Annotated in this window: 117 protein-coding genes, 2 tRNA genes and 4 pseudogenes (1 of these 123 running past the window's edge); 39 read left to right on the top strand and 84 right to left on the bottom strand. The window is 48.1% G+C overall.

Annotation, left to right across the window (positions count from 1 at the left end):
• Positions 1-255 carry the 3' portion of a BenE family transporter YdcO gene (gene ydcO, locus LG381_RS15185; protein WP_225762988.1) on the top strand. 957 nt of this gene lie to the left of the window's left edge, so 255 of the gene's 1212 nt are visible here — the last part of the coding sequence; the start codon falls outside the window, past its left edge; the stop codon is at positions 253-255.
• Between the two features lie 34 nt (positions 256-289).
• Here ydcO and LG381_RS15180 read toward each other — a convergent pair whose 3' ends face one another.
• The 3 genes from LG381_RS15180 to tehA all read right to left on the bottom strand — a co-directional run bounded on the left by LG381_RS15180 (position 290) and on the right by tehA (position 2824).
• On the bottom strand, positions 290-958 hold the full coding sequence (locus LG381_RS15180; protein WP_001261028.1) for a DUF3313 domain-containing protein: 669 nt from the start codon (positions 956-958) through the stop codon (positions 290-292).
• A 283-nt stretch (positions 959-1241) separates the two neighbouring features.
• Positions 1242-1835, bottom strand: coding sequence for a tellurite resistance methyltransferase TehB (tehB, locus tag LG381_RS15175; protein WP_000586748.1), 594 nt, complete (start codon positions 1833-1835; stop codon positions 1242-1244).
• A complete protein-coding gene (gene tehA, locus LG381_RS15170; protein ID WP_001190280.1) occupies positions 1832-2824 on the bottom strand; it encodes a dicarboxylate transporter/tellurite-resistance protein TehA in 993 nt (330 codons plus the stop codon). The genes tehB and tehA overlap by 4 nt, the downstream gene beginning before the upstream one ends.
• 123 nt (positions 2825-2947) lie before the next feature.
• On the opposite strand from tehA, the gene ydcK reads away from it, so the two are divergent.
• Positions 2948-3928: a YdcK family protein gene (gene ydcK, locus LG381_RS15165; RefSeq protein ID WP_225762594.1), complete on the top strand. Its 981-nt coding sequence runs from the start codon at positions 2948-2950 to the stop codon at positions 3926-3928.
• Here the strand turns inward: ydcK and rimL are convergent.
• The 4 genes from rimL to LG381_RS15145 form a co-directional block, all read right to left on the bottom strand.
• A complete protein-coding gene (gene rimL / locus LG381_RS15160) occupies positions 3920-4459 on the bottom strand; it encodes a 50S ribosomal protein L7/L12-serine acetyltransferase (RefSeq protein ID WP_000140870.1) in 540 nt (179 codons plus the stop codon). The genes ydcK and rimL overlap by 9 nt on opposite strands.
• Positions 4460-4520: 61 nt before the next feature.
• Positions 4521-4745 carry a YdcH family protein gene (locus tag LG381_RS15155; RefSeq protein WP_010351400.1) on the bottom strand — a complete coding sequence of 75 codons (225 nt, stop codon included), beginning with the start codon at positions 4743-4745 and terminating at the stop codon, positions 4521-4523.
• Between the two features lie 141 nt (positions 4746-4886).
• Positions 4887-6542, bottom strand: a complete 1656-nt coding sequence (gene opgD / locus LG381_RS15150) for a glucan biosynthesis protein OpgD (protein WP_000375980.1) — start codon at positions 6540-6542, stop codon at positions 4887-4889.
• A 224-nt stretch (positions 6543-6766) separates the two neighbouring features.
• Positions 6767-8110, bottom strand: a complete 1344-nt coding sequence (locus LG381_RS15145) for a VOC family protein (protein ID WP_225762593.1) — start codon at positions 8108-8110, stop codon at positions 6767-6769.
• Positions 8111-8326: 216 nt separating this feature from the next.
• Here LG381_RS15145 and LG381_RS15140 point away from each other — a divergent pair, with 216 nt between their 5' ends.
• Positions 8327-9250 (top strand): LysR substrate-binding domain-containing protein, encoded by a 924-nt coding sequence (locus LG381_RS15140; protein ID WP_000414570.1) that lies wholly within the window; start codon positions 8327-8329, stop codon positions 9248-9250.
• Positions 9251-9287: 37 nt separating this feature from the next.
• Here LG381_RS15140 and LG381_RS15135 read toward each other — a convergent pair whose 3' ends face one another.
• Positions 9288-10928, bottom strand: coding sequence for a methyl-accepting chemotaxis protein (locus LG381_RS15135; protein WP_105290232.1), 1641 nt, complete (start codon positions 10926-10928; stop codon positions 9288-9290).
• A 400-nt stretch (positions 10929-11328) separates the two neighbouring features.
• Here LG381_RS15135 and LG381_RS15130 point away from each other — a divergent pair, with 400 nt between their 5' ends.
• Together LG381_RS15130 and LG381_RS22435 are read left to right on the top strand one after the other, a co-directional pair.
• Positions 11329-11478 (top strand): type I toxin-antitoxin system Hok family toxin, encoded by a 150-nt coding sequence (locus LG381_RS15130; RefSeq protein WP_032225140.1) that lies wholly within the window; start codon positions 11329-11331, stop codon positions 11476-11478.
• 346 nt (positions 11479-11824) lie between these two features.
• On the top strand, positions 11825-11974 hold the full coding sequence (locus tag LG381_RS22435) for a type I toxin-antitoxin system Hok family toxin (RefSeq protein WP_024165206.1): 150 nt from the start codon (positions 11825-11827) through the stop codon (positions 11972-11974).
• A gap of 73 nt (positions 11975-12047) precedes the next feature.
• Here LG381_RS22435 and LG381_RS15120 read toward each other — a convergent pair whose 3' ends face one another.
• Positions 12048-12221, bottom strand: a complete 174-nt coding sequence (locus tag LG381_RS15120) for a hypothetical protein (protein WP_225762592.1) — start codon at positions 12219-12221, stop codon at positions 12048-12050.
• 273 nt (positions 12222-12494) lie between these two features.
• Complete coding sequence (cybB, locus tag LG381_RS15115; protein WP_010347364.1) at positions 12495-13025, bottom strand: cytochrome b561; 531 nt, start codon at positions 13023-13025, stop codon at positions 12495-12497.
• A 188-nt stretch (positions 13026-13213) separates the two neighbouring features.
• Here cybB and gap point away from each other — a divergent pair, with 188 nt between their 5' ends.
• Positions 13214-14215 carry a type I glyceraldehyde-3-phosphate dehydrogenase gene (gene gap, locus LG381_RS15110; protein WP_000048677.1) on the top strand — a complete coding sequence of 334 codons (1002 nt, stop codon included), beginning with the start codon at positions 13214-13216 and terminating at the stop codon, positions 14213-14215.
• A 95-nt stretch (positions 14216-14310) separates the two neighbouring features.
• Here gap and LG381_RS15105 read toward each other — a convergent pair.
• From LG381_RS15105 to hrpA, 5 genes and pseudogenes are all read right to left on the bottom strand, one after another.
• A pseudogene (locus tag LG381_RS15105) lies at positions 14311-14533 on the bottom strand (aldehyde dehydrogenase family protein); the annotation flags it as partial.
• Between the two features lie 87 nt (positions 14534-14620).
• Positions 14621-15322, bottom strand: coding sequence for a DUF2931 family protein (locus LG381_RS15100; protein ID WP_105280924.1), 702 nt, complete (start codon positions 15320-15322; stop codon positions 14621-14623).
• Between the two features lie 10 nt (positions 15323-15332).
• A complete protein-coding gene (locus tag LG381_RS15095; protein ID WP_225762591.1) occupies positions 15333-17021 on the bottom strand; it encodes a DUF2235 domain-containing protein in 1689 nt (562 codons plus the stop codon).
• Between the two features lie 527 nt (positions 17022-17548).
• Positions 17549-18349 (bottom strand): DUF218 domain-containing protein YdcF, encoded by an 801-nt coding sequence (gene ydcF, locus LG381_RS15090; RefSeq protein WP_225762590.1) that lies wholly within the window; start codon positions 18347-18349, stop codon positions 17549-17551.
• 271 nt (positions 18350-18620) lie between these two features.
• A complete protein-coding gene (hrpA, locus tag LG381_RS15085; protein WP_225762589.1) occupies positions 18621-22523 on the bottom strand; it encodes an ATP-dependent RNA helicase HrpA in 3903 nt (1300 codons plus the stop codon).
• Between the two features lie 200 nt (positions 22524-22723).
• Between hrpA and azoR the strand changes: the two genes are divergently transcribed.
• Positions 22724-23329: an FMN-dependent NADH-azoreductase gene (gene azoR, locus LG381_RS15080; protein WP_032225131.1), complete on the top strand. Its 606-nt coding sequence runs from the start codon at positions 22724-22726 to the stop codon at positions 23327-23329.
• 139 nt (positions 23330-23468) lie between these two features.
• Here azoR and LG381_RS15075 read toward each other — a convergent pair whose 3' ends face one another.
• The 4 genes from LG381_RS15075 to LG381_RS15060 all read right to left on the bottom strand — a co-directional run bounded on the left by LG381_RS15075 (position 23469) and on the right by LG381_RS15060 (position 33260).
• A complete protein-coding gene (locus LG381_RS15075) occupies positions 23469-29702 on the bottom strand; it encodes an autotransporter domain-containing protein (protein ID WP_225762588.1) in 6234 nt (2077 codons plus the stop codon).
• Between the two features lie 405 nt (positions 29703-30107).
• Positions 30108-30431: a YdbL family protein gene (locus LG381_RS15070; RefSeq protein ID WP_000831643.1), complete on the bottom strand. Its 324-nt coding sequence runs from the start codon at positions 30429-30431 to the stop codon at positions 30108-30110.
• Positions 30432-30438: 7 nt separating this feature from the next.
• The gene (locus tag LG381_RS15065) at positions 30439-30624 is read right to left on the bottom strand and encodes a YnbE family lipoprotein (RefSeq protein ID WP_000706311.1); all 186 of its coding nucleotides are present in this window, start codon (positions 30622-30624) and stop codon (positions 30439-30441) included.
• Positions 30621-33260, bottom strand: a complete 2640-nt coding sequence (locus tag LG381_RS15060; RefSeq protein WP_222679756.1) for a YdbH family protein — start codon at positions 33258-33260, stop codon at positions 30621-30623. Before LG381_RS15060 ends, LG381_RS15065 begins: the two co-directional genes overlap by 4 nt.
• 207 nt (positions 33261-33467) lie before the next feature.
• Between LG381_RS15060 and ldhA the strand changes: the two genes are divergently transcribed.
• Positions 33468-34457 carry a D-lactate dehydrogenase gene (gene ldhA / locus LG381_RS15055; protein ID WP_000762235.1) on the top strand — a complete coding sequence of 330 codons (990 nt, stop codon included), beginning with the start codon at positions 33468-33470 and terminating at the stop codon, positions 34455-34457.
• Positions 34458-34613: 156 nt separating this feature from the next.
• The gene (gene hslJ, locus LG381_RS15050) at positions 34614-35036 is read left to right on the top strand and encodes a heat shock protein HslJ (RefSeq protein WP_225762587.1); all 423 of its coding nucleotides are present in this window, start codon (positions 34614-34616) and stop codon (positions 35034-35036) included.
• Here hslJ and LG381_RS15045 read toward each other — a convergent pair.
• Positions 35033-35299, bottom strand: coding sequence for a DUF333 domain-containing protein (locus tag LG381_RS15045; protein ID WP_001200698.1), 267 nt, complete (start codon positions 35297-35299; stop codon positions 35033-35035). The genes hslJ and LG381_RS15045 overlap by 4 nt on opposite strands.
• 273 nt (positions 35300-35572) lie before the next feature.
• On the opposite strand from LG381_RS15045, the gene nifJ reads away from it, so the two are divergent.
• From nifJ to uspF, 3 genes are all read left to right on the top strand, one after another.
• A complete protein-coding gene (gene nifJ / locus LG381_RS15040; RefSeq protein ID WP_225762586.1) occupies positions 35573-39097 on the top strand; it encodes a pyruvate:ferredoxin (flavodoxin) oxidoreductase in 3525 nt (1174 codons plus the stop codon).
• A gap of 366 nt (positions 39098-39463) precedes the next feature.
• Positions 39464-40597 carry a porin OmpN gene (gene ompN, locus LG381_RS15035; RefSeq protein ID WP_000836968.1) on the top strand — a complete coding sequence of 378 codons (1134 nt, stop codon included), beginning with the start codon at positions 39464-39466 and terminating at the stop codon, positions 40595-40597.
• Between the two features lie 140 nt (positions 40598-40737).
• The gene (gene uspF / locus LG381_RS15030; protein ID WP_001082294.1) at positions 40738-41172 is read left to right on the top strand and encodes a universal stress protein UspF; all 435 of its coding nucleotides are present in this window, start codon (positions 40738-40740) and stop codon (positions 41170-41172) included.
• Positions 41173-41437: 265 nt separating this feature from the next.
• Here the strand turns inward: uspF and LG381_RS15025 are convergent, their stop codons facing one another.
• Positions 41438-41611, bottom strand: a complete 174-nt coding sequence (locus tag LG381_RS15025) for a hypothetical protein (protein ID WP_001157925.1) — start codon at positions 41609-41611, stop codon at positions 41438-41440.
• A gap of 339 nt (positions 41612-41950) precedes the next feature.
• Here LG381_RS15025 and LG381_RS15020 point away from each other — a divergent pair, with 339 nt between their 5' ends.
• The 3 genes from LG381_RS15020 (at position 41951) to LG381_RS15010 (ending at position 43273) form a co-directional block, all read left to right on the top strand.
• The gene (locus LG381_RS15020; protein WP_120795384.1) at positions 41951-42064 is read left to right on the top strand and encodes a YnaM/YnfT family protein; all 114 of its coding nucleotides are present in this window, start codon (positions 41951-41953) and stop codon (positions 42062-42064) included.
• A 68-nt stretch (positions 42065-42132) separates the two neighbouring features.
• Positions 42133-42366, top strand: coding sequence for a cold shock protein YdfK (gene ydfK / locus LG381_RS15015; protein WP_000836768.1), 234 nt, complete (start codon positions 42133-42135; stop codon positions 42364-42366).
• Between the two features lie 316 nt (positions 42367-42682).
• A complete protein-coding gene (locus LG381_RS15010) occupies positions 42683-43273 on the top strand; it encodes a recombinase family protein (protein ID WP_225762585.1) in 591 nt (196 codons plus the stop codon).
• A gap of 97 nt (positions 43274-43370) precedes the next feature.
• On the opposite strand, the pseudogene LG381_RS15005 reads toward LG381_RS15010, so the two are convergent.
• The 38 genes and pseudogenes from LG381_RS15005 to LG381_RS14820 all read right to left on the bottom strand — a co-directional run.
• A pseudogene (locus LG381_RS15005) lies at positions 43371-43481 on the bottom strand (tail fiber assembly protein); the annotation flags it as partial.
• Positions 43482-43500: 19 nt separating this feature from the next.
• Positions 43501-43794 (bottom strand): hypothetical protein, encoded by a 294-nt coding sequence (locus tag LG381_RS15000; RefSeq protein WP_000355360.1) that lies wholly within the window; start codon positions 43792-43794, stop codon positions 43501-43503.
• 12 nt (positions 43795-43806) lie between these two features.
• On the bottom strand, positions 43807-44085 hold the full coding sequence (locus tag LG381_RS14995; RefSeq protein ID WP_000654171.1) for a hypothetical protein: 279 nt from the start codon (positions 44083-44085) through the stop codon (positions 43807-43809).
• Positions 44082-46106: a prophage tail fiber N-terminal domain-containing protein gene (locus LG381_RS14990; RefSeq protein ID WP_024182056.1), complete on the bottom strand. Its 2025-nt coding sequence runs from the start codon at positions 46104-46106 to the stop codon at positions 44082-44084. Before LG381_RS14990 ends, LG381_RS14995 begins: the two co-directional genes overlap by 4 nt.
• 64 nt (positions 46107-46170) lie before the next feature.
• Complete coding sequence (locus LG381_RS14985) at positions 46171-46770, bottom strand: Ail/Lom family outer membrane beta-barrel protein (RefSeq protein ID WP_001230558.1); 600 nt, start codon at positions 46768-46770, stop codon at positions 46171-46173.
• A 66-nt stretch (positions 46771-46836) separates the two neighbouring features.
• On the bottom strand, positions 46837-50316 hold the full coding sequence (locus LG381_RS14980; RefSeq protein ID WP_225762584.1) for a host specificity protein J: 3480 nt from the start codon (positions 50314-50316) through the stop codon (positions 46837-46839).
• A gap of 60 nt (positions 50317-50376) precedes the next feature.
• Positions 50377-50979 carry a tail assembly protein gene (locus LG381_RS14975; RefSeq protein ID WP_225762583.1) on the bottom strand — a complete coding sequence of 201 codons (603 nt, stop codon included), beginning with the start codon at positions 50977-50979 and terminating at the stop codon, positions 50377-50379.
• Positions 50916-51659 carry a C40 family peptidase gene (locus LG381_RS14970; protein WP_001530237.1) on the bottom strand — a complete coding sequence of 248 codons (744 nt, stop codon included), beginning with the start codon at positions 51657-51659 and terminating at the stop codon, positions 50916-50918. Before LG381_RS14970 ends, LG381_RS14975 begins: the two co-directional genes overlap by 64 nt.
• 4 nt (positions 51660-51663) lie before the next feature.
• Complete coding sequence (locus LG381_RS14965; RefSeq protein WP_029305657.1) at positions 51664-52362, bottom strand: phage minor tail protein L; 699 nt, start codon at positions 52360-52362, stop codon at positions 51664-51666.
• Positions 52362-52700 carry a phage tail protein gene (locus tag LG381_RS14960; RefSeq protein WP_029305658.1) on the bottom strand — a complete coding sequence of 113 codons (339 nt, stop codon included), beginning with the start codon at positions 52698-52700 and terminating at the stop codon, positions 52362-52364. The genes LG381_RS14965 and LG381_RS14960 overlap by 1 nt, the downstream gene beginning before the upstream one ends.
• Positions 52693-55926 (bottom strand): phage tail tape measure protein, encoded by a 3234-nt coding sequence (locus LG381_RS14955; protein WP_000840628.1) that lies wholly within the window; start codon positions 55924-55926, stop codon positions 52693-52695. The genes LG381_RS14960 and LG381_RS14955 overlap by 8 nt, the downstream gene beginning before the upstream one ends.
• Before the next feature lie 164 nt (positions 55927-56090).
• Complete coding sequence (locus LG381_RS14950) at positions 56091-56291, bottom strand: hypothetical protein (RefSeq protein ID WP_032273680.1); 201 nt, start codon at positions 56289-56291, stop codon at positions 56091-56093.
• Positions 56292-56398: 107 nt separating this feature from the next.
• Positions 56399-56758, bottom strand: coding sequence for a protein YdaY (ydaY, locus tag LG381_RS14945; protein ID WP_122452218.1), 360 nt, complete (start codon positions 56756-56758; stop codon positions 56399-56401).
• A gap of 150 nt (positions 56759-56908) precedes the next feature.
• On the bottom strand, positions 56909-57871 hold the full coding sequence (locus LG381_RS14940) for a phage tail tube protein (RefSeq protein WP_016232665.1): 963 nt from the start codon (positions 57869-57871) through the stop codon (positions 56909-56911).
• Positions 57872-57897: 26 nt separating this feature from the next.
• Positions 57898-58290: a phage tail terminator-like protein gene (locus LG381_RS14935; RefSeq protein ID WP_000673077.1), complete on the bottom strand. Its 393-nt coding sequence runs from the start codon at positions 58288-58290 to the stop codon at positions 57898-57900.
• The gene (locus LG381_RS14930) at positions 58287-58667 is read right to left on the bottom strand and encodes a hypothetical protein (protein WP_001029819.1); all 381 of its coding nucleotides are present in this window, start codon (positions 58665-58667) and stop codon (positions 58287-58289) included. The genes LG381_RS14935 and LG381_RS14930 overlap by 4 nt, the downstream gene beginning before the upstream one ends.
• Positions 58668-59051: a hypothetical protein gene (locus LG381_RS14925; protein WP_000524260.1), complete on the bottom strand. Its 384-nt coding sequence runs from the start codon at positions 59049-59051 to the stop codon at positions 58668-58670.
• Positions 59051-59446 (bottom strand): hypothetical protein, encoded by a 396-nt coding sequence (locus LG381_RS14920; RefSeq protein ID WP_000634214.1) that lies wholly within the window; start codon positions 59444-59446, stop codon positions 59051-59053. The genes LG381_RS14925 and LG381_RS14920 overlap by 1 nt, the downstream gene beginning before the upstream one ends.
• A 3-nt stretch (positions 59447-59449) precedes the next feature.
• A complete protein-coding gene (locus tag LG381_RS14915; RefSeq protein WP_000908084.1) occupies positions 59450-59626 on the bottom strand; it encodes a hypothetical protein in 177 nt (58 codons plus the stop codon).
• Positions 59627-59668: 42 nt separating this feature from the next.
• Positions 59669-60808 carry a P22 phage major capsid protein family protein gene (locus tag LG381_RS14910; RefSeq protein WP_000918487.1) on the bottom strand — a complete coding sequence of 380 codons (1140 nt, stop codon included), beginning with the start codon at positions 60806-60808 and terminating at the stop codon, positions 59669-59671.
• 98 nt (positions 60809-60906) lie between these two features.
• Positions 60907-61671, bottom strand: coding sequence for a DUF6651 domain-containing protein (locus LG381_RS14905; RefSeq protein ID WP_000770042.1), 765 nt, complete (start codon positions 61669-61671; stop codon positions 60907-60909).
• A 104-nt stretch (positions 61672-61775) separates the two neighbouring features.
• The gene (locus LG381_RS14900) at positions 61776-62888 is read right to left on the bottom strand and encodes a phage minor head protein (RefSeq protein ID WP_001363932.1); all 1113 of its coding nucleotides are present in this window, start codon (positions 62886-62888) and stop codon (positions 61776-61778) included.
• Positions 62872-64278 carry a DUF4055 domain-containing protein gene (locus LG381_RS14895; RefSeq protein ID WP_000763709.1) on the bottom strand — a complete coding sequence of 469 codons (1407 nt, stop codon included), beginning with the start codon at positions 64276-64278 and terminating at the stop codon, positions 62872-62874. The genes LG381_RS14900 and LG381_RS14895 overlap by 17 nt, the downstream gene beginning before the upstream one ends.
• A 2-nt stretch (positions 64279-64280) precedes the next feature.
• On the bottom strand, positions 64281-65582 hold the full coding sequence (locus LG381_RS14890; protein ID WP_000625347.1) for a terminase family protein: 1302 nt from the start codon (positions 65580-65582) through the stop codon (positions 64281-64283).
• The gene (locus LG381_RS14885; RefSeq protein WP_000089446.1) at positions 65563-66657 is read right to left on the bottom strand and encodes a terminase small subunit; all 1095 of its coding nucleotides are present in this window, start codon (positions 66655-66657) and stop codon (positions 65563-65565) included. The genes LG381_RS14890 and LG381_RS14885 overlap by 20 nt, the downstream gene beginning before the upstream one ends.
• 3 nt (positions 66658-66660) lie before the next feature.
• The gene (locus tag LG381_RS14880; protein ID WP_000126788.1) at positions 66661-66870 is read right to left on the bottom strand and encodes a hypothetical protein; all 210 of its coding nucleotides are present in this window, start codon (positions 66868-66870) and stop codon (positions 66661-66663) included.
• Positions 66848-67780, bottom strand: a complete 933-nt coding sequence (locus LG381_RS14875; RefSeq protein WP_001204033.1) for a hypothetical protein — start codon at positions 67778-67780, stop codon at positions 66848-66850. The genes LG381_RS14880 and LG381_RS14875 overlap by 23 nt, the downstream gene beginning before the upstream one ends.
• Positions 67773-68567: a ParB/Srx family N-terminal domain-containing protein gene (locus LG381_RS22365; RefSeq protein ID WP_016245936.1), complete on the bottom strand. Its 795-nt coding sequence runs from the start codon at positions 68565-68567 to the stop codon at positions 67773-67775. The genes LG381_RS14875 and LG381_RS22365 overlap by 8 nt, the downstream gene beginning before the upstream one ends.
• 137 nt (positions 68568-68704) lie before the next feature.
• On the bottom strand, positions 68705-70162 hold the full coding sequence (gene trkG, locus LG381_RS14865; protein ID WP_024165216.1) for a Trk system potassium transporter TrkG: 1458 nt from the start codon (positions 70160-70162) through the stop codon (positions 68705-68707).
• Positions 70163-70358: 196 nt separating this feature from the next.
• Positions 70359-70544 (bottom strand): prophage lysis lipoprotein RzoD, encoded by a 186-nt coding sequence (gene rzoD / locus LG381_RS22360; RefSeq protein ID WP_001228696.1) that lies wholly within the window; start codon positions 70542-70544, stop codon positions 70359-70361.
• A 216-nt stretch (positions 70545-70760) separates the two neighbouring features.
• On the bottom strand, positions 70761-71294 hold the full coding sequence (locus tag LG381_RS14855; protein ID WP_000992101.1) for a lysozyme: 534 nt from the start codon (positions 71292-71294) through the stop codon (positions 70761-70763).
• 63 nt (positions 71295-71357) lie between these two features.
• The gene (locus LG381_RS14850) at positions 71358-71708 is read right to left on the bottom strand and encodes a YdfR family protein (RefSeq protein WP_000193264.1); all 351 of its coding nucleotides are present in this window, start codon (positions 71706-71708) and stop codon (positions 71358-71360) included.
• 4 nt (positions 71709-71712) lie between these two features.
• Positions 71713-71928 (bottom strand): class II holin family protein, encoded by a 216-nt coding sequence (locus tag LG381_RS14845; protein ID WP_000839572.1) that lies wholly within the window; start codon positions 71926-71928, stop codon positions 71713-71715.
• Between the two features lie 292 nt (positions 71929-72220).
• Positions 72221-72295 (bottom strand) — tRNA-Gly (locus LG381_RS14840).
• A gap of 3 nt (positions 72296-72298) precedes the next feature.
• Positions 72299-72374 (bottom strand) — tRNA-Thr (locus LG381_RS14835).
• 365 nt (positions 72375-72739) lie between these two features.
• Positions 72740-73282 (bottom strand): DUF1133 family protein, encoded by a 543-nt coding sequence (locus LG381_RS14830; protein WP_000640136.1) that lies wholly within the window; start codon positions 73280-73282, stop codon positions 72740-72742.
• Entirely contained in the window at positions 73279-73569 is a 291-nt protein-coding gene (locus tag LG381_RS14825) for a DUF1364 domain-containing protein (protein WP_001551052.1), read from the bottom strand. The genes LG381_RS14830 and LG381_RS14825 overlap by 4 nt, the downstream gene beginning before the upstream one ends.
• Positions 73569-74168 (bottom strand): DUF1367 family protein, encoded by a 600-nt coding sequence (locus tag LG381_RS14820; RefSeq protein ID WP_032170692.1) that lies wholly within the window; start codon positions 74166-74168, stop codon positions 73569-73571. The genes LG381_RS14825 and LG381_RS14820 overlap by 1 nt, the downstream gene beginning before the upstream one ends.
• Positions 74169-75035: 867 nt before the next feature.
• On the opposite strand from LG381_RS14820, the gene LG381_RS14815 reads away from it, so the two are divergent.
• The gene (locus tag LG381_RS14815) at positions 75036-75377 is read left to right on the top strand and encodes a DUF1971 domain-containing protein (RefSeq protein ID WP_001445776.1); all 342 of its coding nucleotides are present in this window, start codon (positions 75036-75038) and stop codon (positions 75375-75377) included.
• Positions 75378-75459: 82 nt separating this feature from the next.
• On the opposite strand, the gene LG381_RS14810 is transcribed toward LG381_RS14815, so the two are convergent.
• Complete coding sequence (locus tag LG381_RS14810; protein ID WP_001445775.1) at positions 75460-75585, bottom strand: Hok/Gef family protein; 126 nt, start codon at positions 75583-75585, stop codon at positions 75460-75462.
• 522 nt (positions 75586-76107) lie between these two features.
• On the opposite strand from LG381_RS14810, the gene LG381_RS14805 reads away from it, so the two are divergent.
• Complete coding sequence (locus LG381_RS14805) at positions 76108-76881, top strand: KilA-N domain-containing protein (RefSeq protein ID WP_000200358.1); 774 nt, start codon at positions 76108-76110, stop codon at positions 76879-76881.
• 120 nt (positions 76882-77001) lie between these two features.
• Here LG381_RS14805 and LG381_RS14800 read toward each other — a convergent pair whose 3' ends face one another.
• The 7 genes from LG381_RS14800 to LG381_RS14770 form a co-directional block, all read right to left on the bottom strand.
• The gene (locus tag LG381_RS14800; protein WP_032170691.1) at positions 77002-77505 is read right to left on the bottom strand and encodes a hypothetical protein; all 504 of its coding nucleotides are present in this window, start codon (positions 77503-77505) and stop codon (positions 77002-77004) included.
• 162 nt (positions 77506-77667) lie between these two features.
• A complete protein-coding gene (locus LG381_RS14795; RefSeq protein WP_001605354.1) occupies positions 77668-78090 on the bottom strand; it encodes a DUF977 family protein in 423 nt (140 codons plus the stop codon).
• 15 nt (positions 78091-78105) lie between these two features.
• Complete coding sequence (locus tag LG381_RS14790) at positions 78106-78867, bottom strand: DUF1627 domain-containing protein (protein ID WP_225762582.1); 762 nt, start codon at positions 78865-78867, stop codon at positions 78106-78108.
• Positions 78868-78889: 22 nt separating this feature from the next.
• Positions 78890-79636 carry an ATP-binding protein gene (locus LG381_RS14785; protein WP_049143875.1) on the bottom strand — a complete coding sequence of 249 codons (747 nt, stop codon included), beginning with the start codon at positions 79634-79636 and terminating at the stop codon, positions 78890-78892.
• A gap of 6 nt (positions 79637-79642) precedes the next feature.
• The gene (locus LG381_RS14780; protein WP_049143876.1) at positions 79643-80431 is read right to left on the bottom strand and encodes a hypothetical protein; all 789 of its coding nucleotides are present in this window, start codon (positions 80429-80431) and stop codon (positions 79643-79645) included.
• Between the two features lie 77 nt (positions 80432-80508).
• Complete coding sequence (locus tag LG381_RS14775; RefSeq protein WP_000693803.1) at positions 80509-80931, bottom strand: toxin YdaT family protein; 423 nt, start codon at positions 80929-80931, stop codon at positions 80509-80511.
• On the bottom strand, positions 80928-81182 hold the full coding sequence (locus LG381_RS14770; RefSeq protein WP_001072342.1) for an AlpA family transcriptional regulator: 255 nt from the start codon (positions 81180-81182) through the stop codon (positions 80928-80930). The genes LG381_RS14775 and LG381_RS14770 overlap by 4 nt, the downstream gene beginning before the upstream one ends.
• A gap of 79 nt (positions 81183-81261) precedes the next feature.
• Here LG381_RS14770 and LG381_RS14765 point away from each other — a divergent pair, with 79 nt between their 5' ends.
• The 3 genes from LG381_RS14765 (at position 81262) to LG381_RS14760 (ending at position 82269) form a co-directional block, all read left to right on the top strand.
• Entirely contained in the window at positions 81262-81681 is a 420-nt protein-coding gene (locus tag LG381_RS14765; RefSeq protein WP_000233319.1) for a helix-turn-helix domain-containing protein, read from the top strand.
• Between the two features lie 287 nt (positions 81682-81968).
• Positions 81969-82103 (top strand): hypothetical protein, encoded by a 135-nt coding sequence (locus LG381_RS22355; RefSeq protein ID WP_019842375.1) that lies wholly within the window; start codon positions 81969-81971, stop codon positions 82101-82103.
• A 10-nt stretch (positions 82104-82113) separates the two neighbouring features.
• The gene (locus LG381_RS14760) at positions 82114-82269 is read left to right on the top strand and encodes a YdaF family protein (RefSeq protein WP_001169151.1); all 156 of its coding nucleotides are present in this window, start codon (positions 82114-82116) and stop codon (positions 82267-82269) included.
• On the opposite strand, the gene LG381_RS14755 is transcribed toward LG381_RS14760, so the two are convergent.
• Positions 82266-82754, bottom strand: coding sequence for a superinfection exclusion B family protein (locus tag LG381_RS14755; protein ID WP_001312793.1), 489 nt, complete (start codon positions 82752-82754; stop codon positions 82266-82268). The two genes, LG381_RS14760 and LG381_RS14755, sit on opposite strands and share 4 nt — an antisense overlap.
• A 440-nt stretch (positions 82755-83194) precedes the next feature.
• Here LG381_RS14755 and kilR point away from each other — a divergent pair, with 440 nt between their 5' ends.
• From kilR to ttcA, 10 genes are all read left to right on the top strand, one after another.
• Positions 83195-83416 carry a killing protein KilR gene (gene kilR / locus LG381_RS14750; RefSeq protein WP_000560223.1) on the top strand — a complete coding sequence of 74 codons (222 nt, stop codon included), beginning with the start codon at positions 83195-83197 and terminating at the stop codon, positions 83414-83416.
• Entirely contained in the window at positions 83416-83586 is a 171-nt protein-coding gene (locus tag LG381_RS14745; RefSeq protein ID WP_001485242.1) for a YdaE family protein, read from the top strand. Before kilR ends, LG381_RS14745 begins: the two co-directional genes overlap by 1 nt.
• A 74-nt stretch (positions 83587-83660) precedes the next feature.
• Positions 83661-83936 (top strand): protein RacC, encoded by a 276-nt coding sequence (locus LG381_RS14740; RefSeq protein WP_000632297.1) that lies wholly within the window; start codon positions 83661-83663, stop codon positions 83934-83936.
• Between the two features lie 101 nt (positions 83937-84037).
• Complete coding sequence (recE, locus tag LG381_RS14735; protein WP_000105133.1) at positions 84038-86638, top strand: exodeoxyribonuclease VIII; 2601 nt, start codon at positions 84038-84040, stop codon at positions 86636-86638.
• Complete coding sequence (gene recT / locus LG381_RS14730) at positions 86631-87440, top strand: recombination protein RecT (RefSeq protein WP_000166319.1); 810 nt, start codon at positions 86631-86633, stop codon at positions 87438-87440. Before recE ends, recT begins: the two co-directional genes overlap by 8 nt.
• A gap of 56 nt (positions 87441-87496) precedes the next feature.
• A complete protein-coding gene (gene ralR / locus LG381_RS14725) occupies positions 87497-87691 on the top strand; it encodes a type I toxin-antitoxin system endodeoxyribonuclease toxin RalR (RefSeq protein ID WP_042038331.1) in 195 nt (64 codons plus the stop codon).
• The gene (locus tag LG381_RS14720) at positions 87684-87872 is read left to right on the top strand and encodes a DUF1187 family protein (protein ID WP_001302840.1); all 189 of its coding nucleotides are present in this window, start codon (positions 87684-87686) and stop codon (positions 87870-87872) included. Before ralR ends, LG381_RS14720 begins: the two co-directional genes overlap by 8 nt.
• A gap of 99 nt (positions 87873-87971) precedes the next feature.
• The gene (gene xisR / locus LG381_RS14715) at positions 87972-88187 is read left to right on the top strand and encodes an excisionase XisR (protein ID WP_000079604.1); all 216 of its coding nucleotides are present in this window, start codon (positions 87972-87974) and stop codon (positions 88185-88187) included.
• Position 88188: 1 nt separating this feature from the next.
• Complete coding sequence (locus LG381_RS14710) at positions 88189-89424, top strand: site-specific integrase (protein ID WP_074428196.1); 1236 nt, start codon at positions 88189-88191, stop codon at positions 89422-89424.
• Positions 89425-89475: 51 nt separating this feature from the next.
• Positions 89476-90411 (top strand): tRNA 2-thiocytidine(32) synthetase TtcA, encoded by a 936-nt coding sequence (gene ttcA / locus LG381_RS14705; protein WP_222679818.1) that lies wholly within the window; start codon positions 89476-89478, stop codon positions 90409-90411.
• Positions 90412-90505: 94 nt separating this feature from the next.
• On the opposite strand, the gene dbpA is transcribed toward ttcA, so the two are convergent.
• The 4 genes from dbpA to LG381_RS14685 all read right to left on the bottom strand — a co-directional run bounded on the left by dbpA (position 90506) and on the right by LG381_RS14685 (position 93402).
• Positions 90506-91879 (bottom strand): ATP-dependent RNA helicase DbpA, encoded by a 1374-nt coding sequence (dbpA, locus tag LG381_RS14700; protein WP_222679817.1) that lies wholly within the window; start codon positions 91877-91879, stop codon positions 90506-90508.
• 29 nt (positions 91880-91908) lie between these two features.
• Positions 91909-92082 (bottom strand): protein YnaL, encoded by a 174-nt coding sequence (gene ynaL, locus LG381_RS14695; protein WP_032225105.1) that lies wholly within the window; start codon positions 92080-92082, stop codon positions 91909-91911.
• A gap of 274 nt (positions 92083-92356) precedes the next feature.
• Complete coding sequence (gene zntB / locus LG381_RS14690; RefSeq protein WP_016158374.1) at positions 92357-93340, bottom strand: zinc transporter ZntB; 984 nt, start codon at positions 93338-93340, stop codon at positions 92357-92359.
• Positions 93341-93354: 14 nt separating this feature from the next.
• On the bottom strand, positions 93355-93402 hold the full coding sequence (locus LG381_RS14685; RefSeq protein WP_212741833.1) for a hypothetical protein: 48 nt from the start codon (positions 93400-93402) through the stop codon (positions 93355-93357).
• A 195-nt stretch (positions 93403-93597) separates the two neighbouring features.
• Between LG381_RS14685 and LG381_RS14680 the strand changes: the two genes are divergently transcribed.
• Complete coding sequence (locus tag LG381_RS14680; protein ID WP_225762581.1) at positions 93598-94830, top strand: sensor domain-containing diguanylate cyclase; 1233 nt, start codon at positions 93598-93600, stop codon at positions 94828-94830.
• A 20-nt stretch (positions 94831-94850) separates the two neighbouring features.
• Here LG381_RS14680 and smrA read toward each other — a convergent pair whose 3' ends face one another.
• The 3 genes from smrA to LG381_RS14665 all read right to left on the bottom strand — a co-directional run bounded on the left by smrA (position 94851) and on the right by LG381_RS14665 (position 98136).
• Positions 94851-95414, bottom strand: coding sequence for a DNA endonuclease SmrA (gene smrA, locus LG381_RS14675; RefSeq protein ID WP_001046841.1), 564 nt, complete (start codon positions 95412-95414; stop codon positions 94851-94853).
• 173 nt (positions 95415-95587) lie between these two features.
• Positions 95588-97099 carry a DHA2 family efflux MFS transporter permease subunit gene (locus LG381_RS14670; protein ID WP_225762580.1) on the bottom strand — a complete coding sequence of 504 codons (1512 nt, stop codon included), beginning with the start codon at positions 97097-97099 and terminating at the stop codon, positions 95588-95590.
• A gap of 8 nt (positions 97100-97107) precedes the next feature.
• A complete protein-coding gene (locus LG381_RS14665) occupies positions 97108-98136 on the bottom strand; it encodes an HlyD family secretion protein (RefSeq protein WP_225762987.1) in 1029 nt (342 codons plus the stop codon).
• A 96-nt stretch (positions 98137-98232) separates the two neighbouring features.
• On the opposite strand from LG381_RS14665, the gene LG381_RS14660 reads away from it, so the two are divergent.
• Positions 98233-99048, top strand: a complete 816-nt coding sequence (locus LG381_RS14660) for a helix-turn-helix domain-containing protein (protein ID WP_222679814.1) — start codon at positions 98233-98235, stop codon at positions 99046-99048.
• Between the two features lie 172 nt (positions 99049-99220).
• Here LG381_RS14660 and LG381_RS14655 read toward each other — a convergent pair.
• Positions 99221-99437: pseudogene (locus LG381_RS14655) on the bottom strand (LysR family transcriptional regulator); the annotation flags it as partial.
• Between LG381_RS14655 and LG381_RS14650 the strand changes: the two are divergent.
• The 4 genes and pseudogenes from LG381_RS14650 to uspE all read left to right on the top strand — a co-directional run.
• Positions 99437-99568: pseudogene (locus tag LG381_RS14650) on the top strand (hypothetical protein); the annotation flags it as partial. The pseudogenes LG381_RS14655 and LG381_RS14650 sit on opposite strands and share 1 nt — an antisense overlap.
• 17 nt (positions 99569-99585) lie before the next feature.
• Positions 99586-100101: a methylated-DNA--[protein]-cysteine S-methyltransferase gene (gene ogt, locus LG381_RS14645; protein ID WP_000945016.1), complete on the top strand. Its 516-nt coding sequence runs from the start codon at positions 99586-99588 to the stop codon at positions 100099-100101.
• Positions 100102-100295: 194 nt separating this feature from the next.
• The gene (fnr, locus tag LG381_RS14640; protein ID WP_000611911.1) at positions 100296-101048 is read left to right on the top strand and encodes a fumarate/nitrate reduction transcriptional regulator Fnr; all 753 of its coding nucleotides are present in this window, start codon (positions 100296-100298) and stop codon (positions 101046-101048) included.
• Positions 101049-101199: 151 nt separating this feature from the next.
• A complete protein-coding gene (uspE, locus tag LG381_RS14635; protein WP_001262134.1) occupies positions 101200-102150 on the top strand; it encodes a universal stress protein UspE in 951 nt (316 codons plus the stop codon).
• 49 nt (positions 102151-102199) lie between these two features.
• Here the strand turns inward: uspE and LG381_RS14630 are convergent, their stop codons facing one another.
• Positions 102200-102457 (bottom strand): DUF2534 family protein, encoded by a 258-nt coding sequence (locus tag LG381_RS14630; RefSeq protein ID WP_000605087.1) that lies wholly within the window; start codon positions 102455-102457, stop codon positions 102200-102202.
• Between the two features lie 243 nt (positions 102458-102700).
• Between LG381_RS14630 and ynaI the strand changes: the two genes are divergently transcribed.
• Positions 102701-103732: a low conductance mechanosensitive channel YnaI gene (ynaI, locus tag LG381_RS14625; RefSeq protein ID WP_000559884.1), complete on the top strand. Its 1032-nt coding sequence runs from the start codon at positions 102701-102703 to the stop codon at positions 103730-103732.
• Positions 103733-103789: 57 nt separating this feature from the next.
• Here the strand turns inward: ynaI and LG381_RS14620 are convergent, their stop codons facing one another.
• The 3 genes from LG381_RS14620 to mppA all read right to left on the bottom strand — a co-directional run bounded on the left by LG381_RS14620 (position 103790) and on the right by mppA (position 108600).
• Positions 103790-105715 (bottom strand): GH25 family lysozyme, encoded by a 1926-nt coding sequence (locus LG381_RS14620; protein WP_225762579.1) that lies wholly within the window; start codon positions 105713-105715, stop codon positions 103790-103792.
• Positions 105716-105718: 3 nt separating this feature from the next.
• Positions 105719-106705, bottom strand: coding sequence for a GH25 family lysozyme (locus tag LG381_RS14615; protein WP_225762578.1), 987 nt, complete (start codon positions 106703-106705; stop codon positions 105719-105721).
• A gap of 281 nt (positions 106706-106986) precedes the next feature.
• Entirely contained in the window at positions 106987-108600 is a 1614-nt protein-coding gene (gene mppA / locus LG381_RS14610; protein ID WP_225762577.1) for a murein tripeptide ABC transporter substrate-binding protein MppA, read from the bottom strand.
• A 182-nt stretch (positions 108601-108782) separates the two neighbouring features.
• On the opposite strand from mppA, the gene mpaA reads away from it, so the two are divergent.
• Positions 108783-109511: a murein tripeptide amidase MpaA gene (gene mpaA / locus LG381_RS14605; RefSeq protein ID WP_010344731.1), complete on the top strand. Its 729-nt coding sequence runs from the start codon at positions 108783-108785 to the stop codon at positions 109509-109511.
• Here mpaA and ycjG read toward each other — a convergent pair.
• On the bottom strand, positions 109486-110451 hold the full coding sequence (gene ycjG / locus LG381_RS14600; RefSeq protein WP_225762576.1) for an L-Ala-D/L-Glu epimerase: 966 nt from the start codon (positions 110449-110451) through the stop codon (positions 109486-109488). The two genes, mpaA and ycjG, sit on opposite strands and share 26 nt — an antisense overlap.
• A 118-nt stretch (positions 110452-110569) precedes the next feature.
• Here ycjG and tpx point away from each other — a divergent pair, with 118 nt between their 5' ends.
• Positions 110570-111076 (top strand): thiol peroxidase, encoded by a 507-nt coding sequence (gene tpx / locus LG381_RS14595; protein WP_000078460.1) that lies wholly within the window; start codon positions 110570-110572, stop codon positions 111074-111076.
• 44 nt (positions 111077-111120) lie between these two features.
• Here the strand turns inward: tpx and tyrR are convergent, their stop codons facing one another.
• From tyrR to LG381_RS14580, 3 genes are all read right to left on the bottom strand, one after another.
• On the bottom strand, positions 111121-112662 hold the full coding sequence (gene tyrR, locus LG381_RS14590; protein WP_010344747.1) for a transcriptional regulator TyrR: 1542 nt from the start codon (positions 112660-112662) through the stop codon (positions 111121-111123).
• A gap of 150 nt (positions 112663-112812) precedes the next feature.
• A complete protein-coding gene (locus LG381_RS14585) occupies positions 112813-113871 on the bottom strand; it encodes a YcjF family protein (protein WP_225762575.1) in 1059 nt (352 codons plus the stop codon).
• Entirely contained in the window at positions 113868-115265 is a 1398-nt protein-coding gene (locus tag LG381_RS14580; protein ID WP_000825801.1) for a YcjX family protein, read from the bottom strand. Before LG381_RS14580 ends, LG381_RS14585 begins: the two co-directional genes overlap by 4 nt.
• Positions 115266-115343: the final 78 nt, after the last annotated feature.

Here is a 115343-nt window from a genome sequence, read left to right as displayed (position 1 = left end):
GCCATTACCGGAATGATGGCAGCCCTACCGGTTAGCTGGATCCAGATGCTGGCTGGTCTGGCGCTGTTAAGCACCATTGGCGGTAGTTTGTATCAGGCGCTACATAATGAGCGTGAGCGCGACGCTGCTGTGGTGGCATTTCTGGTAACAGCGAGCGGGCTGACATTGGTTGGGATTGGTTCGGCGTTTTGGGGATTAATTGCCGGCGGCGTCTGTTACGTGGTGTTGAATTTAATTGCTGACAGAAACCGATAATAAGAAGCGCCATCTTACGATGGCGCAACTGGCATTACTTTTTGTTAACGTCAAACATGGTGGCATCGGTCGCCATGTCATCAATAACTTGCTTAATATTTTCGAAAGCCATTGGCGTACTTTCGTTATTCAGGTCTTTACCTTCGCCCTGACGAACGACTTTGATAACAGGTTTATTGGTAGCCGCATCAATCAGTTCACCTTCAAAGTACAGGCGGGTATCCATGGTACGGTGACCGGTTGCCATTTGTGTTCCCGCTACCACTAATGCAACAGGAACCACTTCATAGAATTGCAGTCCTTCTTTGCTAGTATCAACACCAGTAATAGCACCACGGAAAATCAGACTACGCGGGCCAGCAGTGGTAACCAGTGGTTTGCGCTGCGCAATCGCTTCTTTCATTTCGGTATTGGTATAACTCAAAATTCTATCCAATACTTTCTGCCCTACCTGAGTAGAAGGTTTCGGCACCGGATAATAAGTGATTGGATTCCAGACAATACTGTCATATTTACTTTGGTCGAAATCAGGGGAAACCCAGCGTAAAACGGGTTTACCTGTTGCCGATGTTGTTTCTTGAAGATCAGAGTAATTCTTTAAAAAGCCAGAGTATTTATCCGGCTGGGTGATTTTAGAGGCACAGCCGGACAGAGCCAACAAGCCGCATAAAGCTGCAACTTTCGCAATTGATGTGGTACGCATGAATAGTTTCCTGAGATGATTATATTACTTTTTAAGTTATAGCAAAAAGCACCGCTTCGTGTTGTGGCAAAAAAAGTGTTGGCAGAAATAAATTTATCGGCCCCTTTTTCGACAATATAGTCAATGCTGAAAAAGGAGCTGAGTCAATCATCATTGATTTATTTTCAGAGACTTGAGGCGATAAAAAAGCACATCCGCTGTGACTTATTTCACATCATCCTGCTAAAAAATATGCTTACCGAATAGATCAACAGGCAAACTTCTTACGTTGATCCTTTTCAGGTCATTTTTTACGTGCCAGCATAGTAGCGAAACGCAGTTTAATACGATTACCGTTGGCATCGGTGCGGTGTAATTCACCGACATCTTCATTGTATTTCAATAAATCCCAGCCTTCATAATAACGACGTAGCTCTCCCTCTTTGAAGGCAAACGGAAAGCCGACGGTACATGGAAAATCAGTAGTATCCATCGCAGCCACAATCAGGTTATAACCGCCAGGTTTAGTGCAACGTTGCATATTGCCAATCAGCCCTGGGATGGTTTTCGCCTCCAGGAACATCAGCACCACAGTAGAAAGAATAAAATCGTACTGTCCATCAAACGTGAGGCTATTCAGATCGACAACCTGAGTACGTAAATTTTCCAGATTTTCAATGGCTTTAATGCGCTCAACGTTGGCAATACTCATGGCATTTTTATCCCATGCGTCAACATCATAACCATTGGCTGCAAGGTAAAGACTGTTACGACCATTGCCACAGCCCAAGTCCAGCGTTTTCCCCGGTTTAACGATTTTCACCGCTTCCAGAACTTCGGAGTGTGTACGGGTTAATTCGTATTTGTTAGTAAAGTAGTTTTCGTCACGAATGATCATTCTTTGTCCTCGGATTTCATTAAAACGGCGCGCTCAGTTCTGATTAACAATTTTCCCTGCATCAGAAGCGCGAAAGTACGGATGAGCAGTAATGCAATAATAAAATTGGTAAAGATAAACAACGGCACCGCCAGCGTATGGAAAAAACCATTATCGCTACCGCTTCCCAGATGCAAACCGGTGGTAGCCAGCGCGGAAACACCGAACGAAAAACTCCAGAATGAGGCATTAAACGGCTGTGAGAGATACCACGGCATCAGGCGCAGCATAAACAGTAATTGCAGCAGCCCATAGCCAAAGAGCATTTTCGCCAGCGTGTCCCCCTCGCCGCCGTTGACGCTTAACCAGGCACTACAGGCCACCAGAGCCGGAGCGAGTTGAATGCCAAGCGATGTCCGCAGCGCCGTGGGTAATTCTCCCGAGCTGCGCAGTCGTTGAAGGATCACCGGTTCAAGGCTTAACCAGGAGAAGACGCCAGCGCCTAAAAATACCAGTCCGGCATCGGTATAACCCAGCGCACCGCAGGCCATCGCGCTGATAAAGTTATTGGCAACAGTAGGCAAATAAAGCCCTGGTGTCGTCGCTTCTTCTGGGTGAGAACCGCGCCATAATCCGGCAGTTTGCCAGGCAGCGTAAACCAGTTGAATCACTACCCCAACGCTGAACAGACATACTGCCAGCGGGCGAAACCACGGGACAAAACCAATCGCCACCAGCATCGTCGTTGCCGGAAACAAACTCACAAAACTGCTCATCACCGGATGGCGAACTTCCGCCAGCACGCTTTGCGGAAAGCGCATCAGTCGGGTAATGAATGCGGTGGTCAATAATCCCCAGATGATCATCGCCAGAATCACCAGCCCATCCCCCAACCAGTGACTAACCTGCCAAACCTGGCTGGCATAGCGCCAGGCAAATCCCATCCCTATCGTCCCCAACACAATGCCAAAATAACCTGCCGGTAAATTGAGCACTTTATCGCTCTGCATCTTGTTACTCATTTTGTTTAATTTATAAAGTATATTTGAAATGCATTTTATGGAAATTTCTCAAACATAGCCAGAGTCGCAGAATTTGCTACGGTTATAGTAAGTCACCTGCGGGAAAACGCTATGCGCAAATATCGTCTAAGTGAAGAGCAACGAGCCTTTAGTTATCAGGAAGATGGCTTCAAAAAAAGTGTGCTATTACGGCAGATTATTGCCATAGCCGATTTTAATGATGTGATAGCAGGGACGGCTGGTGGTTGGATCGATAGCGAAACTGTGCTGGCGCAGGAAGGAAATTGCTGGATTTACGACCAGAATGCTCTTGCGTTCGGCGGAACGGTGATTTCCGGTAATACGCGTATTACCGGCACCAGCATGCTATGGGGAGAGGTTTGCACGACGGATAACACCTGGATCGATAACAGTGAAATCAGCCAGGGCGTCCATGTAAGTGACAGCGTCACCATTCGTGATTCAATAGTTTGCGGTCAGTGCAGAATTTTTGGTCAGGTCTGTATCGATCAACATTCAATGATCGTCGCCACACAAGGCTTAACGCCCGACCACCATCTTCTGCTACAAATTTATGACCGCGCCAGCGTCAGCGCCTCACGCGTTGTCCATCAGGCGCAAATTTATGGCGATGCCGTCGTCCGCCATGCTTTTATTGAGCATCGTGCCGAAGTTTTTGATTTTGCGCGTATTGAAGGTAATGAAGAAAACAATGTCTGGCTGTGCGACTGTGCGAAAGTCTACGGTCACGCACGTGTGATTGCCGGAACTGAAGAAGATGCGATTCCAACAATTCATTACAGCTCTCAGGTGGCGGAATATGCCATTGTAGAAGGCAATTGCGTGTTAAAACATCATGTCCTGATTGGCGGAAATGCCGTTGTGCGTGGCGGTCCGGTTCTGCTTGACGATCACGTTATAATACAAGGAAAGAGCCGTATTACAGGTGCGGTAATGATTGAAAACCATGTGGAGATAACCGACCACGCCGTCGTTGAAGCCTTTGGTGGCGACACCATTCATGTCCGTGGTCCAAAAGTCATTAACAGTGAGGAACGTATTACGCGAACGCCGCTGGCTGGGTTATTGTGAATCGATAATGCGCGCGTATAAATTCACATCATCATAGACATCATTCAGGAACTCAGCCTGTTTCAGGCAACCTTCCAGGCTAAAACCATTGCGCAAGGCAACCTGGTTGCTTTGCGGGTTGTCCACCCGACATTTGATCACAAAGCGTCTAAGTTCACCAGACTGGGCGTAATGATGAATCAATGCCTGTAGCGCCTGAGAAATGATCCCCTGTCCCTGATGGGATTCGTCCAGCCAGTAGCCGATTTCGGCGGTTTTATTTAGCGGTTCAATTCGATTAAAAGAGATAACGCCGACGAGTTCATTTTCTTTGAAGATCATGAACATTTTGGCGTAACCGCGTTGATGCAACATCATATTACCCTGCACCGTTTTTCGCGTGTCCTCTTCGCTGTGAACAAACTGCGGCCAGTTTAGCGACTGCTGTAACCAGTTTTTATTTTTGCAGGTTAACTGATAAAGAGGTGTGACGTGACTTTCTGCAACGGCATGTAATTCAAGTGAGTCGCTTACTTTTATCGTTTCAGTCATCTTATCTCCTGTTACTCTTTGCAGTCGTTAAAAAGCCGCCTGGCAGGCGGCTTAGGAAAGTTTACACCTCTTTGACGCTCTCCTGTTGCAGGATTTTAAGCATCTCATCCTTCATTTGTAATTTCTGTTTTTTCATGCGAGCGACTTCCGCATTGTATCCTCGACCGTCAGAGCCTTCCTTTCTGGCAATTTCATGATCAAGTTTATTATGTTTATCAAACAAGGACATAAAGCGAGGATTTTCGTTTTTCAGACGGGATATTAAATCTCGATATTCTGGAAACATACGCACTCCCTGTTAGTGGCTGACAACGTGTATATGGAATATACAACATCAGATTACCCATTTAACTTGAGGAAAAATGCGAGCGGGATCGTGTTTAACCAGACGGCACCCTCCCGGAAGAAGGTGCCTAAAAAATGAAGATTAGTTCATCACGCGATCGTCAACATACTGGCGCTTATCCGGTGCTGGAGGGAAATACTGATACAGCCATGTTTCACTGATGGCATCGCCCTGGCAGCGCAAATACATACGCATATCGACCGGATCAGTTGAGTCCGAAGTCGGATACCAGTCAAACTGAATACGGTAACCATCAATCGGCTCAATGTAGAGAATTTCTATTTGTTTCGCTTCACCACTGGAAAGTGTGATAACAGGCTCAATCCCTTTCGGCGCAGCCGCTTTCAGATCACCACCGACAAAATCGACGGCAAAACGACGAGCCCATTTTTCCGGATAATGTTCACCTGGCGCCCAGCCTTCCGGGAAGCCTCCCATGCCGGTACGCGTCGCCATAACTCGTGCTAATGGACAATGAACGGGAGGCTGTGCACTCCAGTAAAGACGATACTGAAACGCCAGTTCGTCGCCCGCTTTGATTGCTTTCTCTGGTTGCCAGAAACAGACAATATTATCCAGCGTTTCTCCCGTCGTCGGGATCTCCATCAAACCGATAGTGCCCTTACCCCACTTGTTACGCGGTTCCACCCACAGACTTGGGCGTTTGTTATACCAGCCCATAATGTCCTGATAATGGGAGAAATCACGATCCAGCTGCAACAAGCCAAACCCTTTTGGATTGTTATCGGTATAGGCATTGAACTGCAATTTCTGCGGATTATTCAGCGGACGGCAGATCCACTCGCCATTGCCCCGCCACATGGAAAGACGGTCGGAATCATGGATTTGCGGATGAATGGTGTCGCACATACGACGTTCGTTAGTCCCGCAACTGAACATACTGGTCATCGGCGCGATGCCCAGTTGTTTAATGTCTTTACGCGCATACAGGTGATTTTCGACATCCATAATCACCTGGTTCTTCTCACAGTGGATGGTGAACTTGTAAGCACCAGTAATGCTGGCGCTATCGAGCAACGCATAAACGGTAAAAGTGGTCGCGCCAGGTTTTACCGTATCGAACCAGAAGGCGGTAAAGTCGGGGAACTCTTCTTTGCTGTCGGTGTAAGTGTCGATCGCCAGACCACGCGCCGACAAACCGTATTGATAAGTGTCATCAACGGCACGGAAATAACTGGCACCGAGGAAAGAAACCACGTCGCGGCGCGCCAGCTCCGGTGCTTTAAATACACGGAATCCCGCAAAACCGAGATCGCTTTGCCCTTCTAATTGTTTGGTATCAACACCCGCATCGTTGTATTTAAACAATTCCGGACGGAAGTGTATTTCGCGCGCCAGATGTGTTGCTGGATCAACAGAGAACATGCGAACGCGGCGGCGAAACCCCATTCCCATATGGAAGAACTGAGCGTCCAGCTGGCGATTCTCAACGTTATGCCAGAGTGATTTTTCGGCGTCATACTGAATGCTGTTATAAGCCTGCGGCGTCATCGTCGCCAGCGTATCGGGTAACGGACGCGGTGCACCACGCCACGCTGTTTGCGCTAAGTCGTGCGCCATTGACTGTAAAATAGAGAAGTCAAAACGCTGGGTTTGCCCGTCGGCAATATCAGATTCTGCTGCGAACGCAGCCTGAGAAAAAAGAGAAGCAATGCCGCTAGTCCCGCACACGGCGGCCATAGCCATTGAACCTTTAATAAATCGTCTACGATCCATACCTGAAAGTGAGTCCTTCTGGTGTAGTGAATGGTCCCGCGCTGGTCGTATTCAGCGGCAAGAAAATGCTTATTAATGACCGCTCACTCTAGACAATATTTATTAATAATCCAATTGTTGAACTCAGAGAATATGCATAAATCGGCAATTTTTTTCTGTCGATGGGATGAGCCTGATTCGTTTGTAAAATCAGGCAAATTTTTGCAAAGTCGGATGGACAGAATTTAAAGCAAACCACAGCGGCGTTTACTGCGTTCTTCCGCTTCCTGGTACAACTGAAACTCATCAAATACCGGACACCCCAGCGCCAGTTCAAAAGCCTCCCGGCTGGCATTACCGTGACTGCGCATTTGCGTTTCATTACCCAGATTCGACTGGAAGATCCCCGCAGCACTAACCGGCAGGAAATCCTCATATGTAATAGGTTGCGCCACTACCCAACCACGTTCGATCAAAGGTTGTGGATCGTCTCCGGGATGGATCGCCTGACGATGCGCCTCACCCGATGGCGTCAGGCGATAGCGAAACCATGCCAATCCCTGCTGGCGCATCAGAAATTCACTGTCCGGAAAGACGCTGAAGGTTTCCTGCAAATGCAGTTGGTGAGTGAGATTATCCTGTCCGATTCCGGCGTTACGCAGAAGCTCATCATACAGTTGCCGTCCTTTCGGCGTTAATGCCACACCACGTTGCTCTATCTCACCAAAGCGTGCGGTATGCGTTCCCTGCTTTTGCCCTGCAAACAACACGGTCTCTTCCAGCGCCTTAAAACTGGTCTGGCGCAGTAAAATCGGCACCTCGCGGCGCGGCGGCCCTTCGATCAGAATTTTGGGTTCAATACCGCATTCGGGCATCATCGACTGCACCCGGTCAATGTCGAGCGTGCGTGGCGTCAGGTGGTTAATATGGCAGCCAGGAAAACAGACCACATCAGCAATCAGTCGATGTTCGTTGTGCAACGCGCGATAGGTTTCTTCATCTACTGTTGCTGACTGATGCCAGCGAAACGTCTCCAGGACTTCCTGCACAAACTCCCGCGCCTGAGCTTTGCTAAAGCCGCCCTCCTGATCATATACATCTAACAGTTGCCGACAACGCGGGGTAAAGATATCGCGCTGATGTAAAATCTCCGCCGCCTTCTGGCGCAAGGTTTCGTTTTCGATGAGTTCAAGGCGAAGTAATGAGGTAAAAACCCGGAAAGGATTACGCGCCAGCGAGGCATCATCGATAGGACGAAATGCTGTGGAATGTACCGGCACCGCCGCCTGCGAGAGATCGTAATAACTGACCGGATACATCCCCATAATGGCAAATATCCGCCGTAGAGTGGCAAGCTCTTGTGCTGTGCCGACGCGAATCGCCCCATGACGTTCAACGTTAAGTCGCGCCAGTTCGTCCGCATTTACCATTTTTTCATGCAATTGGGGATTGTTTTCCAGCACAGACAGATTGACGTCAGCCACCAGTTCCAGCAGCGTACCGTACTGTGGAACTTCTTGCTGATACATGGCTGACATAGCCTGCGAAAACTGTTCCCGAATCTCATCCGCCGTGATGCTGTTCGCCATAATCTCTGCCTCCAGTGGTCAGTAATCTGGAGTGTAGGTAACCACATTTACTCTGGTGGGAAGAATTTACAAACTGTGATCTCCCCACGAAATCAGTAAAACCACGCCTGAAAACGTAACAAAATTGCTTTATATGTTAATAATATTTTGCAATCAAGTTATCATAATCAAACAACTTCACTTGTCAGCGGCACCGCTTCGTTTTTAACATCGCTTATGGAAAAAAATAGTCTGTTTAGTCAGCGCATCCGTTTGCGCCACCTTCATACTTTCGTAGCTGTCGCACAACAAGGAACTTTGGGGCGCGCGGCTGAAACCCTTAATTTGAGTCAACCTGCGCTCTCTAAGACATTGAATGAACTTGAACAATTGACAGGCACCCGCTTATTTGACCGTGGACGTCAAGGCGCGCAGCTCACCTTACCTGGTGAGCAATTTTTAACCCATGCAGTCAGAGTGCTTGACGCCATCAACACCGCAGGTCAGGCGCTTAATCGTAAAGAAGGGCTTAACAATGATGTTGTAAGGGTTGGTGCATTACCCACAGCTGCACTGGGGATCTTGCCTTCCGTTATTGGTCAGTTTCATCAGCAACAAAAAGAGACCACTCTGCAAGTTGCTACCATGAGTAACACCATGATTCTGGCAGGCTTAAAAACGGGAGAAATTGATATCGGTGTTGGCCGGATGTCAGATCCTGAACTGATGACCGGGCTTAATTACGAATTGCTGTTTCTCGAATCGCTGAAACTGGTTGTCCGGCCTAACCACCCGCTTCTTCAGGAAAACGTGACGCTAAGCCGGGTACTGGAATGGCCGGTTGTCGTATCGCCGGAAGGCACTGCGCCCCGCCAACATTCAGATGCGTTAGTACAAAGCCAGGGCTGCAAAATTCCTTCGGGTTGTATTGAAACGCTTTCAGCATCGCTTTCGCGTCAGCTTACGGTTGAATATGACTATGTGTGGTTTGTCCCTTCTGGCGCAGTAAAAGACGACCTGCGTCATGCCTCGCTGGTGGCGCTGCCTGTTCCGGGACATGGCGCAGGCGAACCGATTGGAATACTGACCCGCGTAGATGCAACGCTCTCTTCCGGCTGTCAGCTAATGATTAACGCAATTCGGAAATCAATGCCATTCTGAAAGGTGAAGGGATCTTGCGATCCCTTCTTTGACATTATCACGCCGTTGCCAAACTAACCGAGTTGCCTGCCCCTCGTTGATCCACAGGTAACGATTGTTTCTTCAGGCGGAATACATCCACAGCCTCAGTTAATCGTGTCGCCTGCTCTTCAAGCGACACCGCCGCTGCAGACGCCTCCTCCACCAGAGAGGCATTCTGTTGTGTTACTTTATCCATTTCAGAAATCGCCTGGCTAACCTGCGTTATTCCCCTGCTTTGCTCATCCGAAGCAGCGGCAATTTCCTGCATGATATGTGTGACGCTCGCCACTGCATCCACAATGGCACTCATCGTTTTACCTGCTGTTGCCACTTCATCAGCCCCTTGTCCAATCAACTCAACTGATTCGCTGATTAAGCCTTCAATTTCTTTCGCTGCCTGGGCGCTGCGACTGGCAAGTGTACGCACTTCGCTGGCAACAACCGCAAATCCGCGACCTTGCTCACCAGCTCGCGCGGCTTCAACGGCGGCATTGAGCGCCAGAATATTTGTCTGGAAAGCAATACTGTTGATCACGGCGGTGATTTCGGAAATTTTTTTCGAGCTACTGGAGATATCGCCCATCGTTTTCACCACGCCGGAAACTGTCTTCCCGCCATCGCTGGCTTTAACGGAAGCCTCTTGTGCCAGACGGCTCGCGTGGTGTGCATTATCCGCATTCTGTTTCACCGTCGCGGTGAGTTGCTCCATGCTGGCAGCGGTTTGTTCAATCGCCGCCGCCTGTTCTTCAGTGCGTGAAGAAAGGTCAGCATTGCCAGCGGAAATTTCGCTGGTGCCGCGATAAATCTCCTCCGCCCCCTGGCGTACCGTCCCGACGGTCATCACCAGCGAATGCTGCATTTTCTGTAGATGGCGGCTCAAACGTCCAATTTCACTGCGCCCCGTCGGTTCGTCGTTCATTGTCAGATCGCCACTGGCGATTTGTTCAATACGGTGCGCGGCATGTTGCAGAGGTCGAATCACAATCCGACGCAAAACAATGAAGGTCATCAGCGTCATGACCAGGGCAAGCATAAACGCACCTATCATAAACATCACACCCAGTCGAGTGCGCTGATGCGCCTGCTCCGCCAGGTGGTTCGCTCTGGCGCTACGTATTTCAACGGCTTTGTTTAATATATGGGTATAAGTATTATCCAGCGTTCGGATATGCTCACTTTCATGATTAATAATCGCTTCAAACATGCCATTTTTGGCATATTTCAGCATAGGCTGGAGGCCAGTTATATAAGCCTGAAAACGTTGATTTAATTCAGCGTTCAGAGCTTCATCTGCAGCCGTTTTCACCTGGCGATTCTGGTAAGTACGATAACCTTGCTGCGATTGTTTAATCTGCAATTCCGCTTGTGCGATATTTCGCTTCATCTCTTCCATTTCTGCGATACGGCTCGCCGCCCCGGCCTGAATCATATTGATCCGGGCTGAACGCAGATAATCAGAGCTATTTGCCAGACCGGTGCGAGTCTGGATCTCCGCAGTGGCATCACGCTGATCGCGGTCAGCCTGCCAGAGAAAATACCCAGCCAGAGCTGAACTCAGGGCAAAAAGAAGTAATATGCCGCCCAGAATACAGGCAAATAGCGGAACCAGCCTGATGTGATATAAAAAACCTAAGCGGTGTGAGGGTGTTGTATGCATGGTCGTTGTCTCTCTTCCAGATTTACTCCCGAGAGAGAATCATCGGCAATCGGTGGTAATTACTTACGACCAAAAACGTTTTCACTTCACATTTTTACAACATGTTATGCGTTAAGAGATCATCGGGCGCCGCAATCAATAGGCTGGCGAATAAGAATGCTTTGTGAGGTATATTGCGTGAAATTCTGGAAAGCGTTACGCAATTCCGTAAGGTGATTATTTCCCTGCTAAGAGAAACTGCATAGGATGATCGCGGGTGCCTGAGACTTTCTGTTTTCAGGCTAACCGGGAATCAGAAAGACGAAGGCCCCGACCGATATTTCTATCAACCGAGGCCGACGAATGAACCCAACAATTCAGATGTTAGCCTCTTACCCGCCATCCGGCAAGGAGAAAGGCTATGAAGCGCAACCCTCTGGTGGTGTGTCTGCTCATTATTTGTTTCACAATACTGGCATTCACACTTCTGACCCGACAAACGCTCTACGAATTGCGGTTCCCGGACGGTAATAAGGAGGTGGCGGCTCTCATGGCCTGTAAGTCCAGGTAAGGGCCAGCGCGGGGAGTTTTCCCCGCGCATCTGGCGGCAGGTTCATTTTCTCATGGCACCCCTTTTCATACTGCAATCGGAACCTGGCTCGCATTTAATCCTGTCGTTTATGTTATCTGATTAAAATTTGCCGGAAATCGTCACACAATTCCGTAAAGTGATTATTTCTCTGCTAAGGGAAACCACATAGGATGATCGCGGGTGCCTGAGACTTTCTGTTTTCAGGCTAACCGGGAATCAGAAAGACGAAGGCCCCGACCGATATTTCTATCAACCGAGGCCAACGAATGAAACTCGCAATTCAGATGTTAGTCTCTTACCTGCTATCCGGCAAGGATAAAAGGCTATGAAGCGCAACCCTCTGGTGGTGTGTCTGCTCATTATTTGTTTCACAATACTGGCATTCACACTTCTGACCCGACAAACGCTCTACGAACTGCGGTTCCGGGACGGTAATAAGGAGGTGGCGGCTCTCATGGCCTGTAAGTCCAGGTAAGGGCCAGCGCGGGGAGTTTTCCCCGCGCATCTGGCTGGCAGGTTCATTTTCTCATGGCACCCCTTTTTTCCTTTCAGTTAGTACATGTCTTTTTCGATGCGCTGATAGATCCATCGTTACAAACAAATTTGCCACCAGCAGTACAGTGGGATATCCCACCTTTCGAACCAGAACACGGCTTGCGCCCGGCATCGGCATAAAAAGAAACAAGCATTCCCACTAACAAGATAAGTGCAATTTTTTTCATATAACCTCCATTGTTTACCAAATTTTATGTTCGGTATAAAAGTTATACGCTGGGTGGATTTGATTTCACTTAGAGAGATCAAAAATTGAGGAAATTGGATTTCAATCTTAACTGAAAGATAAATTGGTTAAATATAATCCAGATAAACACATAAAGGCTAATTATGGTTTTATTTGTCATACAAATAAATATAATAGATGCTTCCGATGTAGACCCGTATTCTTCGCCTGTACCACGGGTCTGGTTTAGTACAGGCGCTTTCTTTTATTGTCGTCAGGAACGCTTACGCGGCATCATGCGCAGAAGCGTGTTGTCCTTCCAGAAATAGTGGTGTGCCAATGCAGCAGCAGCATGTAGCCCGATAACGAAATATCCCAAATTTGCCAGCGTTTCATGCCACGACTTTAAAATATCCACCAGATCGAAATTTGGCTCTGATGTGTAAGGCATCGTTACACCGAACGCAAACCAGGGATTGCCACGGTTATACATCATCACGATACCAATCAGTGGCAACGCGATAAACAGCAGGTAAATGACCAGATGCCCAAGATGCGCAAGCCCCGTCATCATCGGTTTCGGTTTAGGCACAATTGGCGGGGTTGGGTATTTCAGTCTTAGCACAAGACGAAGCACCATTAGTACGAGAATCGAAATGCCGCAGGAAACATGGATCATGTTGATGAGCGGCCGATCGGCTCGCGGGAAAAAGCCACGAAACTCCATTGCGCAATACGCTGCAATAACCAGCAAAAAGACCAGCCAGTGAATGCCAATTTGTAACCTTGAATATTTCTTTTCCATAACATTTCCTGCTTTAAAACAATTTTCCGTTAACATAACCAGCTTTTCTTAAAATTTCATTAAATATTGTTCGCCCTTTTTCAGTACGTTACGTTTCGCTGCACGAATGTAGATTGCTCATCCCGCCATCCTGGTCTAAGCCTGGAAAGGATCAATTTTCACCCAAGAGTTCCTTACAGGAGAAAACCATGAGTAAAGTTGGCATTAACGGTTTTGGTCGTATCGGTCGACTGGTGTTGCGTCGATTACTTGAGGTCAAAAGCAACATAGATGTTGTCGCTATTAATGATCTCACATCACCGAAAATTCTCGCCTATCTGCTGAAACACGATTCAAACTACGGCCCGTTCCCCTGGAGCGTTGATTTCACAGAAGACTCACTTATCGTCGATGGGAAAAGCATTGCGGTTTACGCCGAAAAAGAGGCAAAAAATATTCCGTGGAAAGCAAAAGGTGCAGAAATCATTGTCGAATGTACAGGCTTTTATACCTCTGCAGAAAAATCACAGGCGCATCTGGATGCTGGCGCCAGGAAGGTACTGATTTCCGCCCCTGCCGGTGAGATGAAAACTATCGTTTATAACGTCAATGACGACACTCTGGATGGCAACGACACCATTGTTTCCGTGGCGTCATGCACCACCAACTGTCTTGCGCCGATGGCCAAAGCCTTGCACGACAGTTTCGGAATAGAAGTCGGCACGATGACGACTATTCATGCCTATACCGGCACCCAGTCACTGGTGGATGGTCCGCGTGGTAAAGATCTCCGCGCTTCACGTGCGGCGGCAGAAAATATCATTCCCCACACCACTGGCGCGGCAAAAGCCATTGGCCTGGTGATCCCGGAACTGAGCGGCAAACTGAAAGGCCATGCGCAGCGTGTACCCGTGAAAACAGGTTCGGTCACCGAACTGGTGTCTATTCTCGGGAAAAAAGTCACTGCCGAAGAGGTGAACAACGCGCTTAAAAAAGCGACAAACAATAACGAGTCATTTGGTTATACCGATGAAGAAATAGTCTCTTCCGATATCATTGGTAGCCATTTCGGTTCGGTGTTTGATGCCACGCAAACGGAGATTACCGCCGTGGGCGATTTACAACTGGTGAAAACAGTCGCCTGGTACGATAACGAATATGGGTTTGTTACCCAGCTTATTCGCACTCTCGAAAAATTCGCCAAACTCTGACAGATACAGGCGGAGAAAAATGCCTCCGCCTGTTTTACACATTATGACTGTAAATAGACTACCTGGGTTTGAAGGTACTCATGCAAGCCATGTTTACCGGTCACTAGAGCAGGCGACATTTTGTGGGCAATAAGGAAGAACGGGAAGTTCCACGGCAGAATACCGGTGGTCACGCCAAGAGCACGTTTAAACAGAATAATATGATCGCTTTGAATAATTTTTCCCTCATAACGCCACGCCCACTTCGATTTCAGCCAATTGCTGGCTCTTGCCCCCTTACTCGACAATCAGCGTACTGATTTCTCTGGCGCGTTCGCGGTATTGAAGTTTAACCCGTTAAAACAATCAGATTAATGCTCAAAAGGATCTCAAGAAGATCCTTTTAAGTTTTCTAATCATTATGCCCTACCAGTTGCCATATGGATAGTGCTTTCCCTTGATAAAATCGCGGATAAAGGGGGCGTAACCGTTAGCCTTGATGTAACTGAAATCAATCTGGTTGGGAACGTTTTTGCATATCAGCATATCATCCCCCGTCAGGGTAAACTGTCTGGCTGGTTGCTGGAGTACGGATGGGTTCCCGTTATCCTCAAGCCAGACCCGTACAGTACCGCCTGGAGCCAGACCAACAGCCATTCGCTTCCGGTAGTAAGGTTTACCTGGATGATACGGATCAGGATATGCCGTAGCCATCTGCTGCCACGTCTCCCGGCTGAACCAGATCTCCGTTTCATACGCTTTCTTGTCGATAACCGAGTCCCAGCACACCGTCATTCGTACCGGCAGTGCTTTTCCCCGGTTAAAATACCCGCCATACCCTCCTATCAAATCATGCCAGCGCCCGACACTCAGATCACTGATGTCTATAGGATCTAACCGACGGAAGATACTTTCCCGAATATCCCCGTCCTCCAGGTACACCATCGTCACCCGTGCAGGCAGATTTTTCGGGTATATAAAACTAAAATTCCAGTTATCGTAAGGCAGCTTCTTTCCCCACTGCTCCACGCCGTCTCCCAGCAGCGTCTTCACGCCTGCCCGGCGGTCATGGCAGCCTGAAAGCAGAATGCCCCCCAGCACGGCCACCATCAGCGGTAATCGTCTCATCCCTTCCTCCTCAGAACAGTCCGTCCAGCACGTCCACGTTCGCCCGCTCCCGGTCTTCCCACTGCTGCTGGTCATCCATCCTCCACACCGTCCGCACCCACCCTTTGCCCGGAGCCATCGGCCACACGAACGAGCGGTCGTCAGTCGGCGCATAGTGGTTTCGCAGAAAAACCTCTCCCGAGGACGGACTCACCCACAGACTCAGGTCCGAGTCGATGTTCCAGTTCGCCGAACAGTGCAGATAACGCCCGATGGTTCGCATCTCCTCCGCCGTGAAGCCCTCCGGCTCTGCGCCACGCCGGATCGCACGCCCCTGGGCTGTTGCTTTGTCACACAGGGGAACCAGCTCAGCAGGAAGAGCTGTGTCAGGGTTTTGCGGGTCAATATCTCCAAACATAACCCCGGCGTCCTGTGCCGCATCGAGCATCACCCGCATACACACCTTTTCCCAGTCGTTCGGCACCGCCCTGCGTGTCATAAACACCGCCGCGCCGGCTTTCTTCTCAAAAATAAAAGCCCGAGCCTTGTCAAGGTTAACCAGCGGCCACGAAATCATTTTTGTCTCCACCTTACCGTGTGGCATCAGGTACTTCAGCGCCGGCAGTGAAAACAGCGCCTGACGCATCTTCTCCGCCTGACGGTACACCGCAGTCTGCGTCTCGTCCGCGCTCTCCGGTATCACATCAAAGTCCGGCATCGTCAGCAGGGAAATCTCATCCTCACCCGCGTTGTAGCCCCCGCCAATGTCCGAATGCGCCCCCGGCAGTGCCAGCTCCGGCCACATCCCCGCGATGCTGTTCAGACTGAAGTTATAACGGCACTCGTGCATTGCGCTTATCTGAAACACCTTCTGCGCCACGGAAGGACGCAGCTCAAGGTTGACACCAGGATTACTGCGTCCGTTAATATCGTAGAAATTCAGCAGGCTCCCGATGGCTGCCACTGTGTCAAAAAGCCCCAGAAAGCGCACCTCTCCCGCAGGTTTTCCATGGTATCTGGACATATCCAGCCCGTTCTCTATTGCAGCCACTATCGCCGTATCCTGGTTCATCACCCGGTTGGCAAAGTGCCGTGCCGCTGCCGCGCCGCGACTGAACCCGAACACATCAAACTGCACCTTCGCGATCGCCGCTTTATCGCGGTTACGACTGATAAATATATTCAGTGCGGAAGCAATTTTCTCAAGAGCTTCATCGGTCTTGGTCACCACTCCCTCAAACCGCCGGATAAGGCTGCTGCCCAGCCCCATCCCCAGCAACGAGTCGCTTTTCCCATCTGCCGTCCCGATGCCGCTGACGTAGGCTTTCACCTGCGCCTCCATCTCATCTTCACCAAGGGCAGTATCAGATTTGTAAAGGTCATTGAGCCGGGAAATATTGGTGATGCCGCCCTGCCAGCTGGCGTTGCCTGCCCCCTCTCTGGCGTGTTCTTCATACTTCGCGCACGCCCTGGCTCGTTCTTCACCGACCAAACCGGCGCAGTGGGCATACGCCAGCCGCAGATCGTCTGCGTTTGCCCGGTTATTCCCGGTACCATCAAAGAACACCCCCACCGTCAGCGTGATCCCTCTGACCGGCACCCGCCGGCACCGGATGACTTTTCCACTGCATAAAACATCGGTGTAGTGCGTGTTCTCCCCGGTAGTTTCATACCGGTGATAGCCGGTATTACCCGGCTCAGTATTCTCGCCTGCTGCCATAAAAAATCCATTTTGTCTGAAAGGTTAAATCAGGCACATCATACTCCCCCCTTCAGTTCTTAAATAAAATCAACGCTCTATCTTCTGCACAAGATGCAGTTGCCATATTCAAATGTATGAATTCCTGGTTGTTCACTGACAGCAACGGAGCCACTGATATGCTCTGTCGCCCGGATTTAACGGGAGGATACAAGGTGCGGAGCCTGCCGTCCCTGAAGCGGAAGAGATACCGGAGTGCATCCGATCTGCTGAGCAATAGCATTCACAACAACTGAAGGTGTATTCAGGATAATGGCCCTGTATTGGTCATTCCAGCTAGCAGGGAAAGCTCGTCAGTAAGCAAACGCGACTCGTCCCGGTCAAAAAAGTCTGTTCCTGTGTAAACATCAATCATCGTAGATGACGGCATCGTGGAAAAACGATTCTGTGAAGGGCTTCATAAAAACAAGTGTGAAAGGAATAAAAGGCAGAAGTAAAAGTAAAGAATCATGCCCGTTTGCCAACGGTATTTCACAAACGGGCAATTTTTAACGTAGTGAACGACTTTCCATCGCTTCAATAAGCACAGCGTCGTGTTTCAGCGTCTGCCAGGCCTGGGTGACTTCAGCGGGAAAGTCAACGTGAACGATAAAATCGCGCCCGCGTGGCCCATAGCCATCGCTATCATCACGCAAACGAGGTAGCTCGCCAGTAAGAAGCGATAAATAACGCTCAACTGGCCATAATCCTTGCAACGGATTAACAAAGATTACACTGTCTGCGTTATTTCCTAACTGAGGAACGAATCCCGGATAACTTAACCAGCGTGGTGCATCGGGATTGTCCCCGGTCATACGGCGGAACGTCGCCATCGTGCGCCGCTGCATGGTGGGGTCTTGAACAACGATAGCCGTATGAACTCGTTCTACGGCCTGATTCAATAGCGCGATGCTAAAGCGTGCGTTTTCACCGCAGTTTGTTGACTGGTCTTCAATCCAGATTTTTTCATGCGGAATATGCCAGAACTGATGGGCAATATCCGCCAGGATGGTAGCTTCTGACCTGCCTGTTGTGCGAATGGTGTTGTAATGCGGATGCCGGGCGATGGCACTGTATAAAAACGTTGTCGAGTGACCGATACCACCGCTGATCAGTAAAGGAATTTGCTGATCTCGGGCAATCTTGCAAGCGGCGTCGATAGTAGGGATAACCGCATTACCTGCAAGGATCACGCAATCAGCCTGATACGGAGCAGCACCGGAGAAATCATCCTGCGCCAGCCATCGACCGATAACGTTTATGGCATCGATGGTTGCCGCCGAAAGCGTCGGAAACGGGGTAATATTCATGGTTCCTCCTTCTCGTTCCCTTAAGAATACTGCGTGAGATAATAATGAGAAGCGGAGCACTCTGAAAGGAGGAAGTCGTATTTCGTTAACCGCCTCTGCGCAAACATGGCATATGTTTTACAGAAAAGCTGTAGATAAACATTATTCATCTTACAGCAGAGAATTGTATTTTTCTGAACTCCTGAATTTTGCCCTTACCGTTTTTAGAATTAATCTAAAACCCGGCGCTAAATGCTTACCGGGTTTTAGATTTATCAACCAGATTGCAGCGTTATCCGCTAATCTGCTCCATCGCCTGCAAAATACGCTTGTCAGAAATAGGATAAGGCGTACCAAGTTGTTGAGCGAAGTAACTGACGCGCAACTCCTCTATCATCCAGCGAATTTCTTTCACGTCTTCATCCTCACGACGTGCTGGCGGCAGTTTGTTGATCCACTGCTGCCACGCCTGCTGGACGTTTTCGACTTTCAGCATCTGAGCACGGTCACGATGCGGGTCAACCGCCAGTTTTTCCAGTCGTTTTTCAATCGCCTGCAAATAACGCAGCGTGTCACCCAGACGTTTGAAACCGTTACCGGTGACAAAACCGCGATATACCAGCCCGCCCATCTGCGCTTTGATATCTGAAAGTCCCAGCGCCATCGTCATATCAACGCGCCCTTTCAGGCGTTTATTGATATTGAACACCGCTGTGAGGATTTGCTCGACCTGCTTCGCAATATCCACCACCGTATCGTTCAGTTCGGCACGCACTTTTTCATGCAGCGCAGCAAAGCCTTCTTCCGTCCAGACAGGGCCACCGTTGGCATCGATCAATTTATCCACACCGCAGGAGATACAGTCGTCGATCAGATCCAGCACTTTGCCATACGGGTTAAAGTACAGCCCTAACTTGGCTTTGTTTGGTAACTTTTCATGCAAGTACTTGATCGGCGATGGAATATTCAGCAGTAGCAAACGGCGAAGACCGTTCCACATCGCTTGCTTCTGTTCCAGCGGATTATCAAACAGTTTGATCGCCACACTGTCGCGCTCATCCACCAGCGCCGGCCACGCCTTCACTTTGTAGTTGCCGCGCTTCTGCTCGTAGCTTTCCGGCAGTTGCCCAAAGCTCCAGATATGTAAGCCGCTCTGCTCGATACCGTCATCCGCCACCGCAGACAGCGTTTCCTGCACTTTGCCTTTCAGCGCGTCTTTCAGATCTTGTAGCGAGCGCCCTTCTTTTAGCTTCTTGTTTTTGTCATCCACCACGCGGAAGGTGATTTTCAGGTGATCGGGCACCTGATCCCAGTGCCAGTCCTCGCGGTCAACGGTAACGCCGGTCATCCGCCGCAGCTCGCGCTCAAGGCTGTCGAGCAACGGCAGCTCCAGTGGCGTGACGCGGCCTAAGAACGCTTCGGCGTAGTTTGGCGCGGGTACAAAATTACGCCGTACCGGTTTCGGCAACGATTTAATCAGCGCGATGATCAGTTCGCGGCGCAGGCCGGGGATCTGCCACTCAAACCCACTCTCCTCAACCTGGTTAAGTAACGGCAGCGGGATATGTACCGTCACACCGTCAGCATCCGCGCCGGGCTCAAACTGATAGCTCAAACGCAGCTTGAGATTGCCCTGATGCCAGAAGTTCGGGTAATCCAGCTTGCTGATTTTTTCCGCCCCTTCTTTGATCAACATGCTCTTTTCAAAGTTCAGCAAATCAGGCGTTTCGCGGCTGACTTTTTTCCACCAGCTGTCGAAGTGACGAGCGGAGATTACATCGTGGCTGATGCGCTGGTCATAAAACTCAAACAACGTTTCGTCATCAACCAGAATATCGCGGCGACGTGATTTGTGTTCCAGTTCTTCCACTTCGGCCCGCAGTTTCAGGTTTTCACGGAAGAATGCGTGACGCGTCTGCCAGTCACCTTCCACCAGCGCGTGGCGAATAAAGAGTTCACGACATAACGCCGGATCAATCTGGCTGTAGTTGACCTTGCGCGCGGCAACAATCGGCAATCCATACACAGTGACTTTTTCCGTTGCCATCACCGCGCCCTGCGCCCGTTCCCAGTGCGGTTCGCTGTAGGTGCGTTTAATCAAATGCTGCGCAACGGGTTCCACCCATTCTGGATCGATACGCGCAGCAATGCGCCCCCACAGGCGGCTGGTTTCTACCAATTCCGCCACCATTACCCATTTCGGCGGCTTTTTGAATAAACCAGAACCGGGGAAGATGGAGAAACGCGCGTTACGTGCACCGGTATATTCCTGTTTATCGGCATCTTTCATGCCGATATGGGATAGCAAACCGGTCAGTAAGGCGATGTGAATTTCGCGATACTCCGCCGGTTCGCTGTTGACCGGAATGCCAAGTTCTTTCACCACCTGACGCAACTGGGTGTAGATATCCTGCCATTCGCGCACACGCAGATAGTTAAGGTAATCGGTACGGCACAGGCGACGGAAGGCGTTAGAAGAAAGCGCCTTTTGCTGCTCGCCAAGATAATTCCACAGATTTACAAACGCGAGGAAGTCGGACTCTTTATCGTGGAAACGACGATGTTTCTCATCCGATGCCTGCTGTTTGTCCATTGGTCGCTCACGCGGATCCTGAATGGAGAGCGCGGAAGTGATAATCATCGCTTCCCTTACACAGCCATGTTTCTGCGCTTCCAGTACCATCCGCGCCAAACGAGGATCGACAGGCAGCTGAGAGAGCTGGCGACCGAGCGGCGTCAGTTTATAGGCGCTGGCCTGTTCATCAGTGGTGATCGCGCCCAGCTCTTCGAGCAGACGCACGCCATCCTGGATATTGCGTTTATCCGGTGCTTCGACAAACGGGAACGCAGCGATATCGCCCAGCCCCAGCGCGGTCATCTGCAAAATAACCGAGGCCAGGTTGGTACGCAGAATTTCCGGGTCGGTAAACTCCGGGCGCGAGAGAAAATCGTCTTCGGAATAGAGACGAATACAGATCCCTTCTGACACACGTCCGCAGCGACCTTTACGCTGATTAGCAGAAGCCTGCGAAATCGGCTCAATCGGCAAACGCTGCACTTTCGTGCGATAGCTATAGCGGCTGATACGCGCCGTACCGGGGTCGATAACGTATTTAATACCCGGTACGGTCAGCGACGTTTCCGCGACGTTGGTCGCCAGCACAATGCGCCGTCCGCTGTGCGACTGGAAGACGCGGTTTTGTTCGCTGTTAGATAGTCGTGCGTAAAGCGGCAATATTTCGGTATGACGCAGATTCAGCTTGTTCAGCGCATCAGCGGTATCACGAATTTCCCGCTCGCCGCTCATAAAGATCAGGATATCACCAGGACTTTCCTGGCTTAGCTCTTCTACGGCATCGAAAATGGCCTGCAACTGGTCTCGTTCGGTGTCATCCGCTTCTTCAACAATCGGACGATAGCGCACTTCCACCGGATAAGTGCGACCGGAAACTTCGATAATCGGCGCATTATTAAAGTGGCGTGAGAAACGTTCAGGATCGATGGTCGCCGAGGTGATGATCACTTTCAGATCTGGACGACGCGGCAGCAACTCTTTCAGATAACCGAGCAGAAAATCAATGTTCAGGCTACGCTCGTGCGCTTCATCGATGATGATGGTGTCATACTGCATCAGCAGGCGATCCTGCTGGATTTCCGCCAGCAAGATACCGTCAGTCATCAGTTTGACCATCGTATTGTCGCTTACGTGATCGCTAAAACGAACCTTATAACCGATACAACCACCGGGCTCGGTCTGCAACTCTTCAGCAATACGGTTCGCTACCGTTCGTGCCGCCAGGCGACGCGGCTGGGTATGGCCGATCAGCCCTTTAATCCCGCGCCCCAGCTCCATACAGATTTTCGGTAACTGGGTAGTTTTACCGGAACCCGTTTCACCGGCGACAATGACGACCTGGTGATCGCGAATCGCTTCGAGAATGTCCTGTTTTTTCTGACTAACCGGTAAATTTTCCGGATAAGTAATCTCCGGACGCGCCGCTTCACGCAGCAGGACTTTCCCTGCTGCCAGGTCAATCTCTTTTGCCATTTCCTGGAAAATAGCCTGTTGTGCATCAGGATTTTTAACCTTCTTCACACCATGCAGACGGCGGGAAAAGCGCATTCTGTCACGCAGCATTAGCGAATCCAGCCGCTGCTGCAAGGCATTAAAGGTCAATTTTTGTTGTTCTGTCATAACGTTAGAGGGCAGTAGTCTGCCTGGTTAATTTTCTTTTAAATGATAGATATAGAGTACCACATCGCGGTTTTTTATGCGTTGTTCAATAAATTCGAACATAGACTTCGATTTATTGCGCTATCTCTGTGGCAGGATTGTGAATAAAGTGTCAACAAGCAACGGGGCATCGCCCATTCAAACATCTATAAGGAAACACCATGAGCAAGGTATTAGTTCTTAAATCCAGCATCCTGGCAGGGTACTCTCAGTCTAATTTGTTGTCCGATTATTTTGTTGAACAATGGCGCGAAAAGCACACTGCTGATGAAATCACCGTGCGTGATCTGGCTGCAAATCCGATTCCGGTGCTGGATGGCGAACTGGTTGGCGCTCTGCGTCCGAGCGATGCGCCGCTGACCCCGCGTCAGCAGGAAGCTCTGGCCCTTTCCGATGAGCTGATTGCCGAGCTGAAAGCCCATGACGTTATCGTAATTGCGGCACCGATGTACAACTTCAACATCTCGACTCAGCTGAAAAACTATTTTGACCTGGTTGCGCGTGCAGGCGTTACTTTCCGCTACACCGAGAACGGTCCGGAAGGTCTGGTAACCGGTAAAAAAGCCATCGTGATTACCAGCCGTGGCGGTATCCATAAAGATGGGCCGACGGATCTGGTGACGCCGTATCTGTCTACATTCCTGGGCTTTATCGGTATTACCGATGTGAAATTCGTCTTTGCGGAAGGTATTGCCTACGGTCCGGAAATGGCGGCGAAAGCGCAGGCAGACGCCAAAGCAGCAATTGACGAAGTTGTTACAGCATAAGTTTTAAGAGGCCTCCTGCAACTGTGGGAGGCTTTTTATTGTTATCCCTGAACGACCTCTTGAGGAGGTTGTTTAGGGATAACAATAAAAAAACCGCAACCTGTATCAGCGTTGCGGTTTTTGTGTCGCAGATTAAAAATCAGAACGTTTTCTTAAAGTTCAGCATCACGCCTTTATCGCTGATGCCGTCCTCTTTCCAGTGGTAAGCGTCCAGATGCAGCGAACTTTCTTTGCTGCTGTACTTCACGCCAACGCTTGCCAGGCTATTGATACCGCCGCCCTTCTGCCCGTCGTCAACATTAAAGTACTGGCTGCCAGCTCCGGCAAGACTTGCTGTACGCTGGCTCTTCGCATAACTCAGGTTTGGGCCACCTTCCAGCGTCGCGTTCGCGCTCCAGCCGTCTTTACCTGCGTAGTCCAGTTTCAGGCCAACGATGCCGTCCACCGCCGTTTCGCTGCCGCTGTTCATATTCAGGTTAAAGTCACCGGCGTTGCGTTCCTGATAACCGCCTTCCAGCGTGTGGCGCAGTTTCACTCCGGCATACGGCGTTATTTTCAACCCTTCGCGTGGTTCAAAGGTTTTCGCCCCTTCGCTGCGGAACTCCAGGTACTGCTGTTTCACGTTGGTATCGGCTGTTTTACTGACGTCGCCGTAGGCTACGGCACGGCTGCTGTCGAGGTTATGAACATCATAACGCAGGGCGTTATTCCAGCTCATCCCGTTTTCGAACGCCATCTGGTGCTTCAGTCCAAAGAACTGGCTGTAGCCGCCGGTCACGCCGTTGTCCCCTGCCGAGTCAGAACCGTTACCATCCAGACGGGCGATCCCATACTCCAGGCTCAGGCTCTGGCTTTCACTCAGGTCGAGAGTTTTACGCAGCGCCAACATGTCATATTGCGTGTCGTTGCCCAGTTCCGCGCGCGGATCGCCTTTTGCCACCACGTTGAACGCCAGACCGTTGCCCACCTTCGGTGCGGCATCCGCCAGCATACTGAAGCGGTTGCTTAACACCCGTGCTTCACGGAATACGGTGGTCGCCTGACTGCCGCTGATTTGCTTAAGCGCACTGTTAAGCTCCGCCGTGGTGCCTACGTTCAGACTGGTGTATAGCTCGTTATTGGTGTAACCCGCGTCCAGCGCCTGCGCAACATCATTCACCGAGGCATCGGTAGCCACATCGGTATAAGCATTTTTGTTCATGGTGACGTCAACGTTACCGCTGGCATCGGTGCTACCCTGCGCATTCCACACCACAGAGGTGGAGGTGATGGCATCAGCATCCGTCAGGTTACTGCCCTGCACCACGTTATCGAAGGTGACTGTAGTGTCTGCTGTGCCTGCGGCGAAGCCGGTGTTGATTTCCACGCCGCTCATGCTGGCATTGTTTACTTTCAGCTTACCGGCGCTGCCATCAGCGTTGGTTCCCACAACGTAGCCGTTGAGGCTGTTGGTGCCGCTCTCTTCGCCCGTTGTATTATCAACAAACGATGTCACCGTGGTATTCGGCACATCCGGCAACGTGTAATCGCCGTAATGGACTTCGGTGGAGTTACCGTTGTTACCGTTAATACCTTCCACGTTCACGCTGCCGCCCTGTTTGATCAGGCCTGACCCGGTTACGCCATCGGCGATCACTACCGTACCGTTGTTGACTACGTGGCCATTCGTCCCCAGCACACTGAACGCATAAGAATCATTGGCATAGATATTAATGGTGCCATTGTTCTCAATAACTGCGTCCGCCGTGGCATTGGCATCCAGTTGCATACCAATCAGGCCGGTATCGGTCGTGCCTTCCGTTCCCAGATTAATAATGCCCTTATTGACCAGTTGCGCGTTATTATTCCCTTCCATCGCCACGGTATTATTGCCGCTGATGTTCATGGTGCCGTCATTCTGCGCGACATAGTTGGTGTGCGTGAATTTCACGGCGCTGGCGTTATCATGATCGAAATTAATCTCACCTTCACTCATGTTCCAGAAGAACGCGTCCGTAGCTGCGGCGTTACTGGCGCTGACAACGACTGATTTGGCGGTTGAATCCACTTTACCATTGTTAATAAAGCGCCCGTTTCCCCCCCAAATATTGACTGCGCCGTTGTGGGAGGAGTTCGTCAGTGACATATGCCCGGTGTTGTAGAGTGTGCCAGACTGGTTGATGTGAACGGCGTTTTTGTTGTTATCGAGAATAAATTCGCCGTGGTTGTTAAAAACGGCATTGTTATCGATTTCCAGCATCCCGGCATTACTGTCTTCGCTGCTGTTGCCCAGAATCCAGGTGCCGTCGTTATTCACCACTGCATTATTGGTTAATTTAGAACCATGTTTTACAATGCCGTCTTTTTGGTTATTGAAGATGCCGTTCTGCTGGTCGATGCGACTGGTGACGGTGCCGCTGTTGTTAAAGACGCCCGCTTTCTGCACCAGTTTATTAATCGTGCCGTTATTGTTCACCTGCGAAGTATTTTTGCCAGCATACATTGTTATCTGGCCAGAAACCGTGCCATCGTTATTCAGCGTGCCGCCATCAATATCGATATTGCTCAGTGTGCCCGCGTTATCGACCTCGCCACCTTCGTTCAGTTTTATCAGGTTATTGATAATTCCTGTTGCGGTATTTTCCAGTTCACCGTTCAGCACCGTCACCACTGGGCCAGAAATCGTACCGGAGTTGATGACGCTGCCTGGCGTGGTGTTAGTAATCACCACAGACTGAGCGAAATTCGTTGACTGCCCTTCAGTGCTGAAAGTATCGCCCCCGGTGTAGACCTGGCTAACTGCCGGATCGGTCGGGTTATACTCACCGGAATTTTCACAAATGCCCAGCGTGCAAATGGTTCCGTAATTAATAATGGTGCCTGAACCGTCAGTATAAAAAGCCTGGCCGACGTCGGTATCAATATTGATCACACCAGTTTTGTCATTAATCGCCACGCCACTGCCAATCGCGCCCATCGCAAATAGCTGGTTATCCTGCTGCTTAGTGACGTTTTCATCCGCCGTCAGGTTGATGGTGCCCTGGTTTACCGCTGTACCGCCATTAAGTGCTAGCATACCAAAACCTTCATTCTTGACGTTGATGGTTCCGGTATTCAGTCCTGTGGCATCGCCCACCGAAGTATCGGTCGAACCCGCCAACATACCACCGCCCATCAGAAAAGCAGTACTGGTTTGCCAGTATGTTTCGCTAATGGTATTCCCGTTTTCATCAAGTGTCGGAATAAACCCGTTGACATTAATCTCTCCGATATTGGTGGCAGTTCCTTTAGTGGCAGAAACGCCATAAGTTCCCGCACCGTGTAAATTAATGACCGCACCGGCCTGGTTAATAACGTCTCCATAATCGCTCGCGAGAAGCGCGTAGTAGGTTTTATAATACCATCTTAGGGGGTAATTAGGATTGCCATTGGCTCCAGATGGAGCAAGAGATGATGTTATATTAACAACACCTCCTGAGGCATTGGAGGCGCTAGAATTCTTTCCATTTGCGCGCACAACACCCGTTCTACCATCATCCACACTGCTTTCCACCGTTTTAATATTGATGGTTCCTGAATTAATGACTGATGCGCCGTTAATAGCGAAAATAATTTCCTTCGCTGTTAACGCATTAATCTCGCCTTTATTCTCTGCGCTGGAACCTATACCATCCGCTGTTATCGTGGAATTATCACCATAATAGCTAGCATCACGCACAGGACTAAAAACATCAGTGACAGAGTTTTCATCAAGCACGACGCTACCACCATCTGTGACATAAATAAGCCCTGTTGCCCCACGGATTGAAGTGATGTCCAGGACAGAATGCCCACTGATATTAACCACACTATCACCAGAGACATAAATACCATTAATACCATGACCACCAGTGTCCCCTGATATATTTACGCCGCCATTCAAATTAACGACATTATCATCTCCGGCGACGACCACACCATCCAGTTCAGGTTGTTCTCGAAAGAAGGATGAATAGGCTTCAATATTTAAACTACCATTCAACGATATCGTATTATTATCGCCGCTAATCACTAAACCGTTGAGATGGTTATCAGATTCTGTAGGAGAAGAACCCATATCAGAGGTCAGGTTGACATCCCCCTCCAGCGTAACCTGGCTATCATTCCCGGCAATGCTTATGCCCGTCGCCCCCTGGAAGTTACCGCTGTCATCCCGCTCTTGCGTGACATTAATATCCCCGTATAAAGATACCTGCTCACGATCGCCGATAAGGGAAATACCTGTACCATTTTGGGATACATCAATTTCACCAATGTTACCAAACTGCTCATCATCGCCCTCGATCAGCACACCGACCGAATCATTGTCTATAACTGTGATTTTACCGGTATTGCTAATTTTGGCGCGTGTACCTTGGATATCAATACCGTGCGCGGCGCCACTGACGTAAAGATCGCCATTCTGAAGAACGCTTACATCATCACCCATAACTCGCGTTCCGACGGTATTTTTACCATCAACGGTCATATCTCCGGAAATTTCAAGATTGTTGCCGTTGCCAGATAAATTTACGCCCGTCGCATTTTCGCCCGCAATGCTCAGCTCATACGTTGTCATCGTGATGCTGTTATCGTTGCCGTTTACTTCCAGACCCGTTGTGGCGTCGTTAACAGACATCTTACCTGAAAGTGAAACACTGCCTTCTTTACCGGCAACTTTAATCCCTGTACCGCTATTGTTGGTGGTGATATCCCCCACGTTGACAAAAGTTGCGTTGTCGCCGTCGATCAGTACACCGAATGGATTTCCCTCGCGCCCCGTGTCGCCAACCGTAATATCACCAATGTTCATAAACGTGGCGTTACTACCATCCAGCAATACGCCTATGGATTTATCATCCACCACGGTAATATTGCCTTTGTTACTGACAATGGTGCCATTCCCCGTAACGTCAATACCGTGTGCAGCGTCACTGACGTAAAGATCGCCTTCCTGCTTGATAAGTGCGTCATTACCAACAATTTTGGTCGCTGCCGAGTTTTCGCCATCGACGGTCATATTCCCTTTATTATCGATAGTGGCCTCGTCACCGTTAATCAGACTACCCGTACCACCGTGAGTAAATGCCGCGTCGCCCTGAGTATTGATGGTTGTGCTATCGCCGTTGACAATAACTGCAGTACCACCATCGACTTCGGTTTCACCGTTGTTATTGATAGTGATGTCATCGCCCGTCAGGATACCAACAACGGAACCTTCGCCAATCGCAGTGGTTTTACCGTCGTTGTTCAGAACAATATTATCGCCTTCCACGGTCATTACCGTACCACCATTCAGTGCCGTGTTACCGCCCTGATCGGTAATAATGGCATCACTCACTTTGATGTCGTTGCCTGTGGTTCCATCAACCACCACGCCGGCTTCTTTGGTGATGTGGATTTTGCCTTCGTCGTCGTAGCTCCAGATGATTCCGCCCGCTTTGTTAACGCCTTCGAAGACTGCCGTGTTGCTGTCTTCATTTACTTTCCACTGCTTAACGATTGTCTGGCGACCATCTTTTGCCGTCAGGGTATAGCTGCCATCCGCATTCTCGGTGTAGGTAAAGGTTGCATTACGGATCTGCACCGTTTTTTCAGCTTGATCCCAGGTAACGTTGTTGTTGAATTTGATCGGATCCGGTTTGTCATCCGGCGGTACTGGCGCGTCTCCGCCATCGTCTGGCGGTACTGGTGTGTCTCCGCCATCGTCCGGCGGTACTGGCGTGTCTCCGCCATCGTCCGGCGGTACTGGCGTGTCTCCGCCATCGTCCGGCGGTACTGGTGTGTCTCCGCCATCGTCCGGCGGTACTGGTGTGTCTCCGCCATCGTCTGGCGGTACTGGTGTGTCTCCGCCATCGTCCGGCGGTACTGGTGTGTCTCCGCCATCGTCCGGCGGTACTGGCGTGTCTCCGCCATCATCTGGCGGTATTGGTGTGTCGTCACCATCGTCCGGCGGTATTGGTGTGTCGTCACCATCGTCCGGCGGTACTGGTGTATCTCCGCCATCGTCTGGTGGTACTGGTGTGTCTCCGCCATCATCCGGTGGTACTGGCGTATTACCGCCATCGTCCGGCACCGGAGACGGATCGTCGTGATGATTATTATCATCGTGTAGGGCATAGACCGCGACACCAGTTACTACCGCCGCCAGCCCAGCGGCGGCCCAGGGTAAAACGGCACTGTCTTTAAGATCTCTACATTCTGCAGGTAAATGTTCAAGCTGTTCTTTATTTAATATTTGAATATTTGCCGGACATGATATTTTGCTGGATTTCCGTGTTTCGTCTGCTGACTCGGTTGTAGTGGTATCCGCAGCCCATGTCTGGCTACTTAACGCCATCGCAACACATACCGACAACAATTTTTTCCTTTGCATATATAACTCCTTAAAAAATAGTTCCCGCGTAACAAACTACGCAAAACGTAAAAACAGAAAGCACTAAATGCCTGCAACGAAACATTCATTAAATAATAGTTATGTTATTTGTATGGCGAATATTAAGGCGAAGCAGTTTAAAAACCACATCAGAGCATTTATTAAATTATATTCTGCGAGCAAGTCATTTCAAACAATAATTAAAAACAGGCGAGAAAAAGACATTAATAATCCATTTATATCATGAATAGATTATTGGCTCGCATCCACACAAATGATGAATTGTAATTAACAGACGAGATAATAAGAGAATATATAAGCAAATCAGTTAATAAGACTTACCTGGCTAAAAACACAAAGAATCATATAAACATATGTAATAAACATGTTGTTATGAAATATAATTTATTTTCGCAACCATATACCATTAATCCCCTGTACATATTCACCCGGCTTCGCACGCGCGACAAGTTTTTGCCCTGCCAGTTTCGCTATCTCATCTGTGGATACATTATTCTGTTTTGCCAGTTGCTGGTAACTACGATTACGAGCTTCATTAATATCTCTTACCAATGCCTGTGTTTCAGCATCCGTTTCCAGCGCCACCAGGTAACCATTAAGCGTTTCACCGACCCGCCCCTGACTTCTGGCTTCATTCAGAGTTAATGCCATCGCACTGCTACTCATCAGGCCAATAATCCACACTATTATGAGTAATGTTCTTTTCATCATGACCTCAAAAAAGATCGCTACGAGTTTTAAGCAGGTCTTCAACATCTTTGTCCGCTTTGATGATGATCTCATGCTCAATTTTAACGTTCATATTAATGGTGATTGGCTCCTTCGGCGCAGCCACCTCTATGCGCGGAGTGCAACCAACCAACATAAAAGAGGACGCGAGCGCGGCTATCACTATTTTCATTGTTTTTCCTCACATTCTTTTCCTGACGGGCAGTCATTTTCCGGGATACGGGCATTCTGTTCCAGCCACGCCTGGAGATTATCGCCAAAGCGTAAACTGCGCCATAACGTAAAAATATTTTCTTCGTGACTGTAATTAAGATTCACAGTGCCTGTTTTGCCATCAACCCGACTATTACCGCTAATCGTTGCCTGCATGGTTAACACACCGAGATTATCTAAATTAATTTTTGTCGATGAACGGCTAATTTCCATATAGCGCAACCAGTTGATGGCGGTTCCAGCGGTCATATTGTCTTTTGCTACTGCATCCGCAGTGTCTTTATCCAGACGTAAGGTCATGGGACCTGAGTTTGCCAGCCAACCATCTTTTACAATCCATTTTTCATTATTCAGCCATAATGGCAATGCACCGCTAAATGCTCCTGACATGGCGAATTGTTTCGGGTTGACGGCGCTAACCAGTTCACTGGATGAGAGATTATTCAGGCGCAATAGCGCCGGATCGTGCTGCGGCATACGTAATTGTTTCATCAGCACGTTACCGCCTAAAACATCAACACTCACATTGGTCAGTAGCAAGGGTTCGTCTTCGGTCCACGGATAACGCCCTTGAAGATCGGCTGTGATATTTTTTGCTGTCACAAGGTTAACCACTTCAGCAATACGTAATGATACAGGTCGCCGCGTCCCCAGGTGCCACGCACCGTCGCCAAAACGGAACGGTAGTACAAAGTCGACGCCGTTGACCTGGTTATCAGGCATCCAGGCGCTGCCACCTTTTAATACGCCATGCCCCCCCGCACGGAAGCCTTGATCAGGCGCAGCGGAAAAGGCTACCTGAGCATACAGCTCGCCATCGCGTAGGTTCATCTTCCAGTCAGGTGGCACCAGCGGCTGAAATACAGTGAGTGATTGTTTAGGCCACCAGGCGTTACCGCGCAGACGAATACCGTCCCAGCGACCATTTACCCGTACCGGACCAATCTCGCCAGCATGTAAATCGCCTTTGAAGAGGAAATAAGTTGGTTCGCGCCCTTCAACACTAAATTTTAAGGTTGATGGCGGTAACACGCTGCCCCCCGTGAAAAGCGTTTGCCCTGCATCCAGCGAAAGCGCACCACTAAAAGACGGATTCTGCGTGTCGCGTACCCAGACAACAGGTTTCTCAAGAATTAAGCGCGGCTTTTCTACCGTCATCGTGCCATATTGCAACTGGTCGAAACCGGTCGAAAGATCGGTAAGCGTAATCGTGCTGTCATGCCACTCACCTTTTCCTGCGACATCCCAGGTGGCATTCATCGGGGTAAAACTGCCTTTTCCCCAGTAACGCCACTGCCAGCGTCCTGCATCAGGGAGAAAATCATTCGCCTGACCATCCATATGCAGCACAAAGTCGCCCAGTTCATTTTCATGTGCCTGCAAAATGGCCTGCAAACGTCCGTCAACACCACGTTGGGTGACTTTTACACCCGCTAATGGCCAACGGATTTCATCGATGTCCAGCGAATCGATGACTCTTCCCTTCGAACGTAATAACGCGCCTGGCTCAAAGGCCAGCGTTGGGTCAGTCAGACTTCCACTTAGCTGCGCGGGTAAGCGGGCATATAAAATGAGGTCCGCCTGTTTCGCTTCACCGGTCAGCTGCAGAGGCAGCTGGCTGTTATCCATGCTTAATTTTCCTGGGCCAAAATTAAGCACCGCATTGCCCTTACCTGCTTGCCCCTGGGTCAGCACACTCAGTCGACCACTAACCAATGCGTTCTCAAGTCCGGCCTGCCAGTTATCGACTTTGACACCCAATCGCCCACTAAGGGGAAAACCTTCATATGGCCAGCTCCAGCGACCATCACTGACAGTCAATTGCTGACGGGTAATTTCCCACGGTAAATCGAGCAACGGATCGCCGGTATCTCGTGCCATCACAATCAATTGCCCGCTATTTTCCTGCCACTCGAGTTCAGCATCCACCAGCGACGGTTCCTGCGGCAAATTCAACGTCGCGGTAGCATGACCACTTACAGGAAGCCCATCCGGCACTAGCGGCAGAGTAAATTCCCCCACCAGTTTTACCGGCGGCTGATTTTCAAACGCGGCAACATCCAGTTCGCTGACTGTAAATTGTTGCCCTTTAAGCAGGCCTTGAAATTTAACTTTTTCGCCCTGATAACGCAGTTGCTGGATATCAGAGGTTAATGCGAGAGAGAGTTTTCCCTGCCATTCCTGCCAGGGAGAAAAAATCAGTTTATCGATATTGATCCAGGTGTTAGGCAACATGGCCTGCCACTGCGCGAGGGTTTTCGGGGCGGCTGGAGATTGCTCTGTCTGCGGCAATTTCGCCAGGCAAGCAGAATCAAGTTCTACCGTGCCAACGTTCAATAACCAGCGGCTGGGATGTGAAAGGCTGGCGTTGGTGATATGCGCAAGCTGACAATCTCCCACCAGATAACGGAGATCGGGAATGATTAAACCTTTACGCGTAATGCGTGGGCTTTCATCTAATGCAATACGTGTCCCGAGCGGTAGCCAGATGCCCGCCAGCGTGGGAACCCACAATCCGAGCGTCATTAGCAACGTCAACGGCACAAGAATAATCAGTAATAGCAGCGCGAGAACAGCTTTATATTTACCCAACATGGGTAGTTAATATCCTGATTTAGCGAAAAATTAAGCGTTCAATACGGGTATTGTGGCATGTTTAACCGTTCAGTTGAAGGTTGCGCCTACACTAAGCATAGTTGTTGATGAATTTTTCAATATGGTCATAGCTTTCAATTATATTTTAAATTTTGTAAAATATTTTTAGTAGCTTAAATGTGATTCAACATCACTGGAGAAAGTCTTATGAAACTCGCCGTTTATAGCACAAAACAGTACGACAAGAAGTACCTGCAACAGGTGAACGAGTCCTTTGGCTTTGAGCTGGAATTTTTTGACTTTCTGCTGACGGAAAAAACCGCCAAAACCGCCAATGGCTGCGAAGCGGTATGTATTTTCGTAAACGATGACGGCAGCCGCCCGGTGCTGGAAGAGCTGAAAAAGCACGGCGTTAAATATATCGCCCTGCGCTGTGCCGGTTTCAATAACGTCGATCTTGATGCGGCAAAAGAACTTGGGCTGAAAGTAGTCCGTGTTCCAGCCTACGATCCGGAAGCCGTCGCTGAACACGCTATCGGTATGATGATGACGCTGAACCGCCGTATTCACCGCGCGTACCAGCGTACCCGTGACGCCAACTTCTCTCTGGAAGGTCTGACTGGCTTTACCATGTATGGCAAAACAGCGGGCGTTATCGGCACCGGTAAGATCGGTGTGGCGATGCTGCGCATTCTGAAAGGTTTTGGTATGCGTCTGCTTGCGTTCGATCCGTACCCAAGTGCGGCGGCGCTGGAACTTGGTGTGGAGTATGTTGATCTGCCGACCCTATTCTCTGAATCAGACGTTATCTCCCTGCACTGCCCACTGACGCCGGAGAACTACCACCTGCTGAATGAGGCAGCGTTTGAACAGATGAAAAACGGCGTAATGATCGTCAACACCAGTCGTGGTGCATTGATTGATTCTCAGGCGGCAATTGAAGCTCTGAAAAACCAGAAAATTGGCTCGCTGGGGATGGACGTGTATGAAAACGAACGCGATCTGTTCTTTGAAGATAAATCCAACGACGTGATCCAGGATGACGTGTTCCGTCGTCTGTCTGCCTGCCATAACGTGCTGTTTACCGGACACCAGGCATTCCTGACGGCAGAAGCTCTGACCAGTATTTCCCAGACCACGCTGCAAAACTTAAGCAATCTGGAAAAAGGCGAACCCTGCCCGAACGAACTGGTTTAATCTTGCTGCTCCCCTGCAAGTCAGGGGAGCTTATTCAGATAATCCCCAAAGATCTTTCATCCTCTATTCTTAAAATATGTTTTGCAGGACGGATAAGACGCGTCGCGTTGCATTCGGCAGTCAGCACCTGATTTATACCTTAAGTTGAGAACCAAAATGAAGAAAGTAGCCGCGCTTGTTGCGTTAAGCCTGCTGATGGCGGGATGTGTAAGTAATGACAAAATTGCTGTGACGCCAGAACAATTACAGCATCACCGCTTTGTGCTGGAAAGTGTCAACGGTCAACCTGTTACCAGCGATAAAAACCCGCCAGAAATCAGCTTTGGTGAAAAGATGATGATTTCCGGCAACATGTGCAACCGCTTTAGCGGCGAGGGTAAACTTTCTGGCGGTGAACTGAAAGTTAAAGGGCTGGCAATGACCCGCATGATGTGTGCCACTCCTCAGCTTAATGAACTCGATCACACCATCAGCGAAATGCTGAAAGAAGGTGCGCAAGTCGATCTGACTGCGAACCAGTTAACGCTGGCCACCGTGAAACAGACATTAACCTATAAGCTGGCGGATTTAATGAATTAATAGCTGCCACAGCTTCCGGCGGCAAGTGACTGTTCGCTACAGCGTTTGCCGTTGGGTAATGCACACATGCCAATAGCCGTTCCGTCTAGCTGGCGGGCAACGGATAGCGAACCACCAATCATCGCGCAATTTGCTTCACCGCTACTGGACATGGACGCTTTTAAACCAGGCGCCACATGCGCCGCAGTTGCCTGCTGAACTGGTTCACTACTACACGCCGATAACAATAAAGCGGCACACCCGACCCACAACGCTGCTCGCATCTTTACTTCCTCTAATCTTTAAACCAAACGACACCGCCGTAAATAATAGGCAGCACAGACGACTACGTCGAGAACAACTATGTGTGTTGCAACGCATTGTTACTTTTTTATCGCTATTTTTTTGTCCACTGTTTGATCAAAACATTCATTACGCAGATATGAGGGACACAAAAGCGAAAATGCAACAGAAGGCCATTTGCTAAAATTGAGAGATAACTACTGGGCGCGCAGCTTTTTCGTGTGCCCCTCATTTGCGCAATGTAAGGGTGTCGTATGATCACAATTGACGGTAATGGCGCGGTAGCTTCGGTGGCATTTCGCACCAGTGAAGTTATCGCCATCTACCCTATTACCCCAAGTTCCACGATGGCGGAACAGGCCGATGCCTGGGCCGGAAACGGCTTGAAAAACGTGTGGGGAGATACGCCTCGTGTGGTTGAAATGCAGTCAGAAGCTGGTGCTATCGCGACCGTGCACGGCGCGTTGCAAACGGGGGCTCTCTCGACATCGTTTACATCATCGCAGGGTTTACTGCTGATGATTCCGACGTTGTACAAACTGGCGGGCGAACTGACGCCGTTTGTACTGCATGTAGCAGCGCGTACCGTCGCTACTCATGCACTCTCTATTTTTGGCGATCATTCAGATGTGATGGCCGTGCGCCAAACCGGTTGCGCCATGTTGTGTGCAGCAAACGTTCAGGAAGCGCAGGACTTCGCCCTCATTTCGCATATCGCGACACTAAAAAGCCGTGTGCCGTTTATTCATTTTTTTGATGGTTTCCGCACGTCCCACGAGATCAACAAAATTGTTCCACTGGCTGACGACACGATTCTTGAACTGATGCCGCAGGCAGAAATTGATGCCCACCGCGCCCGCGCGCTGAACCCGGAACATCCGGTGATTCGCGGTACATCCGCCAATCCTGATACTTACTTCCAGTCTCGTGAAGCTACTAACCCGTGGTACAACGCAGTTTACGACCATGTTGAACAGGCGATGAATGATTTCGCCGCCGCTACGGGTCGTCAGTATCAGCCTTTTGAATACTACGGGCATCCACAAGCAGAACGGGTGATTATCCTGATGGGATCTGCCATCGGTACTTGTGAAGAAGTGGTTGATGAGTTACTTACCCGTGGCGAAAAAGTCGGGGTGCTGAAAGTTCGACTATACCGCCCGTTCTCCGCCAAACATTTACTGCAAACATTGCCAGACTCTGTGCGAACTGTCGCGGTGCTGGATCGCACCAAAGAACCGGGCGCCCAGGCAGAACCACTGTATCTGGACGTAATGACCGCGCTGGCGGAAGCTTTTAATAATGGCGAGCGTGAAACACTGCCACGCGTCATTGGCGGGCGCTATGGCTTATCGTCCAAAGAGTTTGGCCCGGATTGCGTGCTGGCAGTATTTGCCGAACTTAACACAGCCAAACCAAAACCCCGTTTTACCGTCGGTATTTACGATGATGTAACCAATCTGTCGCTACCATTGCCAGAAAATACCCTGCCAAACTCCGCGAAGCTGGAAGCCCTGTTTTATGGTCTGGGCAGTGATGGCAGCGTTTCCGCGACCAAAAATAATATCAAGATTATTGGTAACTCCACGCCGTGGTATGCACAGGGTTATTTTGTTTACGACTCCAAAAAAGCCGGTGGTCTGACAGTTTCTCACCTGCGCGTGAGCGAACATCCAATTCGTTCTGCATATCTGATTCCCCAGGCTGATTTTGTTGGCTGCCACCAGTTGCAGTTTATCGACAAATATCAGATGGCAGAACGTCTGAAACCCGGCGGCATTTTCCTGCTTAACACCCCGTACAGTGCCGATGACGTCTGGTCGCGGTTGCCGCAAGAAGTGCAGGCAGTACTGAATCAGAAAAAAGCACGCTTGTATGTCATTAACGCAGCGAAAATCGCGCGTGAATGTGGACTGGCGGCTCGTATTAACACCGTAATGCAAATGGCGTTTTTTCACCTGACGCAAATTCTGCCTGGCGACAGCGCCCTGGCCGAGTTGCAGGGGGCGATTGCCAAAAGCTACAGCAGCAAAGGCCAGGATCTGGTGGAACGTAACTGGCAGGCACTGGCGCTGGCGCGAGAATCCGTGGAAGAAGTCCCGTTACAGCCGGTCAATCCGCATAGTGCGAATCGTCCACCGGTGGTTTCCGATGCTGCACCTGATTTCGTTAAAACCGTTACCGCTGCGATGCTCGCCGGACTTGGCGATGCCCTCCCCGTTTCGGCGCTGCCGCCAGACGGCACATGGCCGATGGGAACCACGCGCTGGGAAAAACGCAATATCGCCGAAGAGATCCCTATCTGGAAAGAGGAACTCTGTACCCAATGTAACCATTGCGTCGCCGCTTGCCCACATTCAGCTATTCGCGCAAAAGTGGTGCCGCCCGAAGCAATGGAAAACGCCCCTGCCAGCCTGCATTCACTGGATGTAAAATCGCGCGATATGCGCGGGCAGAAATATGTGTTGCAGGTCGCACCGGAAGATTGCACCGGCTGTAATTTGTGTGTTGAAGTTTGCCCGGCGAAAGACCGCCAGAATCCAGAGATCAAAGCCATCAATATGATGTCGCGTCTGGAACATGTGGAAGAAGAGAAAATCAATTACGACTTCTTCCTCAACTTACCAGAAATCGACCGCAGCAAACTGGAACGTATTGATATTCGGACTTCGCAGTTAATCACACCGCTGTTTGAATATTCTGGTGCTTGTTCCGGTTGTGGCGAAACGCCATATATCAAATTGCTGACTCAACTCTATGGCGACCGGATGTTAATCGCTAACGCCACGGGCTGTTCGTCAATTTACGGCGGTAATCTGCCGTCCACACCGTATACCACTGATGCCAACGGTCGAGGCCCAGCATGGGCGAACTCACTGTTTGAAGATAACGCCGAATTTGGCCTGGGCTTCCGCCTGACGGTCGATCAGCATCGTGTCCGCGTATTGCGTCTGCTGGATCAGTTTGCTGATAAAATTCCTGCGGAGTTACTGGCAGCGTTGAAATCAGATGCCACGCCAGACGTTCGTCGCGAACAGGTTGCCACGCTGCGCCAGCATCTCAAAGATGTGAGTGAAGCTCATGAACTACTACGCGACGCTGATGCGCTGGTGGAAAAATCAATCTGGCTGATAGGTGGCGATGGCTGGGCTTACGATATCGGCTTCGGAGGTCTGGATCATGTATTAAGCCTGACGGAAAACGTCAACATTCTGGTGCTGGACACGCAATGCTATTCCAATACCGGTGGTCAGGCGTCAAAAGCCACGCCGCTCGGCGCGGTGACTAAGTTTGGCGAACACGGTAAACGCAAAGCGCGTAAAGACCTCGGCGTCAGTATGATGATGTACGGTCATGTTTATGTGGCGCAGATTTCTCTCGGCGCGCAGTTGAACCAGACGGTAAAAGCAATTCAGGAAGCGGAAGCCTATCCTGGGCCGTCGCTGATCATTGCTTACAGTCCATGTGAAGAGCACGGTTATGACCTGGCATTGAGTCACGACCAGATGCGCCAACTCACCGCAACCGGCTTCTGGCCGCTGTATCGCTTTGATCCACGTCGTGCTGATGAAGGCAAACTGCCACTGGCGCTGGATTCACGTCCGCCATCAGAGGCTCTGGAAGAGACATTGCTCCATGAGCAACGTTTCCGCCGTCTGAATTCGCAACAGCCAGAAGTGGCGGAACAGTTATGGAAAGATGCCGCAGCCGATCTGCAAAAACGCTATGACTTCCTCGCGCAAATGGCAGGAAAAACGGATAAAAGTGGCACCGAGTAGCGTCGTCGGATAAGGATTATCCAGAACGAAAAAAAAGCCCGAATGAAAGTTCGGGCTTGTCTTTTTATTTGTTGGGAAAGAAATAACTATAGCAATGACCCAACAACAAATAATATCTGTGACAATAAAGGCATATAACCCACGCAGAATAACGCATCATTTTTTAAAAGTATAATTTTTATTTTGTATGTATAACCATCAAATCATTCACCAAACCAATCATCATTTCTCAGGAATTATTTGATTAAGGTTTTACTTAAGGCGTAACAAATGACATTTATCGGCTAATGGAACTTTTCCTTTAGGATGTTTTCACTTCCCAAACGGGGAGAAAAAGGCAAATAAAATAACTAAAGGATTTTTTCAATGAAAAGCAAAATACTGGCACTCTTAATCCCTGCCCTGCTCGCCGCAGGTGCTGTACATGCAGCAGAAATTTATAATAAAGACGGCAATAAATTAGATCTTTATGGCAAAGTTGATGGCCTGCATTATTTTTCTGATAGTTCTGCAAAAGATGGCGATCAGAGCTATGCACGTCTTGGATTTAAAGGCGAAACACAAATTAACGATCAACTCACTGGCTATGGTCAGTGGGAATACAATATTCAGGCAAACAATACTGAATCCTCAAAAAACCAGTCCTGGACTCGTCTGGCATTCGCCGGATTGAAGTTTGCAAATTACGGTTCTTTCGATTACGGACGTAATTACGGTGTAATGTACGACGTAGAGGGCTGGACCGATATGCTGCCAGAATTTGGCGGTGACTCCTACACCAATGCAGACAACTTTATGACTGGTCGTGCTAATGGGGTAGCGACATATCGTAATACTGATTTCTTCGACCTGGTTAATGGTCTGAACTTCGCAGTGCAGTATCAGGGTAATAACGAAGGTGCAAACAACGGTCAGGAAGGCACCAACAACGGACGTGATGTTCGTCATGAAAACGGCGACGGCTGGGGGCTTTCCACAACCTACGATTTAGGTATGGGCTTTAGCGCGGGCGCGGCATACACCTCCTCAGACCGCACCAATGATCAGGTCAACCATACTGCGGCAGGTGGCGATAAAGCCGATGCCTGGACTGCCGGATTAAAATATGATGCTAACAACATTTATCTGGCAACCATGTATTCCGAAACGCGTAATATGACACCATTTGGCAACAGCGATTACGCCGTTGCGAACAAGACCCAGAACTTTGAAGTCACTGCCCAATATCAGTTTGACTTTGGTCTGCGTCCGGCAGTGTCTTTCCTGATGTCTAAAGGGCGTGACCTGAATGCTGCCGGTGGTGCTGATAATCCGGCCGGTGTTGACGATAAAGATCTGGTCAAATACGCCGACGTTGGCGCGACATATTATTTCAACAAAAATATGTCTACCTATGTTGATTATAAAATTAACTTGTTGGATGAAGATGACAGCTTCTACGCTGCCAACGGTATCTCTACCGATGATATTGTCGCTTTAGGTCTGGTTTATCAGTTCTAATCCTGCCTGCCCGCCTCTCTGGCGGGCTTTTTCTACTTATTGAATCCTGCTTAATCTAAATTAAAAATGTGAACTCCGTCATTATACAAAAGACCTCATCTGGCGTTACACTTTATGCGGATACTAAAACAGGAGGTTTTATGAACAGAACGATTCTTGTCCCTATCGATATTTCCGATTCAGAATTAACTCAACGCGTGATTAGTCACGTTGAGGCCGAGGCAAAGATTGATGATGCAGAGGTTCATTTCCTGACGGTAATACCTTCGCTGCCCTACTATGCCTCTCTGGGTTTAGCGTATTCCGCAGAATTGCCGGCAATGGATGACCTGAAAGCGGAAGCTAAATCGCAACTGGAAGAGATAATTAAAAAATTCAAACTGCCGACTGACAGAGTGCATGTTCATGTTGAAGAAGGTTCGCCAAAAGACCGCATTCTGGAAATGGCGAAAAAGATCCCTGCTCATATGATCATCATTGCCTCCCATCGACCGGATATCACCACCTACCTGCTCGGCTCTAACGCCGCCGCCGTCGTGCGTCATGCAGAGTGCTCCGTGCTGGTCGTGCGCTAAAAACTAACGCCCGCACGTCGCTGCGGGCTTTTTGATTCATTTCGCAAATGTGCTGACATTTTCCCCTCTAATCCGTACCATACACGCCACAGTTTTTATATCAGATTTCTTATGCTGGACATTCCGGCATGACGCATACTCTTCTGATGCCATATAACGAATTGAGTCGCTTTTAAATGTCGCAAAATCAAGAAATTAGTAAGAAAGAACAATACAACCTGAACAAGTAAGGGCAAAAATCACAACTATCTGACTCATAAGTGTTTTACTTATTTTTCAATGTGTTAAACATCATCAGCGAGAACAATAAACTACGATAATCCACTCTTTTTTTGCCCCTTTTTTGCCCCTTTTGCAGCGTTTTGCCCCATTTTTGCCACAAAAAAAAATTCCAAAACGTCTCAATCAAAGTCAAACCAACCGCAGCACGTTCTTGCATACGACGTGACTGCGGTTTTTCAACTATTCAGATACATCACTCCCATCACATTCATTCCTCCGCATCATAGGCATATAGGCTATATCACCTTGATATTTTTCTTCTTCAGATAAAAACTGTTATCTATGTATACTTTTAAACCCAATCCGTGTAGAGTCTCTGCATAAGATAGTTTGCAGTTGCCGCTTCAGCTTGCGCCATAAACCGCCTGATTTTTGCTGCCACCTGTTAGCATTCCTGTATACCTGAAACGACAATGTTTATCTACGAACTTTAAGAACACCCAAGATAAAAATTGTCAACTATATCATATATAACACATTACTAATTCGAGGCTATATGAACAGCATACTGATAATCACTTCTCTCCTTATCATATTCAGCATTTTTAGTCATGCCCTAATAAAATTAGGGATTGGCATATCCAATAACCCAGACAAAACCGATGTATAAGTCAACATATCCTGAATCAGACATACAATATCGCAATGAAAATCAATAATATTTTAAGGAATATCTTCATGAAATCAAAAGACACCCTAAAGTGGTTCCCTGCGCAGCTTCCTGAAGTAAGAATTATCCTAGGGGATGCTGTAGTGGAAGTAGCAAAACAGGGAAGACCTATCAATACCAGAACATTGCTTGATTACATTGAAGGAAACATAAAGAAAAAATCATGGCTGGATAACAAAGAATTATTACAAACAGCGATATCAGTTCTTAAAGACAACCAAAATTTAAATGGTAAAATGTAATATAATAAACTTACTTTTTTATCATTTTTCCACTTTAACAACATTTTGCTCCACTTTTCCACGACCAAACAACTTGAAATCTGGTTAAAATAACACGCAACACTATTCTTCTTCCTTGAGTCCGCCCGGAACTCGAAAAACAAACCGAGTTAAAGCCATTTTTCACAAAATCGATTTTGGGTCTCACCAAAATTACGGGGTTGCATACGCATTCGTTTATTTTCGAACGTGTACATACAAATATGCACAAAAATAATCATAATTATTTTCTGAGATGCATTATGATATGAACACCAATTTCGTATAGAGTCTCACTATGTCTCAAATTTTTGCTTACTGTCGGATATCAACGCTGGATCAGACCACCGAAAATCAACGCCGGGAAATCGAAAGTGCAGGTTTTAAAATCAAACCTCAGCAAATAATCGAAGAACACATTAGTGGCTCAGCAGCAACCAGTGAGCGTCCTGGTTTTAACCGGTTGCTTGCTCGCCTGAAATGTGGTGATCAATTGATTGTGACAAAATTGGATCGCCTTGATTGTAATGCAATGGATATCAGGAAAACAGTGGAACAACTGACCGAAACAGGTATCAGAGTGCATTGCTTAGCATTGGGGGGCATTGACCTGACCAGTCCAACAGGAAAAATGATGATGCAAGTAATTTCAGCAGTCGCTGAATTTGAACGAGACCTTTTACTTGAACGCACTCATTCCGGGATAGTAAGAGCCCGCGGCGCAGGGAAACGTTTTGGTCGACCACCTGTGTTAAATGAAGAACAGAAACAGGTGGTATTCGAACGAATTAAGTCAGGTGTAAGTATAAGTGCCATTGCCCGGGAATTCAAAACCTCGCGGCAAACCATTTTAAGAGCCAAAGCAAAACTTCAGACACCTGACATATAAAAAATAATCTCGGTGTGAGATGCTTTACGTCTTCCAAGCCCCCTTCCTTGCCGTAAATGGAAAGATACATCTAATTATAGAATTTATATGTTTTACCCTACGGCAGTGCTGGCCATTCAATATCCTGTGCAGTTGACGTATCAACACGGTTCAGCAATACCCGATACTTTTTCCATGCTTCCAGCAACGAGGTTTCTTCCTCCGTTGCATATACAGCCCACCTTTTTTCACCCACGATTAACCAACAGCCAGACCAGCAGACACGCCACCACCGGCACAGCAAAATCCATCAGGCTTGCCACATCCCACGCGCGCGGATCAAAACCGCCCCACCACGGCATATTCATTCGCTTGCCATGCCCGAACATTTCAATCCAGCGATATTCTGCCTGGGTATGTTCACGCGCAATGAAGAACGTACAACCGGCTATCGCTCCGTAAGCCCAGTTTCCGGTAAAAAGACCAACCAGTATCTGCGCAGCCACAGCACAAAGTGCATGAAGTAAGGGGCTTATATCCATTATTTCCTCCTTTCAGCTCCATTCCCGAAGCGGTGTTTCCAGCTCCACGACATAATCAGAGAATACAGAAACATCAAACAAGTCATCAAGAATGCGAATGTTGACAAAATAACCGTTATTCCGGATACAGACAGGTTCTCCCTCTTCAGTTACCCCTGTTTCTGTGTAGGTGAAACCAATTTCATCGACTAACAGTTTATTCTGGAGGTCTTCATCTTCCTCCCAGTCAAGAGATGACAGGAAGGATTTAAACTCTCTGTTACCAGGAAATTTCAAAGTTAAATCTTTCATACTGCCTCCTTGATTTGCCTGTCATTTAATTCTTTAAACCAGACTCTGAAATTTCTGATGTGTCCAAACAAATGACGCGTTCCTGCTGCGGTCTGCCCACCAAACCGGTACGATGTTGCTGTAACTCCAAATATTTTACCATTAAGGTTTGTTGTATAATTACCATTGCATATTGCATTTACTGATAAATCAGATTTAGCTCTCACACCCACAATGAACCTTTCTCCATCTGAGGAAATTTGTGGCTGAACCATTCCTACGTTGGCGCTTATCTTTCCTGTTGAAACAAACCCCAGCGATAAATAATTATCATCAATACTGTGCCCTCCAACATCAAATATCCTTGGCGCAACATTGGGCGGTGTACTCCAGTTCCTCCTTACTTCGCACAATACTGTAAAAGGCCGTGTTGACAGGTTATTCGCCGAGGGGATAGTAACCACATCACTTGCGCGTGTTGTTGGCATTGTAGTTACAATAAATGACGATGCCGTATTGCCCAGTTCAATTTGCGGCGTCGTCATGGTTAATGTTGAGTCATCATAGAATGGCTCATTACTTATTTTATTTGTCATATAAAAAGCACAGTTAACGGTATCAATGTCCGTATTAGCTGTATAAGTGGCCTCATAGTAGGTCCACTCGCCCTGTTGTTCAGCTTTGGCTGTTATAAGGGATGTATTACCGCTTACTGTTGCGATCCGGGTATCCAGATCAAGATAAGAGTCAGCAGAGAATGTATCTGTTCCACCAATAATAACTGAAACTCTTAACCTGCATCGTGCTTTAGCGCCTTTAACCCGGCACGAAAAAGTGAAACATTCACCACTTGCCAGCGGGAATCTGTCTGCTGCAACCACACCATGCACAGTATAGCCACCTGTTGTTCCCACTATACTTTCCGTGGGTGTCACCGTGGCATAATTGAACCCCTGTTTATCAGTGCCAAATGTTTTATTCAGTGCGGAATGAACAGTCCATGAGTCTGGTTTATTTGAGTTCCTCAGATAATTTGTCCTCTGTCCTTCAATCAATAAGCCATCGCGCTCAAATCGCGGTTCGTCAACTTCAGCAAGCTTGAGTTGGCCGGACTTATTAATATACGTTGCTGTTGAAGCACGTTTAAACTTAACAATCTTGTCGCCTGGCATTGTTATTTCATCGTCACCAATAACAATCTTTTTATAAGATGGCGAAAAACCCGTAATCATATCCAGCGAATCGTTAAACGGTATCCACACATCAGGCAGCGGCGGCACTATATTCGCACAGGGCTCTGCAGTCACTTCCGCTGCGGATTCTGCGCGGTCTGCCGCCTTTTCAGCTCGTGTCGCTGCCGACAGAGCCTCATCCTTTTTCTGCCCGGCCTTTGTTGCGTCTGCTGCGGCCTCCCGCGCTTTTGTGGTGGCGACTCCGGCATTTTCAGCGGCTGACTCTGCATTACGGCGGGAAGCCTCTTCACTGTCTGCGGAGGCTTCTTCTGACGCACGGGCATTTGTCTCTGAACGTTCTGCCGCTGTTGCTGCGTTTTGTGCGGCTGTTTTTGAAGAAGCTGCCGCTTTCGCGCTGTTACCTGCATTCGTCTCTGATGTTTTCGCCGCGTTCCTGGACGATGCCGCTGCTGTTTCTGATTTCTTTGCTGCCGCTGCGCTCTGAGAGGCGGCTTCAGCGTTGCGTGCTGCTTCTTCCACCATTGCCTCAAAACGACGCAATGCCTCCGGCATGACATCATCTTCCGTCATGGCACCGAGAAAATCATTCAGCGTACCAGGTCTGGAACCTTCATAGACGGTAATGGTTCCGGCATGTGAAGGCGGAAAACCTTCAACCAGCAGGGTGACGCTGTACTGGCCATACTCGACATCCATGCTGTAACGCCCGGCTTCATCCGGATTTTCAGAGGCTACCGTGTTCACCAGTACCGTGGTGCTGTTACGCTTTGCCTTCAGTTGAATAGTGCAGTTCTGTATTGGTTTTCCCGCACCATCTTTCAGCACACCTGAGATTTTTACTGCTGCCATATCCACTCCACAAAAAAGCCCGCCTGAACCGGCGGGCTGTCATAACACTGTGTTACCTGGCTAATCAGAATTTATAACCGACACCCACGATGAAACCGTCAGTGCGCCAGTCACCACTGCCGGAACCTTCATAAGCAAGGTCAATGGCCACGGATTCGGTCGGGTTAAACTGCACGCCAGCCCCCCACGCCAGAGACGTGTTGCTGTGGCGACCGTCATCACTTCCGGTCAGCACATCGTGCGTTTTCCCCTTGTTGTCAGTTACGCGGAGATAATCCCCGGAGAAGGTCGACACACGGCTGTAAGCCATACCCGCCATCGCATACGCGCTGAACCATTCATTCACGCGCACAGACGGCCCCGCCATCACGCTGAACCAGCGGTTACGCACGGAATCTTCATGCCAGCGGGTATCGCTGTAATGCGTTTTTTGCTCATCTTTGGCATTGGCATAACTGAATGACGTCACCAGCCCCAGCGTGTCCGTAAACTCATAACGGTATTTCACGTTAATCCCGTTCAGATCATCGCTGCCGGGAACGTTCGTCGAGGCATGAAGATACCCCGCGCTCAGCGTGGACTGATGTTCAGACGCCCATGCAGGCGCACCGGATACGGCCAGACAAATGGCTACGGACAAAATGGCGGCATAAAGTTTACGCATAATTACCTCTCGCTTTTCTGCAATAAAAAAGGCGTCATTTCTGACGCCCGTTATGGGTTATAAAATTCAGCTGATACTGATGCCTGCGGTGGCTTTCTTCATCACCACAACCAGCAAATCGCTGATACTTGCTGTGGGATACCAGTCATTTACCAGCCATGCTGACACCGAAAACTCCAGCGTCATGTGGCCGTGACCAGCTGGCATATCAATAACGCCACTGTAAATCAGCGTATTATCCAGCGCGGTACGGTTATAAATTTCAGCACCGTTTTTCCGCACTATCAGACGGCATGAGGAGTAAATATCAGTATGCTCTCTCTCATGTTTAGCACCGCTGAATGCCACCGCCGGAATAACAATCTGCCGGTCAAACGGCTGATCGTCATAAATCCTGACGGTAATGATCCCTGATGGCCACCGCTCCGGTGCCCGGGAGTCCCGCGGGAAAGCCTTACCCACTGTTTTGACAATATCGCCTTCAATCTGGTTGGCTGACAGTTTCCCTTTAATCTGACAGTTCTCATTTATCGTAACGTTGTTGAGCGTCCCGGCGTTCGCATTCACACTGCCACTGATATCCGCATTTTTCGCCGTCAGTCGCCCGTCCGGTGTCAGGGAAAATGCCGGAGGATTACCGCCGCTGGTAATGGTGGGAGCCGTCAGATATTTCAGGAACACGTCATTCATGAATATCTGATCGCCCTGACCAACAAACATCGGCTTTGTGTTGCCATTCGCAGGATTAATCATCGCAATCCTGTCTGCCGCCAGCAGCACCTGACTCTGCATGCCGTCGGGGGTGTTCTCAATACCGGCACCGATACCCGCAATATAAAGGCGTCCGTCCTGCATCTGCTGCAGCTTCACTGCCCACATGCTGTTCAGGTTATTATTTGTATCAACCTGAACCTTCTGTATCTGCTGGATCGCTGCACTCTGGTCTTCCAGTTTCTTATTGACGGTCTGTGTTATTTCATTGCTGACATCCGTTATGGACGTCCTGATTTCAGTCAGGTCAGGCGCAAGCTGACCGTTATCAATCTGCGTCCACAGCTCCTGAGCCAGATGGGTTTTCCCTATCTCGCCTTTGAAAAAATCCAGATAGCCGGATGCATCATCACTCGGCTGACCAACAGCCTCCACGAATGCCGATTTGCCAACGGTGTTCACACTGCGAACGTAAAAATAATAATCATGGCCCGGTTTGATATTGATACTGGCGGCTATCCAGTACAACGCCGTACCAAGATAACGCGCGCTGGTTTCAACCTGCCTGATATCAGCAATCCGTTTTTCCGAGAACCAGAACTCAAACTGTACCGTCGGATCATAAACCGCAAGATGCGGCGTGGCGGTTATCTGAAAATAGCCCGGTGTCAGCTCAATCCGCGACGGCGCTGCCGGTGCGGCAATCCGGAACGATACCGACGCCGGATCGCCCTGCTGCCCCCACGCATTTACTGCCCGGACTGTCAGCCTGTAGTTCCCCAGAGCCAGTTGTGTGAAGCGGTAAGTGGTTTCCGTCGTCCGGGCCGTGCTGACCAGCCGCTCACTGCCGTCATCCGCTGCCACGGTCAGGCGAAGCAGGAAGCTCACGCCCTTCACTACCTTCGGTGTGTCCCATCGCGCCAGCACCTGATATTCCCCGCTGTCTGCAGTGACTTCTGCGGTCAGGTGCTGCACTGCTGGCGGCGTGACACCATTCACCGTGCCGCTCTGGTCACCGTCAAAGTGCGCCCCGTTATCCACGATGGCTTCTTTCTCCGGTACATGCTGCACGGCAGTGATGGCATACGTACCGTCATCGTTCTCACGGATACTCACACAGCGGAACAGACGCTGGCGCAGCGTCGGCAGCTTCAGCCCCCATACGCTGTATTCAGCAACACCGTCAGGAACACGGCTCACTTTTACCTTCACGCCGTCGGTGACGGACTGAACCTCCACGCTGACCGGATTGCCACTTCCGTCAACCAGGCTTATCAGCGTGGTACCGGAGGATGGCAGCGTGATTTCACGGTCGAGCGTCAGCGTCCGGGTCTGGCTGTTCACCGCCAGCACGCGACCACCGATGCTGATACCGGCATAGTCATCATCACAGATTTCAATGACATCGCCCGGTACATGGCGAAGCCCTTCTGCGCCCACGCTGAAGTCCACGGTCTGCGTTTCCAGCAGTTCCGTTTTAATCAGCCACAGCCCGGCGCGGTGCGCCTGCCCCCGGCTGGTACAGCCAAAAGCATCCATCTTCGTGACGTTACGACCGTAACGGGCAATGGCCTGCGTGTCCTCCACAAGCTCTGTTGCCGTTTCCCAGCCGTTATCCGGGTCAATCCAGTTCACTTCAACGGCATTATGGCGGTCCTTCAGGGCGCTGAAGCTGTAGCGGAACGGCGCGCCATCATCCGGCATCACCACATTACTGCGGTTATAGGTCCACACCTTATCCGACGGTCGGTCCTGCACGAACGTCAGCGTCTGCCCGTTCCATACCGGCATACAGCGCATCGCCGAGCAGAAATCACTGAGCACATCCCACGCCTTGCGCTGTGTGGTCAGGTACGCATTACAGGTAATGCGCGGCTCCGTGCCGCCAAAGCCGTCCGGCACCGACTGGTCGCAGTACTGGCCGATGACATACAGCGCCCATTTATCCACATCCGCCGCACCAAGACGTTTCCCCATGCCGTAGCGCGGATGGGTCAGCATATCCCACAGACACCAGGCCATGTTGTTGCTGTATGCTGGTTTTAACGTTCCGTCCCAGATACCGCTGTATTGTCGCGTCTGCGGGTTATAGTTCGACGGCACCTGCAGAATGCGCCCGCGAAGATGATAATTACGACTCACCTGCTGGCTGCCGAACTGCTCCGAGTCCACCTGTACGCCGACCAGTGCCGTGTTCGGGTAGCACTGTTTCACATCGATGATTTCGGTGTATGACGACCAGAGCGTTTTGTTCTGCAGCTGGTCTGTAGTGCTGTCCGGCGTCATCCTGCGCATCCGGATACTGAACGGGCGCGGCGGCAGGTTACCCACCACCACCGAGGCCAGATACTGTGAGGTGGTTTTGCCTTTAATGGTGATGTCTTTTTCCGTCACCCAGCCACCGTTACGTTGTATCTGAACCAGCAGGCGGACTTCCGACGGATTCCGGTCACCCTTTGAGGTGGTTTCCACCAGTGCCTGCACACCAAAGGTAAAGCGCAGACGGTCGATGTTTGCAGACGTGATGGTGCGGGTTATCGGCGTGTCGTATTTCACTTCCGTACCCAGCACCGTCTCGGAGCCGGAGGATTCAAAACCCTCCGGCGGTGTCTGCTCCTGCTCACCTGCCCGGAACACCACCGTGACACCGGCGATGTTGGTATTCCCTTCGCTATCCAGCACCGGCGTACTGTTCAGCAGCACGCTTTTTAATCCATCCACCGGACCTTCAATCGGCCCTTCGCTGATGGCATCGATCACACTCAGTAACTGCGTGGATTTCAGGTTGTCCTTCGCTTCGCGCGGGGTATGCCCCTTACTGCTGCCTTTACCCATTCCTAACGCTCCATAAACGACAAAACCGCCCGGAGGCGGTTTCACATAAAATATTTTGCATCAGCGACCAATCACCACAACCTGACCACCGTCCCCTTCGTCTGCCGTGCTGATCTCCTGAGAAACAACACGTGACCCCACACGCATTTCACCGTACAGAACCGGTAACGGATTACCCTGGGCAATCATATTATCCAGCGAAGAAAAATAGGTATTCTGCTTGCCGTTATCCGTTGTCTGTGTACGGGGGGTTCTGGGTTTAGGAGCCAGCATCTGTGCAACACCGCCAAGCGTCATACTGGCACCGAGAGAAAACAGCAGATTACTCGCCATTATTCCTACCCCCGGCATCCATATAGCAACCGCCATAACAGCAGCTCCCAGCACTGCCTGAAACACACCGCCACTTTTGGCTCCTGCCAGACGCGGCACGATGTGGATCACTGCTCCATTCGCCAGCGGTTCATTAAGACGAGCTGATAATTCGTTTTCGCCTGCATCACGCCCGGCAATGCGCACCTGATACCAGCCGTCGCTCAGTTTCTGACGAAACGCCGGAAACTGCATAGCCAGCGCCCGGATGGCTTCGGCTCCCGTTTTCACACGCAGATCGATGCGGCGACCAAATCGTTGTAAATCCCCGTAAAGGCAGATGCGTGCCATGCCCGGTGACGCCAGAGGGAGTGTGTGCGTCGCTGCCATTTGTCGGTATACCTCTCTCGTTTGCTCAGTTGTTCAGGAATATGGTGCAGCAGCTCGCCGTCACCACAGTAAATGGCGGCATGATTCGGCACCGATGAACCAAAACAGCACAACAGCACATCGCCCGGTTGTGCTGATGACAACGGCACCTGATACAGCCCCGTGGCCTCCAGATTATCCAGATAGAGATTCTGACCGTTACGCCACCAGTCATCCCCGCGATGAAAATCCGGCATCTCAATCCCCGCCAGATGATAAGCATCCCGGAACAGCGTGTAACAATCCGTCACCCCGTGCTCAAAGCGCCGCCCGGTGAGATGCGGCACACAGCGGAACTTATGAATCGTCCCCCGGCAGACCAGCCACCACGGCAAATCACTCTGCACCTGCAGCCGCCGGTCGGCCTCACTCAGCCAGGGCAGACCACCGGGGTGGCTGTGGACCAGCGCCACAATCTCACCCTGCATTTCTGCCTGCAGCCAGTCTTCCGGCGACAGCCTGAAATACGCCTCCGGCTTACCGGAGATATTCACACAGGGAAAATATCTTTCCCCTTCCGGCGTTCTCACCACGAAGCCGCACGACTCCGCTGGCGCACATCGCCGGGCGTGCGCCAGAATCGCTGATTCTGTCTCTGTCATGGGTTTACTGCGAAAGTTTGTTAATGGAAAGGAAGCCGCCAAAGTTGCCGACGTTATTGCGGAACTTACATCCGCTCAGGCATTTGCTGCATTTATCCTTCGTGATATCGGACGTTGGCTGGTCATATTCATCCGCGACCGCCGGACCGTGATAACCGCACTCATCGCCGCGATAGGTCCAGGTGCAGGTGTTGGCCAGCATGATACGTCCCGGAAAAACAGCGCCGTCCGTTTCCGTCGACGTGGCCAGTACAAAGGAGGCACTGACCGCGCTCAGTTCGCTGCACTGCTCGATGCGCCAGTGGCTGATCACCTCCTGCTCCGGATCGGCGTCGCTGTTTCCGTTGACGAAGTTCACCGCATCCAGAAAACGGGCGTAAACCTTACGCCTGACCACCGTTCCGCCGACCAGACTCTGCAGGTCTTCCGCCATCCCGGTGACCATGCCGTGCAGGTTAGAAACCGTCAGTGTCGGACGGGCAGCACTGCCCTTGCCGTTCAGTTCAAATCCCGTCCCCTGAATGGGATATGCCTGATACTGCCGCCCCTGCCAGGTAACCGGCTCACCTCTTTCATTCTGCTCATTGCAGAAAAAGTAGCGATCCCCGCCTACCTCTGTCAGGTCGATTTCCCAGAGCACCACGCTGGCCGACTGCTCCGCCCGAATGCATTCATTCAGTGTTTCCTGTTGTATGTCCTGCATCAGATCACCACTTCGTCAAACTGACACGAAAAATCGGTATAGGTGATATGTTCTGTCGCTGACCACGTTCGACACACCACTCTGATTTTTCTGTTAATACCCGGCGGGCGCCAAAAAAAAGATTTATAGCCTTCATGCCGGGCTAAAAATTTTTCAAATGAATCACGTTCATTCGCCTCAACTTTGAAATCACAGGTGAAAACGCGCAGAGAATGATTAAGTCCATTTGGACTTCGTTGCTCATAACCATCGCCAAGTCTTACAATTTTTATCGATGGTTTATTTTCTGTTTTCATTCCATCCTCTGGTAACCAGTGAAATTCTTCCGTATTAGCCACTTAACATTCCCCCATCACGTCGCATATTTAACAGAGTGCCCTGCACCCGCTGATCAACCATCCCCATAAGTGCTTTTATTGCCTGAGGGCCAACCTCTCCATTCTGGCCGTCATTTTGAATAGTGATTTGGTATACAGGGGCATAGGTAATATCTCCGCCTCCATTACCACTTTTACTATTAATAGCTCTGACACCAAGAGAACCATCGGAAGTTCGTGTTAATGGCATAATGGCTTCCGGTCCAGCCTCACCAAAAACACCCGCCCCTTTTGCAAAAGCAAAAAATTGCGGGGAATCATAAATACCGTTCGAATACGTGCTCAATGACGGAGACTCATAAACACCGCCCTTTGCATTCGGAATAAATTTACTAATAGCACTCCCTATAGTTCCTAAAATCCCCCCAGAAGAACTGTTACTAATGCTGTCGAAAATCCCAGTAATTGAAGCCTTTAATGCTATTCGACTAAGATCCGAAATCACGGAAGTAGCGAAAGAACGAAAATTTGCCTTGCCTGTCGTGACAAAATCACCCAGCGCATCGGTCATCCCATCAAACATCTGAGTCGTGGTTGATTTTATCTGCTCACTGATATCCTTAGTGTCATCCAGCCAGTTATTGAATCCCTGGGAGGCACCACTAACCCAGTCTCCTGCCTGAATATCGACCTGCTCGTTTTTCTGTCTGACAATTTCTTTTTCTCGTTCCAGAGCATCATTCAGAGCCTGCATTTTCTCCTGAAAAACATGATCTGACATTCCACGGGATTTATCTGCATAGTCACGTTCAAGTTGCAGACGCTGGTTGTTATATTCACGTTCAATCCGCAGTAATTCCTGCTGACGTTGCTGATTTTTATCGCCAAGCCCATAACCAGCAATCTGAATATCATACCCCTGCTGACGATTATCAATCGAAGCCTGCAATGAATCACGCCATGCGGCTATTTCGGTTGATTCCTTGATTAGCCTGTTATTTTTTTCAATCGCAACATTTTTCTCCATCAACGCGGTTATTTCTTCCCGGTGTAAGAGAAGCGATTTCTGATCCTGGGTTAATTTCGATGACGGTCGTGACTCCAGGTCGGCAATCTGCTGACGCCACTTAACCAGTTCCTGTTCAGAGGAACTTAATTTAACGGTCAATTCAGCTTGTGAACTTAGTAACGCATTCTGTTGATTCAGATGATCAATCATTCGTTGGGCAGCATCATCCGAATAACCTTTCGCCTTTGGTAGCTTTGGATCTTTATAACGCTCATTTATTTGAGCGACAAGATTATTATATTCTTCCTTTGAATACTGACTCTTTAGCTTTTCCAGTTTTGCAAGTTCACTGGCTCTCTGCTGCTCCCGGGTCTGATATTGTTTTGAAAAGGCATCTGCTTTCTGTCTGAGTTCAATTCCTTCCTGTTGTCGCTTGTTGTAATCGGTTATTGATGAATTTAGTACGTCCTGAGCAATTTTTTCTGCTTGAAGTACGCCCAATTGCTGCTTTAATCGTGCCAGCCTTTTATTTTGAGCGCCGCCATCCCCAATGCCACCTAACCCGAAAGCTCCGGGTCGGGTATTTTTTTCTATTTCATCAATTTGATGGAGAACATCTGAGATTTTTTGATCAAGGGAGGCATCACGACCAATATCCAGCATGGAATCCCATGCCCATTTTGCGGACTCAGCGACAGCTTTCCATGCAGTCTCAAGATAACCAAGATTTTCTTTAATCTGGTTGGTGCGCTGGATCATTGAGGATGAGTATGCTTCTGTCGCAATGCGGGCGGCCTCCTGCTGGTTCCCTTCATCCTGTAGCGCCTTAATCTGGTTATAAGTCGCAATTGTCAGAAAATGGTACTGATCATTAAGTTTTGATATGGCACTGACAGGATCCTTTGCAATTTCATTGAAGTCATTAACCAGTTGTTCGGTTGATATTCCTGTTACTTCGCTCGTTTTTACTATCGCTGTCGTCACTTGCTCCAGCGAACTGCTCGCTACCTTTCCCGAACGCACAAGCTGGTTTAATACTGCCGCCGCAGCGCCAGTTGTCGAATCAGCCGCATTCCCGGCACGTTGAGCTATATCGGCCAATTGCCCGCTGGTTGTCCCCAACTGATTTCCGGTAAGAATAAGAGATTTATTAAATTCGTCCTGCTCCTGAGAGCCTTTATAGTAAGCCAGCCCTAAGACGCCAACGGCTGCTGCGGCCAGGGTAAAAGGATTAATTAATCCCAGCACATAAGAACCAACACCTTTGATCGCCGGGCCAATCCCACCGAACATATCTTTTAGCTGGCCGCCCTGCTGCATTAACACCATAAAAGGCGACTGACCAGTGGACAACCCAACAACAATATCCGTCATTTGTGCAGGCAACATGCGCATAGCAAAAGCCGTTTGTTTTGCCGACATTCCGGTTTTGCTTAATTGAGATTGAGTAACCTCAAGCTCACTCCGCATAGCACGAAGTTTTCCAGAAAGTTCCTCATACATTTCAGGAGAGAGCATCCCCTTAGCTTTTGCTTCATTGAGCTGTTTCTGTTGTTCTACCAGACGATTAAAAGCAGTTCCGACAGGGTCAAGTTGAGCAATCAGACGTTGCAAAGCAGCAACCTGTTCATCATGCGCTTTTGCTGCTTCTCGCTCTGCCTGAGCCTCTCCGGTAAGCTCTCGCCGTGTTTCCTGTATTTTTCGGCTATAATTCTCAAACTGAGAACCATTTATTTTCCCGGATGCAAACGCAGCATTAAGTTCATCCTGCTGTTGTTCAAGATTTCTTAGCGCCGCAACCAGAGGGTCGATCTTGTCCAGCATTCTTTGAAAGGCCTGAGCCTGCGATTCCTGCTGGGCGGCAGCAAGTTTTCCGGCCTTCTCGGCTTCTCTCTGCGCTTGCGCAACCCCGCTCAATTCCTCTGTGGTTTCATTAAGTTTACGGACAAGAAATTCATATTCTTCTTTATCAATAAGCCCTTTATCGAAAAATTTCTTTAATTCAGAATAGCGTCGACCGACAGTATCAATTGCGGCACCAACTGGATCAATAGCTGCTTTTAATTTTGCGAGCGCGTTCTTCTCATCTTCTGTTGCCTTAGTCACTTTCCCTGCGCTATTTGCAGCAGTTTCCCCGGCTTGCGTCATTTTGACTAATGAGGAGGTCAGATTGTCAGCATTATTTTTTGCTCCAGTGCTATCAATAATTATTGCGAGACGCGAGGTTTGCTCTGCCATTTATTAAAACTCCAGACAACAAAAAGCCCACCGAAGTGGGTTTCAGGCGACATAAATAGTAGATATAGCGATTACGAGGCCACGCAATGCTTTTCTCCAGGAGCATCATCGATTTAATTAAAGACACCATCACATCTCTGTAACAGAGTGTACGTAATTAACAACTACACACACTGCTCCTGAAAATACTGGTCATCCAGTGCAAAGATCACTGCTTCAAACTCATCGCGCTCAATCAATACCGGATGAGTGGCTAAATATTCATTTATCTCTGTCAGAGATATAGGCAAAGGCACCCCGGTCATTCCAGCATAACGTCGGGCACGGGATATTACCGAATAGGCGTACAACAATTCCTTAAGCACCGGGTCTATTTCTGGTTCCGGTATCGGTGGCAACCTGAGTTTTTCTCGCTTCCATCTTGCCTTTTCCCCCCTTTCTCCCCCGAACTCCGATAACCACCGCTGGGCGGCTATGGCTTTTTTATCGTATCCTGCTTCTGCTGCTCTTTACCCTGGGCGATGCTGGCTGCTTCTGCAAGGATCTGCCAGTACAACTCTGGATTCTGCTTAAGCAGCGCGATCCCTCGTTCTGGCGTATATTCCAGTGCAACCTCAGCACCATTAACCAGTTCACCAACCCCTTTCCAGTCTTTCAGCAGATAACGAGCAGCATTATCAATGAGTAAATCATCAACAGAATCTACCTCGGAAACCTTTGAAATATCAAACTCCTTCGTTCCGACGTGCAAACTGGCATCCATTTTCTCAATGTGACGACGGATTAATGCATTACGGGAGCGATACTGATCGTTATCGCTGCTTGCCACCAACAGTTTTAACCCGTCTACAGGTTTTAAGTCCTTCATTGGCGTAAACCAGCGTTCTCCACCGATGATAATTTTCTGATTAAGAATAAACATCCATAACCTCATTCAATGCGTCCCCCTGTAGTGCAGTACCACAGGGGGAATAACGGAAAATCAACTAATCGCATCAGCACTGGCTTTTGCGATCACGGCAGTCGGGGAGCATTTTTTTCTGGTTATCGTAGGTGCTTCATCTGCTGCGGTAATGCTCAATTGAACCTGGATAATGTCAGTATTACCCCCATCAGGCCATTCACCTGACACCTGAACCTTCGGGAAACTGAAAGTGTATGCCCCCTCTCCATTCGAAAGCGTGAAACTGAACGGAACTGTTTCTCCAGTCAGTGTTTTACTCCAGATTTCCCACGCGGCTTTAGACCATGAAAGCGTCACCGTACCGGACGGTGTAAAAGTAGTCGGAATATTTGCTCCTGCATAAGGCGAGCCAGTCCCGATACAACGCTGTGTCTGGAGTTTGTTATCGAACTGAATATCAAAACTGTCGATACAAAAACCGTTACCTCCGGCAACACCATTCAGGCTTACTGCTGAAACCTCCTTAAACGAATAGCGTAACTTTCCTGCACTATCCACAGGTTCGCCTTTGATAAAATTCGTATCATCGGCCTTTGATTCCCAGCCCAGCCCGGCAAAGGTTACGGTCGCTGTAATATCGCCGTCGTTAGGGATCTGCATTTTCCATGAGCCAACCTGCGCTCCTCTGACGACAGAGGCAATTCCGACATCGGACGCATAGGTCGCCAGAGAAAATGTTATTCGCTCATTCCCCATTGTCAGAGAATCGCCTGACCATTCCGCGCCGAAACAGGATGCAAGAAAATCATCATGTTGACCCCAGCGAAATTTGGTACCAACATCACCGCCGACATCCACAGTGCCAGGCGTCGCCCCCTGAGCCATCCGGGAGCCACCAATCTCATTATTTTCGCCTTTATTCTGGGTGGGTTTTACTCCCCAGCTTGTGCGTTTTAATAAACTCCAGTCACCACTTGCTGGCGTAGTGCCTGCAACTGTCTCCCGGATAAATGCCGAGATAACCTTTGCACCTGAACTCACAGGAGCCTCCTATGTCATTAATTGCGCTAGAGCGCGCGATATGGAATTTGAAGATTAAGCTGGAACCAGCCATTCTTTTCGCCGACTGCTATTGAGGAAACAGCCTGGTAACTGAGACGATCGTCATCCTGAAACTCAAACAGTTCCCGCAATTTATCGGCTGTCTCAGTAATGAGTTTTGAACCAGAACCTGCGGGGACAAATAACTGAATAATGATTATCCCCGTGCGATAAACAACCGGCCCCGCGCCAATTTCATTAACTCCAGCCTGCCCGGGAATATTACTTAACCGCGCCCAGATTAACTTACCGGAAGGATCGAACGTTGGCCCGTTCGGATACAATACGTCTTTTCCATCAATAATCGTCTGTGCCGTCATTCTGGAAATAACCGTATTTCTGATTTCAGTAAACTTCATTTGTAAGCCTGTAAAACACCATGAAAAGCGTTGGCATACACGCCAGTTGGCGCTTGTTGTGAATGACCGTTTTCAAGAGCCTCTGCATAAGGAAGGTTATTCTGGATATAAATAACCCCGTAATTTGCAGCTTTCGAAATAACCCCGATCCCACGCTGAACAGCAATCGTACCGTTCGGATCCACGTTATCAGATATACCAAAATCGGGATGCTGTAACGACACCAGGTTGTTATTTCTGAAACGTCCGGTATCAACCGGAGCAGCAATATCAATAGCAGTAAGAATCTGCATAGCGATGTAGCGAATCTTCAGCCCTACATCTTCCTCAATCATCCCGGCAAATATTGACGGTTCTATATCCCATGCCTTTGCCATTTACGCTCTCCTTAACTGGATAGAGTAAACTGATGCGGAAGGATCTACACTTGCTGTAATTACCTCGTATCGTTGTAACTGCCTTGATACAGGATCATAAATCTCAATAATATGGTCGACAGCTGGTTTATCCGTAACCTCGCATACCAGAGCGGTTAATTTAAGGTCACCATGCAAAATATTAATCCCATCAATTCTGCCCAGCTTATAACGTGTCAACACGCCTCGCCCGGTATAGATTGCGGTGGATTCGCCGCCAGTTTCCGTCACAGGATCCCAGTGCCGGTGCGTAACGTAAGAACCAGAAAAATCACTCACGGCGTCCGCTAAATCCTCATCAAAAGCAGCGGCAACCTCTGACTGAATCTCTTCACGAAGCCCCATTATCCCCCCCTCACAACCCTGACTTGTGAGCGACTAAGTCCGTACGGTTTCAGCAGTGCTATCGCAAGCTGTAAATCGGGTTCAAGCAATGCAGTGCTGTTTGCTGGCAACTCAGAAAATGATTTCGATACACTGACCCCGTCAGCCGACACGGCTTTACTGATAACAACGCCAGAATCATTTTTCTGCTGAAACAACTTACCGAATGAGGCAATTCTGGCTGCATATGCTCCCGCAAGTTTTACCTCTTCCGGAATACGGGATGGGTTAATTTTCAGGTTGAAGCCATTAAGCCAGGCATTAGCCATTAAAACAGCTTTATTTTTAGCGTTCTCACTCGTCCAGGCGTTCCCAAACGCATTATCAACGTCATCACAGGTCACGTAAGTGATCATGTGTTACTCCTGAGTTTTCCAGCCCATAGCCTTCCAGTTGTCAACTTCATCAGGATGAACATTAGCGATAGTTGGTGCGCCGGGAAACATCTGATAATCGGTCACCATAACCACTAACTCAATTTGCGTTTTTTGTGCGGCTTCACGCTGTGCTCTTTGCTCTTTAGTTAATCCGGCCATATGCCCCCCATTAAAAATGGGGCCGAAGCCCCGTTTGAATGTTTAACCAAGAATCAGACAACCATGTGCCGGCTTCACTGATGAAACACCCCATGCCAGTCCAACTTCATAGCGCACCTGGCGATACTGACGATACAGTGCAATCTGGAACGTAATCCCTGAAATCGGGTCCGTAACATTCATTACATCATCAGCATTATCGCCACCTTCCGGCATTGCCGGAGTACGGGATGCCAGCAGAAACGCGTTGCGATCAAACGCCATATTTGCAGTAAAGGCCCCAACAACTGTGATGGCAGTATCATCGGCCAGATCCTGACGCAGTCCGGGCGCTGCAAGAGTAATCAGATTGCTGGTCGCTGCTGCCACAACATACTGATTCGGATCACCAGCGAACGTAACAATCTGACCTGCAGAAATACTCCCCGAACCAGTATCAATGGAAATAAGAACATCGCCTTCTTTTTTCTCTCCATTCACGAGATAACCAGTTGCAGCAACCTTTGGCGCTCGTTTCACACCTGCCGAACTGTGAATATTGAATCCCTCCAGACGCCCCAACACGCCCTCACGCAGTAGCTGTTCAGTGCCGGATTCATTCACTTTAAACAATACAGACTGTTTTCCGCGCAAATTAGCAATGGCAGTGGAGCCAAGCACCATCTGCAGATCGGTTGTCGGTGCGCCGTTATCCTCCAGAACCTGACGAGCCAGAGCAGCATCAGAAAGATCATCTTTAACACCAAACGGCGTTGTCCCTGCGGTTCCCACGGCGCGGGAAGCACCGAAATACAACGCACCAAGATCAGCCTCAACCTCGTTTGCAAGGGCGCGAAAAGCCTGCTTGAACTGATCAGCCAGAATGGTGTTGTAAGTCCCTGAAGGGCCAAGAGCCAGTTGTTCTTCACCATTCCATTTAACCGGTGCCATTTTGGATTTAGTAATTTTTACATCAACAGTGCCAATATTTTGATCACCGGTATTCGGAGCTGACGGCCCCGGTACGATATCTTCGGTTTTCGCCTCAGGCGCAACTGGCGCGGTTACCGTCTGATCTTTTGCTGCGGCGTCAGCTTTTGCGTTTTTTGCTACCGCAGGGATAAAACCTACCTGCTCACGGGATACAACATCCAGGGCGGTATAAATAGTCGGGATCAACCCGGTCAGGGTATTTCCAGCCATAATTAAATATTCCTTAAAAATTTGCGTAATTGTGAATAGATGGAGTAATGAGCTATCCAGCCCTGACACCAGCTCCCATCCGGAAGCTGACAAATGTGTTAATCAACGATTGTGATACCGTCTTTCAATGCGTTTTGCTTACCTGCAACATCCAGTGCATCAAAAGCAGAGCGTTTCATCGTTTTCTGACCAATATCATGCTGTGTCGGACGGGAGCCGCCGCCATTGTTGCCACTGGCTTTCAGGATGTAGTCTTTCTGAGGGTAATTTTCGACAAGGAACTCCAGCGCCTCATCAAACTGCGCCAGTTCGCCAGGCTTCGCGCGGGAATAAATTTTGTTGCCGGAAGCGTCATAAGCAACGATCCTCCCTTCTTCCACTTTGAATGCCTGCCCGAAGCGGGCTTGTAATAAATCTGCCGGGATCGCAATTTTATCGGCAATATATTTTGAACCCGCAAAACTACCGCCAATCATAGAATCGTAAAGCTGCTTCTCCAGCATCTGAGAGCGTTGCTTTTCTTCATCTAATTGCTGCTGAAAATTTTTCGTAATTTCTGCCTTAACCTGGTCAACCTGTCCCGCATCGAGCAGCTTTTTCTGGTCGATTTTTGACAGCATTTCCAGTGCCTCGATCGCCTTCTTCGGGTCTTCGATAGCGGCAAACTTAGCCAGTTTTTCCTCTGCAGCTTCTTTAGCCAGGCGATGATTTTTTGCCTCGCCATTAAGCTCTGTAATTTTTTTTGTCGCCAGCGGTGCATCGAAGCCAATTTCTTTACCATCGTCGTGCACATAAACTGGCAGGCCAGCAGTATCAATTTCTGCGTATTGTTTTCCGTTAATCTCGACCGTTTTCAGTTTCATATTAGTACCTGGTTTAAGTCTTCCGACAGTTACGCTGCTCACCATCCGGATCGCAGCAATAAAAAAGGCCACCCGAAGGTAGCCTGTTGTAATAAATGATTTATTTAAATCCCTGCTTTTCTGAATACCTGTGCATCACGCTCACGGAGCTGCTTCAGCGTCAGCCATTCGCCTTTATCGGTGTAAAATTCATCTGGCGACATACCACCATCCCGAATCAGCTTTGCTCGGGTTTCCCCCACAATCTGTTTTTGTCTGGTGTAAGGCTGACGCAAAAACCATTCCCTGTAGGTTGTATCTCCGGCCACCACGCCATCCATGCTGGCCCGCTCAGCCGGGGAAATATCGCGAACATCAATACCCAGTTCCTTCGCTGATTTCAGAATGAACGTTTCCGTTGAGCGGCAGCAGAAATGAATTTTTCCCGGCCCCTGCAAATAAGGCACGCTGTGACCTACAGGTTTATTATTCAGCGTATATTTGAGGCGATCCCTGATTCGACATTGTGGCGTAGTACGATTATCAAGCGTTGATAACCATTGCTTACCCTTAATCAAATCATTATTCGCGCTGGCAAAACTCTCACGGGCAGTAGCAGCAAGATGTCCAACCGCTGTTTTTGCAATGCTGGCCGCATTAGCCCGGCTCATCTGCAATGCACCATCCTGAAATCCCTTACTGACATGTCCCCGAATTTTTCTTGCGATCTGCTCATTGGTATCCCCCAGCAAAAAACCCTGACGCACTGTATTTGTTATGCGTCTGAGCCGATCCGCCTCAAGATCTGAGGCCCACTCACTGAGCAGTCGTCCCTGGAATGGTCGCGCCATTGCAGCGGCATAAAGTGCATCAGGAGAGATACCAACCAGAGGGTGAACATCAGCAACAAAATCAGGTAGCATAGAATCAAACAGACTTAACTGATAACCAGCCTCATAAATTGCCAGCTCGTTCAGCTCTCCGGAGAGACTGGTAAACATGCTGTTAATAGCAGTGCGGTTAACCTCTCTGACGCTCGCCAGAAGTGACTCCAGGCGCTTAACGGTAAAACTACCTGGATCGAGGCTGTCCAGTGCTATCAGCAGGCGAGCAGTAAGTTCCGCATCGCTGTCATTCAGTATTTTCACCATTCTGGCAGCCACGCCAGTGCTATAGCGGGATATCCAGACTGCATGAGCAATTGATTCATCACGCAGCCGTTCATTCACGGTTTGCATCATTGATTTCCATCAGCATTACACTCTGATTTTTTAATTCATCGATCACTTCCTCTGGACGGGAATCCTGATCGATAAATTTCAACGCCTGCAACACCCGAACCGCATCAATCTGACGTATATCACCGCCCTGACGCAATGACTGAACAGCCAGCGCGGAGGATGAGTCAAACACCTGGGCAGATACATCCAGTTCAGTGCGCACATCCACATTGCCACCGCAACTCTCTCCGCTCCATTCCGCCATTATCTGGAGAATATTATCGAGGGCATCTTCGAGGGAGTTCGCCATTGTATAAAGCGGCGAGTGTTCCTGCATCCGCTCTTCATTAGTCTGATCAACAGATTTGGTGGATGTATTTTCAGCCCGCAGAAGTTTAGCGCCGGCATGACGCATCTGATTTTCCAGCTTCTCAAGTGATGTTTCGCCAGATTCTATCGCTGCGCCACTATGTTCAACATATTCGAGGCCATTTTTTGTTCTGTCCTCAAAAATCGTAGCCGTGGATGCACCAACCGTCAGTTCTTCATTCCTGTCCAGCCCGTAGGCCACCAGCAATGGAACGCGGGCAACATGAAGAATATTGTCCTGCTCGCTCTGGCTTTGCCAGTGCTTGATATTCAGCAAGCCAAGATTAAGCAATGGCGGTGTACCACGCATAAACCCTGTTTTCTTCGTATACAGTGTTACCAGAGGAATATCATCACGGCTGGTATTCCATGACTCATGAAGCATCCAGACAGATTCGCCATTAGTACCTTCGCTGCGTCGATAAATTTCTACTCGACGGGGCATAATATGGCGGATCTGCTCCACCTTCTTCTGCCCGAAATCATCACCATCAATAATGATGACCTCTTTTATACGCAAATCAGTGAGAACAACTTTCCCTTTTTCAACTTTCGATTTCCATCCAATAACCTGGCGTGGATTCAGCATCGTAACGTACGGGCGACCACCGGCCGCGTTTTCATCGGCTTTTGTCCGAATCTCGTTCATATCCGTTCGTGGATAGTCCACCAGCGCATGTGCCACACCATACTGAAATGCGAGACTGAAAAATTGCTGCGCCCACACATCCAGTCGGCTCCCCTCCATGTCGATATTTTCTGCATATTCCCTGATTTTTTCCGGCGTTTCCTCACTCAATACTGTCGGCTCTGCAAATATGCGCCCAATATTTTGTTTGATGCTTTCTTCATACACAGGAAGTAACGTAGCCACAGACAGGCGTTTTTTATAAGCGTCTTCATCTTCATTAGGCCATTTGGGGAGATAATTTTCCCCCTGCCTGCGCATTTCAAGCGTACCGCCCATCAATGCGTCGTTAATATCCCACGCCTCCAGCATATCGTTATAGTCGAGGTTGGGTGTTGATATATCAGCCATAATTAAATCCGAAGTGATGTGACTCTTCCGGTCGGTTTGACAATAGGGAATTGCTTAACGATGAAATAACCTCCGGCATCATTCGGGTGATCATTGCCAGATTTTTTATCAGGCTCCCCCTTATCATCCCAGACCTGTTGCTCCAGAGATTCGGCATATACCGGACAACGCTTCACATTAACTTTATAGCGACGCTCACCATTGGCATTGCAGAACATTGCATTCATTGAGTTAACGCGATCTTTTACTGGCGGGTTCGAGCTGTTCACCACAACGTTAAAACCTGCCTGCTTAAGCTGGGCTATATCCGTCGTACTTGCGTTACTTGATTTTCTGGAATCTCCGGAAGCATCTGGATAAATATAAATCTCCCTCACTTTCCGGTAATCATGCCCGTCATACAGCCAGAAGCGTTCTTTAATGAGGCGGATCATATCCGGCGTATCGTAGGCATTGATGATTTCAGTTACCGCACATGGAAGCCCCAAACGCAGCACATGGACGATTCCCGCCATCTTTCCAACGTTAAAATCCATCCCAATATAAATCGGCTCCCCTGGTTGCTCCACTTCTTCGCAATTATTCAGTTTCCGGTCAAACTGATGGTAAACAGTACCACTTGTCAGGTTAGTAAACCGTCCTAGAAGATAGGCTTTAATCAGCTCTGGAGGGTATGATTCAAGAAGTGAAGGAATGTAATCTGCTGGCAGGTTCTTTTCATTATCGAAAGTAGATGCCTGCACCAGACCATACAGTGAGGCCAGCTCTGTTTTTTCACGCACGGCTTTAACAAACTGCTCGTAGACAAATTTGAATCCTTCCGGCGTGGTTGTAACGTCAATACCGTTGCGAAGTCCATCAATCTTATAACGCATACGCGCAATTATCTTGCGCCACGCCGTTCTGGCTTTTTCCTTCGGCAAAATGTCCAGTTCATCCACCAGCGCATTACCAATTTTGAAACCGACGATCGTTTGTGGCTTCTCCATCGATCTGCAGATAGTGGTTCCCCGATACTGGCGTCCGTAATAAAAGTGAACCTCTTTATTTCCCTCATTAATTTTTACGTTCAATCCCCAGTCAGCAGCAACTTCTTCCACTGTAGGGTAAAAAATATCGCGAATTTGGGGATACGTTGGCGCAAAATATCCCTGATTTATACCTGGATGCTCCCAAATCCCCTTGCATATGCCGCCACACCCAACCCATGTTTTGCCCGAGCCAAAACCAGCAATATAGGCTTTAAATTTATGGGGCATTGAAAGAAATCGCGCCTGAGGCACATTAAGCGTCGGAGAGATCATCTTCATCACTCCTTAATCTGGCATCAACCACATTAATATTGATCGCCACAGGCTGGGGATGTTCATTATCCTCCACCGTTTCGATCTCTTTGCGCAGCTTCTGGTTCTCTATTCTGCGCCGTTCAATTTCCAGTTCCTGTAGCCGCTTATCTGCACATAATGCCCCGCCAGCAGAAAGCAAACGCAACAATTCACGCCGGGCGGCAGCCTTATCCTCCAGCAGGATCTCAACACCGTATTTTCCGAGCTTTGACCCTGCATATAATTGCCGCGCATCCCCATCAAGCAGTGTGGTATCAGCCATATAAAGCTGTCCTGTTCCCTCACCGCAGCACTTCGGGCAATCAGGATTGGGTATGGCGTTATCAACAAAGCCGAGGCCTCCATATTCCGGCTCGGGTTTACCATCTCTGGAGGCCTGTGCCGCAGCCTTATCGAATTCTGCAATATCACGCCACTGGTAGAGATGATTCTCGCCCCAGCAATAACGGCAGTTAACACGGCGAAATTGTGCCAACTGATTGGGGTCGGCCTGGACAATGGCCATCAACTGGCTCACCAGTAAATCCAGGTCTGCGGTATAGCGTTTCTGGTACTGATTGCGGAAGTAGCTGATAGCACGATAAACCCTGGCATTTCTAAGCATACGGCTGGCGTTGCTGTTAGCTGTCGCACCTTGCCCCTCATAACCAGCCAGTCGGTATGCCTCTGTCGGCTTTTTCCCCTGAGCAACCAACATGGCGAATTTTGCCTGCTGGTCAGAAATACCGAATTCATCGGGGCAGAACGAAATTTCTTCCGTGTCCCCCTCAATCAGGAGTGCATCGGATACAGCCTTTTTTTTCTGAGATTTTCCGTTCTGCCTTTGCGCAGTCTGCGCAGTTTTTTTTCGCGCACTTTTTTGCGCAGTTTTGCGCATTTCTTTCTGCGCATTTTTCGGAGTTTTTTTGATGTAACGACGGGCTGTTGCGTAGTTCAGTCCCCTTGCTTCACACCATGCCACCGGAGATATACCGGAGCGGGTGTATTCAGCAATATACTCCTGCTGCAACGCCCCCCAGTCCGGTCTGCTCATCAGTTAGTCCTGATTTTTATCCACCCTGAGTAGTTCGCGCAGAGCAAAGGCATCCCCTTTTCTGGCAAGCTTAAACAATGCCGCTCGTAACTCGGCTTCACCTTTCGCTCTGCCCTTACGGATGGCCGCATAAAAATCTGTCATTGCTTCCCGATTTTCTTTCAGTCGGTTCAGATCAACATCCAGAACGTCAGCGATTTGTTGTGCAGTCATCCGGCACGCTGCCAGAGACTCGACTTTCGAATACGGAATCATTTGTCACCCCCATTGATATGCAGGGTGTCTTCTTCCTGTATTTTTCGTGAAGGATTTTTACTGCAGCGTTGTTCCAGGTGACCTGATGGTGAATGCGTTTATGGCTGGCACCCATCAGTGAGATTTTTACGCACGACGGCGAATACATGACGGAGTAAAAACTTTTAACGTAGGTTCCGGAATCCAGATACAGCTCGGTCATTCCGCCGCTGTTTTTCTGCGTCTGTTTCTGCCCTAACTGGACAGCACCGATCGTCATAAACAATTCACCACAGCGACCGAGATTCGTGTACGTATTCACATCCTCGTTAATGCGCCCCATGAATGAGAACGGTCGATCAACCGAACAGATAAAGCTGTTCATTGCCTTGCGTTTCACCCACGAAGCATGGCCGCCATTGTCACCAAGAAAATCCCCGCCCTGCGACATAGCGATGGAAAGCGCGGGTATTGATTCGTAATACGCCAGCATTTCAGAAAGGATCGCATCCAGTTTCCTTATCGGGAAATAGGCCTGGTCATAGTTGCGATCCACCCGAAACTGGAACTCGTGATAATCATCATCGAGCTGAATGAAGTATTTACACCCGACCAGTTTTGCCAGGTCGAAACAGGCATTACGGGCGTAAAAAATTGAGCGGCGATCACCAAAATTATCGGCTTCGTCAAAACGACTGGCAATATCGGCTTTGGAAAATACCAGCACCTGTTCACCAAATTCAGCCATGTACTGATGCCGTGTCTTATCTTCATCATCAACAACGATAAAAATTTTCCCGGTATAGCCAGCACGACGCAACGTCCGGTAAGTCAGAACTTTGTCCGGTCGCCCGTGAGTCAGAATAAAGGCGCAAAAATCATCACGCATATTCCTCCTCCTCCTCCCCGCCATGCATGATCTCCACCATGCGCTGCGTCATTCGGACAAATCCATTTTCAATAGCCTGCTGATAATCAATGATCACCAGCGCCGACTCCTCGAAAAGGCACTGAATTTCAGCGGGGGCATGAGCGTAATAGTCCGCAATTCTGCTGAAATTAAACACTGTGTGACGTTCTGCCGCACACAGGAGGAATTTCTCAATATCAGGATCAAGGGACGCCGAACGTATCCGGCTGATCAGCTCCTGAGTTTTCGTATCGTCGTACAGTTCACTGATATCCGGTTTACCGCCCGACGGCTCATAAACAGGCGTATCAATTTTCGTCGTATACGGCTCCTCCTCATTTCCTGTACCGGGCAAAACATCCGTCAACAGTTCATCAATTTCTGTCGGGATGAAGCCTGTCAGGGAGACATCAAAATCAGCATTGATTAGGTCCGACAGCTCCATCCGCAACAGATCTTCATCCCAGCCAGCATTCATCGGCAGGCGATTATCTGCCAGGCGGTACGCCTTTTTCTGCTCATCCGTCAGGCCAGACAGAACAATGACCGGAACAGAATCCATTTTGAGCATTTCAGCCGCCATAACACGACCGTGACCCGCAATAATTTCGCCCTTTTCGTCAATCAGCACCGGATTAGTCCAGCCGAATTGCTTAATACTTTCTACCAGTTGTGCCACCTGCTCAGTACTGTGCGTCCTGGCATTGTGCGCATACGGTGACAATTCTTGTAATGGGCGATAGACTATCTTTAATTTCTCGCTCATACAGCCTTGCTTTATGAATAAAACGCACCCCAGCAGCCAGTGCTACTGGGGGCGGAGGTGTTGCTGGTAAAGTTAGGTATTGGATCAATGAGTGAGTCAACATAATATTAAACTCACAATTATAAATCAGCCATATATTAGGAGCGCCAAAAAAAACCTGAAAACAATATAATAACAGGATAAATTTCAAGGCGACCAAGAATCATAGCTATGCACATTAAATATTTTGCAATGTCATTAAGCACTCCGAATGACGATGCAGTAGCCCCAAAACCTAATCCCATATTATTAATACATGCAGCCACTGTTGCAAATGATGTAAGAAAATCATATCCCATACCATTTAACACCAGTATAAAAAACACCGTGAAGAGAGTATAAAGAAAAAAGAAACTCCATACAGACCTCATTACACGATCTGTAACTATCTTCCCTCCTACATTTACACTCAACAACGCTCTGGGATGAGAAAGCTGATTTATCTCGTGTTTGCTTTGTTTGAAAAGTATAAGAAATCGAAGTGACTTAATTCCACCACAAGTTGAACCTATACATCCCCCAAAGAAACTTGACAACAGCAAAAACACTATCGTGTGCGTGGGCCAGCTTGCATAATCCTGCGTAGCTAAACCATTATCAGTGAGCATGGAGCTGGCAAGAAAAAACGAATGAATAAAACTTCCATGCAAGTCATACATACCTATATGCCAGACCTGGAAAGAGGTAACAATGATCACCCCTAAGGCTATTAACAGAAAGAAACGAAGTTCAATATCTCTGATTAAAGGTTTTATCGTTTTCCTGCTAATAACAATATACCAAAGAGTGAAGTTGAAAGCCGATAGCAGGGAAAAAGAACCAGCCACCAGCTCAACCAAATAGTTATTAAAATATCCGATACTCTCGCTATGAGTTGAGAAACCACCAAGCGAAACTGTGGAAATCCCGTGACAAATAGCATCAAACAAAGGCATTCCTGCAAGTCTATAACAGACAATACAAGCAATACCTAATAAAGAATAAGTTATCCACAGTGTCCGTGACGTATCGGCCAGGCGGGGAGTGAGTTTGTCATCCTTAAATGGCCCCGGCATTTCTGACTGATAAAGCTTTGCACCACCAATACCCAATAATGGCAATACAGCAACCGCCAGAACAATAACTCCTAAACCACCTATAAAATTTAACTGTGACCGATAGTACAAATATGCCCGAGGTAATGAACTAACATCATCAATTACAGTTGCTCCTGTTGTTGTTATTCCAGAAACCCCTTCAAACAGAGCATCAATGAACGTTAAATTAAGTTCTGAGTCAATCCATAAAGGGAATGCACTAATAACAGAAAACAAAATCCAAAACATTACAATTATAATAAACCCATCACGGGTACGTAATTGAATGCCAGATTTCTTAGTTGTATACCACGCTCCGCCACCAATACAAAAAAATATAACGAAAGTTATAAAGAAAACGAACAGGCTTTTTTCTTTATAAAACAATGCTACAACCATTGGTGGCAACATTGAAAGACTATAGAGCCAAACCAGGAACCCACACATATGAGTAACAACTCTTACATGAGATGTATTCATATCTAAATATTCTTTCAATTATAACCACCTTGCTGCAATATTATGATTATACTGTATAAAATTTAACTCCTCTTAGATCTTACTTCACTGTTCCTTATGAAACAATCATCAAAATGAATCATATTGTAGTTAAGATTTTACTTTAAACACTGTTCGGTTATGTATTGCTGAGCACCTTCAAGTTGGGCCTGCATCATTACCAGTCGTTCCCGGAGGGTGAAATAATCCCGTTCAGCGGTGTCTGCCAGTCGGGGGGAGGCTGCATTATCCACGCCGGAGGCGGTGGTGGCTTCACGCACTGACTGACAGACTGCTTTGATGTGCAACCGACGACGACCAGCGGCAACATCATCACGCAGAGCATCATTTTCAGCTTTCGCATCAGCTAACTCCTTCGTGTATTTTGCATCGAGCGCAGCAACATCACGCTGACGCATCTGCATGTCAGTAATTGCCGCGTTCGCCAGCTTCAGTTCTCTGGCATTTTTGTCGCGCTGCTCTTTGTAGGCGGTGGCGTTATCACGGTAATGATTGACCGCCCACGACAGGCAGACGATGATGCAGATAACCAAAGCATAAATAATCGCGGCGACTCTGCTCACTGCTCTATCCCCCAACAGGCTAATGCGCTTTCCTGGTCACGACGAATAACCTGTCCATAGCAGTTATTTGAACGTATGCGGCAATCGCGCCCACCATCTTTTATCCACCAGCGAATCGCCTCGCATGCGCCCTTACGATCACCGGCATTCAGCCGCTTATAAAACGTCGACGGGAAACACTTACCGGGGCCAATGTTATAGGGACAGAATGACGCTATACCCGCTTTTTGTGGCTCGGTCAGTGGTACTTTAATATTGCGCTCCACCCATGCCAGCGCCTTATCACGCTCAATGGCGTTGACCTGGTCGCATTTTTCCTTCGACAGTTTCATACCGGGAAAAACGGGTTTTCCATCCACCATCGTGGCACCCCGACAGATGGTCCAGATGCCGGACCCATCGCGGTATGCCGTTGTGTGGTTACCTTCTTTTTCATCCAGAAACTGGTCGAGAATATCAGGCGCGGGCGCACCGACGGCAATCAGTGCCAGAACGGCAGCCGACAGGCCGTATCTGATTTTTGCGTTCATGGATATTTATCAGGATTTATCGGTTTCTGCCCACGGACAGGTTTATCTGTTCCGGTCAGTGACTTAAGGTTGTGATTCCGGAGGAGTCTTCAGAGAACCAGTAATTCTTCCCGGTAGCTTTCCTTTGTAGGTTATCCATACATTCTGCGCCTCTAAAATTACGGGGCGCTTTTCCGGCGACTGCTCATCCCCTTCACATAACCCGGCAGCAACATCCAGGAAGACCTGTCTGATGCTCATTCTGGCTGCTGCCTCATAAAACTCCAGCGCGGCACCTTCAACACGGTCCAGCGAGATGTCCAGGTCAAAAATTTCACCGTCAAAGCGTTTTTTGTCCCGTAACGCTAAAGTTACCGTAACTTTATTCTCAAAATTGCGGATCCCTTTCACAATCAGTTCATAGTTTTGAGTCATTGAATTACTCTCCCCGTGCAGCCTTACGCTTGTCTTCTCTGATTTTGAAGTACAGATTTGTCAGATAAGTCAGGAAGCCCAGAACCAGACTCCCCAGCACACCAATCGCAGCCCACTGTGACGGACTGACCTGATCAAGCCACTGTAAAAACCAGTAGCCAGCACTGCCTGCGGAGGTGCCATAGGCAATGCCCGTTGAAATTTTGTCCATGGATTTCATAGCCTCACCTCCGCAAATAACGGATGGCGTAGTTTTACACTGAGAAATGAAAGGGATTTGAAAAGAAAAGCCCGCAAAAGCGGGCGAAACAATATATACAGTAAGGAAAGCACTCTATCCAACAAACCACCCACAGTTAATCGGAATAAAAGCAGAGTGCTTATGAATGATCGCCTGCCCGAAGGTTAGTATTTCTGCACAGCAATTTTGCAAAAAAAAGCGATCATTCATAACTTAAACGTCTTTCAGTCACTCCGGGATTTCCCATCATCGCAGACTGAAAGACTCTAACTGGAGCGGGCAGCGGGAATCGAACCCGCATCATCAGCTTGGAAGGCTGAGGTAATAGCCATTATACGATACCCGCATATGGTGCCGACTACCGGAATCGAACTGGTGACCTACTGATTACAAGTCAGTTGCTCTACCTACTGAGCTAAGTCGGCATTGGTTCTTCAGGGGAGCGATATCACCGAGCGATATCACCGAGCAAAGAAGAGTTCCCCCTCAGAACCGTTTTCGATGATACAATTTAATATTCCAATCGCAACAACACTTTGCGTCAAGCTATGTAAATTTATTTATGTATTTTTATTTTATGTGAACATTTCACCTTCACTTAAAATATACGCGACAATATATAAACAAATTTATTTTGAAGGCAATATTAAATGTCGTTTCTTATATCACACCACAATAACAACAAAACCCGCTTGATGGCGGGTTCTATTAAAGTTTAATTGCGCTTGATTCGCCTCGCGATACAGCTTTGCGAAGCGTAGCAAAATTGAAGCAGTTTATGCGTAAAAAATCAAGCCGTTTTTTGAGCGAATGATTCTCGCATGGGAATGTATAGCGCATACTCAGCAACGGCCAACCAATTAGCAATTCGCTTTTCGCATGTGCTAAAACACCACTCTGGGTGTGCATCATTTAGCAATTCAGCCATTTTGCGTTTGGTCATCCCCCGCCCCTCATACCGTTGCCGAAGGACGCTAATCAATCCTGGATGCTCTGCCAGCACCTCACTTATGACCCGATCAATACATAACGCCTCTGCATCAGTACAATGCGCCAGCCAGCTCTTTTGCTTACCGTTAATCATATCCCGCAAAAAAGCCTCAAGTTCAGACTTGTTCAGACCTGCTTTTTTCATCCTCCGGAGCGCCTCGTTAATTGCCGTTTTTGTCAGCTTTTTAGAGGCCAACAACTGGTTGAACATATTCCCCGTCTTACCGCCGCCAATATACGACCAGCGCCCCCACATGCGCAGTTTTCCCTGAATCCAGACACTTTCCAGCGTGGTGAGACGAAGGTGTTCCCCGCTTTTGCCTGTATTTGTTGGGTAAATCATAAATAACCTTCCTTTCTCCAGATTTCTTGCGTGCGAAAAACACCTTCTGCATGCATCAGGCGTAAATCTTCTTTGGTGTAATCGCTTGTTTTTACCCGCCCGTCGATTAAATCGTGGCATGAGCTACAGGCAATCGCCGCCTGCATATCGTGTGGTTTTGTCGCTGTTCCGCACGTTCCCGCCAGTCGGTAATGCGCCAGCACAGACGTTTCCGGATCGTGATTGCAGTAGCCAAGAATTCTGACGGTGCACATCCGCCCCCGCGCCGCTTTACGTAAATCCACCATTACGCAAACTCCAGCAGCTGCGCGGCCACATTTTCGACTTGTTCCGGAGAGGAAAATTTACGGAACAGAATCCAGTTCCACAGCACATTCAGAACAGATTTATAAACCTGCTGAAACTCGGTTTCGTCCATATTCGCAAAAGCGATAGATTTTGCCCGACGCCCGCGGCTACCGTCCGGATAAAAATGTTCGGTGTAAAATCCAGCCTGAATGGTTACCCACTCGCGAAAAGCCTCAAACGACTTTAGCAATGCCGTATCCCGGGTTCTGCGTGTCGCAACTGTATTCAGATATTGCTCTGCGGCTTCGCTCAGAGCTGGCGTATGTTCCCGGCCTACTGATTCACATAGGTAATCAACGAATCCTGAAACCAGCTTTCGTTCGCGAGGCGTGATCGCCCCACCGACCGGAGTCCAGTAATCGAATCCCAGTTGCAGGAGTTTGAAAAAACGCTTGTGGAATGCGTAGTTACGCACACGCTTAAAGTCTGCGTGTATCCACTCGCCTATTTTGATTTGATGCAAAAAATCGCAACTCTCCGGCGTCGCCGGGAGAAGTAGTCCAGAAGAGGTTTGTTTGACCAGTTGTATATGCGCCATTTCTCAATCTCTCGATGGCGCAGTGCAGCAGATGCCAGTTGTTCAGGCTGACGAATAAAGTATAAATAAACTGGCTATGGTGTAAAGCTCCACATAACATGAACAAACACTACATATCAAATAGCTGATACAAGGATAGAAATACAACACTTATTATTAAAAACGATTAGATAAATTACATTTTAATGTTATGAAAAAGTTCTTTTTTATCATAACATTTCAACAAAAGCATTACAGATGCACATCCCGTCATCATCAATTATTTAAGGTGGTTAAACATGGAAAATAACAACTATGCACATCTCGCTCCTTTTTTATCCGTAATCCTTTTCGCTGGCTGTTTTATATGGGCATTATTTTTATAAAGTAGCCGCATGATTAGTTTCTGGAATCATGTTTCCCACTCAAATCATTAACATTTGATAAGATATATCTAAAAGGATGCCTTTACATTATTTGATGCGTATATGATTTATTTATATGCACAGTAAAGGCACCCTGGAAATAATCAAGATTAATGATATATTGCTTATCTCATCCCCCACTGTCTTTCACCCGGAAAACATTTATCGTTAAAAATATATCATAAGTAATTAAATTGAAATTTCAGAACACAACTAATGCACACAATAAGATTCAGTAACAGTAATCTATGCGGACTATATCGAGATTTTTTAGTTAAACTTTAATAAGTTATTCCTAACACACAGAATGCACAAACTAAAAGTAAAACAAATAGTTATACGAAAAACAACCATATTGATTCTATCTTCTCCTCTAATCAACATATCAATTATGTGTTTCATAACAGTTTGACATAACCCTCAAAAAGGTGCATTTATAATGCATGTTTTATGGGAGGTGGTTATGACACACAAGAGAATTCCTAAAGACTGGGTAATCAAACGCTCAACTCCGTTCTTCACAAAAGAGAACGTACCTTCAGCGTTATTAACACATCATAATACAGCAGCAGGTGTTTTTGGACAGTTATGCGTGATGGAAGGTACTGTAACATATTATGGTTTTGCTGATGAGAATGCTACTGAACCGGAGATAAAAGTAGTCATTAATGCTGGCGCTTTTGCAACAAGCCCACCACAATACTGGCACCGTGTTGAACTAAGCGATGATGCTCAGTTTAATATTAACTTTTGGGTAGCTCCAGACTTCTCAGGCGAAAAAGTCTATACCGCAAAAAAAGAATAGCCACGCTATAAATATCTTATTAACTAGTCCCGGCGTGGTTCTTTCCCCGCTGGGTCTTTTACTCAGATTAGTAGTCTACGAATCAGAGCCTCCGTCTGCCAGTTCGGATTCGTACCTCGCAGAGGTCTTTCCTCGTTACCAGTGCCGTCACTATGACGGTTAAACAGATGACGATCAGGGCGATTAACATCGCCTTTTGCTGCTTCATAGCCTGCTTCTCCTTGACCTTTCGGTCCGTAAGAGGCTAATCTCTATGTGTCGCATAGATATGGCCTCAGATTAATGTTAAACGTCTTGCAGGACGCGTAATGTTAACTGGGGCTTTTCTCTATCTACCTTTGGTGTTCATGCCCGAGGCAGATAGCCTCAAGCACCCACAGCAATTCTAACTATCCAATACATCACTGCCAACACTTTAAACTCTTACCCTTTAAAACAAGAACAAAATTCAACCAATCAGCATTGGGCGTATACTCATATCCTAGAGAAAACAACTCTTTCTGTACCATTTATATCCATATGATTTATAAGCATTTGCCACTTGCCATAGCCGCACAATGACAGTTTGCCATTTGATGTCAATAGATAAAAATGATCGTTTTCAATGAGTTACATACTTGCAAGGCGTTGCACATCAGGCCCGATTACGTCAGTATCAAAAGATTACAGATGGTGCATTACTGCCACCTCGCCTTAATGTTCCAGAACTCTCCAACTTGAGGAATTTTCAATGACATCCTTTCAATTATCTTTGATTTCTCGTGAAATTGACGGCGAAATAATACATTTACGTGCCAAAGATGGTTACATAAACGCCACATCAATGTGTAGAACTGCGGGCAAACTGCTCTCTGATTACACTAGACTCAAAACTACTCAAGAGTTTTTTGACGAATTATCACGCGATATGGGAATTCCCATATCGGAGTTAATTCAATCATTTAAAGGTGGAAGACCTGAAAACCAAGGGACATGGGTGCATCCTGACATCGCTATTAATCTAGCGCAGTGGCTATCGCCCAAATTTGCAGTCCAGGTTTCAAGATGGGTTCGTGAATGGATGTCAGGGGAAAGAACTACAGCAGAAATGCCTGTACATTTAAAACGGTACATGGTTAATCGTAGTAGAATTCCTCACACGCACTTTTCTATTCTTAATGAACTGACATTCAACTTGGTTGCACCTCTTGAACAAGCAGGGTACACACTCCCAGAAAAAATGGTTCCTGACATTTCACAAGGAAGAGTATTTTCACAATGGTTAAGAGATAATAGAAACGTAGAACCCAAAACATTCCCTACCTATGACCATGAATATCCCGATGGTCGCGTATACCCTGCAAGGCTGTACCCAAATGAATATTTAGCAGATTTCAAAGAACATTTTAACAATATTTGGTTGCCGCAATATGCCCCGAAATACTTCGCTGACCGGGACAAAAAGGCTCTCGCCTTGATTGAAAAAATTATGCTACCTAACCTCGATGGCAATGAACAGTTCTAAATGATTAGCCAGCCCCATAAGGGCTGGTTATTTAGTATTATCAACCCCAGCGGCAAATCGAATACACCACCAGCGCCACCGCCATCGCAATTCCTACCGTTGTGAATGCTTCAGGCCAGGTCATCGTAAAACATCCTCCACGCTTATAAGTCCGCTTCGCTCCAGGTAGTCCATCACTTTATCCGGCAATTTGCAGCCCGGTTTCGCTTTCTTCAGTTGACTAACCAATTGTTTAACCAGCATTGTCAATTCGCGAACTTGTTTCCCGGGCTCCCCTTTGCCCTGAAGCAGGGCAGCGCGGCAAGCGTTCCATCCCTCAGCATATGTTTCAGTTACACCATCGAGATGGCATGTAAGCAAATCCATTTCTTCCGGCACTACGGGCGCTGGAAAAACGGCATAGGGTGGCGTCCATTTTGGCGCTTTATCTCCAGCCGAACGCTGATACCAGTCATCCGGTTTGTATTCATAAAAATCACCAACTGGCTCTGCTTCCAGCGATGCCAGAGCAATTTTGAATAATTCGCCCTCTACCCGTGCCATCCCTGAATTGGGGTGGCATTTCTCAATCGCTATTTTTAATTTAGCTTCTTCGATTAATTGCTTTTTGGTTAATTCAGTCATTTTTCATTACCGCCCTTTCGGGCCGCCTCCTAATATTTTGAGGGTGCAGCCCCCCCCCTCCGGTTAAGGATTAAATTTTATTTACAGTGCTAAATTTAATTATTCAGATTTGGATTATGATTTCTCTTTCAGTTCACGCAGTTCCCTGATTGTTAATTTGGCTCACAACAGCACATCCTGAAAATTACCCTGATAGAACGCCAGTACACGCTGCATGACTTCGCTCTTCCGGCACTCGCGACAGATTATATTCAGACGCCTGTCATAGCGGCGTATTTCTCCGTCTGGTAATGACCAGATAAGGTCCGGATCAACTACAGCAGGTTTCTTCACCTTTGCCCTCGATAGTTTTTTGCGGGCGTTTTGCCAGTCTTTACGCGCCTGTTCAGACGGGAATAACCCGTAACCAGAGTTGTATACATCGCCACTGGCAACCAGCTCACTGGCGAGAACACTCATCAGATATCTTGTCGCACCTGTCTTGGCTTCCAGTTGCCGTAACGTCTCGCGACCGCTCAGACGTACAAGTTCAACAACCTGCCCTTTAATTTTTTCCCGCTCTTCTGGTGTAAATACTTTTGCCATAGGTGCCTCCGGCAATCACTTTTCCGATGCAACATGGCGGGAAGAATCAGTAATCTGTCGTACAATATCCCTGTGCTTGTTCAACTCACGCAGCGCGGCGCAGACACACTCCCACTTCTGGACATGATTTTTCGCCCGACGCAGTTCGCGGTTTGCCATATGCAGTGATGGTAAAACCAGGTCATCCGCTCGCGTTTCAGTAAACGATGGCAGCGACTGCACAATGTCCGCCACAGTTTCTGTTTTAATATCTTCCTGTGTTGCAGCCTCCTGTACTGGTAACGCAACACCTGCGGTCTGAGGAAAGGCCTTACCATCAGTTTCCGCTACCGATGCTGCTTTCGGCTCTGCTGGTAAATTATCGCCCGGTATGCAGTAACGAAATTTACCGCCCTGATTTACGCGAATCAGACGACCTTTGCTGATTGCCATTGCCAGCGTTGAAGCCACTTTGCGTGATGTGGTACCAAACAATGTAGCCAGCTCATCAGCCGTTTGTGGTCCGCGTTGTTCAATCGTCGCGGTTAAATCGCACTCTGAGATTTTCGCTACTGTTGCTGTGGTGGTTTCTTCCGGCAGTTCTACCTGCGCTGGCTGTTCCTGCTGAACGTTGTTATCAACCACACGCCAGGTGTACGCGCTTTTATCAACACAACCAGCCTTTTTCAGTTCCCATAGTTCGTTCAGCACTTCTTCACGACTGATATCAAGTCGAGCAGCAAGTTCTATGGATGTGGCTTTTCCCATTGCTTTCAGTGCGTCAAAAACAGTCTCCATTAAATTTTTCTCCCGGTAAAAATTACTTCGCAATTCCTAGCTGGACGACATTCGGACGCCAGCTCTCCCAGTTAAAATTCACCCATCGCCCGCCGTTCATGGTCATGCGATCCATAATCCGCTCGCCGAGCAATGTTTTCATGGCCTCATAGTTCAGGTTTGTCAGCATCCCCACGCTGCGCATCGAAGCTGTCCGGCGATCAACAATCTGGTGCAGTACCACCTGCTCGTTTTTCGTCTCGCGCTGAATGCCAATTTCATCAAGAACCAGCAGATCCACTTCGCACAGTTCCCGCAAAAATTTTTCGCCTGACTGCCCGTCGTCATAGCTGGCGTGCAGGGCACTCATAACATCAGCCACGGTAACCACAATCACTGTCTGACCGTCTTTCAGCAGGCGATTCCCGATAGCTGCCGCTAAGTGGTTCTTCCCGGTACCAGGTTTTCCGCTGAACGCAAAATTTGTACACCCGGTCGTCAGTTCATCAGCGATGGATTTCGCCTGACTCAACGCGTATCGCTGGCCGTCGTTCTGCACCTGGTAATTCGCAAACGAGCATTTGCGGTGCAACGGCTGGATGCCGGAGCGATTCAGGATTTTTTCCACCCGCAACTGACGATTCTGACGGTTGATCTCCTCACAACGTTTCTGGCCTTCTGCAAGTTGCCACTCGCGCCACTCCGCCACCGTCCTGAATGGCGCGGTTACATGTGGCGGGGCCAGTCTGCGGATACGTTCCAGAACGCCGCCTGTCGCAATATTTTTCATGCTTCGTTACCCCCTGAAGCCTGGTGGGATCGCACTGTCCGGAAACGAGACGGTGTTAACCTGTCGAAGCAACGTCTCAGGCCGAACGCCTTTCGGCGCGAACAAGCCCTGGTATTCATGGGCAATGCTGTGTCTAATCACCTGCTCAGGTGAAAAACCCTGCTGGCGGAATTTTTCCAGCTCCCGTATCGCCCCGTTAGCGCCCTGCTCCGTTCGAATCGGTTTTCGCAATGCCTGCCTGAACTGAACCCACTCATGCCAGAGTGTTTCCGGCAACCAGTCAGGCAGCTCGATAGCCTCCGGTTCGAATTTTTTAGACGCTCGTTTTTGGCGAGGGGGATTTAGGGGGAGATAAGTATTTATATCTTCCTCTTTCTCTTCCTCTGGTAACGCTTTTTGATCCGTTTTTGTAACGCTGGCAGCGTTACCTTTTCGTTTCAGTTCTCGTATTTTTGTTACTCTCTCGTTTGTAACCGCCCGTTTTTTAGAGCTTTTCCCGTTATGGCGCTCAAAGTTAGGAAGCGACAACACACCATTAGTTTCGACCAGCCATCCAACCTGAATTAACGCATCAGCAAAACCAGCCATAAAAGTGATGCGATCTATTGCACTTTTTGTAACGCCGCGAGCGTTACACTCTGCGTTACCGTCTATCATTTGTTGATCCGCCCATGCCCAGAAGCGAATGACTTTCCCTAATGCGGCATCTGGATCAATATTCAGAATCTCAGCAAGCCTGAATATTTCCGGCTTATCCGGCGTAATAACTTCGAGCTTTATCCAGTTTGAAGCCATTTGTTTTCACCTTGTAACGCTCGCAGCGTTACATTTAACTGATACCGAACAAAACAGTTCGGTACGATTAATTTCAATCAATGCACTACGACAGAATCGCTAGGAGAACCGCCGCCGCTGAAATGTGCTTTACGGTAAACGGCCTGGACTGCATCATCATGCGCATCAATTGCCGTACTCAGTGCATCCTGTGCCGCCAGTAATGCACGGCGTTCCAGGGTATCGAAGATGCAGAGTCGGTGACGCAGCTCGCGAGGAAGAATTGCCAGAACCGCAGGGATCAGTTTCTGAATTTTTTCCCTTTGCGCATTCGTTTCACCTTTCAACCAACGATGATAGATATTCTGCTGATTGTTCCAGTCCTTGCCTGGTACCAGGGGCAATTCGCCGCCCCCCTGGCGCAGATATTCTTCAGTAATTGCGTTAGCGACCCACGCCTGCCCTTTTTCGGCTGCCAGGGCTAACAACACTGATTCGATGTGCTCATGCTTGATTTTCATGAATCAACTCCCATCAGCTTTTTCGTAGTAGTTTTATTTCTGCCAATAGTTAAAATTGCATCGGCAGAAAATAATCCGTTTGATGCATGAGCGATTTTTTCAGCGTAATTTGTTTCGCCGGTATATTCTGTGCGAGGCAATTTTCCGTTATCCATCCATTTGTAGATTGCTCTTTGGCTGACACCACAAACGTCGGCCACAACAGAAACGCGAACAGTTTTGATTACATCTTCAAGTGTTTTCTGGTTCATATCACCCTCACAATGTGAACTTTGAGTACATGCTATAACAGAACTGACAGTACATTCAAGAGCGAATATCATTGAACTTATGGTTCATGAAGATAAAGCGCGTAAAGAGTTCGCCAGTAGGCTTGCGCTAGCCTGTGAAAACGCTGGTTATGAACAACATGGAAGGCAGGCAGAAATTGCCCGTCGAATGAAATTAACACCAAAAGCGGTTAGCAAATGGTTTAATGGTGAAACAATTCCTCGCCGAGAGAAATTAAGGGAATTAGCAACACTCATTGGAACAACACCAACCTATCTTTTGGGAGAGGATACAGAAGAAAGTGGACAGATACGTTTCTATCAGGAGTTAAATCCAAGACAAAAAATCATCATTGACCTTCTGGACGAGCTCCCTGACAGTGAGACAGATGAACTTTTAAAAACTCTTGAGGAGAAAAAACAGAAGTACAATGCAATTTACGAAGAGTTAGCACGAAAGAAAAAACAAAAAGCCTCTTAAACCAGCATAAATCCGGTAGCGTCCCCCTCCGGGTTTGTGCTTCACTTTATCCCGTCTCATTTTTTTATACATAAAATGTACTTAAAGTACTTTACAATGATGAACACAAAGTACATTATATACCTACCAACCCACCCCGCCCCACAGAACGCCGGGCAATACTTCGAGTTACCAGGCAGTGGTCAGGGGTTAAGTAGCCAGCCCGAGGCGTATGAACATGACGGCGGGATTCAAATTTTGCAGTGCAGCAGTTAGTTCCGCCACCCGGCGTTAAAGGGAGAGATAAGATGGTGCATTACGAAGTAGTTCAATATTTGATGGATTGTTGCAGTATCACTTACAGCCAGGCTGTGCAGGCTTTACGCAGCAACGACTGGGATCTCTGGCAGGCAGAAGCCTCTATCCGCAACAACAAGATGTGAGGTGCGAAAAATGCAAAAAATCGACCTCGGCAACAACGAATCCCTGGTGTGCGGCGTGTTCCCCAACCAGGATGGAACGTTCACTGCCATGACGTATACCAAAAGCAAAACATTTAAAACCGAAACTGGTGCGCGCCGATGGTTGGAGAAGCACACAGTAAGCTAACGATTAAAACGTCTACTCCTGCTGTTCCAGAATAACTTCATAAAATGGGAGTATTTTTCGGTGACGAGATAATAAGAACAGTTTGCGCTATCACTCTGATGTTGAATGATGCCCTTCCGTTCTAATTTTTTCATAACCGGGTTACGGCAAGGAGAAGTGATAATAAGATTTCCTGTTTTAAGGAAATCTTTAAATACAGCGATTTCTTTCTCAGATAAACGAAGCAATACTCGTTGCTCTGGTAGTAATGAATAATGCTTTTGAATATGTGCTCGCAATCTTGAGAAGGAAATGGCGACCACGAAAGAAAAGGCAAAAACGATAATCTGAAAGAGCCAAGGTATTTCAGTATAAGCATTGAATGCGACAGTAAACTCTTTCGGTATCAGCCAGAGAGTGAGACCAAAAATGATAATCGTATACATAAGTCTTTCGAGTGGCTCGTTAGCAAAAAGTTTCAACAATGGAGTAAATACATCCAACATATCAATAACTCTCAACTGTAAGGGTATTGAAATGTTAACACAAGCTCTCGCTGTAGGGGTATAGCCGAGACCACCGAAGCCCGGAGGTGGTGAAATAAAACCGGGCACAACACGAAGGCGCATTTCCGATATCCATAAAGAGTCGGTCTTGTCTGTTAAATTTAAATGGTGGGAGTGCGCCTCCGGTTGTAAATAACGACATTGCTGTGTGTAGTCCTGGCGGCATCAGTTTTTTCTTGAAGTTCGGCTGATGTCCGCCCTTTTTTAAGTGAATTTTGTGATGCGGTGAATGCGGCTAAGCGCACGTGGCACAGTTAAAAGTCATGTTAGTCCTTATTGGTTTGGGTGGGAAAGCCGACTGTAATTGTTAACTGGTTGCAGTCACCTGGAGGCACCAGGCACCGCATCAACAAAGTTCATTTGTAAAAATGGAGATAATTATGATTGCACATCACTTCGGAACTGATGAAATACCACGTCAGTGTGTGACTCCTGGCGATTATGTTCTTCATGAAGGCCGGACATATATTGCCTCGGCAAACAATATTAAAAAGCGAAAACTATATATTCGTAACCTGACCACAAAAACATGCATTACTGACCGCATGATTAAAGTCTTCCTCGGTCGTGATGGTTTACCTGTAAAGGCGGAGTCATGGTGATGACTAAGAAAATAAAATGTGCTTACCACCTTTGCAAAAAAGACGTTGAAGAAAGCAAAGCTATTGAAAGAATGCTTCACTTCATGCACGGGATTTTATCAAAAGACGAACCGAGAAAATATTGCAGTGAATCTTGTGCCGAAAAAGACCAGATGGCACATGAACTTTAATTAATTGACTATTCGAAACTGAATTTATGCCAGAAATGGCAGGTATTCGCTCAACCTTAATTAAGGAGAAAAACATGATTACCAATTATGAAGCCACTGTTGTAACTACCGATGACATTGTTCACGAGGTGAATCTGGAAGGAAAGCGCATTGGCTACGTAATTAAAACAGAAAATAAAGAAACCCCATTCACTGTGGTTGATATCGATGGTCCATCAGGCAACGTAAAAACACTTGATGAAGGTGTCAAAAAAATGTGCCTGGTGCATATCGGAAAGAATCTGCCCGCAGAAAAAAAAGCCGAATTTCTGGCAACTCTAATTGCAATGAAATTAAAAGGTGAAATCTGAAAGAAATAGCCTGCGTATGGCGCAGGCTATGAACAGTGTGTATCCGGCAAGATCATTCACTGAACAAAACGAATTTTAATCTGAGTTGAGGTTAAAAAACAATGAGCACAAAACCACTCTTCCTGTTACGGAAAGCGAAAAAATCATCCGGTGAACCTGACGTCGTCCTGTGGGCAAGCAACGATTTTGAATCGACCTGTGCCACTCTGGACTACCTGATCGTTAAGTCAGGTAAAAAACTGAGCAGCTATTTTAAAGCTGTTGCCACGAATTTTCCTGTCGTTAATGACCTGCCCGCTGAAGGTGAGATCGATTTTACCTGGAGTGAACGCTATCAACTCAGCAAAGACTCCATGACATGGGAACTAAAACCGGGAGCAGCACCAGACAACGCTCACTATCAAGGCAATACCAACGTCAACGGCGAAGACATGACTGAGATTGAGGAGAATATGCTACTCCCAATTTCTGGCCAGGAACTGCCCATTCGTTGGCTTGCTCAACACGGCAGCGAAAAACCGGTAACGCACGTTTCACGCGACGGACTCCAGGCATTACACATTGCTCGGGCTGAAGAACTACCGGCTGTTACTGCCCTGGCTGTTTCCCACAAAACCAGCCTGCTCGACCCGCTGGAAATTCGCGAACTCCACAAACTGGTTCGTGACACTGACAAAGTTTTCCCTAATCCTGGTAATTCAAACCTGGGACTGATAACTGCTTTTTTCGAAGCATACCTGAACGCTGACTACACCGATCGAGGACTGCTGACAAAAGAGTGGATGAAGGGTAATCGTGTTTCACACATCACTCGCACGGCTTCCGGTGCTAATGCTGGCGGCGGAAACCTCACCGATCGCGGCGAAGGTTTCGTACACGATCTGACGTCACTGGCGCGCGACGTAGCCACTGGCGTACTGGCCCGTTCAATGGATCTGGACATCTATAACCTTCATCCGGCACACGCTAAACGCATTGAGGAAATTATCGCTGAAAATAAACCGCCCTTTTCTGTTTTCCGCGACAAATTCATCACCATGCCTGGCGGGCTGGATTATTCCCGCGCCATCGTGGTTGCGTCCGTAAAAGAAGCACCAATTGGGATCGAGGTCATCCCCGCGCACGTCACTGAATATCTGAACAAAGTACTGACTGAAACCGATCATGCCAACCCTGATCCGGAAATCGTGGATATTGCCTGCGGTCGCTCCTCTGCCCCGATGCCGCAGCGAGTAACAGAAGAAGGAAAACAGGATGATGAAGAAAAACCGCAACCATCTGGAACAACGGCAGTTGAACAGGGAGAGGCTGAAACAATGGAACCGGACGCAACTGAACATCATCAGGACACGCAGCCGCTGGATGCTCAGTCACAGGTAAATTCTATTGATGCGAAATATCAGGAACTGCGGGCAGAACTCCATGAAGCCCGGAAAAACATTCCATCAAAAGATCCTGTCGATGCCGATAAATTGCTTGCTGCATCACGTGGTGAATTTGTTGACGGAATTAGCGACCCGAACGATCCGAAATGGGTAAAGGGGATCCAGACTCGCGATTGTGTGTACCAGAACCAGCCAGAAACGGAAAAAACCAGCCCAGATATGAATCAACCTGAGCCAGTAGTGCAACAGGAACCGGAAATAGCCTGCAATGCCTGCGGCCAGACTGGCGGGGATAACTGCCCTGACTGTGGTGCGGTGATGGGCGACGCAACATACCAGGAAACATTCGATGAAGAGAGTCAGGTTGAAGCTAAGGAAAATGATCCGGAGGAAATGGAAGGCGCTGAACATCCGCACAATGAGAATGCTGGCAGCGATCCGCATCGCGATTGCAGTGATGAAACTGGCGAAGTCGCAGATCCCGTAATCGTAGAAGACATAGAGCCAGGTATTTATTACGGAATTTCGAATGAGAATTACCACGCGGGTCCCGGTGTCAGTAAGTCTCAGCTCGATGACATTGCTGATACTCCGGCACTATATTTGTGGCGTAAAAATGCCCCCGTTGACACCACAAAGACAAAAACGCTCGATTTAGGAACCGCTTTCCACTGCCGGGTACTTGAACCGGAAGAATTCAGTAACCGCTTTATCGTAGCACCTGAATTTAACCGCCGTACAAACGCCGGAAAAGAAGAAGAGAAAGCGTTTCTGATGGAATGCGCAAGCACAGGAAAAACAGTTATCACTGCGGAAGAAGGCCGGAAAATTGAACTCATGTATCAAAGCGTTATGGCTTTGCCGCTGGGGCAATGGCTTGTTGAAAGCGCCGGACACGCTGAATCATCAATTTACTGGGAAGATCCTGAAACAGGAATTTTGTGTCGGTGCCGTCCGGACAAAATTATCCCTGAATTTCACTGGATCATGGACGTGAAAACTACGGCGGATATTCAACGATTCAAAACCGCTTATTACGACTACCGCTATCACGTTCAGGATGCATTCTACAGTGACGGTTATGAAGCACAGTTTGGAGTGCAGCCAACTTTCGTTTTTCTGGTTGCCAGCACAACTATTGAATGCGGACGTTATCCGGTTGAAATTTTCATGATGGGCGAAGAAGCAAAACTGGCAGGTCAACAGGAATATCACCGCAATCTGCGAACCCTGTCTGACTGCCTGAATACCGATGAATGGCCAGCTATTAAGACATTATCACTGCCCCGCTGGGCTAAGGAATATGCAAATGACTAAGCAACCACCAATCGCAAAAGCCGATCTGCAAAAAACTCAGGGAAACCGTGCACCAGCAGCAGTTAAAAATAGCGACGTGATTAGTTTTATTAACCAGCCATCAATGAAAGAGCAACTGGCAGCAGCTCTTCCACGCCATATGACGGCTGAACGTATGATCCGTATCGCCACCACAGAAATTCGTAAAGTTCCGGCGTTAGGAAACTGTGACACTATGAGTTTTGTCAGTGCGATCGTACAGTGTTCACAGCTCGGACTTGAGCCAGGTAGCGCCCTCGGTCATGCATATTTACTGCCTTTTGGTAATAAAAACGAAAAGAGCGGTAAAAAGAACGTTCAGCTAATCATTGGCTATCGCGGCATGATTGATCTGGCTCGCCGTTCTGGTCAAATCGCCAGCCTGTCAGCCCGTGTTGTCCGTGAAGGTGACGAGTTTAGCTTCGAATTTGGCCTTGATGAAAAGTTAATACACCGCCCGGGAGAAAACGAAGATGCCCCGGTTACCCACGTCTATGCTGTCGCAAGACTGAAAGACGGAGGTACTCAGTTTGAAGTTATGACGCGCAAACAGATTGAGCTGGTGCGCAGCCTGAGTAAAGCTGGTAATAACGGGCCGTGGGTAACTCACTGGGAAGAAATGGCAAAGAAAACGGCTATTCGTCGCCTGTTCAAATATCTGCCCGTATCAATTGAGATCCAGCGTGCAGTATCAATGGATGAAAAGGAACCACTGACAATCGATCCTGCAGATTCCTCTGTATTAACCGGGGAATACAGTGTAATCGATAATTCAGAGGAATAATTCAGCCTGGCGGTGTAATGCACCGCCAACTTGAAATATTTTTTATGAGAAAAATTATGAGATATGACAATGTTAAACCATGTCCATTTTGTGGTTGTCCATCAGTAACGGTGAAAGTCATTTCAGGATATTACCGAGCGAAGTGTAACGGATGCGAATCCCGAACCGGTTATGGTGGAAGTGAAAAAGAAGCACTCGAAAGATGGAATAAACGAACCACTGGAAATAATAACGGAGGTGTTCATGTATAAAATTACCGCCACTATTGAAAAGGAAGGTGGCACTCCTACTAACTGGACAAGATATTCAAAATCTAAACTAACGAAATCAGAATGCGAAAAAATGCTCTCAGGTAAAAAAGAAGCAGGCGTTTCCAGAGAGCAGAAAGTAAAACTGATAAATTTTAATTGCGAGAAACTTCAGTCCTCGTGAATTGCATTGTATTCAAATTAAAACTTCATAGCTGATTATTAATAATCAACATCGGGCGTCAATTTCAGTCTAACATTGGCGCCTGCCAGAGGTGATGCGATGGCACAAGTAATCTTTAATGAAGAGTGGATGGTTGAATACGGCCTGATGCTTCGCACTGGTCTGGGGGCCAGACAAATTGAAGCATACCGCCAGAACTGTTGGGTGGAGGGCTTCCACTTCAAACGAGTATCTCCTTTAGGTAAGCCAGACAGCAAACGAGGGATTATCTGGTACAACTATCCAAAGATAAATCAGTTTATCAAAGACTCATGATATGTCTAAATTACCAACAGGTGTCGAGATTAGAGGTAGATACATTCGCATCTGGTTCATGTTTCGAGGAAAACGATGTCGGGAAACATTAAAAGGCTGGGAGATTACAAACAGTAATATTAAAAAGGCCGGAAATTTAAGATCGCTGATAGTTCATGAAATAAACTCCGGTGAATTTGAGTATTTAAGACGTTTTCCCCAGTCCAGCACTGGGGCAAAAATGGTGACAACGAGAGTCATAAAAACGTTCGGAGAGCTTTGTGATATCTGGACAAAAATTAAAGAGACAGAGTTAACAACAAACACAATGAAGAAAACGAAATCACAATTAAAAACACTCAGAATAATAATTTGTGAAAGTACCCCGATATCACATATTCGTTATAGCGATATCTTAAACTACCGGAATGAACTGCTGCATGGAGAAACGCTTTACCTGGATAATCCAAGATCCAACAAAAAAGGAAGAACCGTGCGCACAGTTGATAACTATATCGCCCTGCTCTGTTCGCTGTTGCGTTTTGCGTATCAGTCGGGATTTATATCAACCAAACCATTTGAAGGAGTAAAAAAATTACAGCGAAACAGAATAAAGCCTGATCCGTTATCTAAAACAGAATTCAATGCATTAATGGAAAGTGAAAAAGGACAGAACCAGAACTTGTGGAAATTTGCCGTTTACTCAGGACTTCGTCACGGGGAACTGGCAGCTCTGGCGTGGGAGGATGTGGATCTCGAAAAGGGAATAGTGAATGTCAGAAGAAACCTGACGATACTTGATATGTTCGGTCCCCCAAAAACAAATGCCGGGATCCGAACAGTAACACTACTGCAGCCTGCTCTTGAAGCACTGAAGGAGCAATACAAACTGACCGGGCATCATCGCAAAAGCGAAATCACCTTTTATCATCGGGAGTACGGCAGAACCGAAAAGCAAAAACTGCATTTTGTTTTCATGCCCAGGGTGTGTAACGGAAAACAAAAACCTTATTACTCGGTAAGCAGTTTGGGGGCAAGGTGGAATGCAGCAGTAAAACGTGCTGGTATTCGCCGCCGTAATCCGTACCATACGCGGCATACTTTTGCCTGCTGGCTGTTGACGGCAGGAGCGAACCCGGCATTTATAGCCAGCCAAATGGGGCATGAAACTGCGCAGATGGTGTATGAAATTTACGGTATGTGGATTGATGACATGAACGACGAACAGATAGCCATGTTGAATGCGCGGTTATCGTAGTTGCAAAGTTTGCCCCCAATTTGCCCCATTTAGTACCAGAGAACTGAAATAATGCAAGAAAATCAACAAATTACAAAGAAAGAACAATACAACCTGAACAAATTGCAAAAACGTCTGCGTCGTAACGTAGGCGAAGCCATTGCTGACTTCAATATGATTGAAGATGGCGATCGCATTATGGTTTGCCTCTCCGGTGGTAAGGACAGCTATACCATGCTGGAGATTTTGCGTAATTTGCAGCAAAGTGCGCCAATCAGTTTTTCGCTGGTTGCCGTTAACCTCGACCAGAAACAACCTGGCTTCCCGGAACACGTTCTGCCGGAGTATCTCGAAAAGCTGGGCGTTGAGTACAAGATTGTTGAAGAGAACACTTACGGTATCGTGAAAGAGAAGATCCCGGAGGGCAAAACTACCTGCTCACTGTGCTCTCGTCTGCGTCGCGGTATCCTTTACCGCACTGCAACGGAGCTGGGTGCGACGAAGATCGCGCTGGGTCACCATCGTGACGATATCCTGCAAACGTTGTTCCTGAATATGTTCTACGGCGGCAAGATGAAAAGTATGCCGCCGAAACTGATGAGCGATGATGGCAAACATATCGTGATTCGTCCACTGGCCTACTGCCGCGAAAAAGATATTCAACGTTTTGCCGATGCGAAAGCGTTTCCGATTATTCCGTGCAACCTTTGCGGTTCACAGCCTAACCTGCAACGTCAGGTGATTGCCGATATGCTGCGTGACTGGGATAAGCGTTATCCGGGGCGAATTGAGACGATGTTCAGCGCGATGCAGAATGTTGTGCCGTCTCATTTGTGCGATACCACTCTTTTCGATTTCAAAGGCATTACCCACGGTTCCGAAGTGGTTAACGGCGGTGATCTGGCGTTTGATCGCGAAGATATCCCACTACAGCCAGCGGGCTGGCAGCCTGAAGAAGATGAGAATCAGCTGGATGAATTACGGCTGAATGTGGTTGAAGTGAAATAACCAGGATAGCGCCCGATGCGCAAGATTATCGGGCAACTGTTGTTTAGGCCGGATAAGACGCAACCAGCGTCACATCCGGCATTACAACATTTCATTATTTTAATAACCGCACCCGGCACGTTTTCCCTTTAATCTTCCCGCCCTGTAACTGCTTCCATGCCTTATGGGCAACACCCTGACGCACTGCGACATAAACATGCGCCGGATGCACAGTGATTTTGCCAATATCTGCGCCATCAAGCCCGATATCGCCCGTCAACGCACCTAACACATCACCCGGTCGCATTTTGGCTTTTTTCCCGCCATCAATGCACAACGTCGCCATTTCTGCTTCCAGCGGCACAATGGAACTACTGGCTGGCGGCGTTTGCCAGTTAAGTTTTATCTGCAACATGTCAGAAATGATATTGGCGCGCTGTGCTTCTTCCGGGGCACAGAAACTGATCGCCAGTCCGCTATTTCCTGCACGCGCTGTACGCCCGATGCGATGTACATGAACTTCGGGATCCCACGCCAGCTCAAAGTTCACTACCAGCTCAAGAGATTTGATATCCAGACCGCGCGCTGCGACATCGGTCGCTACCAGCACGCGGGCGCTACCGTTAGCAAAACGTACCAGGGTCTGATCGCGATCACGTTGCTCCAGGTCGCCATGTAACGACAATGCACTTTGCCCTACTTCATTAAGCGCGTCACACACAGCCTGACAATCTTTTTTGGTATTGCAAAACACCACGCAAGAGGATGGCTGATGCAAACTTAATAACCGTTGCAACAGCGGAATTTTGCCTTTGCTGGATGTCTCATAAAATTGTTGTTCAATGGGTGGCAGAGCATCTGTTGAGTCAATTTCAATCGCCAAAGGATCGCGTTGAACACGACCGCTAATCGCGGCAATTGCATCTGGCCAGGTCGCCGAAAACAAAAGCGTCTGACGAGAAACCGGTGCAAAACGGATCACCTCATCAATGGCATCACTAAATCCCATATCCAACATGCGGTCGGCTTCATCCATCACCAGCGTATTCAACGCATCCAACGATACCGTGCCTTTTTGCAGGTGATCCAACAAACGACCCGGCGTTGCCACGATAATATGCGGCGCATGTTGCAGCGAATCACGCTGCATACCGAACGGTTGACCACCGCACAAGGTCAAAATTTTGGTATTCGGCAGAAAACGCGCCAACCGACGTAACTCCCCGGCAACCTGATCCGCCAGCTCACGCGTAGGACACAGTACTAAAGCCTGGGTCTGAAACATCGACGCATCAATTTGCTGTAACAACCCGAGGCCAAATGCCGCCGTTTTGCCGCTGCCGGTTTTCGCCTGCACGCGAACGTCTTTTCCGGCAAGGATCGCCGGAAGCGCGGCGGCCTGTACCGGTGTCATGGTTAAATAACCCAACTCATTAAGGTTAGTGAGCTGGGCGGGAGGCAAAACGTTCAGGGTAGAAAAAGCGGTCACAATCTATTCTCGTGGTCATCGACGCAAAATTAGCAGGCGCGTATCCTCGCAGATCTACGCTCACGATGCGACAATTTAATCGGTTCTTCATCTGGCGGCGGGTCGGGCATAGGTTGCGGACGAGGAATCGGATCAGGCACAGGAATAGGATCGCCAGGAATCGGTTCAGGGACAGGAATTTGCAAATAAATGAGTGTCGTCATATTTCCCTCCGGTCATTGGGTGGACTCTTAAAGGGTAGACGCTGACAAATAACAGGCAAAAAAAAGCCGACTCATCTAAGTCGGCGTCGTACGAATCAATTGTGCTATGCAGTAATTCAAAAAAGGAAGTAAGACAATATGGAGCGCAACGCCCATCGCTTGACGTTGCATTCACCTGCGAGGAAGATATTGCCCTGAATGGGTAGAGAGTTTATTGACTTCGCTCAAACTTTACGGCGTTTTTGTATACAGGAAGTAGACAAATTTTCTTTTGTTACAACCATTTACTACGATGCAACCATAAAGCAACACCACCAATAAGAACAACTAACAGAATACAAAAAAGCGAAAAACCGAATTGCCATCCCCCGCCAGGAATACCACCAAGGTTGACACCAAATAATCCCGTTAAAAACGTACTGGGTAAAAAGACCATTGCCATCAAGGACATCGTATACGTGCGACGCGCTAAGTTTTCCTGCATGACCTGGGCGATTTCATCCGCCATCACGCCAGTTCGGGCAATACAAGCGTCAATCTCATCCAGACCACGTCCGAGACGATCGGCAATATCCTGCATTCGGCGGCGCTGGTCGTCATTCATCCACGGCAGGCGCTCACTGGCAAGACGAGCATAAACATCACGTTGAGGCGCCATATAGCGACGCATAACAATTAATTGTTTACGCAGTAGCGCCAGGAAACCGCGCGGAGGAATTTGTTGATCGAGTAGATTATCTTCCAGGTCGATAATTTTATCGTGCAGTTGTTCTATAAACTCACTGGAATGATCGGTCAACGCATCACAAACATCCACCAACCAGCCGCCGCAATCGGTCGGACCAGTGCCCTCTTCCAGATCGCTAACCACATCATCCAACGCCAACACTTTACGTTGTCGGGTCGAGACAATTAACCGTCCGTCCATATAAACACGCATGGCCACCAACTGGTCGGGACGTTCATCAGTACTGCCATTAATGCAGCGCAAAGTAATCAGCGTCCCTTCGCCAAGACGACTGACTCTGGGCCGTGTACTTTCTCCCGCCAGCGCATCGCGCACATTATTTGGCAGCAGTGGTGTCGTCGCCAGCCACTGGGCGCTGTCATGGTGCACATAATTGAGGTGGAGCCAGCAAGGATGCGCTTCATCTATCTCATCTGTATTTTCCAGCGGTTTAACGCCACCTTTGCCATCCAGAATCCAGGCAAATACTGCATCCGGGACATTTACGTCCGCTCCCTTAATCACTTCCACAGTTGCCTCCATCATCAACGGATTATTTTGTAGTCTAGTCTTCTGGTCATGTTACGCAAAATCTCATCACCCCATTACCCTGAAATGATTAATAAAATCCTGTCAAAATTAAATACAGAAAGCAAAATACTTTTCCTGATTTGAAAACGTGTAAAGCGTTAAATAGCGTCTATCATTATCAGAATTATCTGATCATTTGTCGTGGCATTTTTGCGATCAGGTAGTAACAAAAGATTGATAAAAATAACGGGATTTCAATGACTACGCACAACTTCAATACTCTGGATTTATTAACAAGTCCTGTCTGGATCGTTTCCCCTTTCGAGGAAAAATTAATTTATGCCAATAGTGCTGCGCGACTGTTGATGCAAGAACGCACTTTTAGTCAGCTACGTACCGGGCTCTATTCCATCTCCTCGCAAAACGAACTGCCAAAATACCTGACAGACGTGCATAACCAGCTTGATATTGTAGAAATCCTCACTGTCCAGCGTAATGGTGAAGATACAGCATTAAGCTGTCGGTTGACCCTCAACGAGATTAGTGACACTGGAAAAGTCATTATATTTGAAGGAATGGAAACACCCGCAACTCTGGGTTTAAAGGCCAGCCGTTCAGCGAATTATCAACGTAAAAAACAAGGGTTTTATGCTCGTTTTTTTCTGACTAACTCCGCGCCAATGTTGTTGATAGATCCCTCGCGTGATGGCCAAATCGTCGATGCTAATCTGGCCGCGCTTAATTTCTATGGCTATAACCATGAAACAATGTGTCAGAAACACACCTGGGAAATTAATATGCTTGGGCGTCGCGTTATGCCTGTCATGCATGAAATTTCACGTTTGCCCGGCGGGCATAAACCCCTCAATTTTGTCCATAAACTGGCAGATGGTTCCGTTCGACACGTACAAACTTATGCTGGGCCAATTGAGATTTACGGTGACAGGTTAATGTTATGTATCGTACATGATATTACTGAGCAAAAAAGGCTGGAGGAACAGCTGGAACATGCTGCCCACCATGATGCGCTAACGGGGTTACTTAACCGTCGACAGTTTTACCACATAACTGACCCAGGACAGATGCAGCACCTGGCAATCGCTCAGGACTACAGTTTGTTGCTCATCGACACCGATCGTTTTAAACATATCAATGACTTATACGGTCATCAGAAAGGGGATGAAGTGTTATGCACGCTTGCCCGTACACTCGAAAGCAGCGCCCGCAAAGGCGATTTGGTGTTTCGCTGGGGTGGTGAAGAGTTCGTCTTATTATTGCCCAGAACCCCTCTGGATACTGCACTTTCCTTGGCTGAAACGATCCGCTTGAGCGTGGCAAAAGTGAGCATTTCGGGCTTGCCGCGCTTCACCGTCAGTATTGGCGTGGCGCATCACGAAGGAAATGAAAGTATCGATGAACTGTTTAAACGGGTCGATGATGCGTTGTATCGGGCAAAAAATGATGGACGCAACCGCGTGCTGGCAGCATAAGCCACGGAAGCGTCCCGTGATCAACGGCTGCGTTTAGCGTGGCGCTCCCAGTTTTCCTGCTTCGCCTGCGCCGTTTTACGGAGTGCGACGTAACACGCCCCGCTGCCGCCATGATGCGGTAGCGCGGTACAATATGCCTGGACATCATCAAATTCAGTCAGCCAGCGCGCCACATAGCTGCGAACAATGTTGGCGTGCGATTTATCGTCCCGCCCTTTGCCATGAATAATCAGCACGTTACGTAAACCATCCGCCAATGCCTGTTGAATAAAAATGAACACCATTTTGCGGCACTCTTCCACCGGCTGACGTAGAAGATTCAGGCTGGCCTGCTGCGGATATTTACCGCTGCGTAACTTATCCAGCACCCCATGTTGCAACCCTTCTCGCCGAAACTCCAGCGGCTGGCTTCGCGGGATGATGTCGAGAAATCCAGTAGTAAGGAAATTATCAAGTTGCAGCGTGTCGATACGCTGCGGCGCACGTTGGTTACGCGTTGGATGCCAGTGGACATCTGTAGCGCGCTTCAGTGGCTGGACATCTTCCATGGCGTCAAGAAACAGCGATTTGTCGTCAAGGTTCATGTAACCTCCTATGCACCTTCACACGTCTGATATTTGCTGCATCGTTCACTTCACAGATTGAAACAATACTTTGCTCCATACCTGCTGGTGTCTGCACAGGCGGGGCATTTTATACTAGCCTGGTGACAGTATCGAACAGTTTAGACCGGGTTTAATTCAGCACAGGCATCCGATCAGGGTGATTTGTTCATCGCAGGAGTCAACATAAATGCGATGAGTAACAGACCACTGATTAGCAGAAAGGTATCCGAAAATGCCATAGTTTGTGCCTCCCGCAACATCAATTGACTCAACAATTTGGTTGAAGCCAGTATTTCCGATGTCTGGTCACTTCCACTGCGATTAAAAAATAAAGCACTTCTGGAAATGAAGTCATTCACCGTATGGGGAACAGAAACCATTTTTTCACCCATTCTCAAAAAATGAAAATTAGTTCGGTTATTGAGAATAGTGCCACACAGGGCAATACCAATCGCGCCCCCAAGATTACGTGTTAAATTAAATACACCTGAGGCTAACTTCAGCCGTTCTTTGGGAATTCTTCCCAGCGTTAATGTTACGATGGGAGCCATCGCAAACTGCTGCGAAATCCCTCTGATGGCCTGTGGAAACAGTAACTCCTGCCATCCCCATTCGTGGGTTATAGGGGTAAAAAGATACATTGAAAACACAAATCCCCCCAGCCCCGCCATCAACAGCCATCGCAGATTTATTTTTTTAGTTAACCAGAAGTAAAAAGGAACAGAAAGTAACTGGAAGATACCTGTTGTGCAAACGGCAAAACCTATCTCTTCGGCATTTAATCCGCGAACCCGCCCCAAAAATACAGGTATTAAATATACAGTAGAGAATACCCCAACTCCTCCAGAAAAAGAAAAAAAACATCCCAGCGTAAAATTTTTATCCTTAAAAGCATGAAGATCCATGATCGGATTGGATATTGTAAGTGTACGCGCAGCAAATAAAATAAAACTCACCAATGCCAGAACTGATGTCAGCAAAATAGTATTGTCATTCAACCATCCCCAGCGCGCTCCTTCTTCAAGGGTATATTCCAGACATCCTAGTGTCAGAGCCAACAGAATAATACCAGGATAATCAGCAACTTTCAGTAAAGAGAGATCAGGTTTATCAAAATTAACCAGAAAAGGAATACTCAAAACTAAATATATGCCCGGTAATATATTGATATAAAATAGCCATCGCCAGTCGAGGTTATCAGTGATCCAGCCCCCCAGAGTTGGCCCTAGCGTCGGTGACAATGAGGCCAGCGCACTGACTACCGCAGCAGCCAACCCCAACTCTTTGCCCTGGTAATAAATAAATGCCGTCGTGAAAACTAAAGGGATCATGGATGCGCCAGCAGCTCCCTGTAAAGCACGAAACAAAATCATGCTCTGAATATTCCATGCAAGACCACAAGCGATACTCATTAAAGTAAATATTCCCGCAGATAGCGTAAAAAGCCAACGAGTGGAAAATACCTGTGACAGCCACCCAGAGAGCGGAATAATAATAATCTCAGCAATTAAATAGCTGGTCTGAAGCCAGGCCATTTCGTCTTTACCTGCGGACAGACCACCACCTATTTCATTTAGGGATGACGAAACAATTTGAATATCAAGCTGAGCAATAAATAACCCAATACACATACTGGCGAAGGCAATATGTTTACGCATAGCCATCCCCATCATCATTTTTCATCAATACTAACAGTGACTGACAACCCCGGACGAAGGAGTTGCTTTAATTCTGTTGGCCTGTCAAAGGCAATCCGTACCGGAACACGCTGGACAATTTTGGTAAAATTTCCGGTGGCATTTTCTATCGGGATCAAACTGAAACTGGCACCTGTCGCTGGGGCGAGACTCTCAACATAGCCCTTGAACACTTTCCCTTTGAGCACATCTGCGCGGATCTCAGCCTTCATTCCAGGCTTCATTCCCGCTATTTGGTTTTCTTTAAAATTTGCATCAACCCACAACTCACTGACTGGTACTAGTGAAACTAACGATGTGCCGCCCTCCACCCAACTGCCTGTATGGGCGCTGCGGTTTGCAACAATGCCATCAATCGGCGCACGAACAAGGGTATATTCCAGATCCAGTAGTGCCTGAGTCAGAGCGGCCTGAACTTCTTCGATACTCGCACGTGCATTTTCTTCCTGAGCAGATAAAACCGCCAGCCGTTGCTTCTCCACCAGGAAATCGTTCGCGGCTTTGCGCTCCTTTGCTGCGGCCTGCTGGTAGTCAAACCTGGCGTTATCAATAATTTGTTGCGATATTGCCGCTGATTGTGCGAGTTTTTCATAACGTTCAGTATCTCGCAGGCGCTTTTGCGCCTCATGTTTTACTGCCTGCCATGTTTCACTGGCACTTTGAATTATCGACTGCTGCATCGCAATAGTGGCTTGAATACTTTCGAGATTGGCTTTGCTACTTTTTATTTTTGCCTCAAGCCTGGCGACATTTGCACGATAATCCCGATCATCGAGACGCAGGATAATATCGCCTTTTTTTACGCTCTGATTATCGCGCACCTCTATAGCAGAAATATAACCAGAAACTTTACTTGCCACCGTGGTGATATTACCGCCAATGTAAGCATCATCCGTCGTCTGTATAAATCTTCCTTTGCTTACCCACCAGATAAAAAAGACAACGCCAGCCAAAAGAATACCGATCGCAACCACCCCAATAAGCTGTTTTTTAGAAATTATCATCACTCTTTACACCGTATATATCCGGAAACTTGCATACGTCATATTTAAAATTTAACATGGCTTATTTGATGATTTCTGACAAAATACCTACTGTAAATGACAATCACACTGCAACCCAAAGCATCACCAGGGCATCACATTATCGGACTGGATTCGGAACATCTGAATGGAGGCACAGTTCCCTGGCATAAACATCTCTATGCCCAGTTGCTTTACCCGGCTGAAGGCGTCGTTCGTGTATGGGCTGGAGAAAGCGTCTGGCTAGTCCATGCCAGCAGCGCGCTTTGGCTGCCTCCACAAATGCCGCATAAGTTTGTTGCGACGGGCAACGTACTTTTAAAAACCGTACTGGTTTCAGAAGCGGAAAGTGAAACGCTGGGAAAAGTTTGCTTCATGACCGGTATTTCACCCCTGTTAAGGGAATTACTAATTGCAATTAACCAACTTCCGCCGTCGCAAAATACCACAGATAAACAACAGTTACGTTTTTCAGCCCTCGAGACACTGATACTTCAGGAAATAAAAATGGGGGTGAAAATGTTACTTGAACTCCCCTGGCCAAATGATGAGCGGCTACAGCAGCTTTGTGAGAATTTGCTAAACAACCAAGGGTATCTGCCAACACTGGATAATCTGGCGGATAAAATTAACGTCAGTAGCCGTACACTCATGCGCTTATTTGTTAAAGAAACGGGATTAACATTTCGCCACTGGGTTCAGCAAATGCACGTTATTTCTGCAGTAACGCTTCTTGATGATGGATATTCGTTGGCCAAAATTGCCCATCGTCTGGGCTATGCCTCAGCCGAATCGTTCGGCAATATGTTTAAGCGTCGAACGGGTTACTCGCCCGGTAAATTTACCAGTCGATTAGCGATGCATGATTATGCAATCACGAGACGAATGATTTAACTTATATTTTCGTGAAATCTGTCACTGAAGAAAATTGGCAACGGATGGGCAAAACCGTTATAACACTGTCACCGGTCACGAGGAACCCAGGCCGGATTTAAGACGCGGATGCACTGATGTGTGTACTGTAGAGTCTGGCGGATGTCGACAGGCTCTATTTTTTTATTCATTTTTAGCTCTGTAAATAACCACATTCTCGCCGGGATTGGGTGATGAATGACGAGATCAGTGGTGCCTGGCGGCTATCACGCTGCTGAATCAAATAACAGGTCGCCTTCGGTAAAATTTCGCTGACTGGAATTATTCCAGCCTCGATCCATGTGAAGGATTGCCCTCATTTCTTCAGGCTGAAAAATCAAAAAATCGCTTTATGCTACCAGACTGCGACAAACCAGACGCGAAACCAGCTACTTACTCTTTGTTAGTCTTAATCTTTTTGGTGGTATGGCTGCTAATGTTGCTGGCGTGGTATCTTATCGGTCTGCCTATTGGTTCGGGGATTTACCCACGTTTGTCTTAAGCCTTAAGAGAGAACGGATGCTGAGATTACTTGAAGAAAAAATTGCCACGCCACTGGGACCGCTGTGGGTGATCTGCGATGAACAATTTCGTCTGCGGGCGGTTGAATGGGAAGAGTACAGCGAACGCATGGTGCAGCTGCTGGACATCCATTATCGCAAAGAAGGTTATAAGCGCATTTCTGCCACCAACCCAGGTGGTTTAAGCGACAAGCTTCGTGACTATTTCGCCGGGAATCTTAGCATTATTGATACGCTTCCTACCGCCACGGGAGGCACGCCATTTCAGCGCGAAGTCTGGAAGGCACTGCGCACTATCCCCTGCGGGCAGGTAATGCATTACGGTCAACTGGCTGAATATCTGGGTCGACCAGGTGCAGCGCGTGCCGTTGGCGCAGCAAATGGCTCTAATCCGATCAGCATCGTCGTCCCTTGCCACCGGGTTATTGGACGAAACGGCACGATGACAGGATATGCAGGCGGAGTGCAGCGAAAAGAGTGGTTATTGCGCCATGAAGGCTATCTGCTACTGTAAACCTTAAACAATTTGTGCCGATTTTTTCACAGTTTTATGTAAAGTTACCCTTAACAATTTAAAGCTTTTCAAAGGGATAGACATAAATTTACATCTATTATCGGAATTCTCCGCTGTTAAGGTTTGCTTAGACTTACTTGCTCCCTAAAAAGATGTTAAAATTGACAAATATCAATTACGGCTTGAGCAGACCTATGATCCCGGAAAAGCGAATTATACGGCGCATTCAGTCTGGCGGTTGTGCTATCCATTGCCAGGATTGCAGCATCAGTCAGCTTTGCATCCCGTTCACACTCAACGAACATGAGCTTGATCAGCTTGATAATATCATCGAGCGAAAGAAGCCTATTCAGAAAGGCCAGACGCTGTTTAAGGCTGGTGATGAACTTAAATCGCTTTATGCCATCCGCTCCGGTACGATTAAAAGTTATACCATCACAGAGCAAGGCGACGAGCAAATCACTGGCTTCCATTTAGCAGGCGATCTGGTAGGTTTTGACGCTATTGGTAGCGGTCATCACCCGAGTTTCGCCCAGGCGCTGGAAACCTCAATGGTATGTGAAATCCCGTTCGAAACCCTGGACGATCTGTCTGGTAAAATGCCGAATCTGCGTCAGCAGATGATGCGTCTGATGAGCGGTGAAATCAAAGGCGATCAGGACATGATCCTGCTGTTGTCGAAGAAAAATGCAGAAGAACGCCTGGCTGCTTTTATCTACAACCTGTCCCGTCGTTTTGCCCAACGCGGCTTCTCCCCTCGTGAATTCCGCCTGACGATGACTCGTGGCGATATCGGTAACTATCTTGGCCTGACGGTAGAAACCATCAGTCGTCTGCTGGGTCGTTTCCAGAAAAGCGGCATGTTGGCGGTCAAAGGTAAATACATCACCATCGAAAATAACGATGCGCTGGCTCAGCTTGCTGGTCATACGCGCAACGTTGCCTGATTTTTCCGCATAATCGACTATCCTTCTGTCATATCATTAAATTTTTCTGATTTATTGATCTGGCAGAAGGTTCATCACTGTTTCATTCACCAGATATGGGTTAATCTTTTAATTACAAACTGCGTTGACAGTTGTTGTAAGGAGACCCTGTATGGCTATGTATCAGAACATGCTCGTTGTTATCGATCCTAACCAGGACGATCAACCGGCATTACGGCGAGCTGTTTATTTACATCAACGGATTGGTGGCAAAATTAAAGCCTTTTTGCCGATTTATGACTTCTCATACGAAATGACTACCCTGCTCTCCCCGGACGAGCGTACCGCTATGCGTCAGGGCGTCATCAGCCAGCGTACTGCCTGGATCCATGAGCAGGCAAAGTATTATCTCAACGCTGGCGTCCCGATTGAAATTAAAGTGGTATGGCATAACCGTCCTTTCGAAGCCATCATTCAGGAAGTAGTTAGCAGTGGGCACGATCTGGTGCTAAAAATGGCGCACCAACATGACCGTCTGGAAGCGGTTATTTTCACCCCTACCGACTGGCACCTGTTACGCAAATGCCCAAGCCCGGTGTGGATGGTGAAAGACCAGCCGTGGCCGGAAGGTGGTAAGGCGCTGGTAGCGGTGAATCTCGCCAGTGAAGAGCCATATCATAATGCGCTCAATGAAAAACTGGTGAAAGAAACGATCGAGCTGGCGGAACAGGTAAATCACACCGAAGTCCATCTGGTTGGCGCCTACCCCGTAACACCTATCAATATTGCCATTGAACTGCCGGAATTTGATCCAAGTGTTTATAACGATGCCATTCGTGGACAACATTTGCTGGCGATGAAAGCCCTGCGGCAGAAATTCGGCATTAATGAAAACATGACGCACGTTGAAAAAGGTCTGCCAGAAGAAGTAATTCCAGATCTGGCCGAACATTTGCAGGCAGGGATTGTCGTTCTTGGCACTGTGGGACGCACCGGTATCTCTGCGGCATTCCTTGGTAATACGGCTGAACAGGTGATTGATCATCTCCGCTGCGATTTGCTGGTGATTAAACCTGACCAGTACCAGACGCCTGTAGAACTGGATGACGAAGAAGACGATTAATTGTTTATCAATTAATTGCAAGGCCCGATATCTCGGGCCTTTCTTTTATTTACTTCTCATCACCACCGAGGAAATAAATTCCCAGCGGGATTGCCAGCAATACAGTAAAGACCAGACTATAAACAAGAATCATCGATGACTGAATCACATACATTGATGTCGTCCAGTCAGAAAGCGGAATATTATATTGTTCGATAACACCGCCGATAGTCGCGCGAGTCACAACTGACGCCGCAATAATGAAAACCGCCAACAGACCAAAGAGAAACTTCTTCCCCTTTGCTGACTTCAGCTTCGCCATGATCATGATGTAATCCTTATGCAGATAAACCCTTTGTTACTTGTGTGTAACAATATCATGACATTTCCTCGTTGTCTGCCCCGAAAGCACGAGATTGTTGTCGTTCAAATCATCAACCCATTGATAAATTCGCTAATGTTGCTACTTCCTTCCCTGTCTATTGATGATATGAATGAATTATCGCGATAAAATACCCCCGCCAGGGGTTTCCGGCATGACATCAATTATCTGGAGGAGCCTGATAAAACAATGATCGCTGAACTGTTTACAAATAATGCGCTTAATCTGGTCATTATTTTCGGTAGCTGCGCAGCATTGATTCTGATGAGCTTTTGGTTTCGTCGTGGAAATCGTAAAAGAAAAGGATTCTTATTCCATGCGGTTCAATTTTTGATCTACACCATAATTATCAGTGCTGTCGGCAGCATCATTAATTATGTTATTGAAAATTACAAACTCAAATTTATCACCCCAGGCGTTATCGATTTTATCTGTACGTCACTGATTGCGCTTATTCTGACGGTTAAGTTATTTCTCCTGATTAATCAGTTTGAAAGGCAACAGATAAAAAAAGGTCGAGATATCACCAGCGCGCGGATTATGTCGCGCATCATCAAAATCAGCATTATCGTGGTGATTGTTCTGCTTTATGGCGAACATTTCGGCATGAGCCTTTCTGGCTTGTTGACCTTTGGTGGTATTGGTGGTCTGGCTGTCGGTATGGCCGGTAAAGATATTCTGAGTAACTTCTTTTCCGGGATTATGCTCTATTTCGATCGCCCCTTTAGTATTGGCGACTGGATCCGTTCACCGGACAGGAATATCGAAGGCACAGTAGCAGAAATTGGCTGGCGTATTACAAAAATCACCACCTTTGATAATCGCCCACTGTACGTACCAAACTCGCTTTTTTCGTCCATTAGCGTAGAAAACCCGGGGCGAATGACCAACCGGCGTATTACTACTACCATTGGTTTACGTTATGAAGATGCCGCAAAAGTTGGGGCTATTGTCGAAGCCGTACGTGAGATGCTGAAAAATCACCCTGCTATCGACCAGCGACAAACCTTACTGGTTTATTTCAACCAGTTTGCCGATTCGTCATTAAATATTATGGTCTATTGCTTTACCAAGACCACGGTCTGGGCCGAATGGCTGGCCGCCCAGCAGGATGTTTATTTGAAGATTATCGATATTGTGCAGTCGCACGGCGCGGATTTTGCGTTCCCCAGCCAGACGCTGTATATGGATAATATTACACCTCCCGAACAGCTTAAATAAAACTCAACAAAACCGGATGACGATAATAATATTCGACATCCGGTTTTATTTATTACCTCAATTTACCGCAGCCAGAGCGACATTATTCTCACCCGCTTTAAACTGGGCATACTGTTCTTCAGTACCAAAGAATACTTCTGACTCTGTGCTGTGACCAATGCCCGGCACCTTTTCGTTTCCTGAATATTGCCAAAGTGTCCAGGGATTACGCCCCTCAAGCTTCACACCAGCTTGTCCCCAATACCCCATCCACACCATATACTGGTCGAACCGACTGTCCATGAAATGGGACAAATTATTATGATTGCCATAAAATATTGGTATTTTATGGTAATTTTTATATATCAGGGCAGCAAAACGTAAAATATCATTCCGTGCATTCACCATTCCCGATTTTTTAAAACAAGCCAGTTGGGTTGTATCTTCACCTTCTGGATTCACCAGTAAAATACCGGGAGGCAACATTTTCGGGTCTTCAGGCAGCAGGCTTTTTGCTGTTTCCAGTTGCGCCTCAGGAGTGCGGCAAAAATCAAATTTAAAATAGCCTCCGCGATCAAATTTTGAATCTGCTAATTGCTTCCAGTGAGCCTTAAACGACGAGTCTGGCCCTCTCCAGCCAACCACTCTCACGTAGACAAAACGCGCAGGTGATTTCTCCTGAAACAATTTCCAGTCGATTTCGCCATCGTTAGACGAGATATCATGGCCACTGATCGGGTAAATATCCGGTGTTTTGAAGATACGGATATCAGGTCGGTTGGGAATTGCACTTACGGGGCCATAAGGAATTTCAATAGGTATTATATCTTTGTTCTTTGGTTCATCTGGCGCAGTAGGCGGTTCTTTAATAGAATATGCTGTCTTATCAACATTCGTAAATTCATCTGCATTCCCGGCTGATAATTGTGTTTTTTTATCCAGATGACTGACCGCAGGATCGTTAATAAAGAAGAATCCACCCGGTCCGGCTGGGTTTTCTGTTGCTCCTATCCAGGCATCACTAAGATGTATTCCTTTCCCTTCCTCGTCCAGTTTTTCATTTATTTTTATATATTGGTCGTTCACATAGATAAACAAACTTAATGTTCGGGTAATGCCCGCGTAGTATTCCTTTTTACCATCAATTTTTACCATATACGATTTCCCGAAGCGTTCGTCGGCAACGCCATCAGCAACTCCTTTTATAAGGGTATCAAAAAATACACTGCCTTTATCTTTTTCCAGGGAATAAACTTCTGTTTTATCATCACCAGCGGCTATCGCATACGCACCTGGTTTACTATACGCGTTTGAATTCCCTGCACCATCTGTCATGCCAAAAAGACCTGAACCAAAACAAGCATTGACTAAAGTCAAAATATGGAAATAACGCTTTGCCAGAATGTTGAGTTGAGCATTCAAAGCTGGCATTTCATACATACCTTTTGAACCATCGATATCTGTAGCATTACTCAAAACAAATGCCGGTGCCTTATCAGAATTACCATTTTGAGTGCCAAAACGCCCATGACCTGAATAAGCAATTAACAAGCGAGCTTTCTTATCAAACATCATCCCTCTGGCAGGGAGATATTCTTTCAGAAAATAATTAATGTTATCCAGTGACGCATCCTGATCTTTCAGTAAAATAACCTCATCAAACTTTTGCCCATTAATAAGAAAATCAGCCATTCTTTGACCGTCTACTGCAGCTGCTGGAATATCTGCATGTAACAGTGGATATTTTGAAATTGAAATAATCAGCCCAATCGCGCGGGTTTTCGCTGCATCCTGATCTGGTATTTTTAACGCATCACTGATTCGGATATCCAGTTTACCAGGAGCCTCAGGCCCATAATGGATAAAAAAACGACAATACTCATCAGGAACCATTGCACCATTTTTACAAATATCATCTGCACGTACATCTGATATTCCCTGTGATATTCCGGCAATGAATAGCCCCAGAACTGATATACATAAAGTAAGCCATCGTCTGTTCATAAGTTAAAATTCCTGCACGCCCAAAGTGGTATAAAATTCAGCAATTGGACCTTTATAAATACTGGCATCAAACTTCTTACTCGATCCTAAATTAAGCTGTGCTGCGTCGGTGAACTGCCAGATCGCCCATTTTGTCTGGTTGATTGAACGCGGGGTTTCACTGGCCTGAGCCTGATTAGAGTAATCAGCCAGCCACAGTTTGTGATCTGCAACCTGGGCAAAACTATTTTCCCCACCAACGGCATCTTTCCACCAGGCTCGCGCAGTGTAGATAACCGGTTTACGCCCTAAATCGGCTTCGACCTGTGCGGTAAACGCCTTGATCATCGTTATAATTTCAGCAGGTTTACGCTTTTGCCAACGATCCTTACCCGTTGATGAGTCCACATCCCACTCCACATCCACCGCCGGTGGCATATCCGTTGCGCGTAATCCCCCGTTAGCTTTAATAATTTTAACAAACGTCATCGCCTGCTTACGTCCCCATATTTCAGCGTCGTCTGCCGGTGTACCGCTGGAAAGAAAATGATATGCTCCACGGTGTAATTTTACCCCCCGTTCCGTATCCCCGGCCCGTTGCCAGAAACCGGAAAATTCGGGATCGACATAACGCGTTCCTTGACTGGACTTCATATACAGAAACACAGACTTATTTTTTGCCAACAGTTCGATTGGAAAATTCTTACCGTTATGATGGCTGATATCCACTCCAAATAAAGAACTTGGTCGCGGTTGATTTAATACCGAGTCATAAGAGACATCAGTCGGAAATTTAAAGTATTTTTTTACTGCGAACGTGTCATATTCCATTTCACGGGAAAGATCTGATCCCAGGATTTTTACAAATAACTCCTGTCGTGAGAGATCATGAGTTAAGTTTTCCAGTCCCAGAGATGCGGCATCGGGAAGCGGCTCTGCGGCCAGACTAAAAGATGAATGGTACGAGAGGAGTAGAGAGATAACTAACGAAATAGCAGAGGCTTTTTTCATTTTACCACCCCATTTTTAGCTGTGTGTTTATTTTCAAATGAAGATGTTTTACAAGTGATGAAATGCATTCACGTTGTAAAAAAAGTAAAGCACAGCTTATATTTGGAGTATGTAATACAGCAGATAAATAAAATTTATGATTAGAGTTTGTGCTTAATATAACCTGGAAATTTCACAGACTTATCTTGAGAGCAATTTTTATAGGGTAAATTTTAAAAAGAGAGGTATTTTATTGGGGTTGTGAAATCTGGCGCAACTTTTTGCGCCAGATGAGAACATAATCAATGTTTTACAATATACATAGTCCGGCTATAAGCCACATCTTCCGGGTTATTAATGGGATAACCTTTCAGCCACGGCCTGATTAGCCGTCCATTGGTATATTGATAAATTGGCGCAATCGGTGCTTGCTCCATGAGGATTTTCTCTGCCGTGTTGTAATCGGCGTTGCGTGCTTTGACGGTGTTTTCAGTCGATGCCTGAGTCAGCACTTTGTCGTATGCCGGATTGTTAAAGCGGGAAATATTTCCTGAGTGCGTTGACGTTAACAGCGTCAGGAAGGTTGATGGTTCATTATAATCCCCAACCCACGAGGCGCGGATAACATCAAAATTGCCGGTATTACGGCTGTCGATATAGGTTTTCCATTCCTGATTTTGCAGTTTGACATCTACGCCAAGATTCTTTTTCCACATCGACGCCACAGCGATGGCAATTTTCTGGTGATTTTCCGAAGTGTTATATAACAGTGTAAGTTTTAACGGCTTCTGTGGACCATACCCGGCGGCGCTCAACAATGTTTTCGCCTGGGCATTCAGTTCTTCCTGACTCATTTGTTCAAACGGCGAAGGTTCTGGCGTAAATCCGGCAGTAACATCTGGCGTGAAATGCCATGCTGGTTTTTCACCTGTACCCAGCACTTTTTCCGTCATCAGGCGGCGATCAATCGTCATACTTAATGCCAGACGCACTCGTTGATCTGCCGTCGGCCCTTTTTGCGTGTTAAATGCATAATAATACGTCCCAAGCTGTGGCGGCGTGTAAACCTGCCCAGGAATATCCCTCAACAGTTTCTGGTACATATTTTTCGGGAAGGATTCAGTGATATCAATATCGCCTGCGAGATAACGCTTAGTGGCTGCGGATTCCTGATTAATTGGCAGGAAGGTCACTTTTTGCAGCACCGTTTTGGCGTTATCCCAATAATGGGTATTCGGCACCACGACCAGTTTTTCATTAACTACGCGCTCTTTAAGAACATAAGCGCCATTGCCGATCAGATTTCCGGGTTTCGTCCACTCTTTACTACTTTCTACGTTGGCTTTTTGCACCGGGAAGAAGGCAAAGTTAGCGGTTAAATTCACAAACCACGGCAATGGTTTATCAAGCTGAATTTTCAAAGTATGGGCATCAACTGCGGTGACGCCAAGCTGGTCAGGCGTGGCTTTACCATCAATAATCGCTTGTGCGTTGTTGATTCCCGCCAGCGCGGCAAACCATGCAAATGGCGACAATGTTTTGGGATCCACCAGACGTTGCCAGCTATAGACAAAATCTTGCGCCGTTACCGGTGTGCCATCCGCCCATTTTGCGTTATCGCGCAGGGTAAAAGTCCAGATACGATTGTCATTACTTTTCCACTGCGTGGCGACACCAGGCACTATCTCCCCTTTCTCGTTTTGATTCACCAGACCTTCAAACAAATCGCGAATGACCTGAATCTCCGGCAGGCCCACTGCTTTGGCGGGATCTAACGACGCAGGCTCATCTTTAATGTGGCGCACCAGCTCCTGCTTCTCTGCCAGTACTGTGCCGCTCGGAACTTCTGCAGCATACGACAGGGAAATGCTGCTGACCAACAGCGCACAACACGTGACTGAAACAGAGTGCTTCATAAGTTACCCTCAAACCTGCGTTAATAATGATGCGTAATTATTTGTTTCTCCTTGAAGAAATGCAAATAACTTCCGGCAAAAAAGTGATAAAGGATCGATAACATATCGTTGTCGAAAAGGATTTGATAATCCGCAAAATTTGCACAACACTGCCTGTAATACTTCTTATATTCGAGACGATTATGACCGTGACCCGCCCGCGCGCCGAACGGGGCGCTTTTCCGCCAGGAACCGAACATTACGGACGTTCATTATTAGGTGCGCCGTTGATCTGGTTTCCGGCTTCTGCCGCCAGCAGCGAAAGTGGTTTAATCCTGGCTGGCACCCACGGCGACGAAAATTCTTCCGTCGTCACCCTCTCCTGCGCATTACGCACGTTAACACCGTCTCTGCGCCGCCATCATGTCGTGCTGTGTGTGAATCCTGACGGTTGCCAGCTTGGTCTGCGGGCTAATGCCAATGGTGTGGATCTAAACAGAAACTTTCCGGCGGCGAACTGGAAGGAAGGTGAAACGGTGTACCGCTGGAACAGTGCCGCCGAAGAGCGCGACGTGGTCTTGCTGACCGGCGATAAACCCGGCTCCGAACCTGAAACTCAGGCTTTGTGCCAGCTCATTCATCGTATCCACCCCGCCTGGATTGTCTCTTTTCACGATCCGCTGGCTTGTATTGAAGATCCCCGACACAGTGAATTAGGTGAGTGGCTGGCTCAGGCATTTGAATTGCCGCTGGTGACCAGCGTCGGATACGAAACCCCCGGCTCCTTCGGCAGTTGGTGTGCGGATCTGAACCTGCACTGTATTACCGCCGAGTTTCCGCCCATCTCCTCCGATGAAGCCAGTGAAAAGTATCTCTTTGCAATGGCGAATTTACTGCGCTGGCATCCTAAAGATGCAATTCGCCGGTCGTAAACTGTAGCGCCGGCTCCACATCCACCGCCAGCCAGGTCGGTCCATCAAGATCGGCAAAACTGACCTGCGGCACCAGCGGTAAAGCGGCGCTAATAGCACGAGAGGTACACAACATGCAGCCCAGCATCAGACTAAAACCTTGTGCACGCGCTTCGGTCGCCAATGCCAGGGCTTCGGTCAGCCCCCCCGTTTTATCGAGTTTGATATTAACCATCTCATAGCGCCCTTTCAGCGCCTTCAGATTGCTACGGGTATGACAACTTTCATCAGCGCAAATGGGTAACGGATGAATAAAATTCTCCAGCGCCGCATCGTCCTGTGCGGGAAGCGGTTGTTCCAGCATCGCGATGCCTAAGTCAGCCAGCAACTGACATCGCGCTGCCAATCCTTCTGCGCGCCAGGATTCATTCGCATCAACAATCAACGTCGCATCGGGTACAGCCGAGCGAATTGCCACCATCCGCTCGCTAATAAGATGGTTATCCAGTTTCACTTTCAGCAATTTCGCCCCTGCTTGCCATAGTGCCGCAGCACTGCTGGCCATTTGATCAGGCGTACCGATGACAACCGTCTGTGCAGTGGTAATGGTGTCGGGAAGCGTTATACCGATAAATTCAGCCAGCGTCTGCTGCTGTTTACGTGCACAGAGAGCCCACAATGCACAATCCAGCGCATTACGCGCCGCGCCCGCTGGCAGTATTTTTTGCAGTTCTTCACGTGTCAGCCCTTTTTCCAGTTGCGGCACAACACTCATAATTTGCGCCATTACTGAAGCGTCACTTTCACCATAGCGCGGATAGGGAGTGCATTCCCCAGCACCTTTAACACCATCTTCTTCCAGTTCAACAACCACCACGCGCGCTTCACTGCGGCTGCCACGAGCAATTACAAACGGGGTATGTAACGGCCAGGCTTCCTCAAATACCTTTACGGTTCTCATCTTTACTCCTTGTTGCCGCGATGGACTGCGGATTAAGCGCAAATAGCGATTGCTGTGTTATTGACAGTTAGCATAAACTAGGCATGACGTTAACTATATGTAAACAGGAAAGATAATCATGTCACAAATCGTTCATTTCCAGGGCAACCCGGTTACAGTCGCCAATTCCATCCCGCAAGTGGGTAGCAAAGCGCAGACTTTTACTCTCGTGGCAAAAGATCTGTCTGACGTCACCCTCACGCAGTTTGCAGGTAAACGCAAAGTGCTGAACATTTTCCCAAGTATTGATACCGGTGTTTGCGCCGCATCAGTACGTAAGTTTAACCAACTGGCGACAGAAATCGACAACACCGTTGTACTGTGTATTTCCGCCGATCTGCCGTTCGCCCAGTCTCGTTTCTGCGGTGCGGAAGGTCTTAACAACGTCATCACCCTTTCCACTTTCCGTAATAGCGAATTTCTGCAAGCTTACGGCGTTGAGATCGCTGAAGGCCCACTGAAAGGTCTGGCTGCGCGCGCAGTTGTCGTAATTGATGAAAATGACAATGTGATTTTCAGCCAGCTGGTGAATGAAATCACCACTGAGCCGGATTACGAAGCAGCTCTGGCGGTACTGAAAGCGTAATTTATTATGCCTGATGGTATTGCGCCATCAGGCATTTTACGTGTTTACTCTTCGCTCTTTTTCTGGCTCAGGCCGTATTCACGCAATTTGTTGGCAATCGCGGTATGTGAAACGCCCAGACGTTTTGCCAGTTTGCGCGTGCTGGGATAATTGCGATAAAGCTGGGTTAACACCGAACGCTCAAATCGACTGGTGATTTCATCCAGCGAACCTTCCATCGCATCTTCGCCCACGGCAACGGTTGTCGCGTCATAATCTGGCAGCAAAATGTCTTGTGGACGCAGTTCGTAGCCGTCCAGTTGGGTGAGTGCGCGATAGACAGCATTTTTCAACTGCCTCACGTTACCCGGCCAGCCATAACGTGTCAGCACGGTATTCAGATCGGCAGCCAATTTCGGCCGGGGTACTCCCTGCTCGTCAGCAAAGCGGGCGACGAACAATTCGGTTAACGGCATGATATCCTGCGGACAGTCTCGCAGCGGTGGCAGATTCAGCGTCAACACATTCAGGCGATAATAGAGATCTTCCCGAAATACGCCTTTTTGCACCAACTCAACCAGATTCTTTTGCGTCGCGCAAATCACCCGCACATCGACATGCACCTCGTGATCTTCGCCAACCCGACGGAAAGTGCCATCATTAAGGAAACGCAGCAATTTAGCCTGCATTCGCGGCGACATCTCACCAATCTCATCCAGCAGCACTGAACCGCCGTTCGCCTGCTCAAAGAACCCTTTCTTCCCTTCCGGGGCATGTCCAAACAGTTCGCTCTCAACGGCATCTTCCGGTATAGACGCGCAGTTCAGCGCCAGGTAAGGTTTACCGGCGCGAGGGCTGGCCTGATGACAGGCGTAAGCAAAGAGATCTTTACCAGTACCCGTGTCACCCGTAATCAGCAGTGGCGCGCTTAACATCGCCAGTTTCTGAGCCTGCTCGACAACGTGTTTCATTTTCGGGCTAACGGCGACAATCTGACTAAAGGCGCTGACATCCTGCGCAGCCACATTTTGCAACTGACGCCCCATACGAATCGTCGAGCGCAGCATCACTACCGCACCGGTCAGGACGTGTTGGTCGTGTTCATCCTGCAAATAAACCGGCGTTATCTCCATCAAGAAATTTTGCCCGTTAATCACCACATGTTCGTTATGCGAATCCTGCGGGTCACTCTCCAGCCAGCGTAAAAAATTAAATCCGTTAATCAATTGCGCAGCGGTATGATTGCGTAAACGATCAAGTTTTTGACCAAATAGCTGACAGCTCGCCGGATTCGCCATATCCACTTTGCTTTTCATATCGACCGAAAGCACGGGTTCAGGCAACGCCTCAAGCAATGCGCTCAACGCCAGATGTTCGCGCTCGGAAGGCATCCATGACACAGTGCGCACATCGGTAACACCTGCAATACGGCGAATTTCCGCCATCAGGCTGCTGAAACTGTCAAAATCCAGTTCGGCAAAATTGAGGTAAATCCGCCCGATTGGGTCAATCTCAATACCGCGTAAATCGATGCCTCTTAGAACCAGTAGATCGAGTAATTCGCGGGTCAGACCGAGTCGGTCTTCACAAAAGACTTCCAGACGCATGGGAACCTTCACCTGAGAAAAGAACAATTAATATGATGATATGACACTATTCGAGTGGCAGGAAGATTTCTGTCAACAAAGATTGACACAACGACGGATAATCGGGCACTTCGGCGTAAAGATATCCGATCAGCACCCGATATTGCGTTATTATTCGCTGGTCGTTTTGCCCTTTTGCAGCGTCTCCTTTACCTGACCGATAAGCTGGCGACGAAAATCCCCCAGGCGAGGTTTGTCATCGTCGATCCACGGCAGCGGACGGCAAAGTTCCATAGCTTTAATTCCCAGTCGCGCGGTCAGGAGTCCGGCGCCAATCCCCTGGGCAGCACGCGTTGACAAACGAGCAGCGAGATCTTGTGACATCCAGTCCATCCCCACTTCACGCACCAGCTCGCTAGCACCGGCAAAAGCGATATTCAGCAATACCAGTTTGAACAGGCGCAAACGGCTGTAATAACCCAGTTCAATGCCATAGAGCGTAGCGATACGATTAATCAACCGCAGATTACGCCAGGCAATAAACGCCATATCCACCAGTGCCAACGGGCTTACGGCAATCATCAGGGTAGATTCTGCCGCCGAACGGCTGATTTCTCTGCGCGCCTGCGCATCCAGCACTGGCTGAACCAGATGTGCGTACAGACTGACGACTTCACGATCGTTCTGCGTTTCATGGATTGAGGCATACCAGCGTTGCAGCGCCGGATGCGACTGATCAACACCGGCCTGCTGCGCCAGTTTCTCGCAAAATGCGCGCCCTTTGCCAGTGCCGTGACTATGCAACAAATCGCGCGCTTCATCGCGTTCGTGCGCACGCTGGCGCAAGCGCCATAAGCGTCGCCACTCTGTTACCACTGAGCCAACGCCAGCCCCGATAATCAATGCCCCAGCGGCACAACCGCCCAGTGCTACCCAATCCTGAGTTTGCCAGGCATTCATCGTCCACTGCACGCCCTGGCCAACAACGCTCGCGCCAAACAGCGCCACCCCACCCATGACCATTTTACGCCACAGACTGCGTTTCGGACGCAGCGCCGCATCCATTACCGCTTCGACTTGCCCCTCTTCTTCCGGCGCTTCGTCGAGCGTCGCTGGGGCAAAATTTTGCGCCTGATTTTCATCAAAGGTCTGCTGCGCCTTAAATTTAGGGTTCTGATCGACTTCCAGCGGACCGTCGAAATCAATACGTGGTTTTAACGGTTCGGTCATCGCAATTTATCTCCTATTAAAAATTCCAGCGCGGCATCAAGACGAATATGCGGCAGCGGTTTATCGACATCCATCACCTGCGGGCGAAACGCTTCAAACTGGAAGCCTTGCTTATCCCAGAACGCCTGACCGGGCAAACGCGCAGGAACTTCACCAGGGTAAACGGTGAGCGGTGCGCCATCGCTCAGTCGATTACCGCGCAGAGCCGGGATTTTCTCGCCGTTGACGTCGATAATGCCGCTGGTGGTCGCCTGTACGGAGGCCAGCCCCAGACAATCCATGCTGATCCCTTCAAACGCCGCATTTTGCCAGGCATCCTGAATCAGTTGTTGCAGTAATGAAACCATATTGGCGTGCTGATCGATGGTCACATGATCCGCTTTCGTCGCGGCAAACAGCAATTTGTCGATAACCGGCGAGAACAAGCGGCGGAAAAGCGTACGTTGCCCGTAGTGGAAACTTTGCATCAACTGCGTCAGCGCCAGACGCATGTCATTAAATGCCTGCGGTCCACTGTTGAGCGGTTGCAGGCAATCCACCAGCACAATCTGGCGGTCAAAACGCAAAAAGTGGTTTTTATAGAACCCCTTCACCACTTTCTCGCAGTAATAATTAAACCGCTCGCGCAGCATTCCGGCGTTGGTATGCTTATCGGCCTGTGCCAGTTTCGATTCGCCCCAGGCATCGACATCCGGCCACGGGAAGAATTGCAGCGCGGGTGCGCCTGCCATATCCCCCGGTAGAACAAAGCGCCCAGGCTGAATAAAGTGCAGCCCCTGCTGTTTGCAGTGGTGGAGATAATCGGTCCACGCGGCGGCGATATCTGCAAGACGGTTTTCGTCGGCAGGCGCTAACGGATCAAGTCCTTCGCACATCATCCGCCATTTTGCCGACCACTCGCCGCGCTGACCATTAAGCAAGCCCGTCATCTGGCGTGACCAACTTAAATAGTCCTGCGCCAGCATTGGTAGATCGAGTAGCCACTCGCCGGGATAATCCACAATCTCCAGATACAGCGTGGAGGTGTCTTTGAAGTGACGCAGTAGCGAATCGTTCGATTTATAACGCAATGCCAGGCGGATTTCGCTGACACCACGCGTTGGCGTCGGCCAGGCGGGAGGGTCGCCGTACAGCTGCGCTAACCCTTCGTCGTAAGTAAAACGTGGGATGCCAAAATCACGTTGAGGAATACGCTTCACACCCAGCAGGCGCTCTTCACGCACCGCGCTTAACAGCGGCAAGCGTGCTCCTGCATGAATATTGAGCAACTGATTGACCATCGCGGTGATAAACGCCGTTTTGCCACTACGGCTAAGTCCGGTTACCGCCAGTCGCAGGTGCCTGTCGACGCCACGATTCACCAGCGCGTTAAGTTCATTTTTGAGTCGCTTCATTGCTGTCCTGTGCCAGAAAGCTGTAGAAAGGATGAGATGCTGGAGATAATAATGTGGGTTAATTTTGATTTATCAAAT

The organism is Escherichia sp. Marseille-Q3837, from assembly GCF_916618735.1.
GTDB lineage: Bacteria > Pseudomonadota > Gammaproteobacteria > Enterobacterales > Enterobacteriaceae > Escherichia > Escherichia ruysiae.
The sequence above is the reverse complement of the archived record's forward strand: the minus strand, read 5'-3'. Positions and strand labels throughout refer to the sequence as shown.

Coding starts and splice junctions, on each gene's coding strand:
- LG381_RS14580 (WP_000825801.1), bottom strand. CDS start 115,265: ATGAAGCGACTCAAAAATGAACTTAACGCGCTGGTGAATCGTGGCGTC.
- LG381_RS14830 (WP_000640136.1), bottom strand. CDS start 73,282: ATGATTTACCCAACAAATACAGGCAAAAGCGGGGAACACCTTCGTCTC.
- LG381_RS14720 (WP_001302840.1), top strand. CDS start 87,684: ATGTATAAAATTACCGCCACTATTGAAAAGGAAGGTGGCACTCCTACT.
- LG381_RS14820 (WP_032170692.1), bottom strand. CDS start 74,168: ATGGCGCATATACAACTGGTCAAACAAACCTCTTCTGGACTACTTCTC.
- LG381_RS14745 (WP_001485242.1), top strand. CDS start 83,416: ATGACTAAGAAAATAAAATGTGCTTACCACCTTTGCAAAAAAGACGTT.
- LG381_RS14810 (WP_001445775.1), bottom strand. CDS start 75,585: ATGAAGCAGCAAAAGGCGATGTTAATCGCCCTGATCGTCATCTGTTTA.
- LG381_RS15065 (WP_000706311.1), bottom strand. CDS start 30,624: ATGAAAATAGTGATAGCCGCGCTCGCGTCCTCTTTTATGTTGGTTGGT.
- LG381_RS15060 (WP_222679756.1), bottom strand. CDS start 33,260: ATGTTGGGTAAATATAAAGCTGTTCTCGCGCTGCTATTACTGATTATT.
- LG381_RS14955 (WP_000840628.1), bottom strand. CDS start 55,926: ATGGCAGAGCAAACCTCGCGTCTCGCAATAATTATTGATAGCACTGGA.
- opgD (WP_000375980.1), bottom strand. CDS start 6,542: ATGGATCGTAGACGATTTATTAAAGGTTCAATGGCTATGGCCGCCGTG.
- LG381_RS14890 (WP_000625347.1), bottom strand. CDS start 65,582: ATGATCTCTCCGACGCTTAATGTGCCTCAGGCGCGATTTCTTTCAATG.
- LG381_RS14895 (WP_000763709.1), bottom strand. CDS start 64,278: ATGGCTGATATATCAACACCCAACCTCGACTATAACGATATGCTGGAG.
- LG381_RS14755 (WP_001312793.1), bottom strand. CDS start 82,754: ATGTTGGATGTATTTACTCCATTGTTGAAACTTTTTGCTAACGAGCCA.
- LG381_RS14905 (WP_000770042.1), bottom strand. CDS start 61,671: ATGAAACTGAAAACGGTCGAGATTAACGGAAAACAATACGCAGAAATT.
- tehA (WP_001190280.1), bottom strand. CDS start 2,824: ATGCAGAGCGATAAAGTGCTCAATTTACCGGCAGGTTATTTTGGCATT.
- LG381_RS15025 (WP_001157925.1), bottom strand. CDS start 41,611: ATGCAAGAACGTGCTGCGGTTGGTTTGACTTTGATTGAGACGTTTTGG.
- hrpA (WP_225762589.1), bottom strand. CDS start 22,523: ATGACAGAACAACAAAAATTGACCTTTAATGCCTTGCAGCAGCGGCTG.
- LG381_RS14970 (WP_001530237.1), bottom strand. CDS start 51,659: ATGACAGAGACAGAATCAGCGATTCTGGCGCACGCCCGGCGATGTGCG.
- LG381_RS15075 (WP_225762588.1), bottom strand. CDS start 29,702: ATGCAAAGGAAAAAATTGTTGTCGGTATGTGTTGCGATGGCGTTAAGT.
- ynaI (WP_000559884.1), top strand. CDS start 102,701: ATGATCGCTGAACTGTTTACAAATAATGCGCTTAATCTGGTCATTATT.
- uspF (WP_001082294.1), top strand. CDS start 40,738: ATGAACAGAACGATTCTTGTCCCTATCGATATTTCCGATTCAGAATTA.
- LG381_RS14585 (WP_225762575.1), bottom strand. CDS start 113,871: ATGACCGAACCGTTAAAACCACGTATTGATTTCGACGGTCCGCTGGAA.
- LG381_RS15000 (WP_000355360.1), bottom strand. CDS start 43,794: ATGGATATAAGCCCCTTACTTCATGCACTTTGTGCTGTGGCTGCGCAG.
- ralR (WP_042038331.1), top strand. CDS start 87,497: ATGAGATATGACAATGTTAAACCATGTCCATTTTGTGGTTGTCCATCA.
- LG381_RS14975 (WP_225762583.1), bottom strand. CDS start 50,979: ATGGCACGCATCTGCCTTTACGGGGATTTACAACGATTTGGTCGCCGC.
- gap (WP_000048677.1), top strand. CDS start 13,214: ATGAGTAAAGTTGGCATTAACGGTTTTGGTCGTATCGGTCGACTGGTG.
- LG381_RS22355 (WP_019842375.1), top strand. CDS start 81,969: ATGGTGCATTACGAAGTAGTTCAATATTTGATGGATTGTTGCAGTATC.
- LG381_RS14900 (WP_001363932.1), bottom strand. CDS start 62,888: ATGCAAACCGTGAATGAACGGCTGCGTGATGAATCAATTGCTCATGCA.
- LG381_RS14995 (WP_000654171.1), bottom strand. CDS start 44,085: ATGAAAGATTTAACTTTGAAATTTCCTGGTAACAGAGAGTTTAAATCC.
- LG381_RS14850 (WP_000193264.1), bottom strand. CDS start 71,708: ATGACTCAAAACTATGAACTGATTGTGAAAGGGATCCGCAATTTTGAG.
- ompN (WP_000836968.1), top strand. CDS start 39,464: ATGAAAAGCAAAATACTGGCACTCTTAATCCCTGCCCTGCTCGCCGCA.
- LG381_RS15180 (WP_001261028.1), bottom strand. CDS start 958: ATGCGTACCACATCAATTGCGAAAGTTGCAGCTTTATGCGGCTTGTTG.
- LG381_RS15045 (WP_001200698.1), bottom strand. CDS start 35,299: ATGCGAGCAGCGTTGTGGGTCGGGTGTGCCGCTTTATTGTTATCGGCG.
- ydfK (WP_000836768.1), top strand. CDS start 42,133: ATGAAATCAAAAGACACCCTAAAGTGGTTCCCTGCGCAGCTTCCTGAA.
- tyrR (WP_010344747.1), bottom strand. CDS start 112,662: ATGCGTCTGGAAGTCTTTTGTGAAGACCGACTCGGTCTGACCCGCGAA.
- LG381_RS14965 (WP_029305657.1), bottom strand. CDS start 52,362: ATGCAGGACATACAACAGGAAACACTGAATGAATGCATTCGGGCGGAG.
- LG381_RS15135 (WP_105290232.1), bottom strand. CDS start 10,928: ATGCATACAACACCCTCACACCGCTTAGGTTTTTTATATCACATCAGG.
- LG381_RS14790 (WP_225762582.1), bottom strand. CDS start 78,867: ATGGAGACTGTTTTTGACGCACTGAAAGCAATGGGAAAAGCCACATCC.
- tehB (WP_000586748.1), bottom strand. CDS start 1,835: ATGATCATTCGTGACGAAAACTACTTTACTAACAAATACGAATTAACC.
- LG381_RS14660 (WP_222679814.1), top strand. CDS start 98,233: ATGACAATCACACTGCAACCCAAAGCATCACCAGGGCATCACATTATC.
- LG381_RS14880 (WP_000126788.1), bottom strand. CDS start 66,870: ATGACTGCACAACAAATCGCTGACGTTCTGGATGTTGATCTGAACCGA.
- LG381_RS14795 (WP_001605354.1), bottom strand. CDS start 78,090: ATGGCAAAAGTATTTACACCAGAAGAGCGGGAAAAAATTAAAGGGCAG.
- mpaA (WP_010344731.1), top strand. CDS start 108,783: ATGACCGTGACCCGCCCGCGCGCCGAACGGGGCGCTTTTCCGCCAGGA.
- LG381_RS14765 (WP_000233319.1), top strand. CDS start 81,262: ATGGTTCATGAAGATAAAGCGCGTAAAGAGTTCGCCAGTAGGCTTGCG.
- LG381_RS14780 (WP_049143876.1), bottom strand. CDS start 80,431: ATGGCTTCAAACTGGATAAAGCTCGAAGTTATTACGCCGGATAAGCCG.
- LG381_RS15070 (WP_000831643.1), bottom strand. CDS start 30,431: ATGAAAAGAACATTACTCATAATAGTGTGGATTATTGGCCTGATGAGT.
- xisR (WP_000079604.1), top strand. CDS start 87,972: ATGGCACAAGTAATCTTTAATGAAGAGTGGATGGTTGAATACGGCCTG.
- ogt (WP_000945016.1), top strand. CDS start 99,586: ATGCTGAGATTACTTGAAGAAAAAATTGCCACGCCACTGGGACCGCTG.
- LG381_RS14935 (WP_000673077.1), bottom strand. CDS start 58,290: ATGAAGTTTACTGAAATCAGAAATACGGTTATTTCCAGAATGACGGCA.
- LG381_RS14805 (WP_000200358.1), top strand. CDS start 76,108: ATGACATCCTTTCAATTATCTTTGATTTCTCGTGAAATTGACGGCGAA.
- ldhA (WP_000762235.1), top strand. CDS start 33,468: ATGAAACTCGCCGTTTATAGCACAAAACAGTACGACAAGAAGTACCTG.
- trkG (WP_024165216.1), bottom strand. CDS start 70,162: ATGAATACATCTCATGTAAGAGTTGTTACTCATATGTGTGGGTTCCTG.
- LG381_RS14785 (WP_049143875.1), bottom strand. CDS start 79,636: ATGAAAAATATTGCGACAGGCGGCGTTCTGGAACGTATCCGCAGACTG.
- LG381_RS14630 (WP_000605087.1), bottom strand. CDS start 102,457: ATGATCATGGCGAAGCTGAAGTCAGCAAAGGGGAAGAAGTTTCTCTTT.
- LG381_RS14930 (WP_001029819.1), bottom strand. CDS start 58,667: ATGGCAAAGGCATGGGATATAGAACCGTCAATATTTGCCGGGATGATT.
- LG381_RS15010 (WP_225762585.1), top strand. CDS start 42,683: ATGTCTCAAATTTTTGCTTACTGTCGGATATCAACGCTGGATCAGACC.
- LG381_RS14615 (WP_225762578.1), bottom strand. CDS start 106,705: ATGAAAAAAGCCTCTGCTATTTCGTTAGTTATCTCTCTACTCCTCTCG.
- LG381_RS14740 (WP_000632297.1), top strand. CDS start 83,661: ATGATTACCAATTATGAAGCCACTGTTGTAACTACCGATGACATTGTT.
- nifJ (WP_225762586.1), top strand. CDS start 35,573: ATGATCACAATTGACGGTAATGGCGCGGTAGCTTCGGTGGCATTTCGC.
- fnr (WP_000611911.1), top strand. CDS start 100,296: ATGATCCCGGAAAAGCGAATTATACGGCGCATTCAGTCTGGCGGTTGT.
- LG381_RS14620 (WP_225762579.1), bottom strand. CDS start 105,715: ATGAACAGACGATGGCTTACTTTATGTATATCAGTTCTGGGGCTATTC.
- LG381_RS15130 (WP_032225140.1), top strand. CDS start 11,329: ATGAAGCGCAACCCTCTGGTGGTGTGTCTGCTCATTATTTGTTTCACA.
- azoR (WP_032225131.1), top strand. CDS start 22,724: ATGAGCAAGGTATTAGTTCTTAAATCCAGCATCCTGGCAGGGTACTCT.
- ycjG (WP_225762576.1), bottom strand. CDS start 110,451: ATGAGAACCGTAAAGGTATTTGAGGAAGCCTGGCCGTTACATACCCCG.
- ttcA (WP_222679818.1), top strand. CDS start 89,476: ATGCAAGAAAATCAACAAATTACAAAGAAAGAACAATACAACCTGAAC.
- LG381_RS14910 (WP_000918487.1), bottom strand. CDS start 60,808: ATGGCTGGAAATACCCTGACCGGGTTGATCCCGACTATTTATACCGCC.
- LG381_RS14855 (WP_000992101.1), bottom strand. CDS start 71,294: ATGAACGCAAAAATCAGATACGGCCTGTCGGCTGCCGTTCTGGCACTG.
- LG381_RS15120 (WP_225762592.1), bottom strand. CDS start 12,221: ATGAAAAAAATTGCACTTATCTTGTTAGTGGGAATGCTTGTTTCTTTT.
- LG381_RS15140 (WP_000414570.1), top strand. CDS start 8,327: ATGGAAAAAAATAGTCTGTTTAGTCAGCGCATCCGTTTGCGCCACCTT.
- LG381_RS15145 (WP_225762593.1), bottom strand. CDS start 8,110: ATGGCGAACAGCATCACGGCGGATGAGATTCGGGAACAGTTTTCGCAG.
- kilR (WP_000560223.1), top strand. CDS start 83,195: ATGATTGCACATCACTTCGGAACTGATGAAATACCACGTCAGTGTGTG.
- ynaL (WP_032225105.1), bottom strand. CDS start 92,082: ATGACGACACTCATTTATTTGCAAATTCCTGTCCCTGAACCGATTCCT.
- LG381_RS14985 (WP_001230558.1), bottom strand. CDS start 46,770: ATGCGTAAACTTTATGCCGCCATTTTGTCCGTAGCCATTTGTCTGGCC.
- LG381_RS14980 (WP_225762584.1), bottom strand. CDS start 50,316: ATGGGTAAAGGCAGCAGTAAGGGGCATACCCCGCGCGAAGCGAAGGAC.
- ydcF (WP_225762590.1), bottom strand. CDS start 18,349: ATGAATATTACCCCGTTTCCGACGCTTTCGGCGGCAACCATCGATGCC.
- LG381_RS14925 (WP_000524260.1), bottom strand. CDS start 59,051: ATGGGGCTTCGTGAAGAGATTCAGTCAGAGGTTGCCGCTGCTTTTGAT.
- LG381_RS14770 (WP_001072342.1), bottom strand. CDS start 81,182: ATGAACCAGAAAACACTTGAAGATGTAATCAAAACTGTTCGCGTTTCT.
- LG381_RS14710 (WP_074428196.1), top strand. CDS start 88,189: ATGTCTAAATTACCAACAGGTGTCGAGATTAGAGGTAGATACATTCGC.
- LG381_RS14845 (WP_000839572.1), bottom strand. CDS start 71,928: ATGAAATCCATGGACAAAATTTCAACGGGCATTGCCTATGGCACCTCC.
- LG381_RS15095 (WP_225762591.1), bottom strand. CDS start 17,021: ATGGCAGCAGGCGAGAATACTGAGCCGGGTAATACCGGCTATCACCGG.
- cybB (WP_010347364.1), bottom strand. CDS start 13,025: ATGGAAAAGAAATATTCAAGGTTACAAATTGGCATTCACTGGCTGGTC.
- LG381_RS14990 (WP_024182056.1), bottom strand. CDS start 46,106: ATGGCAGCAGTAAAAATCTCAGGTGTGCTGAAAGATGGTGCGGGAAAA.
- recE (WP_000105133.1), top strand. CDS start 84,038: ATGAGCACAAAACCACTCTTCCTGTTACGGAAAGCGAAAAAATCATCC.
- hslJ (WP_225762587.1), top strand. CDS start 34,614: ATGAAGAAAGTAGCCGCGCTTGTTGCGTTAAGCCTGCTGATGGCGGGA.
- LG381_RS15020 (WP_120795384.1), top strand. CDS start 41,951: ATGAACAGCATACTGATAATCACTTCTCTCCTTATCATATTCAGCATT.
- LG381_RS14915 (WP_000908084.1), bottom strand. CDS start 59,626: ATGGCCGGATTAACTAAAGAGCAAAGAGCACAGCGTGAAGCCGCACAA.
- ydcK (WP_225762594.1), top strand. CDS start 2,948: ATGCGCAAATATCGTCTAAGTGAAGAGCAACGAGCCTTTAGTTATCAG.
- LG381_RS14680 (WP_225762581.1), top strand. CDS start 93,598: ATGACTACGCACAACTTCAATACTCTGGATTTATTAACAAGTCCTGTC.
- LG381_RS22365 (WP_016245936.1), bottom strand. CDS start 68,567: ATGAGCGAGAAATTAAAGATAGTCTATCGCCCATTACAAGAATTGTCA.
- rzoD (WP_001228696.1), bottom strand. CDS start 70,544: ATGCGAAAGCTGAAAATGATGCTCTGCGTGATGATGTTGCCGCTGGTC.
- LG381_RS14875 (WP_001204033.1), bottom strand. CDS start 67,780: ATGCGTGATGATTTTTGCGCCTTTATTCTGACTCACGGGCGACCGGAC.
- LG381_RS14760 (WP_001169151.1), top strand. CDS start 82,114: ATGCAAAAAATCGACCTCGGCAACAACGAATCCCTGGTGTGCGGCGTG.
- tpx (WP_000078460.1), top strand. CDS start 110,570: ATGTCACAAATCGTTCATTTCCAGGGCAACCCGGTTACAGTCGCCAAT.
- LG381_RS14920 (WP_000634214.1), bottom strand. CDS start 59,446: ATGATCACTTACGTGACCTGTGATGACGTTGATAATGCGTTTGGGAAC.
- smrA (WP_001046841.1), bottom strand. CDS start 95,414: ATGAACCTTGACGACAAATCGCTGTTTCTTGACGCCATGGAAGATGTC.
- LG381_RS14775 (WP_000693803.1), bottom strand. CDS start 80,931: ATGAAAATCAAGCATGAGCACATCGAATCAGTGTTGTTAGCCCTGGCA.
- LG381_RS14825 (WP_001551052.1), bottom strand. CDS start 73,569: ATGGTGGATTTACGTAAAGCGGCGCGGGGGCGGATGTGCACCGTCAGA.
- LG381_RS15100 (WP_105280924.1), bottom strand. CDS start 15,322: ATGAGACGATTACCGCTGATGGTGGCCGTGCTGGGGGGCATTCTGCTT.
- LG381_RS14885 (WP_000089446.1), bottom strand. CDS start 66,657: ATGAGCAGACCGGACTGGGGGGCGTTGCAGCAGGAGTATATTGCTGAA.
- uspE (WP_001262134.1), top strand. CDS start 101,200: ATGGCTATGTATCAGAACATGCTCGTTGTTATCGATCCTAACCAGGAC.
- LG381_RS15155 (WP_010351400.1), bottom strand. CDS start 4,745: ATGTTTCCAGAATATCGAGATTTAATATCCCGTCTGAAAAACGAAAAT.
- recT (WP_000166319.1), top strand. CDS start 86,631: ATGACTAAGCAACCACCAATCGCAAAAGCCGATCTGCAAAAAACTCAG.
- LG381_RS14815 (WP_001445776.1), top strand. CDS start 75,036: ATGACACACAAGAGAATTCCTAAAGACTGGGTAATCAAACGCTCAACT.
- LG381_RS14670 (WP_225762580.1), bottom strand. CDS start 97,099: ATGGCTATGCGTAAACATATTGCCTTCGCCAGTATGTGTATTGGGTTA.
- mppA (WP_225762577.1), bottom strand. CDS start 108,600: ATGAAGCACTCTGTTTCAGTCACGTGTTGTGCGCTGTTGGTCAGCAGC.
- LG381_RS14665 (WP_225762987.1), bottom strand. CDS start 98,136: ATGATAATTTCTAAAAAACAGCTTATTGGGGTGGTTGCGATCGGTATT.
- rimL (WP_000140870.1), bottom strand. CDS start 4,459: ATGACTGAAACGATAAAAGTAAGCGACTCACTTGAATTACATGCCGTT.
- LG381_RS14800 (WP_032170691.1), bottom strand. CDS start 77,505: ATGACTGAATTAACCAAAAAGCAATTAATCGAAGAAGCTAAATTAAAA.
- LG381_RS22435 (WP_024165206.1), top strand. CDS start 11,825: ATGAAGCGCAACCCTCTGGTGGTGTGTCTGCTCATTATTTGTTTCACA.